The sequence below is a fragment of the Acidovorax sp. sif0632 genome (assembly GCF_019218805.1).
Lineage (GTDB): Bacteria > Pseudomonadota > Gammaproteobacteria > Burkholderiales > Burkholderiaceae_C > Acidovorax > Acidovorax facilis.
The window spans coordinates 220966-306670 of the sequence record NZ_JAHUWW010000008.1 but is presented as its reverse complement, the minus strand read 5'-3'; the positions used below and the strand labels follow the sequence as shown (position 1 = coordinate 306670).

Sequence of the window (85705 nt, the reverse complement as noted above, 5' to 3'; positions counted from 1 at the left end):
CGAACAGGACAGTGAAACGACTTTGCGCCGATGATAGTGCGGGTTCCCGTGTGAAAGTAGGTCATCGTCAGGCTCTTACAGCCCAGAAAACCCCAGTCTCATAAAGACTGGGGTTTTTTGCTTTGGGCGTGACGCTAATGCAATGGAGGATGGCTTCGAGAGCGTTGCATGCCGACTCTCTGGACACTGAAGCTACACGGCCAAAGGCTCCCGCCCGAGACAAGCCCCTTGGATCGCATCGCGCGCACAGCGCTAGTGCTTAGACGTCCAGTCTTCTGCCTTCGCAAAACACCAGCAATTCGCTTTTACCAAACGCTGTCCAGGTTTCATTGGTCGTCAGCGGGCTCGTCACAATCACGGCCACTTCGTCTTTTTCATTGGTTTCCCGGGAAAAGTCGAGGCTGACGTCTTCATCACTCAGTTGCGCCTGTCCAAACGGATACCGGCGCTCTAGGTAGTACAAGCTGGTAGTCGCATGGGACCATAGCGCCTGACCATTCGAGAGCAAGAAATTGAAGGTGCCGTGGGGGCTGATCCGTGCGGCCAGCTCTTTCAGCGTCAAAGTCAGTTCCGGGACGGACGGCACACTGGCATGGGACTTTGCCAACTCCTGCATGATCCAGCAAAAAGCATGTTCGCTGTCGGTGTCGCCCACCGGGCGGAAATGCGAGTGGAGGCGGGGGCGGAAATCCTTCAAATCGCCGTTGTGGGCAAAAACCCAATAGCGTCCCCAGAGTTCACGCACGAAGGGGTGGCAGTTTTGAAGGCTGACAACGCCCTGGGTCGCCTTGCGGATGTGGGCGATGACGTTTTTGCTTTTGATCGGGTATCGGCGGATCAGCTCTGCCACCGGGGATTCCACCGCTGCCTGATGGTCTACAAAATGCCGTAGGCCTTTGTCTTCAAAAAAGGCGATGCCCCATCCATCGCTGTGGTGATCCGTCTTTCCTCCCCGTTGCGCAAATCCCGTGAAGCTGAAGGTCACGTCGGTGGGAACATTGCAATTCATGCCGAGCAGTTGGCACATGGGGAGATTCCGTTTCTCTGAAGTCTTGGCGGTGCAGCCAGATCATGCCCGATGCGGTCCAGCGAAGGCGATGGCGATAGGTGGCCCGTTTAACGGGGCTTGGCTTCCCGCAGTTGCCAGGCGGCTACTAACGCCAGCAGGCACAACAAGGTCAGCATCAAAAAGGTTTCGCCGAAGGCAGTGATACGGGCCGGGCCGCTGGCGCCCGCGACCAGCGAGGCGCCATGGGCGCTCAATCGCCACTCCAGGACGATGCCACACAGGCTGACGCCGGCTGCCCCGCCCAGCATGCGCAAGAAGCCGATGGTGCTGGAGCCCTGCGAGATAAGTGATTTGTCCAGAGGCCGCATGGCCCCGAGGTTCAACGAGGGCAGGATGAAGCCGAGACCAATGCGGCCCAAAATTGCAAACGCCACCAGCATCCACAATGAAGAGCCTAAGCCCACAAACACCATGAGTCCAAACGAAAGCGCCAGCAAGCTCAGTCCGATGCTGACCAGAAAATGGGTGGGCTGGCGGTCGGCAAGCCGGCCCACCACCGCGATGGTGATGGCAAGGACAAATCCTGCTGGCAGCATGAGCGTACCCACATGTGATGCCGACAAGTCCAACCCCAACTGCATGAACACTGGCAGCAGATAGGTGGACCCGAACAAGGCCGTACCGTAGATGAATGCCACCACGCTGCCCATGGCGAACTGGCGGTACTGAAACAGGCGCAGATCCATCAGCGGCTTGCGGCCCATGCGCAGCAACTTGCGCTGCCAGGTGATGAAACACCCGACAGCCACCACCGCGCCCGACAGCAGGCCAAGTGCTTCGGCCACGGAGCCGCCATGCAGAGACACCAAGCCATTGAGCAAGCACAGCGTACCCACAGTGCCCAGCAGGAGCCCGCGCCAGTCCAGCGCCTCACCTTGGCGGTTGGCCTCGACGCCGCCGGGGGCGGTGACGGGCACAAACCTGTAAGCCAACCAGATGGACGCAAGGCAAAGCGGCACCACCATGAAAAAAATCGAGCGCCAGCCAAACCAGTCCACCAGCAAGCCGCCGATGCTGGGCCCGATGGCGGGTGCCAGTACAACGCCCATGCCGAAGATACCGCTGGCGCGGCCCTGCTCATGGGGTTTGAAGGCGTAAAGAATGATGACGGCCGGGATCGGTTGAACAACGCCTGCCGCCAGGCCCTCCGCCACCCGGGCGACCAGCACCAGGCCGAAATCCTGGGCGAGTCCGCCGCCAATGCCACCCGCCAGCAGCAGCAACATGGCGCCCACGTAGGTGGCGCGGTACCCGTAGCGCGACAGCAGCCAGGGCGTGGTGAGCATCGAGACTGTGGTGGCCACCATGAAGCCCGAGGTGACCCACTGCGCGCGTTCCTGGCCCAATGTGAAATAGTGGCTCATGTCGGGGATGGCCACGTTCACGATGGTGGACGACATGATCGACGCCATCGTTCCCACCATGACCGACAGCAGCACCAACCAGCGGTAGCGCTCTCCGTAGCGCTCCCGCAAAACGGACAGCGAGCCTGCTTGGGTCATGGCGTCGCGTGCGTCAAATTTCTGAAACAGTGCGAGGGCGAAAACGCTAAGAGCCGCTCAGGTGCGCTCGGACCAGAGCTTGCCGCCCGTGGCCCAGTTTTCGCGCTTGATATCGGTGATGAGAATGTCCACCGACTCGGGCGAGCCGCCCAGGATTTCAACGGAAACGCGGGTGATTTCCTCCACCAGCTTCTTCTTTTGTTCGACCGTGCGGCCTTCCATCATTTCGACGTGGTACGTGGGCATTTCAGCTTCCTTGCAGTAGGGGTGGTTGCACAAACAAAAAACAAAGGCGAAATCATATCGACGCGGGCTGCTACGACGGTGCAAGCGGCGGCGACGACGGAGAGGGCGGCCTCCCGCGTGATCCGCAGGCCGGGCAGATACAGGTCTTGCCCCGTTGTTCGGGCCGCAGCGCGACCAGCGCCTCGGGGGCAACGGACCCGGGGGCCATGCACCAGCAACTCTCGGCTGGCTGTCCGGCGGCAATCGCGCAGAGGTTTGGCTGCCCGCACAGGGGGCAGACGGATGCGGTGGGCGCATCGGTAGCGCTACTAGCGCTGGGCGAAGGGGAAGTCATGGCGGATTCGGCTTGCACTCGGGTGGCCCGCCACGGGGGTGGGCGTGCCGAGGTGCAGTGTACGGCGCAAGCACATACCCCGCTGCGGAGCGAAGCTGGTTGAACCCTCTGCCATGGGCCGATTCCCTCGACCTGTCGCACGTTCGTAAACCAACTTTGGTTTGTGCGCAGCGAGGTTGAGATGGGTTGAAAGAAGACTTTAAACAAAAATAGCTGCTAGCGCTTTACTATCAAGCGCAAGCAGCTATCAAAAACGGAGCGGCCGCCCCATTGAAGCGCGCGCGATGCCCACGCGCGCGCCACCGCCTGCTGCTCAGGCGGCCTGCGCCGCCTTCAGCCTCAGGCGCCAGGCGTGCAGCAGCGGCTCGGTGTAGCCGCTCGGCTGCTCTTCGCCCTTGAGCACCAGGTCCAGCGCTGCACGGTAGGCGTAGCTGGTGTCAAAGTGGCCCGCCATCGGCTGGTACAGCGGGTCGCCCGCGTTTTGGCCATCGACCACGGCGGCCATGCGCTCGAAGGTCTCCTTCACCTGGGCATGCGTCACCACGCCGTGCAGCAGCCAGTTGGCCATGTGCTGGCTGCTGATGCGCAGCGTGGCGCGGTCTTCCATCAGGCCCACGTTGTGGATGTCGGGCACCTTGGAGCAGCCCACGCCCTGATCCACCCAGCGAACCACGTAGCCCAGGATGCCCTGTGCGTTGTTGTCCAGCTCCTGCTGCTTTTCAGCGTCTGTCCAGTTCGGGTTGGCGGTGACGGGGATGGTCAGCAGGCCGGTCAGCAGGTTGTCGCGCTCGGCATTCACGTCGGTCTTTTCCAGCTCGATCTGAATGTCGCTCACCTTCACCTGGTGGTAATGCAGCGCGTGCAGCGTGGCGCCCGTGGGGCTGGGCACCCAGGCGGTGTTGGCACCGGCCTTGGGGTGGGCGATCTTCTGCTTGAGCATCTCGGCCATCAGGTCGGGCATGGCCCACATGCCCTTGCCGATCTGCGCCTTGCCGCGCAGCCCACATGACAGGCCCACCAGCACGTTGTTTCTCTCGTACGACTGGATCCAGACGCTAGTCTTCATGTCGCCCTTGCGCACCATGGGGCCTGCGTGCATGGCGGTGTGCATCTCGTCGCCCGTGCGGTCCAGGAAGCCGGTGTTGATGAACGCCACGCGGCTCGATGCGGCAGCGATGCAGGCCTTGAGGTTGACGGACGTGCGGCGCTCTTCGTCCATGATGCCGAGCTTGACGGTGCTGTCGGGCAGGCCCAGCAGCTTCTCGACACGGCCGAAGAGTTCAGCGGCAAAGCCTACTTCGGCGGGGCCGTGCATCTTGGGCTTGACGATATAGACGCTGCCCTTACGGGAGTTGCGAATTCCGTTGGCGCCATGGCCTTGCAGGTCGTGCAATGCGATAGCCGTTGTGACCACTGCATCCATGATGCCTTCGGGGATCTCGCGCTGCGTGCCCTGCGCGTCGGTCCACAGGATGGCCGGGTTGGTCATCAGGTGGCCCACATTGCGCAGGAACATGAGCGAGCGGCCATGCAGGCGCACTTCTCCGCCTTGGGGGGCCGTGTAAACACGGTCAGGGTTCAGCCCGCGCGTGAAGGTCTTGCCGCCCTTGGCGACCTGCTCGGTCAGCGTCGCCTGGATGATGCCCAGCCAGTTGCTGTAGCCCAGCACCTTGTCTTCGGCGTCCACGGCGGCCACGGAGTCTTCCAGGTCCAGGATGGTGGAGAGGGCCGCTTCCAGCACCAGGTCGCTCACGCCCGCAGCGTCGCTCTGGCCGATGGGGGTAGACCGGTCGATCTGGATATCCAGGTGCAGGCCGTTGTGCTGCAGCAGCACCGATGAAGGCGCTGCTGCGCTCCCCTGGTAGCCCTTGAACTGCGATGCGTCCTTGAGGCCCGTGGTGCTGCCATTGGCCAGTGACACGACCAGCTGGCCGCCTTCCACCTTGTAGCCCGTCGAATCCTTGTGGGAGCCAGCAGCCAGCGGCGCCGTGTCGTCCAGCACCTGGCGCGCAAACGCAATCACCTTGGCGCCGCGCACGGGGTTATAGCCCTTGCCCTTCTCGGCGCCGCCTTCTTCGCTGATGGCGTCCGTGCCATACAGCGCGTCATACAGGCTGCCCCAGCGGGCGTTGGCGGCGTTCAGCGCATAGCGGGCGTTCAGGATGGGCACCACCAGCTGCGGGCCCGCCTGCGTGGCCAGCTCGTCGTCCACGTTGGCGGTGGTGGCGCGCACGTCAACGGGCTGGGGCACCAGGTAGCCGATCTTTTCAAGAAAGCTGCGGTAGGCCACCATGTTTTGGATGGGGCCGGGATTGGCCTTGTGCCAGGTATCGAGCTCGGTCTGCAGCCGGTCGCGCTCGGCCAGCAGGGCGATGTTGCGCGGGGCCAGGTCCGACACGATGGCGTCAAAGCCCTTCCAGAAGGCGGCGGCATCAACACCCGTGCCGGGCAGCACCTTGTCTTCGACAAAGCGGTACAGGGAGGTGGCCACTTGCAGGCCGTGGATTGCGGTGCGGTCGGTCATGAGGGTGCCTAAAGAGTTGAGTTGTTGAAACGTGGATCAAAGAAATGTCGGACCTTGGCGAGAAGGCCATGGACAGACTGTATTGCAAATTTTTGCCCACATAAATACGCTGAAAAGCTCGAAACCAGTGACTTTTACGCAAAACTGGCGACATTCCGTAGTTGCACGGAATGGCGCACCGGCCGGTTAAGCACTACGCTGCGCGAAGAGCCAGGGCGGCCCCGCAACCTATTGCGAGGCCGTGACCTGGCTCATAAAAATAACCCCACCGGGAGACAAATCCATGCAGGCACCCTTGGCCGCTGGCGCGCTGAACGCTGCCTACAAGAACAAGATCGTCAGCGCCGCCGATGCGGTGCAGCTCATCCACGACGGCGATACCGTGGCCACGGGCGGCTTTGTGGGTATCGGCTTTGCCGAGAGCATCGCCGTGGCGCTGGCCCAGCGCTGGGAGTCCACGCAAACCCCGCGCGACCTCACGCTGGTCTACGCCGCAGGGCAGGGCGATGGCAAGCAGCGTGGCCTCAACCACCTGGGCCACGCGGGTCTGCTCAAGCGCGTGATCGGTGGGCACTGGGGCCTGGTGCCGCGCATCCAGAAGCTGGCTGTGGACAACCAGATCGAGGCCTGGAACCTGCCCCAGGGCGTGATCACGCATTTGTTCCGCGACATCGCTGCGGGCAAGCCCGGCACGCTCACGCGCGTGGGTCTCGATACCTTTGTGGACCCGCGCCGCGGCGGCGGCAAGCTCAACGCGCGCACCACCGAAGACCTGGTGCGCGTGCTGCCCATCGACGGGCAGGACTACCTGTTCTACAAGGCCTTCCCGATCCATGTGGGCATCATCCGCGCGACCACAGCCGACGCCGACGGCAACCTCACCATGGAGCGCGAGGCGCTCACGCTCGAAGCGCTGGCGATTGCCATGGCCGCGCGCAACTCGGGCGGCGTGGTCATTGCGCAGGTCGAGCGCATCGCCGAGCGTGGGTCGCTCAACCCCCGCCAGGTCAAGGTGCCGGGCGTCCTGGTCGACGCCGTGGTGCTGGCCACCGAGCCCGCGCACCACCACCAGACCTTTGCCGAGCCCTACAGCGCAGCGTTTGCGGGCGAGCTGCGTGTGCCCGTGGACACCCTGGAGGCGATGCCACTCACCGAGCGCAAGATCATCGCCCGCCGCGCGGCGCTGGAGCTGCGCCCGCACCAGGTGGTGAACCTGGGGATAGGCATGCCCGAGGGCGTGGCCAATGTGGCGGCCGAGGAGCGCATCATCGACCTCGTCACGCTCACGGCCGAGCCCGGCGTGATCGGCGGCATCCCGGCGGGTGGCCTGAACTTTGGCGCGGCCGTGAACCCGCAGGCCATCATCGACCAACCCAACCAGTTCGACTTCTACGACGGCGGTGGTCTCGACATCGCCATCCTGGGCCTCGCGCAGGCCGACCAGCACGGCAACCTCAACGTGAGCAAGTTCGGGCCGCGCCTGGCGGGTGCGGGTGGCTTCATCAACATCAGCCAGAACGCTAAGACCGTGGTGTTTGTCGGCACCTTCACGGCAGGCGCGCTGCAGGTCGAAGCGGTGGACGGCCACCTGCACATCCTGCACGAAGGGGGCGCACGCAAGTTCGTTCGCGAGGTGGAGCACCGCACCTTCAGCGGCGCCGAAGCCCTGCGGCGCGGCCAGCGAGTGCTGTATGTGACGGAGCGCTGCGTGTTCCGCCTCGTGCCCTCGGGCGATGCGGAGGGCAGCGGCGCGCTGGAGCTGATCGAGCTGGCGCCCGGCATCGACCTGTACCGCGACGTGCTCGCCCACATGTCCTTCACGCCGCGCATCAGCCCTGGTTTGCAGACCATGGATATGCGCCTGTTCGAGCCCGGCCCGCTGGGCTTGCGCGAGCAGTTGCTCAACCGCCCGCTGGTGCAGCGCTTTGAGCTGGACGCCGCACGCCAACTGCTGCACATCGACTTCTCGGGCCTGCAGATCAACACCGCCAGCACCATCGACGCCATCGAGCAGGAGGTGCGCGGCCTGCTCGCCCCGCTCGCCGCACAGGGCGAGCGCGTGGGCGTGATCGTGAACTACGACCACTTCACCATCGCGCCCGACCTGGCGGATGCCTACACCGCCATGGTGCAGGGCCTCACGCGCGACCACTACGCGGAGGTCAAGCGCTACGGCACCGTGGGGTTTCTCAAGTCCCGATTGACTTGATTGCTATATTAATAATAGCTATCAAGGCAATGTGGTCGTGCGCAAGAGCCTGTTTTTGCTTCAGATTTTTCAGTCACTGGGCGACGCCGCGCTGCAGCGGCCGGGTGCAGGCCCCCGCGTAGATGTCTCCATAATCACCGCCCATGGACAAACTCAAGGCCTTCGAATCCTTTGTATCGGTGGCCACGCGCGGCAGCCTCACTGCAGCCGCCAAGGCCGAGGGCGTGGCGCCCGCCATCATGGGCCGTCGGCTGGATGCGCTCGAAGAGCACCTGGGCGTGAAGCTCTTGGTGCGCACCACCCGCCGCATCAGCCTCACGCACGAGGGCAGCGCGTTCCTGGAAGACTGCCAGCGCCTGCTGTCCGACGTGGCCAATGCCGAGGCCAGCGTGTCCGAAGGCGGCGTCAAGGCCACAGGCCATTTGCGTATCACCGCCCCGGCTGGTTTTGGCCGCCGCCATGTGGCGCCGCTGGTGCCGCGTTTCCGCTCGGCGCACCCCGATGTGACCATCTCTCTCAACCTCAGTGACCGCGTGGTGGACCTGGCGGGCGAAGGCTTTGACTGCGCCGTGCGCGTGGGCGATTTGCCCGATTCGTCGCTGGTGAGCGTGCGCATTGCCGACAACCGCCGCCTGTGCGTGGCCACACCCGAATACCTGGCCCGGCGCGGCACCCCGAGCGCCCCGGCCGAGCTGGTGCAGCACGACTGCCTCACGCTCTCCAGCGACGCCTCGCAGACGCGTGGCTGGGCGTTCAGAGTGCCGCACGCCGATGGCTCCACCGAGGTCATGCACCTCAAGCCCGGCGGGCCGCTCGACTGCTCCGACGGCCAGGTGCTGCACGACTGGTGCCTGGGCGGCTGGGGCATCGCCTGGCGCAGCACCTGGGAGGTCGAGGCCGAGATCGCCGCCGGCCGACTGGTGGCGGTACTGGAGGACTTTGCCGCCCCGCCCAATGGCATCTACGTGGTGTTCCCCCAGCGCAAACACCTGCCGCTGCGCGTGCGGCTGTGGATCGACTTCCTGAAGCACCAGTACGCGCAGCCCGCGTTCTGGAAAGGGGAATGACTCCCCCTGAGGCGCTGCGCGCCATCCCCCTGAGGGGGACGCCTCCGGTGGCCCGGCAAAGCCGGCTCCACGGTGGCGTTCGCCGGGCCGCGCCCCACTCGGTGGCTGGCTGTCGGGCGACCTGTGGTGCAGGGTGACGGCTCCCCGTGGCAGACTGCGCACTCCATGTCCACCGCGCCCACGCTCCTCGTTGCTGACGACCACCCCCTGTTCCGTGCTGCCGTGCTGCATGTGCTGCAGGGGCGTCTGCCGCAGTTCCGCACGCTGGAGGCCGCCAGCGCTGCCACCCTGGGCCAGATGCTGCAGGAGCACCCGGAGATCGAACTCGTGCTGCTGGACCTGAGCATGCCCGGCACGCGCGGCTTCTCGGCCCTGCTGCATGTGCGCGGCGAATACCCCGAGCTGCCCGTGGTCATCATTTCGTCCAACGACCACCCCCGCGTCATCCGCCGCGCCCAGCAGTTTGGCGCGGCAGGCTTCATCCCCAAGTCCGCGCCTGCCGACGCCATGGGCGACGCCATCCAGGCCGTGCTGGACGGCGGCAGCTGGTTCCCGCCCATGGCGGCCGAGCGCTCCGAGGCCGACGCCGAACTGGCCGCGCGGCTCGCGCAGCTCACGCCCCAGCAGTTCCGCGTGCTGCTGTGCCTGGCCGACGGCCTGCTCAACAAGCAGATTGCGAGCGCGCTGGGCCTGGCCGAGAACACGGTGAAGGTGCATGTCACCGCCATCCTGAAAAAGCTCGCGTGCTACAGCCGCACGCAGGCGGCGGTGCTGGTCAAGAGCCTGGAGGCGGAAGGGGTGGAGCCGGATTGATGGGGTGGTTTTTGAGAAAAATAGGCTCTAGCGCATATTAGATAAGCGCAAGCAGCTATGAAGAGAGGAGTGAGGGAATGGATTACCCAGCGCTGCAAGCCAGGCTGCGCAGTTTTGCCGCAGCCCGGGATTGGCAGTCTCGCCACACACCCAAGAACCTGGCCATGGCGCTGACGGTGGAGTCGGCTGGGCTGCTGGAGATGTTCCAGTGGACGACGCTGAGCGAATCGCGGGGTGTTGTGCGCGATCCCGCCCACAAAGAGCGCGTGGCCCATGGGATTGCCGACGTGCTGCTTTGCCTGTTGCAACTGGCAGACCACGCAGGGGTGGACCTTCCAGAAGCCGTGGAGCACACTCTGCGTGCAAAGACGCTAGAACATCCACCCAAGCACCCGGAACTGGAGCCTCCCATACCCGCTGCCGTCGTGGCCGGCGTATGCGCCCCCACAACCCCTGCGACCCCCAGAGTGCACCTGCTCGTTGATTGGGAAAACGTGCAGCCCAAGGGCGATGAACTCAAGGCGCTGGTGCCGCAAGGCACGGATGTGTGGCTGTTCCATGGCCCACATCAGACGGTGGATCCTGCGGGGCACCAACAGGCTTACGGGGCAGAGCAGGTGACGCAGGTTCCGAGAACGGGGGCGGGCAGGAACGCGCTGGATTTTCAACTGGCTTACTACGTTGGATACATCTCGGCCCGTCAGCCGGAGGGCACGTTTGTGGTCGTATCCAACGACCAGGGTTATGAACCCATGTTGGAGCATGCGCGGGAGTTGGGGTTTCATGCGCAGCGGTGTGGGTTTCGCAGGATGCCGACGCCGCCCACCGCATCCATAGCGCAGAAGTCCGCGCTCTTGCCGCAGCCAGAGCCTCCATCGGCGGCAACCCATGCGGTGGAGGCGACGGTCAAGACCACAGCAAAAGCTTTAGCACGACGGCCTCCGACTGCAAAAGCTGCACCGGTCCGCACCCAGGCCACGCGGGCGGACATGCAGCAACTGCTGGCCCAACTGGATGGGCTGGCTTCACCCCACCGCCCCGTGCAGAAGGATGCGTTGTTGGTGCTGCTGCAAAGCTGGTTGGGCGAGTCCAGTGCCCGGTCGCCGCGCACATCGCACGCCTTGGCCCAGTTGCAAGCTCGAAAGCGGGTGGTGGTCAAGGGCGAGGCGGTGTCCTATCCGCCCGTGGCGGCGGCCCAGCCTGTGGCGAAAACCTCCGCCGCTAAGACTGCTCCTTCAAAGGCGGGGACTGCAAAGAAAGCATCCACTTCCAAAGCGCCCGCACAACCGCCAGTGCCTAAGAAATCCGCCGCTTCAGCCCCACCCAAGGCACTCGTCCCGGCCGCTGGCAAGACTTCTGCAAAGGCTACGCAACCACCCACCGCAGCCCAGGTGGCGCGGGCGGTGCTGGTTAGCCTTCTGAAGATGTCCAAGAACAAGCCTCGGCAACGCTCTGGCTTGCTCAAGCACATCCAGACCCACGCCGCGCGGGCAGAAGACCCGGTAGCCATGGCGCAGCGTGTGCTGAGCTTGCTGGAGGCGCGCAAGGATGTGGCCACCGCATCGGATGGCAAAGGGATTACCTACTTGACATTGAAATAGGTGCGCGGCGCTTGTCCATCAAGCGCTTAAGGCTATTAAAAATGCAGCATTAAGGCGTACCTTGCTGCAACCTCAGCAGCGTCTGGCTCACCAGCGCCCGCAGCGCGGGTGCGCGCACCGGCTTGGCCAGAAAGCCCCAGCCGCGTTCGGCGGCCTGGCGGCGCAGGGTGGCGTCACGTTCGGCGGTGACCAGGATCACGGCGGGGGCCTGGCCCCAGCGCTGGCACAGCTCCGTGTAGACATCGGGGCCATGGTGGTGGCTGCCCAGGTGCACGTCCAGCAGCACCAGCTGGGGCGCCTGGCCGGGTTGGGCTGCGGCCAGGGCCTCGGGCGCGCCAGCGGCTAGCGGCACCGTGCACCCCCAGCGCTGCAGTAGGGCCTGCGTGGCGGCGCAGGTAGGGCCGTCGTCCTCAATCACCCAGGCACTGCTGCCTTGCAGGGGGGCGTCGTCGGCGGGTTGCTGCGTGGTGGCGGGGGGCGCAGCCTGCTGCGCGGCGGCGGGGTTGCCCAGCGGCACACACACCCAGAACACGCTGCCGCGCCCCAGTTGCGAGCGCAGGCCAATGTCGTGCCCCAGCAGGCGGCCCAGGCGTTCGACGATGGCGAGGCCCAGGCCTGCGCCCCGGTCGTCGGCGCGGCCTTCGTCCAGGCGGCGGAATTCTTCGAAAATTTCACGCTGCAGAGCCTCGGGGATGCCGGGGCCCTGGTCATGCACTTCGATGCGCAGGTGGTCATTGCCCACCCTGCGGCAGCCCACCACGATGCGCCCCCGCCGGCTGTAGCGGATGGCGTTGGAGACAAAGTTCTGCAGGATGCGGCGCAGCAGGTTGTCGTCGGTGCGCACCACGGCGCGCGTGGGCACGCAGCGCAGTTGCAGGCCCTGGCTTTCGGCCAGCACGCCAAAGTTGTGGCCCAGCACCTGCAAGAGTGGCCCTAGGGCCACGTCGTGGATGTGCACATCGAACTGGCCCGATTCCATGCGCGAGATGTCGAGCAGGCTGTTGAGGATGGCGTCCTGCGCGGCCAGGGCGCCGTCGATGCTGTCCACGGCGTGCCGTTCGGCGTCGCCTGGCAGATGGCTGCGCAGCAGCGAGGTGAACATGCGCGCGGCGTTCAGGGGCTGCAGCAGGTCGTGCACGGCGGCGGCCACAAAGCGGGTCTTGGAGCGGTTGGCCTGCTCGGCCTCGCGCCGCGCGGCGTCCAGGTCGCGGGTGCGGTCGGCCACGCGCTGCTCCAGCGCATCGGCCAGCGATCGCAGCTCGCGTGCGGCGTTCTTGTAGCTGGTGATGTCGGCGTAGCTGGTCACAAAACCGCCTTCGGGCAGCGGATTACCCCGGATCTCCAGCACCGTCCCGTCGTCCTTGGCGCTTTCGTGCAGGTGTGGCGTGCCGCTGCGCAGGTGGGCCAGCCGCCGTTCGATGGCCTCATCCACCGGGCCGGGCCCCAGCAGGCCCCGGCGCGCGTTGTGGCGCATCAGGTCGGCAATGGGCTGGCCCACGCGCATCAGGTCTGCCGGGAAGCGAAACAGCTGCACATAGCGCGAGTTCCAGGCCACCAGGTCCAGGTCGGCGTCGATGATGACCACGCCCTGCGGCAGATGTTCCAGGCTGCGCGAGAGGCCCGTGTCGGTCTGCTGGGCGGCCTGCTGCGCCGCCTGCACGATGCCGTCCTGCGCGGTGCGCAGCTCCAGGGCGTGCTGGCGCAACACGGTCTCCAGCTCCTGGCGGCTGCGCTGGCGCAGGCTGGACAGGCGCTGGCGCTGGCGCACAAACAGCACGAGCAGGCCCAGCGCCAGCCAGCCGCCCGCGCCTGCCGCAGCGGCCCAGCGGCTGTCCGCGAAGCTGCTGTGTGTCTCGTGCAGCAGGTGCAGCTGCCACGGGGTGCCGGGCAGGGGCTGGGTCCGCCACAGCACGCGGCCGGGCAGGGCAGGGGCCTGCACGCTGACCAGCCGACCGCCAGTGTCCAGGGCTTCCACCACGCGGACTTCCAGCGGGCGCAGCGGCTGGTCGGCGTACTGCCGGGTGGCGTTCAGCTCGCGGCGTTCCTCATCGTCCAGTGGCTCCAGCAGGCGGTAGCGCCACGCATCCTGGCTGGCCAAAAAAACCACGCCATGCGCGTCCGACGCCAGCACGATGTCGGTGGTCTGCAGCCACTCGCGTTCCAGCTCCTGCAGCGCGATCTTGATGGCCACCAGCCCCAGCGTCTGGCCATGGTCGTCGTGGATGGCCTGAGACAGAAAGTAGCCCGGCTCACCCGTGGTCACGCCAATGCCATAGAAGCTGCCGCGCCCCTGGGCCAGCGCCTGCTGCACGTAGGGGCGAAAGCTGTAGTCCACCCCCACATTGCTGGTGGCCGTGCGCCAGTTGCTGGCGGCCACGGCCAGGCCGTCGCGGTTGAGCAGGGTAAGGGTGGAGGATTGGCTGGCACCGTTGGCCTGCTCCAGCTTGCGGTTGAGCTGCTCCCCATCGGCCGCACTCAGTGGGTGGGTCAGCGCGTTGCGCAGCTGTGCATCCAGCGCCAGCACTTCGGGCAGGGTGCGGTAGCGGTCGATGCGCTGGGCCAGGGCCTGGCCGTAGAGCGCCAGTTGGCCCTGCACGCTGCGGTTTTCTTCCTGCAGTGAACGCTGCCAGGACCATTGGCCGGCGATGAACATGCTGCCCACCATGCCCCCAAGCAGGATCAGCAGGGTCCAGAATTTTCGGAGGCGGGGCGTCATCGTCATGGGGAAAATTTGTTCCTGGCGCGGTCCGTAGGCTGGGATGTTGCGGGGAGCGAGTGTGCCGCATCCCGGCCAGGTGCTAGGTGTTTTCCCTATATTGGGGCAAGCGGCGCCCTATGGCGGTGCCCCTGACTAATACCAATAGGTTATCGGCTCAAACAGCGTGCGGCGGTACAAACGGCACCCTCGACGCACCCCGGTGGTGCAGTCCTTCGTGATTTCAGGAGACCTCCATGCACGCCATTTCCGCCCCCACAGCCCACCCCGTGCGGCTGCCTTTTTACCGGCAGCTGTATTTCCAGGTGGTGCTCGCCATCGTCCTGGGTGTCTTGCTCGGGCATTTTGAACCCGCCTATGGCGAGGCGCTCAAGCCGCTGGGAGACGCATTCATCAAGCTGGTCAAGATGATCATCGCCCCGGTGATCTTCTTGACCATCGTCACCGGCATCGCGGGCATGTCACAGCTCTCCACCGTGGGCCGCGTGTTTGGCAAGGCCATGGCGTATTTCCTGTTCTTCTCCACGCTGGCCCTGGTGGTCGGCCTGGTGGTGGCCAATGTGGTGCAGCCCGGCGCGGGCATGAACATCAACGTCGCCGATCTGGACCAGACGGCCGTGAAGAGCTACGTGGCCAAGTCGCACGAGATGACGCTCACCGGCTTTGCCATGGACATCATCCCCAAGACGCTGGTCAGCCCTTTTGTGGGCGACAACATCCTGCAGGTGCTGCTGGTGGCCGTGCTGTTTGGCGTGGGCCTGGCCCTGGTGGGTGAGGCGGGCCGTCCGGTGCAGCATTTTCTGGAAGCGCTGACCACCCCCGTGTTCAAGGTGGTGGGCATTGTGATGAAGGCCGCGCCCATCGGTGCGTTCGGCGCCATGGCGTTCACCATCGGCAAGTTTGGCCTGGGTTCGCTGGTCAATCTGGCCTGGCTGGTGGGCTCGTTCTACATCACCTCGCTGCTGTTCGTTGTGGTCATCCTGGGCTTTGTGGCCCGGCTGTGCGGCTTCTCGGTGTTCAAGCTGTGCCGCTACCTCAAGGCCGAGCTGATGCTGGTGCTGGGTACCTCATCCTCCGAATCGGCCCTGCCTTCGCTGATGGAGAAGATGGAAAAGGCCGGTTGCAGCAAGTCGGTGGTGGGCCTGGTGGTGCCCACGGGCTACTCGTTCAACCTGGACGGCACCAACATCTACATGACGCTGGCCGCGCTGTTCATCGCCCAGGCCACCAACACCGAACTGACACTGGGCCACCAGGTGGCGCTGCTTCTGGTGGCGATGCTCAGCTCCAAAGGCGCAGCAGGCGTGACCGGTGCAGGCTTCATCACCCTGGCCGCCACCCTGGCCGTGGTGCCTGAAGTGCCGGTTGCCGGCATGGCGCTGATTCTGGGTGTGGACCGCTTCATGAGCGAATGCCGCTCGCTGACCAACTTTATTGGTAACGCCGTGGCCACCGTGGTGGTATCCCGTTGGGAAAACGCGCTGGACCATGAGCGCCTGGATGCCGCGCTGAACGGTCATCCCCTGCCCGCCCCGGCCACTGCCATGGCTCCGGTGGTGCCTGCGGATGTGCCCGCAGGCGCGATGGCCCGCACGGTGGCCTGATCGCGTCCGCTCCGGTGTTCGGTCAAAGCGGCGCAGGCCCTCGGGTCCGCGCCGTTTTTTTTGGGGGGACGCAATGCGGTGGCACACATACCGGCATGCCGCGTTGCGCGGCGGTCGCGAAATTCCTCAAGCAAAATGGCGGCCACCCGGGTTTCAGAAAAGCAGCGCGCACTGAGGTCCTGGGTTTTGCAAAGGAAACCCCCATGACCCTCGAAGCCGTCCTCGCCGCCCTGCACCTGGTGGCCATCCTGACCTTTGTGGTCTTTTTATCGAGCCAGGCGGCGCTGTGCCGCATGGAGTGGATGAACGCTGCTGTGGTCGAGCGTCTGGCGCGGCTGGATGTGATCTACGGTGTGGCGGGGGCGCTGATGATCGCCAGCGGCGTGGCCCGTGTCCTCTGGGGCATCAAGGGGGCTTCGTGGTATCTCTCGCAGCCGCTGTTTCACATCAAAATCACCATCATTCTGGTCATGATTCTCCTGTCCTTCTGGCCTTCGCTGGTGTTTCGCCGCTGGCGCCATGCGCTGCGCAGCACGGGGGCACTGCCTGACGCGCTGGAGGTGAAAAAAGTTCGCCGCCTCGTGATGATCCAGTCCCACGTGTTGCCCGTGGTGGCGGTGATCGCGGTGTTCTGGGCGCGGGGCTGGTAGGCGTCGCAAGAAAGACGTTCCGCCCAGAAAAAAGCCGCTGGCCCTCACGGGCAGCGGCTTTCTTTGTTTTGGCAGGGCTTATTTGTTCTTCAAGCATTCGCTCATGAAGGCCTTGCGCTCGTCGCCCTTGAGCGTCTTGGCTTTTTCGTCGGCGTTGCAGGCCTTCATCTTGTTTTGCTGGGTTTCTGGCTTGTTGCTCAGGCAGGTCTTCATGAAAGCCTTGCGCTCGTCGCCCTTCTTGTCCGCCGCTTCCGCATTGCAGGTGGCCATGCGGGTCTGCTGCTTGGTGGGCGCGGCGGCCGATGCCGCAGGCGCTGCCGGCGTGGCGGGGGTTGCTGCCGTGGCCGGGGCGGCGGCCTTGGCTCCGGCGGCAGGGGCGTCGGCAGCGTGGGCTGCGCCGAACGAAAGGACCAGGCTCAGGGCTGTCAGGGAGAGAAGCTTGTTCATAGGGGCTCCAGTAGAGTGTGGCATCTGACGCAACCTGCGTCGGATTGCCCGATTACAACGTATGCCCTGGAGACGGGGCTGACACGCCGCAGGCCAGGCCATGATTCTTTACGATCTGTTGCGTACTGGCTGCGCAGGGCTGCTTTGGCGGTGCTGGCGGCATGCTCGGTCAGCGCCCCGGCCCGGCCCCGTAAAATCCGCCGATGCTCACAGCCAAAAATGAATTGCTCGCTGCGCTTGCAGCCGAGCTGGAAGTCCTGTCCCCTGGCGCTGGCGCCAAGGCGGCGTTTGAATCCCCCAAGGTGGCGGCCCATGGCGACTTCGCCTGCACCGCCGCCATGCAACTGGCCAAGCCGCTCAAGCTCAATCCCCGCGCCTTGGGTGAACAGCTCAAGGCCGCACTGGAGGCCACGCCCGCCTTCACCCGCTGGGTGGATGCCATTGAAATCGCCGGACCGGGCTTTCTGAACATCCGCTTGAAGCCCGCCGCCAAGCAGGAAATCGTGCGCGAGGTGCTGGCCGCTGGCGAGCGTTTCGGCTATCAACCCGACAACGGCCAGCGCGTGCTGGTCGAGTTTGTCTCGGCCAACCCCACCGGCCCGCTGCACGTGGGCCACGGCCGCCAAGCTGCTCTAGGCGATGCCATCTGCAACCTGTTCAGCACCCAGGGCTGGAAGGTGCACCGCGAGTTCTATTACAACGACGCGGGCGTGCAGATCGATACGCTGACCAAGAGCACGCAGCTGCGCGCCAAGGGCTTCAAGCCCGGCGACGACTGCTGGCCCACCGACAGCGACAACCCGCTGGCCAAGAACTTCTACAACGGTGACTACATCGCCGACATTGCCGAGGCCTTCAAGGCCAAGGCCACGGTGAAGGCCGACGACCGCGAGTTCACGGCCAACGGCGACGTAGAGGACTACGACAACATCCGCCAGTTCGCCGTGGCCTACCTGCGCAACGAGCAGGACAAGGACCTGCAGGCGTTCAACCTGCACTTTGACGAGTACTACCTGGAGTCCAGCCTGTACACCAGCGGCCGCGTCGAGGCCACGGTGAACAAGCTCGTCGCCAATGGCAAGACCTACGAGCAAGATGGCGCGCTGTGGCTGAAAAGCACGGACTACGGCGACGACAAGGACCGCGTCATGCGCAAGCAGGACGGCTCCTTCACCTACTTCGTGCCCGATGTGGCGTACCACATCGCCAAGTGGGAGCGTGGCTTCACGAAGGTCGTCAACATCCAGGGCACGGATCACCACGGCACCATTGCCCGCGTGCGCGCGGGCTTGCAAGCGGCCGACGTGGGCATTCCGCAGGGCTACCCCGACTATGTGCTGCACACGATGGTGCGTGTGGTCAAGGGCGGTGAAGAGGTCAAGATCAGCAAGCGCGCAGGCAGCTATGTCACGCTGCGCGACCTGATCGAATGGACCAGCAAGGACGCCGTGCGTTTCTTCTTGCTCTCCCGCAAGCCCGATACCGAGTACACCTTCGACGTGGATCTGGCCGTGGCGCAGAACAACGACAACCCCGTGTACTACGTGCAGTACGCGCATGCCCGCATCCAGTCGGTGCTGCGCGCGTGGCAAGAGGCTGGCGGTGGCAACGTGGCTTCGCTGCACGACGTTGATCTGTCGGCTCTCGAAGGCCCACAGGCCCAGGCGCTGATGCTGCAGCTGGCCAAGTACCCCGAAATGCTCACGGCTGCGGCCGACGGCGAAGCCCCGCACGATGTGACCTTCTACCTGCGCGACCTTGCCGCCAGCTACCACAGCTACTACGACGCCGAGCGCATCCTGGTGGACGACGAGGCCGTGAAGAAGGCTCGCCTGGCGCTGGTCGCCGCCACCGCGCAGGTATTGCACAATGGCCTGGCCGTGCTGGGCGTGTCGGCTCCAGCCAGAATGTAAGCAGTCACTATGAAGAAACAACAGACGGGCGGGACCATCGTCGGCTTTATCGTTGGGGTCATCGTGGGCCTGGGCGCTGCCTTGGCTGTGGCGGTGTACGTGACCAAGGTGCCGGTGCCCTTCCTCAACAAGGGCAATGGCCGGGGCGTGGACATGGACGCCGCCGAGACCCAGAAGAACAAGAACTGGGATCCCAATTCGCCTTTGTATGGCAAGAACCCGGCTCGCCCGGCAGCCCCGCCCGCTGTGGCTGCCTCGGCGCCCACCCCGGCCGCGCCGGATGCGCGGGCTGTGGCATCGGCGCCCGCACCCAAGCCCGCTGCCAGCAAGCCCGAGGCCAAGGCTGAAACCAAGCCCGGCGCCGACCCGCTGGGCGATCTGGCCGTGGCCAAGGCTGCTGCCAAGGGCAATCTGGACCCGTTCGACTACTTTGTCCAGGCCGGGGCTTTCCGCACCCAGGCGGACGCCGATGCGCAGCGCGCCAAGCTGGCCATGCTGGGCTGGGAGGCCCGCGTGAGCGAGCGTGAGCAAAATGGCCGGGCGGTGTTCCGCGTGCGTGTGGGGCCGTTCACCAAACGCGACGACGCCGAGCAGCTCAAGGAGAAGCTCGATGGCGCCGGTCTGGAGTCGGCGCTGGTGCGCGTGCAGCGCTGATGCGCCAAGCTTCGGGTGGCTGAACTTTTTGCGGGGGCATGGCTCACATCCCCCAGACCTGTAACAGGAGAGTCTTTGTCATGAAACGCCGTGAGTTTTCTTTGTCCGCCGCCTCGGCGGTTGCCGCTTCCGCCCTGACGTTGCCAGTGGCCACCCCCGCGCTGGCTCAGGCCCGCCAGTTCAAGGAGGGCAAGGACTTCCGGCGGCTGGACAAGCCGGTAGCGCCCGACGCGCCTGCGGGCAAGGTCGATGTGATCGAGTTCTTCTGGTACAGCTGCCCCCACTGCAACGCTTTTGAACCCGCGCTCGACGCCTGGGTCAAGGCCGCCCCCAAGGACCTCTCCGTCCGTCGTATGCCCGTGGCCTTCAACGCGAGCTTTGTGCCGCAGCAGAAGTTGTACTACGCCCTGGAAGGCATGGGCAAGCTCGAAGCCCTGCACGCCAAGGTGTTCCGCGCCATCCATGTGGAAAAGCAGAAGCTGGCCAAGGACGACGAAATTTTTGCCTGGGTGGCCCAACAGGGTGTGGACGCCACCAAGTTCAAGGAAATCTACACCTCGTTCAGCGTGTCCAACCAAGTTCGCCGTGCTTCGCAACTGCAGGACGCCTACGGTGTGGAGGGCGTGCCCTCGATGGGTGTGGCGGGCAAGTTCTACACCGATGGCACCATGGCGGGCAGCATGCAAAACGTGCTGCAGGTGGTGGAACATTTGGCGACAGTGGCCCGCAAAGGCTGACGGTTTTCGCCCGGCCGCCGGTTCCCATTGGCAAAAGCCCGCACATGCGGGCTTTTTTCATGGAGGAACGCGACGGGGTGGCTACAATGATTGCAAGATTCGTGCCCTATGAACCATCGCCTCCTTCCGATCCTCCTGCTCGCGGCCCTGGCCTGCACCTTCGGTGTGGCCCATGCCGAAAAGGCCGACCGCGCCAAGCCCATGAACATCGAGGCGGACGCTTTGCGCCACGATGAACTCAAGCAAACCAGCGTGTTCTCTGGCCGCGTGGTCATGACCAAGGGCTCCATCGTGCTGCGCGGCGCGCGGCTGGATGTGCGCCAGGATGCCGATGGCTACCAGTACGGCGTGGTCACGGCAGAGCCCGGCAAGCGCGCCTTCTTCCGGCAAAAGCGCGACACCCTGCCGGGAGCACCCGACGAGTTCATCGAAGGCGAGAGCGAAGTCATCGAGTACGACGGCAAGGCCGACAACGTGCGCTTCATCACCCGTGCCGAGCTGCGCCGCTACCGGGGCGCTGTGCTCAGCGACGAGATCACGGGTGCCGTGATTGTCTACAACAACCTGACCGACGTGTTCTCCGTGGACGGCAAGCGCACCGCCACCAACGCTGCGGGCGATACCCCCGCACCGGGCAGCCGCGTGCGCGCCGTGCTGGCCCCCAAAGATCCACCGCCCGCTGCGGCGGCCCCCGAGGCGGCGTCCCCGGCCTCAGCCCCGGCGCTGCGCCCCAGCAACAGCCTTGGCGGCGGCGCCAAGTGAGTGGGCCCGCTGTGAGTACCGGTCCTGACACTCAGGCGGGTAGCCGCCTGGGGCCTGATTCCCAGGCGGGCAGCCGCCTGGAGGTGCAGCACCTGGCGAAGTCTTATGGCAGCCGCAAGGTCGTCAAGGACGTTTCGCTGGTCGTGCAAAAAGGTGAGGTCGTGGGGCTGCTCGGCCCCAACGGCGCGGGCAAGACCACCTCGTTCTACATGATCGTGGGCCTGGTGCGCAGCGACGAGGGAGACATCCGCATCGACGGCCAATCGGTGGCCCACATGCCCATCCACCGGCGCTCGCGCCTGGGCCTGTCGTACCTGCCTCAGGAAGCCTCGATCTTTCGCAAACTCACGGTCGAAGAGAACGTGCGCGCCGTGCTGGAACTGCAGCGTGGTGATGACGGTCAGCCGCTCTCGCGCGACGCCATCGAGGAGCGCCTGACGGCCCTGCTCCAGGAGCTGCGCGTGGACCACCTGCGCGCCTCGCCCGCCATGGCCCTGTCCGGCGGCGAGCGCCGCCGCGTCGAGATTGCCCGGGCCCTGGCCACACAACCGCGTTTCATCCTGCTGGACGAGCCCTTTGCCGGCATCGACCCCATTGCCGTGATCGAGATCCAGCGCATCATCGGCTTCCTGAAGGCGCGGGGCATTGGTGTGCTCATCACCGACCACAATGTGCGCGAAACCCTGGGCATCTGCGACCACGCCTTCATCATCAGCGATGGCCGCGTGCTCGCGCAGGGCACGCCGTCCGAGATCGTGGACAACGCCGAGGTACGACGTGTTTACCTTGGCGAACACTTCAGGATGTGATGAAGCCTGGACTCTCGCTGCGCGTCTCGCAGCATCTTGCATTGACCCCCCAGCTTCAGCAGTCCATTCGGCTGCTGCAGTTGTCCACGCTCGAACTCTCGCAGGAAGTCGAGCAGATGCTCGACGAAAACCCGTTCCTCGAACGCAATGCCGACGAAGCTCCGCGCGAGGAGTTTGGGCTCGAAGCCGCCGACACGCCCGCGCAGCCCGATGAGTACAGCGCCGATGATGCTATATTTTCAGGAGCTAGCAGCGCAAGCAGCACAAGCGCTGAAGGCCAAAATGATGCTGAAACGCCGAGTGCTGGCGCTGACGAGCCTGACTGGAGCGGTGACGGCACGGTAGAAATGGCGCCCAACGACGCGGAGTGGGGCGGGGATGCGCCCGCCCGCAACCGCAACGACTCCGAAGGCGACGAGGCCGACGCCACCGAGCTGGCCCGTTCGCATGAATCGCTGACCGCCTTTTTGCACCGTCAGGCACTGGCGCTGCGCTTGTCAGAGATTGACCGCGCAGCGCTGCGTTTTCTCATTGAATCGCTCAACGACGACGGCTACCTCGAAGAGCCGCTGGAAGAGCTGGCCATCAGCCTGGCCGGGCCGGACGACCTGGAGCAAATCGAAGAGCTGGTGCACCGCTTCACCGTGGCCCAGCGCCTGCTGCAAAGCTTGGAGCCCACCGGCGTGGGTGCGCGCAACCTGGCCGAATGCCTGACGCTGCAGCTCACGGCGCTGGCTGCCGACGAGGACAGCGATGCTGACCCCGACACGGTGCAGACCGCGCTGCGTATTTGTCAGCAGCCGCTGGAGATGCTGGCCCGCCGCGACATCCGCCGCCTGACGCAGCTGTGTGGCGACGGCGAAGAGCGCACCCGCGCCGCCATGGCGCTGATCGCTCGCCTGGAGCCTCGCCCCGGCCGTCGCTTTGCCGACGTGGAGCGCAACATCATCATTCCCGATGTCATCGTGCGCAAAGCCGGGCGCGCTAACGGCCGCGACGGCCAGCACAACTTCATCGTCAGCCTCAACCCCGATGTGATGCCGCGCCTGCGCGTGCACGACATCTACGCCGGTGCCCTGCGCGGCCACAAGGGCGGCGAGGGCCACCAGGGCATGCAGCAGCGCCTGCAGGAGGCCCGCTGGTTCATCAAGAACATCCAGCAGCGCTTTGACACCATCCTGCGCGTCTCGCGCGCCATCGTGGAGCGGCAAAAAAGCTTCTTCACCCACGGCGAGTTGGCCATGCGCCCGCTGGTGCTGCGCGACATCGCCGACGAACTGGGCCTGCACGAATCCACCATCAGCCGCGTGACCACCGCCAAATACATGGCTACGCCAATTGGCACGTATGAGCTGAAGTACTTCTTTGGCTCCGGCCTGGGTACCGAGACCGGCGGCAACGCATCCAGCACCGCCGTGCGCGCGCTCATCAAGCAGTTTGTGGCCGCAGAAAGCCCCGCCAAGCCGCTGTCCGACAGCCAGATCGCCGAGATGCTCAAGGAACAGGGCATCGAGTGCGCACGCCGCACCGTGGCCAAGTACCGCGAAGCGCTCAAGATCGCGCCGGCCAACCTGCGCAAGGCGCTGTAGGTACCCCGGTTGGGGGCGCATGGCTCGCCCTGTTTGAATTTTTCGTTTTTCTATCCGCCACCCCACCATGGCCCGCATCGTCTTCGACCTCCCCCCGCACTTTGGCTTTGCCACCGAGCTGCAGATCTACATCAGCCACGTCAACCAAGGCGGGCACCTGGACAACGCGCAACTGCTGAGCCTGGTCTCTGAAGCGCGGGTGCGCTTCTTCCAGTCGCTGGGCTACCCCGAGGCCGACGTGGGCGGGCTGTCCATCGTGGTCGGCGACATCGTGGCGCAGTACAAGTCCGAAGGTTTCCACGGTGAAACCATGCGCGTGGAGATGGCGCCTGCGGACTTCAACCGCTATGGGTTTGACCTGGTCTTTTGCATGACCGAGAAGACCTCAGGCCGCGAGGTGGCGCGCGGCAAGATCGGCATCGTCTTCATCGGCAAGGCCGACCGCAAGGTGGCGCCGATCCCCGAATCCATCCGCCAATTGCTGCTGGCCCGCGCGGGAACGCCGGATTCCCACGCATTGTCTGAGCGCGTATCCTCCCCATCGACATGAACCAACTCCAACTTTTTCTCCCCTGCGCCGCTGGTGTGGAGGGCTTTCTGGCCGATGAGGTGCATGGCATCACCGGCCTCACGGGGCAAGACCTGCTGGTCGGCCGCGGCGGCGTGCTGCTGCGCGCCTCGTGGCGCGAGGCGCTGCTGCTCAACCTGCACAGCCGACTGGCCCAGCGCGTGCTGGTGCAGCTGGCGCACCGCCCTTACCGCTCCGAGAACGATCTCTATGCCATGGCCAGCGACGTGGCCTGGGAAATCTGGTTCAGCACGCGCCAGACCTTCAAGGTCGAGGTGACCGCCCAGCACAGCCCGCTGCAGAGCCTCAACTTCGCAGGTCTCAAGGTCAAGGACGCGGTGGCCGACCGCTTCCGCGCCAAAAGCGGGGTGCGCCCCGACGTGAACACCCAGTGGCCCGATGTGCGCATCCACCTGCACCTGACCACCGACGAGGCCACGATCTACATCGACACCTCGGGCGAGCCGCTGTTCAAACGCGGCTGGCGCGAAGACAAGGGCGATGCGCCACTGAAAGAAACCCTGGCCGCCGCCATGATTGCCGCCAGCGGCTGGGACCCGCATGGCGACAACCCCCAGCCGCTGTACGACCCCTGCTGCGGCAGCGGCACCATCGTGATCGAGGCCGCGCAGATCGCCTGCCGCATTCCGGCCGGCATGCTGCGGCGCTTTGCGTTTGAGAAGCTGCTGCCGTTCCAGGCCCATGTCTGGGATGCTATTAAAAACGAAGCTGAAAGCGCAATACAGGCAAGCGCTGTGCCCCTGTTTGGCAGTGATGTGGCCTTCCGCATGGTCGACTTTGCGCAGCGCAATGCTGAGCGCGCAGGCGTGGCCGATGCCGTGCAGCTGCGCGGCGGCGACGCCCTGCAGCGCATGCCACCGTGCGACCAGCCTGGCGTGATGCTGCTCAACCCGCCCTACGGCGAGCGCATTGCTGCAGCCGGTGCCGCGGGCCGCAACGCCAGCGAGCGCGCCGCCGACCGCGCCCAGGGCATGGCCGTGGGCCGCGAAGAGGCGCAGACCGAGGATGGCGGCGAATTCTTCAGCCAGCTGGCCTCGCACTGGAAGAAGAACTACGCTGGTTGGCAGGCCTGGATGCTCACACCCGACCTCAAGCTGCCCGGCAAGATGCGCCTGAAAGAATCGCGCCGCGTGCCGATGTGGAACGGCCCCATCGAATGCCGCCTCTTCCGCTTTGACATGATCAAGGGCGCGGTGCGCGACCGTGCTGCAAAACCCGCCCCTGACAACGACCCGCGCAATGCAGGTTGAACTGCGCCTGCCCGCCGAGGCTGCACCGGGCGAACCCGCTCGTCCTGTGGTGGTGGACACCAACGTCGCGCTGGATCTGCTGATCTTCAGCGACCCGCGCACCGCCCCCCTGCGCGCACTGCTGGCCCAAGGGCGCCTGGCCTGGATAGCGACCCAGGTCATGCGCGACGAACTGGAGCGCGTGCTGGCCTATCCGCACATCGTTGGGCGCATGGACTACTACCGCGTGGATGCAGCGCAGGTACTCGCTGCATTTGATGCGCAGGCGCGGCTGGTGGAGATCGCGCCCAAGGTGCCCTATGTCTGCAAGGACGCGGACGACCAGAAGTTCATCGACCTGGCGGCGGCACACCGGGCGATTTTGCTGAGCAAGGACAAGGCGGTGATTTGTATGCGCAAGCGTTTGATGAATTTCGGGGCGGATGTGGCGACTGCGCTGGTGCTGGAGGCGGGGGTAGCAGCACTTGCGGTTTGATAGGCCTGCCAAGTCTTCGACAAGATCGTGGGGACTGTTACCCTCCGATGATCGTTTGTCACCGCCCATGAGTTCAAGGCGGCACTTCCTCTGGCATACCGCTGCCGCTGCTGCTGTCTCATTTTTTACGAGGCCGTCTTTGGCTCAAAGTCTTCCGTCGTCAATCCTTCGTGAGCTCCCCTGGTCTTTTTCTGAGCCGTCTTGCCAGGATGTGGAGACTTTGCTCTCAGCCCTGCGTGAGTACAGCAGGAGCATTGGACACAGCCTGGATGAGCAGGAGCTCCAAAGGCAGTTTCCGGGCAGGACGTTGGACGTGACCTATGCGTACTGGGTTCGGGATAACGGTGGCGTTTGGACCGAATTGAGCGCTACGGTTCAGATTCGCAGGGACCACAACCCAACCTATGCAGAGGTGCTTTTCCTTTTGCACCAGGAGGCAGCGCACCTGCTGGCTGACCAGGATCGCCATTTTTTTGAGGGGCTGGTGCTGTCTGCAGATCCGTTGTCAGACACGCCAAGGTACGAAATGCTGCTGGGAAGTTGATCGTAAGTTTGGTGGGGTGGATGGGCGCAGTCGGACCTGCCACGTTGGCAATCCAAGCCCTGGAAATCAGGACATCAAAGCCTTCTTCAAATACACCAGCTGAAATCCCTGGATGTAGTTGTCGATGTGCCCAAACTCCTCATAGCCCTGCTTAAGATAGAACTCGCGCGCCTGCCACTCAAAGGTGTTCAGCGTCACGCTGTGCGCGCCCAGGTTGCGGGCTTTCTGTTCTGCCGTGGCCAGCAGGTTGCGGCCCACTCCATGGTGCCGGGCGGCTTCGTCCACAAACAGCAGTTCCACGTTCAGCCATTCCAAAAACACGAATCCGCGCAGCCCGCCCACCAATTCGCCCTGGGCGTCACGCGCGCTCACCCACACCGGCTGGGACTGGCCGTACTCACCGACGAACCCGTAGTTGAACTGCCGCATCCGACGGCCTAAGACGCCGGAGTGAACTTCTTCTGCTGTGGGTGTGTAGATCTCAAAGTCGGTCATTGCGGAAGTCATGTAGGCCGGGTTGGCGAAGCGTAACCCGACCTGCTCTCATCGGGCGAACCTGCCCCGCCGTCGCTTGAGCCGCCGCGCTCAGTTATCAAACCTGAAGTCCGCTGCCGCGTGCAGCTCCCAAGCCCCTTCGCCCTTGAACTCCAGCACGTGCGTGTGGTGTTTGAGCACGGCGGGGCGGTGGGCGATGCTGATGAGGGTGGTGCCGCTGGCGCGCAGGCGTTCGTAGAGGGCGGTTTCGTTGGCGCTGTCCAGCGCGCTGGTGGCTTCGTCCAGGATGACGATGCTGGGCTGGCGCGCCAGCACGCGGGCAAAGGCCAGGCGCTGTTGCTCGCCCACGGACAGCAGTTTCTCCCAGTCGTAGGACGCGTTGAGCCCCCCCACACGCTCGGACAGTGATTCGAGGCGCACCTCCTGCAGCAGCTCAAGCAGGCGTTCGTCGCTCAGCGCCGTCTGCTTGCTCGGGTAGATGATCTGGCTGCGCAGTGTGTCAATCTGCATGTAGGGGCGCTGGGGCAGGAAGAACATGTCTTCCAGGGGCGGGTGCTGCACGGTGCCACTGCCCGTGTGCCACAGGCCGGCAATGGCACGCAAGAGCGAGCTTTTGCCGCAGCCGCTCGGGCCGGTGATGAGCAGCGCGTCGCCCGGCTGTAGCTGCAGCGAGAGGTCGGCCACGAGCAGGCGACCGAAGTGGGGGGTGTAAAGCGAGAGCCCTTCGATGGCCAGCGTGTCGCCGATGCGGGTGGTGATTTGCGGTGGGGGCTCGGAGGGGTCGTGGGCGTTGATCGCGGGCGTCGCATCGTCCGCAGGCCGGCCTGCTGGGGCGGGCTCGGCCCAGGGGGTGGGCGCGGCAGGGGTTTTGAGCACGACCTGCGACAGGGTATGGAGCCGGTCGATGCCCGCCACAAACCGGCTCAGGCTCTCGAAGTTGTCCACGATGAGCGAGATGGCGCCCAGCACGGCGGCAAAAGCGCCTGCCGCCTGGATGGCCCGGCCCACCTCCAGCTCACCCGACAGCACCGCATTGGCCAGGAGGATGCTGGGCAGGATCAAGGTGAGCTGGCTGAAAGAGCGCTGGTACAGGTTGAGCGAGAGCTGCTTTTTGATGAGCCGGGCGAAGTTGGTAAACGCAGCCTCGAACCGGTGGTCGATCTGCACGCGCTCCTGGGGTTCGCCCCGGTAGAAGGCGATGGATTCGGCGTTTTCGCGCAGCCGCATCAGCCCGAACCGGAAGTCTGCCTCGCGGCGGATCTGCCAGAAGTTCAGCCGGATCAGCGGCGCGCCAAAAAAGTACAGCGCCCCGAAGGTGCCCAGCAGGGCATACACCGCCAAAAAAGCCACCAGCGTCTTGGAGATGGACCACAACACCGCGCTGAACGCCACCAGCTGCATCAGGGAGCCGATGAAAATCAGCAGGAAGTGCGTGGACCGGCTGGTGAAGGTGTTGATGTCTTCGCTGATGCGCTGGTCGGGGTTGTCGATGTCGCCGCCAGCGCCGATCTCGTAGTACTTGCGTTCGCTCAGATAGCCATCCAGGAAACGGTGGGTGAGCCAGCGCCGCCAGTGGTTGGAAAACGCATCGCGCATGTAGTAATAAAAGGCGTACACCGGCACCGCGAATGCCAGAACAACAAGGCTGGTGCGCACCGCGATCCAGAAGCGGTCGGCCTCCTTGGCCGCCAGGGCCGATGTCATCTCCCCCGTCTTGTCGATCAGCATGACGGCCAGCTGGGTCTCGCACACCATCAGGGCGATCAGCAGTGCCATCAGGCCCCAGGCGGTGCGCTTCTTGTCGCCTGCCCAGTAGGGCCGGGCCACGCCCATGAACTGCTTCCAGGCAGCCCGCGACAGGGTGGGCGGTCGGCTGCGGCGGGGCTTGTCGGTGGTGGGGGGCAAGGGCGTGGGCTCAGGGGCGGCTGGGCTGGCAGCGGCGGGCAGTGGCATGGAAAGAAGTGAGGGCTGGAGGAAGCTCCACCTGAACGATAGGCGATCAGCGCGCTTGGCGCTGTCAGCGGACAACCACAGCTTGATAGGAGCGGCCGCGTTTCATCTGCTGAGCAACTCGTACGCCGCCCGCACCCGCTGCAAATCCCGCCCCAGCCTGCGGCTTGCCGGCAGAAGCCCCATCCACCCCATCCGCCGGACACTGGTCGCCAGCACCGCCCGCATCTCCGCGCTCTCCTGCGCCACCCAGGCCACCCAGCGCTCGCGCCCCTCGGTCAGCGTGCCGCTGGTGTGCAGGTAGATCGCGGTGGAGTGCGCGTAACACAGCGCATCGCGCACATGGCACACCGCCAGGGGCAGCACGGCGGCGGGGTCGTCCTCAAAGTCGATGCAGGCCACTTCGCCATCGGGGCAGCGCACCATGTTGCGAGCAAAGGCCTGGCTCAGGCACGTGCCTTGGCGGTGCACCTGGGCCAGCGTGTCCAGCCCCTGCTGCCACAGCGCCAGAACGGTGGCCGTGTCACCCGCCTGCACGGCATGGTCGATCTCGTTGCCCAGCGAATGAATCTCTTCCCCCGTGTGGCCCAAGTGGCGCATGGCAAAACCATGGGGCAAGGCGGCCAGCACCACGGGAACGCGGATGCCGCGTGCGGCCAGGTCGCGCAGGCGCTGCACTTCGGTGGCAATGGCCGCAGGGCCGCCGGGGTTGGGCACGGGGCGCAGGGCGTCCAGCCGCAGCAGGGCGGCCAGAACGGCCATGGCGCGGTAGCGGCCCGTGCCGTGGGGAGCGCCGGCGCGCTTGATCCAGATCTGTTCGTGGCCCAGCACATGGGCCATCACGTTGTGGGGCTGGGTGGCCAGCTGCTGCTGCAAAAAGGCGGCGTAGCCCGGGGCGGCGGTGTTGGTGGGGGCGGATGCATCCATCGTCAAGTTCATACAGCGGCATCCCCTGCCACCGCAGCAGCGGTGCCGACGGCTGCGGCGTGCACCAGCTCGACATGGTGGGGAATGGAGGGCTCCAGTGCAGGCTCGCTGGCCTGAAAGCTGTGCGCGCTGGCCAAGGGCCAGTACAGGCGGAACACGTTGTGCTGCGCGTCGAGCGGGCCGAGCAGCGCGCCCGGTTGCATGCGCGTGATCAGGTTGGACAGCAGGCGCACCTCGGTGTCGCTGATGCGGCGCACGATGTGGTGGGCCGTGATGTCCTTGGGGTGGCGCAGCCCGGCGGCCTGCACCAGCTCCTGCAGCGCGTGCAGCGTGCTGCGATGAAACTGCGCCACGCGCGTGGCCTTGTCGGGCACCACCAGGGCCTGCTGGCGCAGCGGGTCCTGGGTGGTCACGCCCGTGGGGCAGTGCCCGGTGTGGCAGTTTTGCGCCTGGATACAGCCGAGCGCCATCATGAAGCCACGCCCCGCGTTGCACCAGTCGGCGCCCAGCGCCATCATGCGAGCGATGTCGAAGGCGCTGATCACCTTGCCCGCGCAGCCAATGCGCACGCGGTCGCGCAGGTTCACGCCCACCAGGGTGTTGTGCACCAGCAGCAGGCCTTCTTGCAGCGGTGCACCCACGTGGTCGGTGAATTCCACCGGTGCCGCGCCCGTGCCGCCCTCGGCGCCATCGACCACGATGAAATCGGGCGTGATGCCCGTGACCAGCATGGCCTTGACGATGGCAAACCATTCCCACGGGTGGCCCAGGCAGAACTTGAAGCCCGTGGGCTTGCCGCCCGATAGCGTGCGCAGCCTGGCGATGAACTGCATCATCTCCACCGGGTTGCTGAACGCACTGTGGCTGGCGGGCGAGATGCAGGCCTCGCCCTCCTTCACCCCGCGCGCAGCGGCGATCTCGGCCGTCACCTTGGCGCCCGGCAGCACGCCGCCATGGCCGGGCTTGGCGCCCTGGCTGAGTTTCAGCTCGATCATCTTCACCTGTGGGTCGGTGGCGCTGGCTGCAAAACGTTCTTCGCTGAAGGTGCCGTCGGGGTTGCGGCAGCCAAAGTAGCCCGAGCCGATTTCCCAAATCAGGTCGCCGCCGTGCACGCGGTGGTGCTGGCTGATACTGCCCTCGCCCGTGTCGTGCGCGAAGCCGCCTTTTTTTGCACCCTGGTTCAAAGCCAGGATCGCATTGGCCGACAGCGCACCAAAGCTCATGGCCGAGATGTTGAACACGCTCGCGTGGTAAGGCTGGGTGCAAGGCGCCACAGACGGCGACGGCGCATCGGGGTTGCCGCCGATCCACACGCGAAAGTCATGCGACGGCAGCTGTGTGGGAGCGAGCGAGTGGTTCACCCATTCATAACCCTGCGCGCCCACGTCCAGGTGCGTGCCGAAGGGGCGGTTGTCCGGGTCGCCCTTGGCGCGCTGGTACACCAGCGAGCGCTGGGCGCGCGAAAACGGCGCGGCCTCGCTATCGCTTTCGATGAAATACTGGCGCACCTCGGGCCGCACATATTCGAGCATGAAGCGGATGTGGCCGATGACCGGGTAGTTGCGCAAAATGGCGTGGCGCGACTGCTGCAGGTCGTACACGCCCACTGCTACCAGGGCAGCAAACACCAGCACCACGGGCAACCCCACGTGAAAAGCCACCAGCGCAAACAGCGACAGCAGCAGCCCGAAAACGCACAGCGCAAAGGCCGTGTAGCGCACCGGGTACAGGGAGTTCAGTTGGTGGAGCATGGGGGTCCTGGTTCTTGTGGCGGTGCGAGAGGGGGCTACACTGGCCGCCTTTTTATCGGGTTGCCATGTTGCGCAAGGCGCTTTTGAGGCCCGGCACCACCCCGGGTCGCCGTACCTCCGCCGCTACACCAGCGCCACGGCACAAGGCCTGCGCATCATAAAAGTAAAACAATGTTTTACCGCCCCCGCTTTCTCGCTTGACGACCGGAGCCCCCCATGACCGAATCCACATCGCCCACGCCCTCCACCGACGATCTTGACGACCCCACGGGCGCCCCGGCCGCCGCACTGGGCCCTGAAGAGCTGGAAGAGATCGACAACATCCTCGACGACCTGCGCTCGCGCGGCGAGGAAATCCCGCAGTGGGAGTTCTGCGACGGTTTCATGACCGCGCTGATCTGCAGCCGCCGCCCCATCGCCCCGGCCGAGTACCTGCCCATGCTGCTGGGCGACGGCGCCGAGCTGGATGTTGCCGAAGGCGACTCGCTGCCCCAGTTGCCCGCCTTTGCTGACGCCGCCCAGCAGGCGCGCTTTTTAGAGCTGTGGAATCGCCGCTGGGCCGAAATCGTGACCCAGCTCGACACCGACGTGAAGACGCTGGACGACGACCGCACCTTCCAGCCCGAAGCCATGGACATGCGCGGCGCCGTGGCCAGCCTGACCGACGAGCAGCGCGCCGAAATGGGCGACGACCAGGAGATCCCGTCCTTCGGCCAGGTGTGGGCCCTGGGCTTCATGTTTGCGGTGGAAAACTGGCCCGAAGACTGGGCCGCCCCGCGCGACAAGGAAGCGGCCAAGTGGCTGGATGACGCGCTGGACCGCATCGTTGCCCTGACCGAAGACGACACCGGCAAGCCCGAAGTCTGCATGTACGACGAAGACGGCCCACCCAGCACCAGCCAGGCGCGCGTCGAGGCCTTCGGCGAAGCCATCTGGGCCGTGTACGACCTGCGCCAGCTGTGGAAGAGCATGGGCCCGCGCGTGGAGACGGTGCGCAAGGCGCCCGAGCCGGGGCGCAATGACCCGTGCCACTGCGGCAGCGGCAAGAAGTACAAGAAGTGCCACGGGGCTTGACCTTGTTGGGTAATTTGCTATTGATTGGATAGCTATTGGCGCCTGATGGATAAGCGCTAGAGCCTGTTTTGATCTGAAATTCCGCGCAGCGCGCCTTCGGGCGCGCTTTGTTTTTTGCAGGGCACATCGCATGAACCCTTCCACCCTGAACCGTCTGCGCGCCGAATGGGCGCCCAGCATTCCGCGCGAGCTGCTGGCCGGGGCTGTGGCCACGTTTGCGCTCATCCCCGAAATCATCGCCTTCTCCTTCGTGGCGGGCGTGGACCCTTCGGTGGGGCTCTTCGCCTCGTTTGTCATCAGCCTGGTCATCGCCTTCACCGGCGGACGGCCTGCGATGGTGTCGGCGGCGGCAGGCTCGGTGGCGCTGGTGGCTGCGCCGCTGGTGCAGTCGCACGGACTGGGCTACCTGCTGGCGGCGGGGCTGCTGGCAGGCGCGGTGCAGGTGGCGTTTGGGCTGATGAAGCTCGGTGTGTTGATGCGCTTCGTGTCCAGCTCGGTGCGCACGGGCTTCGTCAATGCGCTGGCCATCCTGATCTTCGCCGCGCAACTGCCGCACCTGCACGGCGCCAGCACGGCCACCTGGGGGGCGCTGGCGTTGGGGCTGGCGCTCATCTACGGCCTGCCGTGGCTGGGCCAGCGGCTGGCATGGCCTGCGCTCACTGCCATTCCGTCACCGCTGATCTGCGTGGTGGTGCTCACGGTGCTGGCATCGGCGCTGGGGCTGCACCTGCCCATGGTGGGTGACCTGGGCAAACTGCCCGACGCGTTGCCTGTGTTTGCGCTGCCGCAGGTGCCCGCGTCGCTCGACACCCTGCGCATCATCCTGCTGCCCGCGCTGGCGATCGCCATGGTGGGCCTGCTTGAATCAGTGCTCACCGCCGCCGTGGTCGATGAGCTGACCGCCACCCCCAGCGACAAGAACCGCGAATGCGCGGGGCTGGGCGTGGCCAACATCGCGGCCAGCCTGTTCGGCGGCATTGCGGGCTGCGGAATGATCGGCCAGGCCGTGGGCAACGTGAAGTACGGCGGGCGCGGGCGCCTGTCCACGTTGTTTGCCGGGGTGTTTTTGCTGATCCTCATGGTGGTGCTGAAAGACTGGGTATCCAAGGTGCCGGTGATTGCGCTGGTGGCCATCATGGTCATGGTGTCGGCCGAAACGTTCGACTGGAAGTCGCTCGGCGCCCTGGTGCGCCACCCGCGCCTGTCCAGCGCCGCCATGCTGGCCACCGTGGCCGTCACCATCGCCACCCACAACCTGGCGGCTGGCGTGGCCGTGGGCGTGATGCTCAGCGGGGTGTTCTTTGCGTTCAAGGTCTCGCACATGCTGGAGGTGCGCGTGCACGACGATGCGGATGGCGCCGATCACGCAGATGGCGCTGGTGCCACGGCCTTGGGCCAGCGCACTTGGCGCGTGTCCGGCCAGGTGTTTTTTGCCTCGGCCGACGCGTTCATCGAGGCGTTCGACGTGCTCGGCGCCGAGGGCCGCGCGGTGGTCATCGACGTGACGCACGCCCACTTCTGGGACATCACCGCCGTCGCCGCGCTCGACAAGGTGGTGGAGCGCCTGCGCCACCATGGCTGCACGGTGCAGGTGCTGGGGCTTAACGAAGCCAGCGCGGTGCTGATTGATCGGATGGGAAGCGATGTCGCTCCGGCCCGTGCGAAAGGAGGGGTGGGCGGTTGAGCGGGGAGAGGGCCGCTGGCGTTTTAGCGAAGGCGACCAGCCCTGCAGCACACCCAGCAGGCCCAGCGCTTGGCTGTCGGCCTTTTTTGTCGCCGTGCACAGCATCGCCACATGCCCAGCCGCAATGCTCCGTGCCATTGCGGCAGTGGCAAGAAGTACAAGCGTGCTACGGGTTTTGGGGAGGAATGCTTCTGATTTGATAGCTGCTGGCGCTTATTGGAGAGGCGCTAGAGGCCAATTGGGCTTGATTTTCCACTGCTGCCCGTTGCAGATGTGAGGGCTGGGTTCAAGGTGGGTGGCTGCCTGTCGTGGATCGAGCACACTGATAGGGCGCTTTGGGCCGGTGGCCGTCGTCGTAGCAGTGGCTCCAATGGGTCCGATTGCGTTCCTCGCCGTCGGGCAGAATTCGGCCACAACCGGACCTTCGCTCAAATGACAAATTCACAAACCGAGCTTGAGGCTGCGGCGGGCAAACTCATAAGTGCAATTCAAAAGGAGTGGCATTCCGAAGCTGGGCAGCCGGAGTCGGCCGCGAGCGAGGCGGTCATGCATTCGGCCCACGACCTGCTGCAGGCCAGCAAATCCGGTTCGCTTGCGACCGTCGTTGGCTCAGGCTCCGTATCCTCATACTTGGGCAACCAATGGGTTCAGGAACATCCGCGCGTGGTGCCCTATATTGTGGCGCTTGAAGCCGCCTGTTGAACATCAGGCTGGAGTCGGCCAATAGCGGACATCGCATTGGTCCCGCTTGATTCAAAAGCTATGTATCAGCGTCTGTTATGTCAAAACGTTTGCGCTTGGTAGTCGCAGTCTTAACTCTCACTCTCGTTTTCGGCGGCTCCATTGCCTTTGAGCAAATGCTCGCTGACAAAACGGTTGAAGGGAGCGAAACGCATATTCATTTGGCGGAGCACAAGATGCGAACGTGTGGCGTAGAGACGCTTCGCTCTAGTGGGAAAGCGGTCGCGATTACTGATGATGGGATGGGTGGACTTATCGTTTCATTCTCGGGAACGACGCACATGACGCTGCACGTTGTGGCGATATCTGAGGACAGGATAGGAATTCGCTCATCTTGGCCAGCTTCGCAGGCCTCCCCGGATCTTCGCAATTCGTACGAAAACCTTAGCAGCCAAGTTGCTGAACTCCTTCTTCAATGCAGCCACAAGTGAGCCTGTTGCCGATGTGATATCTGCCCAGACTGACTTGCCATCTACAGCTATATACGTAGGTGATGCCGTGGCCGCAGCTGCGTAGACTTGCTCATTTTGAAAGGCCGTAGGACCGTTTGGGAGAAAGCCCTGCGACCGCTTTGGGCCCAGAGCTGACGGTGGGCAGTACCACCCGAAGCCGCCGTTCATCCGCTAGCCGCTGGGTTGCAGTCCAAAAACATGCTGACTTAGTGCCCAGTCGCTGTTCAGTAGCGAGCTATAGTTTCGCCTCGTTGAGGCCTTCCAGGTTTCCCGGACTGCCTGAACCTATGCGGCAAGCCGCAAGTCGTCCTTTACCTCAACCGTTAGCCCACCATGTCCAACACAGCAATTGCTAGACGCCTCGGCATTTACCTTTGTTGGGGTATTTGGTGTTCCGCGCTTTGGTTAGCCGTGGTCGTCCGCGCCCCAGGGCTTTATGTCATGCTTCTTTTACTGGGGGGATTCTTACCTTATTTGCTCGTGCTTCACGTAATCGAGCCTTGGCTGGACAAGCGCGGCGAAGGCTGACTTTTCGTCTAGCCCTGCTTCAAAGCTGACCCGCGAAAGCTGACAGCTACTCTGGCCGTTGAGTGTCCGCTTTCATTTGCGGTCACCGGCTGCTCCTGGCCGAGAGCCGCAGTTCCCAATGCGTTGAGCGATCTGCGTCACCGCAACACCACCCCTCACCCCTGCGCCAGAAACTTCTTCAAATTCCCCGCCGCCGTGCTGCGCACTTTGCGCTTGAGCGATGGCGACCAGCCCAGCAGCAGCCCTGGTGCCCCCAGAGCCTGCCGTGCCCAGCGCCAGAAGTTGAAGCGGTCGCGGTGGGTGGCGATCAGCCCGTCGGGCGTGAAGGTGAAGGTGCCGTCGATGATGTTGTGCACCTTGCGCCCCGTGGCGCTGAAGAGGTAGTGCGCTTCCCAGTGCGCCTTGCCGCCGGCCGCGTCGGCTTCGATACCGCTGAACGTGAGCTTCCAGTGCTCGGCCGCGCCGGGCTTTTTGGTGGCGGTGCATAGCATGCGCCACATGCCGCCGATCTGGTCGCGGCCTTTCAGGGAAAAGGCCTCGTCGTCGAACGTGGCGTTGGGCGCATAGCAGGCGGCCATGGTGGCGTGGTCAAGCTGTGCAAACGCGGTGTAGAAGCGCTGCAGGGTCTGGGCGTTGGGGTGCATGGGGTCTCCTCCTCAAGGGCGCCCATGCTACACCGGTGCCTGCCTGTTGCATGCCGCTTGGGCGACCGGGCCGTGTGGTGCGTTCTCAACGGGTGCGCAGCCCGCCGATGCGCCGGCGCTTGATGTCATCCAGTCCGTCCAGCACCTGGATGCCATGTGCATACCCCTGCTGCACGATCTGCTCGAAGCGGTTCCACTGCAGCATGCCCACGCGGTCCATGGGGGGGTTGAAGTACAGGTCGGTGAGCTGCTGCGACTGGCGCTGGCGCGACATGCTGTACAGGATGGTGACCTGCATGAGGTAGCTGGCCAGCGAGGGCAGCTTGTAGCGGCGCTGGGCGCGCGGGCGCAGCTTGTCGCGCAGCAGGGCCCAGCTGGTGGGGATGTCGTCCAGCTCGATGCGGCGCGGCTTGCGGAAGTTCAGGTCCACGCCGATCACCGTGCCCACGCCGCGCATGCTGCTGCGCATCACGTCCACCGGAAAGTTGTTGAACGTGCCACCGTCGCACAGCAGGTCGCCTTCGTGCACCACGGGCGGCAATGCACCGGGGATGGAGATGCTGGCCAGCAGCGACTTCACCAGGCTGCCACGGCGCACCACCTGTTCGCTGGCGCGCGAGTAGTTGGTGGCCACGCAGTAGTAGTTCTTCCACAGGTCTTCCACCTGGGCCGGGAAGCCCACTAAGCTCCCCACGGCCTCGTGCAGGATGTGGCGCAGTCGGCGGCCCTTGATGAGCGACATCAGCGGCAGCAGGTTGAAGTCTCCCGTGGGGTTGGTGCGAAACGCCTCTCGGGCGTTGGCCATCACCGTCGCCAGCGGCCGGTCGGATGCCACATACGCGGCCATGACCGATCCGATGCTGGTGCCGCCCACGCAGTCGATCTCCACGCCTTCCTCCTGCAGCGCGCGGTAGATGCCCAGGTGCGCAAAGCCGCGCGCACCGCCGCCCGCCAGCACCAGGCCCACGGCCGTGCGGCTCTGGATGCGGGCCAGGCGCGCCATGTCGCGGTCGAGCGTGGGGCGCACATGCACGTGGTCGGCCACGGGGCGGCGGTCCAGCCATTGCTGGGTGCCACGCGGGCACTGGGTGCCTTCCGGGTGCAGCAGCACCAGGATCTCGGCGGCCTCGGCCAGGGGCGCGCGGCGCAGCAGGCAGTTTTCTTCGATGGGGTGGATGGCGGGCTCGGCCTGCGCGTCGGCCAGCAGCAGCAACTCGTCGCAGTGGCGGCTCACGCGCCGTGTCCAGGGAGTGGGCTCGGGGTCGGCCAGCAGCAGCACGAAGTCGTTGCGGGCCTCGATCTCGTCGAGCAGCATGGCGATGCGCCGGTTGGCAGTGGCATCGGCGCCTTCGCGCTGGGCAATGCCGGGCTCGTGCAGCTCTGCGTCCACGGTGGCGGAGTCGACCACACGCACGCGGCCGATGGTGCCCAGCTGGCGCGCCAGGCTCTGGCCAAAGCCCTGCAGGTCCACGCCGCTGCTCACGGGCAGCAGGCCCATGGCCACGGGCCGCTCTTGTGCGGCCGTGTGGGCGGCAGTGCCCGTTTGCAGGCGCTGGATGATCTGGCGCGTGAGGGCAATCGACACCTGGGCGCTGCTGGCCAGCAGGGTCTTGAACACATCCTTGGTCAGTCGCACCAGCACCGAGTCGCGCACGGCGACCACGGTGGCGGCGCGCGGTGCGTCGGTGAACAGGCTGATCTCGCCAATCACCTGGCCCCGGCCCATATCGGCCACACGGCGCTGCGGGCCGCTGCTACCGTCATCGCTGCGCACATAGGCACGCAGGCGGCCGCTCACGGTGAGGTACATCGACTCGCCGGGCTCGCCCTGCGCCATCAGCGTGCTGCCGCCGGGCACCTCCACCCACTCCAGCTGGGCGCGCAGCAGCTCCAGCGCTTCGGGTTCGATGCCTGGCAGAAAGCTGCGCAGGTGCTCGGTGAGCAGTTGGTTCTGGGTGGCGGTAAAAGGGGGCATGGTCACGCAGTCGGCAAGGCTCGGTGGGGCGCTGCGGAAAGCGGGGGCTCGCCAACACGTCGTGTTTGCGATGGGTTCCGCAGCGTGCGAAGCGGCGGATTCTAGGAACGCAAGGGCACCTGTGCGCACTGTGCAAGGCATGGTGGCCGGGCAGCGCGTGAACAAATGCACGGCGGGCCCTTGCGATTGCCCTTCCGTGCCGATGCGAAACCGGTCGTCAGCGCATGAAGGCGCTCAGCGCGTTGGCCGTGGCCACGGGCAATTGCTCGGGGATGAAGTGCCCTGCAGGCACGGCCTGGCCCGTCACCACGCTCGCGCATTGCGCCTGCCACAGCGCCAGCGGGTCGAACAGGCGGTGCACCACGCCGTGTTCACCCCAGATCACCAGCGTGTCGCACGCGATCTTCTCGCCGCGCGCGCGGCTTTCGCGGTCATGCTCCAGGTCGATGCCTGCGCTGGCGCGGTAGTCCTCGCATGCGGTGTGGATGGCCTCGGGCGTGCAAAAGCAGCGCTCGTAGTCGGCCAGGGCCTGGGGCTCGATGTGGGCCAAGCCCGCGCTGCCCCAGCCGCCCAGCTTGGCGTGCAGGTAGGCGCGGGCGTTGCCGCCAATCATGGTCTCGGGCAGCGGCGCGGGCTGGATGAGGTGGAACCAGTGGTAGTAGGCGCGCGCAAACTCCATGTCGGTACGCGCGTACATGTCGAGCGTAGGGGCGATGTCGATCACGCACAGCTTCTTCACGCGCGCGGCGTGGTCCAGCGCGAGGCGGTGGGCCACACGGCCGCCCCGATCGTGGCCGCACAGAAAGAACGCGTCGTGACCCAGCGCGGTCATCACCTCGGCCATGTCCTGCGCCATGGCGCGTTTGCTGTAGTTGCTGTGGTCCGGCAGGCCGGGCGCGTGCGATGAATCGCCATAGCCGCGCAGGTCGGGCAGCACCAGAAAGTAGTCGCGCGCCAGCTGCTGCGCCACGCGGTGCCACAGCGCATGCGTTTGCGGAAAGCCGTGCAGCAACAGCAGGGGCGGTGCACCCACGGTACCGCCGGTGCGGACAAAAATCTCGGCGCCAGCGGTGGTGATGCGCTGGGTGGTGAAGCCTTCAAACCAGGTAGGTGAGGTCATGCGGGATGCGGCGATGGTTGATTGCGTTGGAGCGACAGGCTGAATTGGCGTGTGCGCCCAGTCAGGCGCCTACCCAGGGGGTCAGGCCAGCAAAAAGCCCAGCAGCCGCTGCAGTGCGTAGCGCACCGTGGCCGCACGGATGGCGGCGCGGTCGCCGGCAAAGTGCTGCATCTCGCTGTGGGTTTCGCCATTCACGCACCAGGCAAACCACACGGTGCCCACGGGCTTGGCCTCGCTGCCGCCTGTAGGGCCGGCCACGCCGGTTACGGCCAGGCTCACATGCGCCTGGGAATGGGCCAGCGCCCCATCGGCCATGGCGCGGGCCACGGCCTCGCTCACGGCGCCTTCCTGCTCAACGAGTGCGGCGGGCACGCCCAGCATCTCGACCTTGGCGGCGTTGGAGTAGGTGACAAAGCCGCGCTCGAACCACTGGCTGGAGCCCGCCAGGTCGGTGCAGGCCGCCGCGATCATGCCGCCCGAGCAGCTTTCGGCCGTGGCCAGCAGGTGGCTGTGTTTGAGCAATTCCAGAGAAATTTGGGTTAAATTGGCCTCTAGCGCTGATGTATCAAGCGCTAGCAGCTCTTTGTTTGATAGCGATGCGGTTGTCATACAAACCTCCACACTGCAATGACCAGCAGGGTACAGAAGGCTGCCACAAAGTCGTCCCACAAGATACCCCAGCCGCCGCGCCAGCCAAAACCCTTGAACAGGCTGTCGGCCCAACCCACCGGCCCGGGTTTGGCCGCGTCAAAGAATCGGAACAGCCCAAAAGCCACCAGCTGCCCCCACCAGCCCATGGGCATGGCCAGCCACAGCACCAGCCAGAAGGCCACCACCTCGTCCCACACGATGCTGCCGGGGTCGGCCACGGCCATGTTGCGCGCGGTGGTGGTGCAGGCCCACCAGCCCACTACGGTGCTGGCGGCAATCAGCAGGCCCATGTGTTGGGGTGACAGCCATTGCTGCAGTGCAAGGTAGCTGAGCCAGGCCCACAGCGTGCCCACGGTGCCCGGCGCCACGCGCGACAGCCCGGCGCCAAAACCCAGTGCGATGAAGTGGGCCGGGTGGGAAAACATGAACGCCACGGTGGGGCGGCGGGAGGGCAGGGGCTGCGGGGGCTCGGAAACGGTCATGGCACGAGGGAGGGGCTGTCAGGCGCTGGCGGCCACGTCTGCCCCTGCGGGCAGGCGCACCAGCAACACGGGCACGGGCGCGGTGCGTGCAATCTGCTCGGCATCGCTGCCCATCAGCACGCGGGCCAGGCCACGGCGCCCGTGCGTGCCCAGCACGATCAGGTCGGCCCCCCAGGCCTGGGCATGCTCCACCACCAGCTGCGCCACGCGGGCGTCCAGGTTTTCAATCAGCACAGTGTCTACCGGTACACCGCGTTGCGCCACGCGCTCCTGGGCCTGGTGCAGCAGGGCTTCGCCGGCCTTGCGCAGGCGGGGCAGTACCTCCTGGCTGTAGACCTCGGGCTGCTCAAAGCCGCTGATGTGGGCCACCGGGTCCATCACATTCAGTAGCCGGATGCGGCCGCCCGTGGATTGCGCGAGGCTGGTGGCCTGGGCCACGGCGTGGTCCGAGGTGGGGCTGCCGTCAACGGCAACGAGGATGTGTTGGTAACTCATGGTGGGGCTGGCTCCTCGGGCTTTTTCGTGGGGCGCTGCTGTCGATTGTGAACGACTGTTGTGGGTGGGTGCGGGCTGCAGTTGCCGGTTCACTGGCGTTCTTGCAGCTCCACATCCTTGGGGTAGCGGATGGTGTGCTCGGCGCTGAACTGCGCCGTGGCGCCTGCGCCCAGCGCCTGCTGCCAGGCCAAGGTGCCGGGCGTGCGGTTCCAGGCCGTGTCGGTGGGCTGGGGCTGGTAGCGCGATTCAACCTCGATCTTCTCGTTGCGCGACACCGGCGCGGCATGCAGCACCTGCAGCGTGATGCCGGTCTTGTGGCGGTTCTCCACGCTGTAGGCGCGGCGGGTCTTGCGCTCGGTGCGCGAGCCGGTAAAGCCGGTGCTGCCCGTCAGGTCCTGCGCGGGCTCGGCGCGCACGGTGACGAGTTCATCGCGGCCAAATGACAGGCTGGCGCTGCCCGCCGGGGCGCCCGCGCTGGGGGTGGAGAAGTCGATGCGCCCGTTGCCCACAAACGCGCCGTCGCGGTACAGGCCTGCAGGCCCTGCGGGCCACACGCCCGGCGGCTGGGCCATGTGGGCCACCAGGTAGGCGGCTTCTTCCACGGCGGGGGCTGTGCGGGTGATCAGCGTGGCAGGGGCCGTGTGGTTGCCCAGCGCCAGCGTCACGCGCTGGCCGCTCGATGGCACGGTGATGCGCTGCGGCACGGCGAATTCGGTGGCAAAGCCCTTGTCGAGGGTGCTGACGTCGAAGGTGGGCATGGCCTCCTCGACCGCGTTGCGCGAGCGTGCCACGGGCGAAGGCGCTGCCGCCATGGCCATCGCCACGGCCGGGGCGGCTGCGGCCACGGGGCGCGGCGGCGGGGCCACATCCAGCGTCCACTCGCGGGGCAAGCGGCCCTGCGTGGCGCGGCCTGGTTGGCCAGTGGACAGGGTCAGTTGAACGTTGCTCCAGTCTTCGCCACTGTTTTGCGCCACCAGCGCCTGGCGCTCGATCAGCACGGTGGATTTGGTGGCATCCAGCGTGGCACGGTAGGTGGGTTGCCAGCCAGGGCCGCGTACCTGGTAAGACAGGCGCAGCTCGGCCTCGCGCTCGGCGGCCAGGTTGATGGTGACGGAAACCACCCGCGCACGCTGGCTGGCCACGCGGTCGCGCTCGGCCACCAGGGGCTTGAGGGCCAGCTCCAGCGCCTCCTGCTTGCGTTGCAGTTGGTGCGCGCGTGCAAAGCTGTCTTGGCCAGACTTGCGCAGTACATCGGCGGTAGCGGTGATCTGTGCGGGCGTCGGGGTGGCGACACGGGGGGCGCTTGTAGCGGGCGCTGCCGCCTCCTGGCCATTGCTGGTTTGTGCCACGCTGCGCAGGTAACCATCCACCAGTTGCAGGGCGGAGGCTTCGGCCTTCACTCCTGCGATCTGGTCTTCCAGCTCGCGGATGCGGCCGTCCAGCGGGCTCGCGCAGCCCGCCGCCACATCGCGGTCCTCGGTGAGCACGTTGAACTCGCCCATACGCACGGCAGGGTCGGCGTTGATCTGGAGGCTTTGCACATCCAGCGACGCGGGCAGGCAGGCCAGCGTGAGGCTGCGCGCGCCAGCGGGCACCTTGGCCACACGCTCCACCGTGGCGCTGCCGGGGTAGACGGTGACCCGGGCGATGCGGGAGGTGTCCTGGGCGTGGGTCGACGAGGCCGCGATGGAGAGCAGTGCTGTGCTCAAAAGGCCCAAGGTACGGTGCAGGCGCGGGATATTGGGGCTATGAATCACGGGACTCCTTCGGCGTGGACGGACAGCGAAGGATGCTAGCAGCCCGCGCTGCGGATGCAGTGCCCCCGCGTGGTGTGCCTCCGGCGATTCGTGGGGGATCGCGCTACCGCCGCTCAATCAGCTCTATCTGATAGCCGTCAGGGTCTTCAATGAAGGCAATGTTTTCTGCTGAAGTCCGGTCCGGAGAAAGGGACTGCATGGGTCCCCCCTCGCGAACTACCGAAACCCCGGCGGCTTGCAGGCTGGCGCAGCTTTTGGCCACACTGTGAACGGCCAACGCGATGTGTCCGTAGGCCGTCCCACGTTGATAGGCAGACTGGTCCCAGTTGTAGGTCAGTTCAATGCTGGCGTCGGTGGACTCGTGGCCATAGCCGACAAAAGCCAAGGTGAAGCGGCCTTGGGGGAAGCGCTCCTGGCGGTGCAGGCGCATCCCCAGTTTGTTGGTGTAGAACTCGATGGACCGCTCCAGATCTGCCACCCGCAACATGGTATGCAGCAATCGGGTGGGCCGGGGGCTCAGTCCTTCATCGTCAAAAGTCGTCATGGTGAGCCTTGGGGTGGTTTGAACACACGGTGTGGCAATGTGGGGCGATACAGTCGCACACACCGTGTTGAGGCGTGCTGGATTTACCCGTGGGATGCTGCTTCGCCCAGCTCCTGGTTGGTGTAGGCCTTGCCGCCAATGCCCCACATGCCGTCCACCGCGTATTTCAGGTTGACCCAGATGTTTTCGCGGGGCTGCTTGCCGCCGCAGGCTTCAAAGAGGATCTCGGTGGCCTCGGCGACATAGGCGGTTTGCACTTCCCGCGTGGCAAATGCAAATGACGGCGTGAGCCATTCCACGATGGCGACGTTGGTCGGGCTTGTTCCCGCGTAGGTGCTGCCCTCAGGGAGCTCTGAAATATGCCCAATGACGTTGGGTGTGAAGAACTTGTTGCCAGCCAAGCCGTGCAGCTTGAGAAAGGCCTCCGACAGGCGTGCCATGGTGCTTTGCTGGCGGTTTTTGGGCAGGATGCCTTCGGTGATGATGAGTGTGAGGGGCATAGCAGCTTCAGAAAGTTGATGGCTTGGTGCGGACCATCCGCACACCCGGACTGTCGCGAATCGCAAAGACTTCGGAAACTGCTGGCCGGACACAGCGCTTGTGCAGAAAATGCACAACCATGGACAACCTCACGCTGGATGACTTCGCCTTGTTTGTGCAAATTGCCTCGGCACACTCGTTTTCAACCGTGGCACGCGAGCGCAACGTGGCTGCAAGCCACGTCTCGCGCGGCATGGCCCGCATCGAGGCGGCCTGCGGCTTGCGTCTGGCCCACCGCACCACCCACAGCCTGTCGCTCACGGAAGAGGGCGAAATGTTCCTGGAGCACGCGCGGCGGATTCTGGGCGAATATGCCCAGTTGCGAGACGGATTTGGTGGGCGTTCGCTGCACATTGGCGGCACGGTGCGCATCAGCGTCAGTCAGTTGCTCGCTGAATATGTCTTGATTCCCAAGCTGCACCTTCTGGGGGCCCAGTATCCGGGGCTTACCGTCGAACTGCAGGTAGAAGACCGTGTGGTGGACATGGCCGATGAGTCGATTGATATTGCGATTCGCGCTGGCGTCGACCCGGCACAGGCATCCGTGGCGCGGTCGCTGGGCAGCCATGGCCGTGCGCTCTATGCATCACCTGGGTATGTGCAAACGTACGGAGCTCCGATATCCGTGCAGGATTTGGCTGCGCATCGGCTCATATCCAACGCCTCCACCCCGTCGCACAACCAATGGGATTTTCGGGTGAACGGCGAGCCCACCATGCTGATGGTGAAGGGCAAAGTGCAGGTCAACAGCAGCGCAGCGGTGATCTCCCTCGCCCTGGGTGGCGCGGGCATTGCACGCATGAACGACGTGATTGGCCAGGCGCTGGTGGACCAGGGCAAGCTCTTGCCGGTCTTGCCACAGGCCGTGGAACGCGGGAGCCATCCCATATTTGCGGTGATTCTGAGCACCCGGCACCGCGCGCCCAAAGTGCTGGCCACCATGGACTATTTGCAGACCTGCTTTGCGTCGTTTGCAAAACCATCGGGTGAACCCGGCATGCTGTTGCGCCCCGACAGGGGGTAGGCGTGCAGCGCAGGCACGGGGCTACAACACCCCGGGCACTTGCGCCGCCAAAAAGTCATACACCGCCCGAATCCTGCGGCTGGTGCGGATCTCGCGGTGCACCGTGAGCCAGATAGGCAGCTCGGGCAACGCAAGCTGGGGCAGCACCGCCACCACGTTTGGGTCGGTGCGGGCCATGTAGTTGCCCACAAAGCCGATGCCCAATCCTGCGCGCACGGCTTCCCAATACGCCATGAGGTCGTCGGTGCGAAACGCGAAGTGCTGGCGCTCCACCGGGTAGCCCATGGCGGCAAAGCCTTGCAGGATGTCCTCGTGCCGGTCGTTGCCCACCAGCTCGTGCTGCAGCAGGTCGGGCGGCTGCCGAGGTGTGCCTTTGCGGCGCAGGTAGTCGCGGTGGGCATAGGCGCCCAGCGTGACCGCGCCGATGCGTTTGGCCACCAGGCTGGCCTGGTCGGGGCGCACCATGCGCAGCGCAATGTCGGCCTCGCGGCGCAGCAGGTTGGTGACTTGGTTGCTGGCCACCAGCTCGACCTGCACCTCGGGCAGCGCCTGGCGCATGCGCGCCAGCACGGGCGGCAGCAGCACGCAGGCCACGGGCTGGCTGGCGGTGATGCGCACGGTGCCGCTCACGCCTTCCTCAGCGCCCGACACGCTGCGTGCCAGCTGGTGGGCGCCCATCTCCATGGCGCGGGCCGATTCGGCCAGCCGCAACGCCGTGGCCGTGGGCAGTAGGCCGCGCCCGGTGCGCTCAAACAGCACCACGCCCAGCTGCGATTCGAGCTCGGCAATGTGGCGACCAATGGTGGGCTGGCTGGCGTTGAGCACCCGGGCTGCGCCCAGCAGGCTGCCCTGATCCAGCGCGGCCAGAAAGGACTGCACCAGGCTCCAGTCAAAGGTTTGGTTCATGGCGATAGCGTGCCCGCAACGGGGTGACAGCAGGGTGGGTGGAGATATTCAAATTTGCATTGCTGTTATGAATGCTTAGCCAATTGTGTAACGGGCTCTGCGTTTCCACAATCGATACATCCCTTGTGAATGGAGCCCTGACATGAACACCCACCCCCGCTTTCCGCCCTGCACGGACAACCCTTCCACCGTGTTGATCCTGGGCGCCCGGGGCCGGCTGGGACTGGCGGCGGCCCGGGCCTTTGCCCAGGCCGGCTGGCAGGTGCTGGCCCAGGTGCGGCCCGGTGCGCGCGGGCCTGCGCTGCCCGCTATCGCCGGTGTATGGTGGATGCCCGTGGCGGTGGAGGACACCGCCGCACTGGCGGCCCAGGCGCAAGGCGCGCAGGTGGTGGTGCATGCGCTCAAACCCGCCTACACGCACAAGGCCTGGCGCGAAGAGGCGCCCGCGTTGATGGAAGCTGCCATTGCGATCACCCGCCAGCTGCGCGCCACGCTGATGCTGCCGGGCAACGTCTACAACTTTGGCGAAGGCATGCCGCCCGTGCTGCACGAAGACACACCCCAGGCCGCCACGGGCTTCAAGGGCCGCATGCGGGTGCAACTGGAGCTGCGCCTGCAGGCTGCCACGCAAGGGGGCGACATGCGCGCCGTGGTGCTGCGCGCCGGGGACTTCTTTGGCAGTGGCACCGGCAGCTGGCTGGACCAGGCCATTGCCAAGGACCTGCCCCGGGGCCGCATCACCTGGCCCGGCCCGCTGGACGTAGCCACGCCCTGGGCCTATCTGCCCGACCTCGCCCGCACCTTCGTGCGCGTGGCGCAAGAGCGGGACCGGCTGGCCCCCTTCGAGTGCCTGCATTTCGCTGGCCATCACGTCACGGCGCAGCAGTGGCTGCACAGCTTCACGGCCATTGCCGCAGAGCAAGGCTGGTTGCCCGATGCGGGCGCGCTGCGGGTGGGGCAGTTGCCGTGGCCGCTGCTGCGCGTGATGGGGCTGGTGGCCCCCACGTTCGCTGCGCTGGCGGACATGCGCTATCTGTGGCGCACGCCCCACCGTCTGGACAACACCCGCCTGCGTGCGCTGATCGGCGACGAGCCCCACACCCCCTTCGATCAGGCCGTGCGCCAGGCGCTGGCAGATTTGGGGCTCGTAGCCTTGCGTTCGACCCGCGCTGCGCTGGCCTGACGGCACAACCTTTGAACCACCGGAGTCTTCTCATGAACCGTCGCAACTTCATTCGTTTGGCAGGGGGTGGCACCATCGCCGCCGCCACCACCGGCACGCTGGTCGCCTGCGGCGCCGTGAGCTCGAACTATCCCGCCGAGGCGGTCGAGGCCTGGCAGGGCCCTGTGGGCGAGACCGATGTGCGCCGCCGGGCGGTGGCCTACGCCATCACCGCGCCCAATTCGCACAACCTGCAGCCCTGGCTGGTGGACTTGCGCGAGAGCGGTGTCATCACCCTGCGCACCGACCCTGCACGGGTGTTGCCACAGACCGACCCGGGGGGGCGCCAGATACTCATCGGCCATGGCGCCTTTCTGGAGCTGCTGGTGATGGCGCTGGCCCAGCAAGGCGTGGCCAGCGAGGTGCTGCTGTGGCCGCAGGGCGAGATGCCTGCGGCCCTGAAGGACTGGGACGACCGTCCCGTGGCGCGCATCACCTTGAAACCCGGTGGCCAGCCCGACCCGCTGTTTGCCCAGGTGCTGCTGCGCCACACGCCCAAGACCGATTTCGACACCACCCGCCCCGTGGCGCCCGAGTTGCTGGCCCGGTTGCTGGGCAGCGCCCCGGCTCAAGCCCCGCTCAGCGTTGGCGGTACCGTCAGTGCAGACCAGTTGCCCGCGCTGCGCACGCTGTGCTGGGAGTCCGCCCGGGTGGAGCTGCTCACGCCGCGCACGATGATGGAAAGCATCCAGCTCACCCGCGTGGGCCCGGCCGAGATCCTGCAGCACCGCGATGGCATCTCGATCAACTCGCCCTTTGTGCGCGCGGTGTCGGCCCTTGGTCTGTTCGACCGCTCCGCGCCACCCGCGGAAGGCAGCGCGGCGTACAAAAATGCCATGGGCCGCTTTGAAGGCCACAGCCGCACGGCCATGGGTTTTGTGTGGATCACCGGCCCCAACACCCGCAGCGACCAAATCCACACCGGGCGGCTGTATGTGCGCCAGCAGTTGCAGGCCACGGCGCTGGGTGTGGGCATGCACCCCATGAGCCAGGCGGTGCAGGAATTTGCCGAGATGGCCCCGCACTTCGAGCGCGTGCACCAGCTGGTGCTGGGGCGGCCCGCGCCGCGCACACCCCAGGAGCCCACCGTGCAGATGTTCTGCCGCATTGGCTACCCGCAGGGCGAGGTGCCTGCCACGCCGCGCAGGCCGCTCGCGCGTTTTGTGCAGGCTTGATTCGGAGGAGGACAGCACCTGCGCAAAGGGCTGATGCAGATCAACCTCCGGCCACAAGCTGGCGCGCTTTGCCGCTGCTTCACACACTGTTCAGGTGGCGTTCATCGCGGGTTTCTACAGTTGCTGCGTTGCAACAATTAGTGGGGCTGGTGATGTGGAAGAAGGTTTTGGGGGGCACTCTGGCGGTGGCCATCGGCGTGTGGATGTTGGCTTTGATCGTGCCCCAGCCTGCACCGCCCGCGTGGGGCGATGTCTGGTGGTGGCGTAACCAGCTGATCCTGCTCACCGGGGTGGCAGCCTGGGCGCTGATGTCGCTGATCATGGTGCTGGCCGTGCGGCCCGCGTGGCTGGAAAAGCCGCTCGGTGGCCTGGACAAGAGCTACCGCCTGCACAAGTGGGCGGGTATCGGCGCGATTGTGCTGGCGTTGCTGCACTACGGGCTGCAGCTGTCGCGCAGCCTGCTGGCTGACTGGGTAGGCAGCCCAGTGCGCGCGCCGCGCGCGGATTGGTGGCTCAATACCTTCCGCCACCTGGCCGAGGAGATGGGGGAATGGGCCGTGTGGTTCCTCGCGGCCATGCTGATCATCACGCTGTGGCAGCGGTTTCCGTACCACGTGTGGCGCTACCTGCACAAGCTGCTGGCCGTGGTGTACCTGGTGTTGGCCTTCCATGCCGTGGTGCTCACGCCGCCTGCTTGGTGGCAGCAGCCTGCGGGTGTGCTGGTAGGCCTGTGCACGCTGGTGGGGGTGCTGTGCGCCGTGCGCTCGCTGGCCGGGGCCATCGGGCGCAGCCGCCGCCATGCGGCCCGTGTGGTGAGCGTGTCGCCCCAAGGGGCTGGGGTGCTGGAAGTGACCTGCCAGGTCAGCCCCGCCAGTCGCTGGAAGCATGCGGCCGGTCAGTTTGCGTTTGTCACCTTTGGCCGTGCCGAGGGGGCACACCCCTTCACCCTGCTCAATGCCGACCAAGGCGATGGCGTGCTGCGGTTTGCCATCAAGGCGTTGGGCGACCACACGGGCCAGTTGCCCCTGCAGGTGCAGCCGGGCCAGACGGTGAGCATCGAGGGGCCGTATGGCTGCTTTGACTTCCGCAGCGACAGTGCGCCCGAGCAGGTGTGGGTGGCTGCCGGCATCGGCGCCACGCCGTTCATGGCCTGGCTCGAATCCCTGCAGTCCACACCCGCGCTGGCACCCCGAGTGCACCTGCACTACTGCGTGCGCCATGCGGGCGAGGCGGTGTTTGCCGACCGCATGGCCGCACTGTGCGCCCGCTTGCCCAGCGTGACGCTGGAGACGCACTACAGTGACGACGCCGGGCCCGTGACACCGGCAGCGCTGCTGGCAGGCACCAGCCCGGCGGCGAGTGTGTGGTTCTGCGGGCCGCAGGGTTTTGCCGAGGCGGTGCGCCGGGGCATGGAGCACCTGGGGCGCTCGCCTGCGCGCTTTCACCAGGAGCTGTTCCAGATGCGCTGAGGCGGGTTTCTCGCGCCAGCGCTCGAGCACGGTGCGGGCGGCTTTTGGCTGCAGTCCATTCCACCGGCGCGCGGCCTGTCCTGGTGCGGGGGATGTGAGCCATTTTGCCTTCCAGCGCTTTCTGGGAAAGCGCAAAATGCTATACAAATAATAGCATTTTGCGCGGAGCGAGTGGTCACGCCACCGGTGCCACGAACGCGATCAGCCGCCCCATGCGCCGTATCCACTCGGCGGTGACGATGAACTGGGGCTTGTCCTTCTTCACGTACGGCGGCACTTCGGGCGGGTTGTCGGCCGGGTAGGGCGAGGTGTCGTACACATCGCCCACGTGCTTGCTGCGGTAGGCCGTGCCGGTGTAGGGGGCGGTGGGGCCGTCGGCCAGGTAGGGGTTCACGATCTCGGGCACGGGCGATGTCCAGTAGTTGCGGGTGCCCAGCTCGGTCAGCAGCGTGGCGACTTCCGTGTCGGGCACGGCGGGCGTGGCCATGACCGCACCAGTGAACAAATCCGGAAAGTCCACCTCGCGGATCGAGAAGTACTTGGGCAGCGCTTTGCCGCCGCCTGTCACCTTGAGCGGCGAGCGCGCCGCCAGCTCGGCCACGGCCGCGTCCGTCATGCCGCTGAGCTTGGCGTACGTGGCCTCCAGCCCAGCAATGTCGATGGGACGGCCGGCCGAGTAGTGGCTCACGGTGTTGGTGTAGTTCTTGTCGTAGTAGTAGGCGCCGTTGTGGATGTTGGAGCCGTAGCGGTGCACGTACAGGCCATCGTTCGTACCCAGCTCGACAAAGGTGGGGTGGGTGCGGCCACCGCCCAGCAGCGGGTTCACCGTGGCGGCATCGGCCGGCAGCGGGCAGCTCTTGAGCCACGCAATCGCCTCGGGCAGGCGCGCCAGGTACTTGCGGTCGCCGGTGAGCTGGAAGTAGTTGAACATCTGGCGGATGTTGGTCTGCGTGGTGTGCGTGGCCAGCGAGCGGGGCTCGTAGCTGCGGGCACTGGCGGGCGAGCCGGCAGGCCGGCCGTCCCTTTCGCGGGAGAGGTGCTGCAGCCCCCAGCCGGCCTGCTGGCCGGGCTGCTGCATCAGGCGCATGCACTCCATCGCGCGGTTGATGGGGGCGATCAGGCGCGTCTCGCCCAGCGCCATCACGCACAGGGTGAGGAACTTGATGTTCTCGCCCATCACGTCGTCGTTGAAGGTCACGTGCAGCGTGTAGTCGCCGTCGTCCATGCCGGCCTTGGCACCGGCGGGCAACTGCGATGCGTTGGGCAGCGGCATGCTGCTGACGGCGCCTGGGAAGTGCGGGAACCGCTGCGGCCAGCCACCATTGGCCACGCCGTACTCGGGACCGAACTGCGCGTTGAGCACGAAGTCGATGGCCTTTTGCACGGCCGGCAGGTAGCGGGCCTCGCGCCGCTCCAGGTACATGCGCAGCAGAAACTGCGAGGCCACGGCCGTGCCCGCGTCGTCGAACGTGGCGTTGCCGTAGTAGTGCTGAAATTCTTCGAGCCGCCAGCCGTTCTTGCCGATGGTGTCGTACCACTTTTTCAGCGACGCCTCGCCCGCGAAGTCGTGGATGTAGTTCCACCCGCCCGAGCTGTGCTGCGCGGCCATGATGGCCGTGGCGGTGCGCTCGGCCGCGCGCCAGTGGCGTTCGTCGCCGGTGGCGTGGTAGGCGTCCAGGTACACATGGCCCACCGACGGCGTGCCCGGCGGCTGGATCCAGCACATGGTGCGATAGGCCTCCATCTCGCCGAAGGTCTGCTTCAGGTCCGGCGAGTACGACCACACGTAGCCGCCCTGGTAGGACACGGTGTCGTCCATGTAGTGCGTGGCCCGCTTCAGGGCGTCGGCAGCGTCGGCCTTGGGGCCGGGCGGAAAGGTGGGCGCGGGGTCGTCGCTGCCGCCGCCGCAGGCGCTCAGCAGCAGGGGGGCCAGGGCACTCAGGGTGAAGTCTCTGCGCTTCATCGTCATTGGGATGTCTCCTCGTTGGATGGCAAGGGTTCTGGAAAGGGAGAAGCGGGCGCGCCCTGCTGCCACCAAGGCAATCGGCCCGGGCCACACGGCGTCTTGACAACAGACGTCGTACAACTTGGCGCGGATTTTGGGCGCGTGTTTTCATCCGATCACTGGCGTTTACCCCAATCAGGCAGATGGCCAGGTAGCCGCAAAATCGGGCGCGAAGGGGCTGTTGCGTTGGGTCGAAAAGCCTTTGAAAGCCGCATGAATACTGGAAGTATTCGGGTTTTTCAAAGACCAGTTGGAGACCTTTGTACCTACGAGGGCGCGAGCCTGCGCCGCCTTGGGTTCGGTGTAGAAATTTGTGATTATTTGTACGACGTCAGATGATGACGTTAACAATGCATCGCACAACAACAGGATGGAGGGACAGACATGCACAAGGGACTGAGAGTGGGTGGGTTGTTGGTGGCAGCGTTGCTGTGCGCAGGCGCTGCGTGGGGCCAGACCAAGCTGCGCGCGTGGAACATCCACCCCGACGGCTACCCCGTCACCGAGGCCATGAAAAGTTTTGCGCAGCAGGTGGGCAAGGCCACGCAGGGGCGTTACCAGATCGAGGTGTTCTCCAACGCCACCCTGGGCGATCAGCCCAAGGCCGTGCAGATGCTCAAGAGCGGCGAGATCGACATCGCCGAGTTCAGCTCGGGCCCGCTGTCCGATGCGGTGCCCGGCATCAAGGTGCTGAACCTGCCGTTCCTCTTCACCGACTCGGCCCACATGTTTCGCCACCTGGACGGCGCTCTGGGGCAGCGCTTTGCCGCCAACCTGCAATCGGCCGGCTTTGTGGTGCTGGGCTGGTACGACGGTGGCGGGCGTTCGTTCTACTGCGCCCACCGCTCGCCCGCCACCATCCGCGACCTAGCGGGGGCTTCCATCCGCGTGCAGCAGTCTGAGATCTACACCGAAATGGTCAAGCTGCTCGATGCCAAGCCGGTGGCGATGCCCTTCAAGGAGGTGCTGGGCGGTTTCGAGAAAGGCACCATCGACTGCGCTGAGAACAACATGCCGTCGTACGAATCCACCGGCCACAACAAGCTGGCCAAGAACGTGTACGTGACCAACCATGTGATCTCGCCTGAGGCGTTGGTGGTGTCCACCGCGCTGTGGGCCAAGCTCTCGGCCGAGGACCGCAAGGCCTTTGCCGACGCGGGTGCGCAGTCGGCCCTGCTGATGCGCGAGCTGTGGAACAAGCGCGTGGCCCAGGCGCTGGAGACCACCGCCAAGCAGGGCTCGCAGTTCGTGCGCGTGAAGGATGTCTCGCCCTTCGTGCGGCGCATGGCGCCGCTCTACGCCAAATACATGGCCGACCCGACAACGCGCGAAGAGCTGCTGACCATCATCGCCAAGTAGGCGCCGCGCGGACCCAGGGTTCTCAGGCAGGAAAAGAAGGGCCGTGGGGCTGCAGGCACATGGGCCGTTCATCGAACGCCAGCCAGCCCAGCGCGTCGCACAGCGCCTGCACCCAGGCGGTGTAGTCGGTGCGCAGCGAGCAATGCATGGCGAGCGGGCCATCGGACACGTTGTCGGGGAGATGGAATTCCACCCCGTGGCCCAGCACCGTGGCGTGGCCCCAGGTGGGCAGGGCCCACTCCAGGCCCGGCACCATCTGCGCGAGCGATGTTTTGATGTGATGGATGTCGCGCAGCATCAGCACCGTGTCGGGTGAGAGCTCGTCGGTGGACAGCGGCAACCTTGCGGGCTGAAAGAACAGGTAGGTATAAGCCATGGAGCGCGATGTTGCACCCTGTTGCACGGGCCACGCACAAGCCTGCAGCGTGCTGCGTGAACTATTGCGCAGCCCGTTAGATTGCGTGCGCAGCGGGGCTCAGCGAGCCGCAGGCGCCGATGGCACCAGGTACTCGCGCACCAGGGCCCTTGCCCGGTGCAGTCGGCTTTTGGCGGCCTCGCGCGTGGTGCCCAGGCGCCCGGCCATCTCCTCGATCGTGAGCTCCTCGAAGTCGCGCATCAGGAGGGCATCGCGGTAGATCGATGGCAGCGAGTCGATGGCCAGGGCCAGGTCGTGGCGCAGCTCGTGGTCGGGGCGGTGCGACCAGGCGAGGTTGTCTTCTACTTGCGCCAGTGGCTCGGCCTTGAGCCACGCCAGCATCGGCCGCATGCACAGGCGCTGCACGATGCGCACCACCCAGCCACCAAACGCCGCCACCTCGCGCAGCGCGCCCACTCGGCGGTACACGATGATGAGCGCCTCCTGCACCACGTCGTCGGTGGCCGTGGTGGCTGCGCAATGGCGCAGCGCATAGCGACGGATGTCGGGGCGGGTGAGGCGCAGCAGCTGCTCCATCGCCACGGCGTCGCCGCTGCGCGCGGCGGGAAGCAGCTGGGCGAGTGTGGGTGCGGTCATGGTTTTAGTTCTCCCCAGCGCATTGCGCCACCCGCAGCCTGTGAAACCGGCGCGACCCCTGCGCGGGCAGCCGCGCAAGGGCCGCCCCGCCGCGCTGGCTGCGTCCCCCTGCCCACGCACAGCATGAGAGCAGGGGGTGAAGGCGCGAAGCGACTCAGGGGGTGTTGTTTCATGTCATTCAACAGGCTTGCGGCCCACCATGGCGCAGGCGGGGCAGTAGCCGAATGCGCCGCTCAGGATGCTGCCCACGCCCGAGGCGGCCAGCGCAAGTCCCAGGGGCGATGCGGCCAGCCACCAGAGGCCCGCGGCGATGAGGGCGACGCCCCCCACAACGCGCAGCAGGCTTTCGGGGCGGGTGATGTTCTTGCGGTACAGCATGGGAATGGGCTCCTTGGTCGGTTGAAGGAGGTGCCAACACAGGGCGCCTCCACCACCAAGAGCCGCGGGTTTCGCAAAAGGATTCATGGGTTGCGAAAAATTTTTTGCTGGTCACGGCTGCCCGTTACCGGAAATGGTCAAACGAGGCGTAGCGCTTGTCTACCGGTTGGCCCTGTGCATCCACCAGTTGCAGGCCAGGTGTGGCCAGCACCGTGCCGATGCGGGTGACGGGCGTGCTGCTTGCCTGCGACGCGGCGGCCACCGCGTCACGCTGCGTGGGCGGGGCGATGAAGGCCAACTCGTAGTCGTCGCCACCTGCCAACGTGCATTGGCGAATCAATTCAGCATCAAATAGGCTGCTAGCGCTTGATGGATAAGCGCTAGCAGCTATCAGTTTTGAAGTGATGTGCGTGTCGATCCGGGCCCCTACGCCTGAGGCCTTGAGGATGTGCGACAGGTCGCCCAGCAGCCCGTCGCTCACATCCATGGCGCTGCTGGCCACGCCGCGCAGGGCCAGGCCCAGGGCGACGCGCGGGGTGGGGCGCTCCAGCCGCTGGCGCGCGCGGGCCAGCACGTCGGCGGGAAGGGGGGTGTGGCCCAGCAGTGCCTCCAGCGCAAGGCGGGCGTCGCCCAGCGTGCCGCTCACGTAGATATCGTCGCCGGGCCGCGCGCCGCTGCGCAGCAGGGCCTGGCGGGGGGGTACCTCGCCAAACACGGTGATGCAAATATTGAGCGGGCCCTGCGTGGTGTCGCCCCCCACCAGCTCGCAGCCGTGGGCATCGGCCAGCGTCCACATCCCGCGCGAGAAGCCTTCCAGCCAGGCCTCATCCACCCGGGGTAGTGACAAGGCCAGGGTAAACGCCAGCGGGCGCGCGCCGCACGCCGCCAGGTCCGACAGGTTCACGGCCAGCGCCTTGTGGCCCAGGGCGTCCGGGTCCACGTCTGCGAAGAAGTGGCGGCCCTCTACCAGCATGTCGCTGGAGATGGCCAGCTGCATGCCGGGTGTGGGCGCGAGCAGCGCGCAGTCGTCGCCCACGCCCAGGGCCACGGCACCGCCCGGGCGCGCGGGGCGCGTGAAGTAACGTGCAATCAGGTCGAATTCACCCACGGTGCGGTCCTAAAGAATCGGAGGAAGAAAACGGCGCGAACCCGCTCAGGCATTCGGCTCTGCGGCGGAAAACCACTGCGCCCAATGGTCGATGCAGGCCTGGATCTTGGGCAGCCGGTGCCTGCGGGTGAGTGTGATGGCATGGATGGGGCTGGGCTGCAGGTCCACGCAGTCGGCCAGCACCGGCGCCAGCAGGCCCTGGCGCACCAGGGGCTCCGCCACCACCGTGGCCAGGCGCGCAATGCCCAGGCCTTGGAGCGCCAAACGCGCGGTGATGGCCGTGCTGCCCGAGCGCCAGTGGCCCTCGGCCACCAGCACCCGCGGTTCGCCATTGATCTGGAAAGGCCAGTGGTTCAGAAACGCCACCGCGCTGTTGGTGATGAGCCGGTGCTGGCGCAGATCGTCGGGGCGCTGGGGTACGCCGTGTGTCTGCAGGTAGCCGGGTGTGGCGTACAGCGCGCGTGCCAGCGTGCCCAGCGGGCGCGCCACCACGGTGTCGGTCAGCGGCGGGCCGGTGCGGATGGCGATGTCGATGCCATCGCGCGCCATGTCGGCCATGCGGTCGTCCACTACCAGTTCCACACGCAGTTGCGGGTGCTTGTGCTGCAGGCTGTCGAAGCTGGGGATCAGCAGGTGTTCGGCCACCACCGAGCTGGACGCCACTCGCACCCAGCCGCTGGGCTGGCCACTTTGCTGGGCGAACTCGCCCTCCAGCTCGTCGAGCGTGCCGGTGATGCGGCGGCAGTAGTCCAGAAAGGTCAGCCCCTCGGGTGTGGGAGTGAGGCCGTGGGTCGTGCGGTGCAGCAGCCGTGCGCCGCAGGCTTCCTCGATGCGCGCCAAGGTGCGTGAGACCTGGCTCACCGGCGCATCGCGCTCGCGCGCTACCGCCGAGAGCGAGCCCAGATCGGTCACGCGCACGAACAGGTGCATGTCTTCAAAGCGGATATCGCGCATCGGGCAATGGTAACGGCGGGGGGCTGGGGAGCCTCTGCACGAATCGTCGCGCTCGATGCGCGCACAGGCCCCTTGCAATCTGTGCAAAACGGCCTTGCAGCGCAGGCGGTTTCCGCCGTGTCCGGTGCTGCCTACAGTGGCTTCACCCTGAAAGGAAATGAGCATGTACCCACAGCACCTGCACCCCGATGACTACCAGCGACTGCGCGACGAGGCCAAGCGCCACGCGCTGCAGCTGCGGCAGGACGCGATTCGCGAAGCCCACACCTGGGTGGCGCGTGGGTTCCTGCGCATGGTCCGCCGGGCTTTCCACCTCGCGCGTACTGAAGCTGCGCCCATGAATCCTTCCACCCCGGAGCTGAAAACACCATGCCAACCCTTGTTCTGAAACTCGCCCCGCTACAAAACCCCGAGCGCTACCGGCAGCTGGCCAGCGCGCTGACCGACTTGACCGTGGACCTGCTGGGCAAGCGCCGCGAGGTGACGGCGGTGGTCATCGACGACCTGCCCGCCGCGCGTTGGCACATCGGCGGTGCGCCCATCGAGCAGCCCACGGCACTGCTGGAGATCAGCATCACAGAGGGTACGAACACACGAGAAGAGAAGGCCGCCTTCATCCAGGCCGCATTTGCTGAACTGCAGCGCCAGCTGGCCGGTGACGGCGCGCTGGCCACGGCCAGCTACGTGGTGGTGCGGGAGTTGCCCGCCAGCGACTGGGGCTATGGCGGGCGAACGCAGCAGGCGCGCAAGCTGGCGCTGGCGGCGTGAAGGTGGGGGTGCGAGGCGCGCTCAGGCTGGTGCGCCGCGAAAGCGCTGCGCTGCCTGGCGGCTGACTTCGGCCAGCAATTGCTCTTCGCGTTGACGCTCGCGCAGCCAGCGCGCGTCGTTCTGGCCCGCTTCCGCTTCGGTGCGCAGCATGTGCATGGCGCTTGATGCGCCTTGCACGGCGGCGTGTCCGGCGATCTTGTCCATGGTCTTGAGGATGTGCTCGCGCAGCGGCATGTGGTCGCCCGTAGCCGGGTCTACATACACCGCATCCATGCCAAAACGGCAGGCCTGGAAGCGGTTGTAGGTGTACACAAGGTAGTCGTCTTCGGCGGGCATGAAGGGCTGGTCGGCCAGAAACCACGCGCCCAGCGACTGCACGTAGCCCGCGAGTGCGGCAGCGCGCTCAATGGTCAGTGGCGTGTCGAACACGCGGATCTCGATGGTGCCGAACTCGGGCTTGGGGCGAATGTCCCAGTAGAAGTCCTTCATGCTCTTGACCACGCCGGTGCGCGTCATCTTGTCGAAGTAAACCGTGAAGTCATCCCAGGTCAGGGCCATGGGGGCGCGGCCTGACAGCGGAAACGCAAACACCGAGTTCAGGCGTGCCGAGTCGAAGGCCGTATCCTGGCCCTGCACATAGGGGCTCGATGCCGACAGTGCGATGAAGTGAGGGATGTAGCGCGACATGCGGTGCAGCATGAGCAGCGCGGCGTTCGCGTCGGGGCAGCCGATGTGCACGTGCTGGCCGAAGATGGTGAACTGCTTGGACAGGTAGCCATACAGCTCGGACAGCTCACGAAAACGCGGCTTGTCGTAGATGCGCCGCTCGTGCCACTGCTGGAAGGGGTGCGTGCCGCCGCCCACCACGGCGATGTTGAGCTTGTCAGCGCTTTTGACCAGCGCATCGCGGATGGGCGTGAGCTGGCCCAGCACTTCGCTGGCCGAGTGGCAGATGCCGGTCGATATCTCGATCATGCTGTTCGTCATCTCGGGCACCACGCTGCCGGGCAGCGGGGTTTTCTTCATGAGGCGCAGCATGTCCTCGGCATAGGGGGCCAGGTCGTAGTCGTTGGTGTTGACGAGCTGCAGCTCCAGCTCGACACCCAGCGTCAGCGGTTCGGAATGGTTGAAGGCTTCAAGACTCACGGCTGTTTTCTCCGTTGTTGCTGCGGGTCAATGGCGCCCAGGGTTTGGAGCTTTCGCCCGCACGGTAAATGGCCACGGTGGCAATCACGGCGCCCAGCACCTCCATCAGCAAGATGGCCGGCAGCGCCACACCGGCAATCACATGGCCGGTGGAAGGCGAGGCCAGCACGAACTGCGAGGCGATCAAGAGTGCGATGGACGACATCGGTGTCATCGCGCAGCCCACCCACAGTGCCTGCTTCCAGCTCGCACCGCTGCCCACGTTGCCCAGTGCCACGCCGGTGGCCTTGGCCACCAGGCGCACGGCAATCAGGGCCAGCACCACGCCGGCCACCGGGGCGCTCCAGTCGGCCTGCGCCGCCACCGTAGAGACCAGCACAAACATCAGCATGGTGAGCAGTGACGACGCGTTGCCCAGCTGACGGGGCCAGGCCCAGGGGCGGGGGTTGAGTTGCTTGAGCAGCATGCCGCCCAGCAGCGCGGCCAGCGGCGCCGAGCCCCCCATGTGCGCTGCCACGGCGGTGCCCGCCGCGACCAATGCCAGAAACAGCATGGAGGTGTTTTCGCTCGTGGGGCTCATGAAGCGCAACGCCATGCGCAGCACCAGGGCCAGCACGGCGGCCACGATGATGGAGACGCCCAGCACCACCATCACGGGGTACACGGTCTCCACCATGGTGACGCTTTGGCGGTTGATCAGCTCGGCCTTGGCGCTGCCCAGTGTCAGCGCGTATAGCGTAGAGAGCGTGGTGAGCACGATGGCGCGTTCCGTCACGGGCCCGGCGGCGCGGGTGTCGGCCACCACGCGCGTGAGCACGGCGGGTGAAGCCGCGAGCGCCACCAGGGCCAGCGGCCCGGCCACCTGCGTGGGCAGGTTCAGCCACACCAGCACCCAATACACGGCGAAATAGGTCAGCACCGATTCGGCAATGCTCTGCACCAGCACCATCGGGTTGTGGCGGAACCAGCGCAGCGGAATGCGGCCACCACATTCAAAGAGCACCAGGGCAATGCCCAGCTCCAGCAGGAACAGGCCAATGCCCTGCAGCGGCCACACGGCACCGCTGAACCCGGCCAGCCCGGCGGCGGTGCCTACCAGCGAATAGCCGAGCACCTTGGGCAGGCCGGTGTGGCGCTGCGTGAGATAGCCCGCCATGGCGGCCACGGCCAGCAGCAGCGACCATTGCACCGTGGGCAACCCGGCCGAGGGGCGCAGCCACTGCGCCCAGAAGGTCAGGATTTCGTTCATGTCATGGAACCTCTGCGTCAGACGGGCGATGCCCGTTGGTGTGAAAGGGCCCGCGCACAGGCCCTCCGCAGATGGGAGGGGGTGCGCTTGGGCGTTGGTGCCCCGAATTTACAGGCGGAAACATTCCGGCCATGTAGGACAGATGCGGCGGTTGCCCGCCGTCAGGCCTGCGACGATACACCAACGCTGGCTTGCCGCGCTGGCACAAAAAAGCTCAGGGGGGCGCTGCGCAGGCGGGCGCGAATTGCGGCGTAGATGCGCGAGCGGTCTACACCGCTCACGTTTTGCGCGCGCAGCGCCAGGCTGAAGGCCAGATAAAAACTTACCGACACATTCAGCGCACCCAGAAAGGGCAGCGAGGCCACGGCCCACCATAACGCGGGCAAATGCAGCACCTGCAGGCCCAGTGCGGCGCTGGCGGCAGCCACCTGGCCGGTGGACAGCGTGACGTGGCGCACATCGAGCCCCAGCCCAAAAAAAGCGGCAAACGCGGGCACCAGGCCGAGCATGAAACCCAGCGAGACATTGGCCGCAAGGCCCGAGAGGTTTTCGCGCAGGAAGCGGGCCCAGCGCGCGGCGCGCTCGACGCCCAGCAGCGCCGTGATGCGCGGGTTGTAGTGCAAAGCCGAGTCCATGCGGTGCAGCACAAACCAGTTCTCCGTCCAGCCCGCAATGATGCTGGATGCAAACAGCAGCACCCCGGTAAAGGCCGCAAAAAACAGCGAAGGCCCGAGCAGGTGCAAGGATGCGAGCACATGCTCTGCCTCCTTCACGCTGATGGCGGGCCCGCCCGTGGCCAGGGCAATCAGCGTGGCCAGCGCCAGCACGGCGGGGAAGACCACCAGCACATTGCCCAGCACGGCAGCCACCTGGGAGCGCACCAGGTGCGTGATCTCATCCACAAACGCCTCGATCGCGCCGCCCGAGCCCAGCTCCTTGAGCTTGGCCGCCATGGCCGGCGCCGTCATGGCCGGTTGTTTGGTGGCCACTGTGAAGTGCAACAGCTGGATCAGCACAAAGCTCACGGCGTAGTTGACCCCCGCCATGAACCCGCCCCAGAACGCCGACAGCGCCAGCGCATGGAGGCCGAACTTGGTCAGTGTGGTGAACGCCATCAGGGCGCCGCCGCCCGCCGCCTTGCGCAGCATGGCGCGGTATTCGGTGCCCGTGCGGGTGATGTAGTGCTCGCCCGTCTCGGCGCTGCGCTCGGCCACCTTGGCCGCCAGCAGCGAGGAGTTGGACGCCAGCAACGCGCGCAGGCTGCGCCGCTCCTGTCCCACCATCACCAGGTGCGCCATGAGCTGCGCCGCCGTGACGGCTGGTTGGGCCGACAGCAGGCAGTCGAGCAATTCGCGCACGCGCAGGATGCGCTCGCGCAGCTGCCGCAGGCGAAAGACCAGGCCCACTGAAATGCCGTTGTCTTCGAAATGCGTGTACACGGTGGCCGCCGCCGCGCGGCAGGCCTCCAGGCGCTCGCGCAGGCGCTGGGCCGACTCGTTGAGCCGGTCAGGCGTGCGCAGCGCATGCAGCACCTCCACGCGCAGGCTTTCCACATCGCGGATCAGTGCATGAAAGGGCTGCGCCTCGCGCGCGGATTCGCTCATGCGCAACCGGAGTTCGGGGGCAAAGCCGGTCGAGAGAATCTGCCCCGCACAGTAGGTGATGGCGTCGAGCAGGGCGCGGTGCCAGCGCGTGGCGCCACCGGGGCTGTTGTTGCCACCCGGGGAAGCCAGCAACTCCACCAGCCGGTTCAGCTGGGCTTCGTCGAGCGCCGCGAGCCACTGGGCGTCAAAAGCGCTGGGCAGCGCCAGCATGAAAAGCTCGGACGCGTCGATGGTCTCTGGGCTGCCCGGCAGCAGCTTGGTGCGCAGGCGCTCCGCCATCTCGCTGACCAGCGCAGTGCGGGGCGCAAAGCCAAAATCGGCCAGCAAGGTGGTGATATCGACCTGGCCCACCAAGGTGGCCCACCAGGCTTGCAGCCGCTGCTGGAGATCGGGCCGTGTCGCGACCGCATCGATGAAAAGCTGCACCCGGCCCACAGCGGCAGGCACCGAATCGCGCTTGCCGCGCACCCAGTCCAGCAGGTGGATGAGCCACAGATGGCGATGGGCCAGGTCAGCGGCCGGGTCGAGAGCCGCCAGAATGCTGGCCAGGTCGGAATGGGGGGTGTTTTTCATCGCCGGGCCGCCCCAAGATGAAAAGCGGCCCCCTTGGGGGGCAGCGACCACACGAAGTGGGGAGCGTGGGGGCAATAGCGCTTCAATGCAGCACCCGGCCGCTCAAAGGTTCGCCCGAAGGGCCGTGGCTGATCGCCTCCAGCACGAACAACGGCACCGGGCTGTTGAAGGGCTCGCCATCTTCGGCCACGCAGTGAAAGGTGCCGTGCATGGTCCCGCTGGAGGTGCGAAGCCGGCAACCGCTGGTGTACTGGAACGATTCGCCCGGCTTGAGCAGCGGCTGGTGGCCCACCACGCCCAGGCCCTTGACCTCTTCGGTGTGGCCCCGGGAGTCACTGATGATCCAGTGGCGCGAAATCAGCTGCGCAGGCGTTTCCCCGGAATTGGTGATGGTGATGGTGTAAGCGAAGCTGAACACCCCCGTGTCCGGCGCAGACTGCTCGGGCAGGTATTCGGGCAGCACTTCCACGTCAAACTGGTACTTTGGCATGGGGCGAATGGTAACCGTGGAGATTCGTAAAAAGTGCATGCCCGTGGGGTAAAACCCTAGGGCTTCTGCGCTTTGCGACAATCGGAGGATGAGCCGCACATTCCGAATCGCCCCCTCCATCCTCTCCGCCGACTTCGCCCGCCTGGGTGAAGAGGTGGGCAATGTCATTGCCGCTGGCGCAGACTGGATCCACTTCGACGTGATGGACAACCATTACGTGCCCAACCTCACCTTCGGCCCCATGGTGTGCCAGGCGCTCAAGCCCCATGCCAAGACCGCCGCCGGTGTGGCCGTACCGATCGATGTGCACCTGATGATCCAGCCGGTGGACGCCCTGGCCGCCGCGTTTGCCGACGCGGGTGCGGACTACATCAGCTTCCACCCCGACGCCTCGGGCCACGTGCACCGCAGCATCCAGGCCATCCGTTCCAAGGGCGTCAAGCCCGGCCTGGTGTTCAATCCGGCCGAGCCGCTGGACGTTCTCGACTGGGTGATCGACGACATCGACCTCATTCTCATCATGAGCGTGAACCCCGGCTTTGGCGGCCAGAGCTTCATCGACTCGGCCCTGCGCAAGATCGAAGCTGTGCGCAAGCGCATCGACGCCTCGGGCAAGGACATCCGCCTGGAAGTGGATGGCGGCATCAAGACCGACAACATCCGCCGCGTGGCCGATGCGGGTGCTGACACCTTTGTCGCGGGCAGCGCCATCTTTGGCAAGCCGGACTACCAAGGCGTCATCGACTCGATGCGCGCAGAACTGGGGTGATCTCCTGAGCCGCTGCGCAGACTTTGCGCGGTGGCCGTTTTCATAGACCACGCCTTCCTGGAGCTTGGTTATTGTTGTGCAGGGACGGTGATCGTCGTGGTGGTCGATTCACGCAACACGCCGCCGCCGGACACCGAGCCACTCGCCGGGCTGCTTTGCACACGGCGCATGCAATCAGCCTGGTCGGCCGCCGTCTGGAACGCAGCACAACGCTGTGTGGCGTTGTCGTTTGCGGCGGCTCCAGGGTTGCTCAGATCGCCCTTGCGCGAAGCATCCAGCGCGTTGTTGGCCTCGCGCAGGCAGGTGGCCAGACTGTCCTGGGTGTTGTTGGTCATGCACTTTTCCCGCTCCTGCTCATAGCGTGCCCGCGCATCCTGAGGCGGCGTTTGTGCGGATACACCCGCGCAGGCCAGCAGCAAGGCGGCGGTGAAGAGGGGGGTGGCAAAGGGAATGCGGTTCATGAAAGGGCTCCTGGGGCAATCGCAGACGGTGGTCTGAACGTATGCCTGCAGGGTAGGCCCCCCTGCTGCGCGCCCCTGTCGGACAGTGCCGCCCCCTGCCGTGCGCGGGGCGCGCGTTTCGGGCCTGGTCAGCCCAGGCGCTGAAAAGTCAGGACGAAGGCCACGCCGTCGGCCGTATTGCGCGCGTTGATTGTGCCGCCCATCTTGGCCATGTAGGTCTTGGCCACGAACAGGCCCTGGCCCCGGTGCCCGCTCTCGCCGTCGGGCATGGGAAGGCTGGGGTCGGACACCCCCAGCTCAAAGATGCGCCCCAGCAGATCCTCGGCAATGGTGACACCCTGGTTGCGCAGCGTGGCGCTGGCAGTCGACTCGGAGGCCGCCAGCGTCAGCGTGATGGCCGTGCCCGGCGGGCGGTAGCGGTCGGCATTGCGCAGGATGTGGGTCACCACGTCTTCCAATGCAAATTCGTCCGCCCGAACGATGACCGGGCCCGCCCCTCCTTCATAGACCACGTTGTCGATGCCTGCAAAGTGCGCGTTGTTGGCCACGTGACGCAGGAAGGCATCCAGGTCCAGTCGACCCTGCGGCACGTCGGCCGCCTGCAACGCCTCCGCAGGGGAGGCCGTGCCATACAGCACATGCACGGCCTGTTGCATGCGCTGGATGTAGCGGTGGCCCGGGTCGTCGGCGCTGCCGTGCAGCACCATGAGCGATTGCAAGGGGGACATGATCTCGTGCCCCACGGCATGCCACATGTCGCGCTCCTGCTGGGCGCGCAACTGTTCGCGCTGGATATCGTCCTTCACACGCTGGAGCAGGTCGGCCAGGCCGCCAGCCAGAATGCCCAGCTCGTCCGATCCGCGCAGGTCCGACACGTCCAGGTCGCCCAGGCGGGGGCCGATGTGCCCGTCCTGCACGTTGTACGAAACCGCTGCCGCGCGGCGGGTGAGGGCGGTCACGCGGCGGATGAGTCCCACCTCCACCACCAGCCAGGCCAGCGCGATGGCCGCGAGCATGGCGCCCAGGTACCACGACATGCGGGTGGCCACGGCGGCAAGGCCCTGCTCCACGCCGCGCAGGTTGCCGGTAAAGGTGACGGCATAGTTGCCCGCCGGGGTGTCCAGAATGTCGAGGCCGGCCGGTACCGGCTGCGCCTGATGATCGCCAGCGGCTTGCCACTCCAGCGGCAGCCAGCTGATAAGGCGCAGCAGCCAGGGCGCCGACGGGTCTGCCTGCACTTCGGAACCCTTGAGCGTGATCGCTTCGCTGTCGCTCGTGCCCAGCTTGCGGATCTGCACCTGTTCGCCGGGCAGCAGGGTGCGCGCCACATCGGCCAGCGAAGCCGCAGCCTGGGCACCGGGGACATTGCTGTCGAACAGCGCCGCGCCTGTGCCGGGCGCCAGCATTTCCACCCGCACGCGCATGTTGCCAAGATCCTGTGGCGGCCAGACCAGGCGCTGCTTGTCAAACAGCGCTTCGCGGAACAGCTCCACCGGCAGGCGGATGGAGTAGAAGGTGCGGCGCAGGCAATCGGGTACGGCGCCCGCCAGATCCCGGCACTGGCCGTTCTGCCAGAGCCAGCCGCGAAAATCCCGCACCGGCCGCGCCCGGGCATCCAGGGACTCTTCTCCGCTGTCCACGAATCCTGTCAGGCGGCCCCGGGTGCTGATCGTGCCCTGGGGTGGCAGTGCTTCAAAAGGCGCCACCCAGCGGTAGGTAGCGCCGCGCATGTCCAGCGTGATGCGGGCGCGGTGCACGGCCTGCAGCGCCAGTGCGCCACGTTCGCGGGGCACCAGCTCGCCCGCGTAGAAGCTGCCCACCAGGTAAATGAAGCCCCCGGCATAGGGGTTGTTGCCGATGGCCGCGCAGACCGACGAACCGTCGGGGTACTGCACCGCGCAGCCTGCCATCTCCACGGCCTGTTGGGCCTTGTTTTGGTCGTCGAAGTCCAGCGCCGCATAGGGCAGCAGCAGGGGCGCCAGCGGCGCGGGGGCGGCGCCACGGTTGCCCGCATTGAGCAAGGCCAGCTGCCCAGAGGGGTGGCGCAGACGGGCCATGACCTCGGACTGGCTGCGCGCGAAGCCGTGCTGGTAGCTCTGCCAGCCACGCTCCTTTTCTTCCTTGAGCAGCACCACGCTCAGCGCGACGGTGGCCAGCGCCAGCAGCGCAAACACGCTGCGCACCAGAATCCGCAACCGGAAGGCGGGCAGGCCCAGGCGGGGCATTTCCAGCGCGGGGTGGCGGAGCAGACGCTTCACTTGCCTGTCCAGCGAAAGCCGCGCATGGGTACGTTCTCGATGCCTTCGAAGGCGGGGTCCACCTCGCGCAGGGCCTCGCGGATGGTACTGACGTGCTTGCGCACGTTGTCGCGGTTGCGCCCGCTTTTCACCACCTCAAAAAGTTCGCCGTATGACACCACCTCGCCACTGCGCTGGTGCAGCGTGGCCAGGATGCGCTGGGCCGTCAGGGGCAGGTTGATGCGCTCGCCGCGCCAGGTGGGGGAGCGCTGCCACAGCGGGTCCAGCACCAGCGCATCGCCCACCGGGGCGGGTGCTGTGCGGGTCGGAGTCTGTGCCTGCGTGGTGCGCAGGATGTCGAGAAAGGTCTCGATGAAGTCGGCCTCCTCGAACGTGGTCTTTTGCAGGTAGTCCCACGCGTCCAGCGCCTTCATGATGCTGCGGTAGATGGCCGCAGGCATGGCCGACACCACCAGCACCGGTGTGCCCTGACGGCGCTTGTTGATGGCGTTGATGAGCGCCACGCCCGCATGGCGCTCACGGCCCAGTTCGATGTCAAGGACCACGGCGTCGTAGTGCTCGCGCGCCAGGGCGGCTTCGGCGTCGTCGCGCGTGAACCACTGGTCAATCACGATGCCGCTCTTCGCACTGGCAATCCAGCCCGCCAGCTGGTTGCTGGTGGGCAGGTCGTCTTCGATCACGGCGATGCGGGTCATGGGCGGGGCGCGGAGTAAGGGTGCGTCGATTATCCGGGGCGCCTTGCTTGCCCGGTGTGAAGGTTTCTTCCGGGCCCGGAGGGTTTGTGCGGTGGGTGTGAGGGCTTTGGGGTGCGCGCTGTGTTGTTGCTTCCGGGGTGAATCCGAAGAATCAGTCCCCAATGAGCAGCCCGATCGGACGGCTCAGAAGCAGACAACAACTTCACCCTACCGAGAGAGAGAACCACCATGAAAACCGCCTGGAACCGCATCGTGCAAGCCCTGCGTGGGCGCAATGCCGCCCCCCGCCCGCTGGACGCCAGCGGCGAATGGCCGCAAGACGCGGCACCTTTGCAGACGGAAGCTGCCATGCCAGCATCCGCAGACGTGGACGCAGGGGGCATCCACTGGGCGTACCTGCTGCCCACGGCCAGCACGGTGCGCTGGATGGTGGCCGGTGCCGTGGTGGTCGGTGCAGGGGGTCTTGTGCTTCGCCACCCGCCGGTGCAGCAGCTGGGCCAGGGTGAGCTGGCGGTCCGCATGAACCAGTTCACCGGTTCGGTGAGCCAGTGGCGTGATGGCAGCATGTGGGTGGTTCCGGGCCTGCACAGTGTGCGCATCTTCTCTCTGCGGGACCAGAGCTACCGCCCTGAAGCCATGCGCCAGGCCAATGGCAGCGCACCCTTGCAATCGGTGGAAGGACTGTCGTTCGGGCTTGACCTGAGCGTGCGCTACGCACTCGATCCTGCCTCCGAAACCGTCAAGGCTGGCCGCCTGCCCGATGATGTGGACGCCGACATCGTGGCACCTGCCGTGCAGGGGTTGGTCTACAAGGTGTTTGCCCGCTACACCGTGCGTGAAATTTTCTCGTCCAAGCGTGCCGAGATCGCACAAATCATCGAGACTGAACTGCGCACGCGCCTGGCCGCCGATGGCGTGCTGCTGCGCCACGTGCAGATCGGCAAGGTGGACCTGCCCGCCGAGTACCGCCGCGGCATGGACAGCCTGCTGGCCGAGGAACTGGCTTCCGAGAAGATGCGCTACACGCTGGAGCTGAAAGACAAGCGTGTGAAGGAGACCGAACTCGACGCCAATGCCGACAAGGTGCGCCGCGAGGTGGCTGCTGAAGCTGCGGCCCGCGAGCAGGTGATCGCCGCCCGCGCCCAGGAAGAGGCGATGAAACATGTGCTGCCCTTCAAGCAGCGCCAGATCGAGCAGCGCCAGCTGGAGGCCGAGGCCGAAAAGGTATCGCGCATCAAGGCCGCCGAGGGCAGCGCCCAGGCCCGCCGCATCGAAGCCAACGGCGAGGCGGATGCCCGCCAGAAGCTGGCTGAGGCCGAGGCCTACCGCATGGACCGCATTGGCAAGGTGAACGCCGAGCAGATGGCGCGCGAAGGAGCGCTGGTCACCAAACATCCGCTGCTCATCCAGAAGACGCTGGCCGACAAGCTCTCCGACAAGATCCAGGTCATCATCGCGCCGCCTCCGACCAACGGTGATTTCATCGGCGCGGCGCTGCTGGGCGGCAGCCGTAATGCGCAAGCCGGTGTTGTACAGGCTGCGGGCGTGGCCGACGACGCCTCCACCGTCCAGGCTGTGGAGCAATGAACATGAGTCTCACGACCTTGACCTTCATTGCAGCGGTCGCCAGCGCTGCAGTCACGGTGGCCTCTGCCGCCGTGCCTCCTGCTTCGGTCAATACCCTGGGCAGTGCCATCGTGGTGCAGGACCAGGCCAGCCTGCGTGCCGCGCCGCGCGATGGCGCCCAGCAGCAGGCCAGCCTGTGGCAGGGCGAGGTGCTGGAGGTGCGCGGCGAGCGCCTGGATTACCTGCAGGTGTGGGACCACAAGCGTGAGCGCGGCGGTTTCATCCGCGCCAGCGATGTGCGCCGCGTGGCACTGACCGAGGCCGAAGGCCCCGCGTTGCTGGCTGTGCTGCGGTTCATGCAAGACACGCCGGGTGCTGAGGCGCTGGGAATTGGCCTCACCGCCGCCTACCTGCAGGCGGCTCCTGGCCAGCTGCTGGCGGGTGTCGAGGGCGCACAGGCTTTTGATGCGCTGGGCACGTTCGCCGACCGGCTTGCACGCCGCGCCTCGGTGGCCGTGCCGGGTAAGGCCTCGGGGGCCACGCTGTCCGCGCACCTGGATGTGGCCAATGCCTACGGCGTGCGTTTTGCCACCTATGAGGTGGAGGGCCGCATGCAGGTTTGCTATGAAGGCGAAGCCTTTCGCCGCGTGCTGGCCATGCCGGTGGCCGATGCCGCCCAGCGCGCCCGCGCCGCCCTGGCGCTGACGCGGCCAGAGTGCATCAACCCCGACCTGCCAGCCCACGAACGCGCCAAGGTGCACGCCTGGCAGGTCGATGTGCTGGAGCGTGTGGTCGTTGCCGGCTTGCCGCCCTACCTGCGCAACCGCGTGCACATGCGCCGCGCCAGCGTGTGGGGCGCCACGGCTTTCGAGCAGGCGCGCAAGAATGTTGCAGATCCAGCGGTGGCTGCCGCTGCTGCGCGCGCGCTGACCGAGTTCGCCGGCGTGAGCAAGGCCGACCTGCCCGACGAGGATCAAAGCGCCTACAACGACGCTGCCATGCGGGTGAGTGCGGTGCGCTGGGCACTGGTGCCCACTACCGCGCCAGCGGCCCCGTCCAAAGCAGCCCGCCCGACCCTGGTGACCGAGCCCGGCGCTCCCGGTGAAACCTGTGTGCTGCTGGTGGATGCCCAGCACCCGGCCCAGGCCCCGCTGCTGCGCCGTTGCACCTATGGCGTGGTCTGGTCTGCGTCGGCCAGCACCAACCGCGAAGGCACGGCGGTGGCCCTGGCTGTGCAACCCCTGGAAGGCTGGCGCGAGCTGTGGGTGCTGCGCAAGACCGAAGGCGGCTGGCTCGCCGATGTGCTGCCGCCAGCGGCCACCACGCCAGAAACCGGCGTGGCCGAGTGGGCCGGATGGGTGCCTGGCGGCCAGCAGATGCTGGTGGCACGCGAGGCGCGCGGCCAGGGGCGCTACCGCAAGAGCTTTGAGGTGGTGCGGTTGGACGGCCTGACCACTGAGCGGGTCACGGGCGATGTAGCAGCGCTGCCTTTGTTCCAGCGCTGGCAAGACCCTGCGTGGAAGCGGCAGACGCTGAGCTTGCGCTGAATGCAGGGTGGGCGGGAAGAAGAAGGCTTCATCGGTTCCTTAAACTTGGGCAACTTTTTCCTCTTCCGTCTTTCTGCCTTATGTCCCACGCCGCCGACCCCATGTTGTCTTCTCTGCTGTCCCGTGTAGATGCCGTCATCGTGGACCTGGACGGCACCATGGTGGACACCATGGGGGATTTCAACGAGGCGATCAATCGCATGCTCCGTGAGCTGGCCCTGCCGGCCATCGAGGCCCTGCACATCGAACACATGGTGGGCAAAGGCTCGGAGCATTTGCTGCGATCAGTGCTAAATCACGTCCTAGCGCTTGATGGTATTGCGCAAAATGCTATAAAAATCGAAGCATACTATCCTGCAGCCTGGGCCAGCTACCAGCGCCACTACCTGGACATCAACGGCCAGTTTGCAGGGGTTTACCGGGGTGTGGAGGACGGTCTGAAGGCGCTGCGTGCCCGGGGGCTGCGCCTGGCCTGCCTGACCAACAAACCCACGGACTTTGCGCTGCCGCTTCTGAAGTCCAAGGGCCTCGATGGGTATTTCGAGAAAGTGTTTGGCGGTGACGCCTTCGAGCGCAAGAAGCCCGATCCTCTGCCCCTCCTCAAGACCTGCGAAGCGCTGGGCACTGCCCCCGCGCGCACGCTGATGCTGGGCGATTCCAGCAACGACGCGCAGGCTGCCCGCGCGGCCGGGTGCCCCGTGGTGCTGGTCACCTACGGCTACAACCACGGCGCGCCCGTTCGGGCCGTGGATGCCGACGGTTTTGTGGATTCGCTGGCGCAGCTGACCTGAGCCGATCTCAGGCGGGTAACTGGCGTGGCGCCACGGCGCGGTAGTCCAGCCGCGATGCGCTGATGCTGCTGCCGCGCACGGGGGCGGGCGTTGCATCGCCGTGGCGGGTGGTGTTGGCTGAGAGGCGGAAAACCGCCACCGCATCCACCAGCTGCCCCGCCTGTGTCTTGAGGCTGTCGGCCGCTGCTGCGCTTTGCTCTACCAGGGCCGCGTTCTGCTGCGTGGCCTGGTCCATCTGCGTGATGGCTTCGCCCACCTGCGAGACACCCTGACTCTGTTCGCTGCTGGCTGCGCTGATCTCGCCCATGATCTCCGTCACGCGGCGGATCGATGCAACCACTTCGCTCATGGTGGCGCCGGCCTTGTCCACCAGGGCTGTGCCGCGCTCCACACGCTCCACGCTGGTGCCGATCAGGCCCTTGATCTCCTTGGCGGCTTCAGCGCTGCGACCAGCGAGGCTGCGCACTTCCCCGGCCACCACGGCAAAGCCGCGCCCCTGTTCGCCGGCGCGCGCAGCCTCCACGGCAGCATTCAGGGCCAGGATGTTGGTCTGGAAGGCGATGCCGTCGATGACGCTGATGATGTCGGCGATCTTGCGGCTGCTGTCGTTGATGCCCTTCATGGTCTCGACCACTTCGGCCACCACATCGCCTCCCTGTTGGGCCACGGTGGATGCGCTCCTGGCGAGCTGATTGGCCGTGCGCGCGTTGTCGGCGTTTTGGCGCACCGTGGAGCCAAGTTCTTCCATGGATGCGGCGGTCTGCTGCAAGGCTGAGGCTTGCTGTTCCGTGCGTGCCGAGAGGTCGTTGTTGCCGGATGCAATTTCGACGCTGGCGGTGGCCACGCCTTCTGCGTTGTGGCGCACATTGCCGACGATGGTGGCCAGGCGCGATTGCATGGTGGCCAGCGCCTGCAGCAGTTGGCCGGTTTCGTCATTGCCGCTGGCTTCGATGGGGTGGGTCAGGTCGCCATCGGCAATGCTCTCTGCCGCCTGCTTGCCCCGCTGCACAGGTTGCACGATGGAGCGTGTGACGGTGAAGGCCAATAGCGCCCCCAGTGCCACGGCTATCAGTGTGGCCACGCCCAGCAACACCTGGCTGGCCTTGGCCAGCGTGCTGGTGTCGCCCTGGCTGTCGGCCAGCTGCGCGGCCATGGCAGTGCGCAGGTCGTCGAGGGATTGGAGGTACTTGTCTGCCAGAGGGCGCAAGTCCTTGTCCACCAGCGTGGGCACATTGGGCTCGCCGCCACGGTGCAGTTCGCGGATCTCGGCGAGTTTGTCGTTGTAGGCCTTGCTGGCGGCGGCAATGGTGGCCAGTTGCGCACGGTTCTTGTCTCCCTGTACCAGGCCTTCGATGCGCTGGACCTTGCCCTCGATGCCTTTGGCTGTGGCCTGCGTGTCGGCCGTGAGCTTTTCCATGTAGTCGCGGTCAATGGCCTTGAGGAAGGCCTCGGTGCGCACCCAGTTCAGGCGGATGTCTGACGCCCAGTTCTCCACCAGGGTCTGCTGCTCGATCTCCTGTGTGGCCACGCGTTCGCTGGCGCCTTGCAGGCTCGCGATGCGCCACATGCCGGTGGCGGCAATCAACGCGGTGATGAGCAGGATGGCACCGAACGACGCGCCCAGGCGCAGGCCGACGGAAAGGTTGCTGAGTTTCATGGTGGGGTCTGGCGCAAAAAGGTATCTGGGGGCAGAAAATTGGGGGCGTTACAGACGGCTCGTTGCGGGGCGCGGGTAGCGCGAAAATCTCGGTTCAGGCCGTGGCATCAGTGACTGCGGGGTGCGCGCAGCAAGAGGCCGTTGTTTCGTCAGTGAGGGGCGGGTGTGCTCGTTGGTCCAAAGGCTACTCCCGAGTAGGGAGCGCGTCTGTCGGGCGCGGGACAGCCCCGGGCGGAAGTGCCTCGGGGTTTGTCCCAGGGGGTTACGCAGGCTTGCCCAGAAGGGCGTCCTTGAGCTTCCAGTCGGCGGGCACATTGCCCAGCCAGATGCCCAGCAGCGCGTTGAAGAACTCCGGCTCCTTGAAAGGCTCGCCCTGGGGCTTGCCCTTGACCGTGATCACCGTGCCGGTACCTGGTATCCAGTCGATCATGAACTGGTCGCCCGCCTGCAGCTTCTTGTGGTCCGAGAAGATCTGGCTCATGCGCAGCACGCCCGGGATGAGCTTGGAGAACGCTGCGCGGTCCATGTTGTCCTCCATGCCGCGCGAGAACAGCTTGCCCAGCTCGGTGGAGTCGATCTCGCGCAGCATGGTGATGCTCATGCGCTTGGGGCCCTTCAGGGCCATGATTTCAGCGGGAGTCGAGGCCTTCTTTTCAAGGTACAGGCCTGCGGTGTACACCTTGAACACGGCCTTGTAGCGAACCCCTGCGCCATTGAGCTGAAGGCTGCTGCCACTCAGGCTGCTCGTCTCTTCATACTTGACGTCGGCCACGGTGATGGGCTGGGCAATAGCACCGGCCGCCAACAGGCAGGCCACGGCTGCTGCGGCACATCGCTGGAGAAACTTCATGCGCAACTCCTAAAAAAGAACGGTCGTTCGTTTCAAATTGTTGCAGTGCTCCTGCCGGGCCGCAACAGGGTTTTCGAGTGGTTGTGCGATCTCGCCTTGAGAGGCGTCAACTCAGGCACTGAAAAAAGCTTTGCTACACTTTGGCCCATGTTCATTCACCACGTGTTCATCACAGGTTGCAGCGACCGGGGAGCCTGGCCCTGGCGTCAGCCTGTCGCTTTGAACGCCTGATGGCACCTGGGCAGCAGCCCCAGCGTGCACCCGTGGCCTCCACCCCGATGCGGTGAGGCCGATTGAATGGACCGCAGCACCCCTTTTTCATTGACAGGGACACGCGCTGCGACAGCTGGGAGCCCTCCCCGTGATCACAGAACTTGAATTCAAAAGCCTGGCCAGCGAAGGCTACAACCGCATTCCGCTCATGGTCGAGGCCTTTGCGGACCTGGAAACCCCGCTCTCGTTGTACCTGAAGCTGGCGCACACCAAGGACGGGGGCAAGCACAGCTTCCTGCTCGAATCCGTGGTGGGTGGCGAGCGCTTCGGGCGCTACAGTTTCATCGGCCTGCCCGCACGCACGCTGCTGCGGGCCAGCGGCTTTGGGGCGCAGGCCAAAACCGAGGTCGTGACGGACGGCCAGGTGGTCGAAACCGCCCAGGGCAATCCGCTCGACTTCATTGAGGCATACCAAAAGCGGTTCAAGGTGGCGCTGCGCCCCGGCCTGCCGCGCTTTTGTGGCGGCCTAGCGGGCTACTTTGGCTACGACGCGGTGCGCTACATCGAAAAGAAGCTGGAGACCACCTGCCCGCCCGACACCCTGGGGTGCCCCGACATCCTGTTGCTGCAGTGCGAAGAACTGGCGGTCATCGACAACCTCTCGGGCAAGCTCTACCTCATCGTCTACGCCGACCCGGCCCAGCCTGAGGCCTACACCCGCGCCAAGAAGCGCCTGCGCGAGCTGAAAGAGCAGCTCAAGTATTCGGTGAGTGCCCCCGTGGTCAAGGCCACCGAAAGCCACCCCGCCCAGCGCGACTTTGCCAAGGCCGACTACCTGGCCGCTGTGAACCGCGCCAAGGAGCTGATTGCTGCGGGTGACTTCATGCAGGTGCAGGTGGGCCAGCGCATCCACAAGCGCTACACCGAAAGCCCCCTGAGCCTGTACCGCGCGCTGCGTTCGCTGAACCCGTCGCCGTACATGTACTTCTACGACTTTGGCGACTTCCATGTGGTGGGCGCCAGCCCCGAGATCCTGGTGCGCCAGGAGAAGACCGACGAGGGCACCAAGGTCACCATCCGCCCCCTGGCCGGCACTCGCCCGCGTGGCGCCACGCCCGAGAAGGACAAGGCCACCGAGGTCGAACTCATCAACGATCCCAAGGAACGCGCCGAGCACGTGATGCTGATCGACCTGGCGCGCAACGACATCGGCCGCATCGCCAAGACCGGCACCGTGAAGGTGACCGAAGCCTTTGCGGTGGAGCGCTACAGCCACGTAATGCACATCGTGAGCAACGTGGAGGGCATCCTGCACGATGGCATGACCAGCATGGACGTGCTCAAGGCCACCTTCCCGGCAGGCACGCTCACCGGCGCGCCCAAGGTGCACGCCATGGAACTCATCGACCAGCTGGAACCCACCAAGCGCGGCCTTTACGGCGGCGCCTGCGGCTACCTGAGCTACGCGGGCGACATGGACGTGGCGATTGCGATCCGCACCGGCATCATCAAGAACGGCACGCTCTACGTGCAGGCGGCTGCCGGTGTGGTGGCTGACTCGGTGCCCGAGCTGGAATGGAAAGAAACCGAACACAAGGCCCGTGCGCTGCTGCGCGCCGCCGAACTGGTCGAGGAGGGGCTGGAATGATCCGCGCGATCGAGAAGGTCAACCCCTGCACCACCATGCAGGATGTGCGCCGCGAGGTGAATGCGCTGGACGACGTGCTCGTCCCCCTGCTGGTCGAGCGCGTGGGCTACATGACCCAGGCCGCGCGCATCAAGCAAGGCGTGGAACAGGTGCGCGATGAAGCGCGCATCCAGGCCATCGTGGACCGCGTGCGCGAACGCGCCCAGGCCGAAGGTGGCGATGCCGACGTGATCGAAGCCATCTACCGCAGCCTCATGGAAGTCTGCATTGCCTATGAACACCGCGAGTTCGCCCGTCTGCGCGAGCCCGCCACTGCCGGGAGCGCCGCATGAAACTCTTGATGGTCGATAACTACGACAGCTTTACCTACAACATCGTCCAATACTTTGGTGAACTGGGCGCCGAGGTCGAGGTGTTCCGCAACGACGAGATCACCGTGGCCGAGATCGAGGCGCGCCTGAATGCGGGCCAGCTTGACCGCCTGGTCATCTCGCCCGGGCCTTGCTCGCCCGCCGAGGCCGGCATCTCGGTTGCCGCGATCCAGCACTTTGCGGGCAAGCTGCCCATCCTAGGTGTGTGCCTGGGGCATCAGAGCATTGGCGCAGCATTCGGCGGCACCATCGTCCGCGCGCAGGAGCTGATGCACGGCAAGACCAGCGTCATCACCACCACACAAAAGGGCGTGTTCGCGGGGTTGCCGGAGCAATTCACCGTCAACCGTTACCACTCGCTGGCCATCGAGCGCGCCACCTGCCCCGATGTGCTGGAGGTGACGGCCTGGACGGAGGACGGCGAGATCATGGGCGTGCGCCACAAGACACTGCCCATCGAAGGCGTGCAGTTCCACCCCGAAAGCATCCTCACCGAACACGGCCACGCCATGCTCAAGAACTTTCTGGAGCAGCGCGCATGACGGCCTCTCAGGGCCTGGCCCAGCTCTTTCAGTACAAGCGGTGGGCCAACCAGGAACTGCTGGCACTGGGCGCGGCATCGCAGGGCGCATTGCCTGCCGACGACTACCGGCTGTTTGTGCGCATCCTGAACCACACTTACGTGGTGGACCGCATCTTTGCCAGCCACCTGCAGGGTCTGCCCCAGACCACCTACCGGGCCACCAACACCGAGGAGACGCCGGAGCTGGCCACCCTGAGCGATGCTGTGCGCGCGTCGGACGACTGGTATGTGCAGTACGTGGGCGGGCTGGATGATGCGCAGCTGGCCGAACCGGTGGCGTTCCGCTTCACCGACGGCGACACGGGGCGCATGTCGCGCAGCGAGATCCTGAACCACCTCGTCGTGCATGGCACCTACCACCGGGGGGCGGCGGGGCGCATCCTGGCCGCGCATGCGGTGCAGCCCCCGCGCGATTCGCTGACGACCTTCCTGCACCGCCTGGAACCTGACCGACGCTGGTAGACACCCCCATGCCCGAACTTCATCAACTGCTCATGTTCATTGCGGCCGGCTGGCTGCTCAATCTCACGCCCGGGCCCGATGTGCTCTACATCGTGACCAACGCGCTGCGTTCCGGTACCCGCGCGGGCATCGTGGCGGGGCTGGGTATCACGGCCGGTTGTTTTGTGCACATCTTCGCGGCGGCGGTGGGCGTGGGCGCGCTGCTGGCCACCTCGGCCACGGCGTTCACGGTGCTCAAGTGGATCGGCGCGGCCTACCTGATGTGGATGGGCGTGCGCATGCTGCTGTCCAAGCCCGGTGCTGACGCGGGCAACAGTGCAGCGCTGGCGGCGGCTCAGGCGGCCCCTGCGCCGCACACGCCGCTTCGCAAAGTGTTCCTGGGGGGCTTCTGGACCAATGTGCTCAACCCCAAGGTCGCCATCTTCTTCCTGGCCTTTGTGCCGCAGTTCATCGCGCCGGGCACCGACGACAAGGCGCTGGCCTTTGTGCTGCTGGGCGTGCTGTTCAACGTGAACGCCATCCCCGTCAATGTGGGCTGGGCGCTGGCGGCCTCGTGGATGGCGCGCCGTGCCACAGCCATCCAGCGCGGCATGCACTGGCTGGACCGCGTGGCAGGCGCCATGTTCATCGGCTTCGGACTCAAGCTGGCCTTTACTGATCAACCGGCGGCTTGACCGCCACCCCAGGAGACACCGTCATGCCCATCACCCCCCAGGAAGCGCTACAGCGCACCATCGAGCACCGCGAAATCTTCCATGACGAAATGCTGCATCTGATGCGCCTCATCATGAATGGCGAGCTGTCGCCCGTCATGACCGCAGCCATCATCACCGGCTTGCGCGTGAAGAAGGAAACCATCGGCGAGATCACCGCCGCCGCGCAGGTGATGCGCGAGTTCAGCACCAAGGTGCATGTCAAGGACGCGACCCACATGGTGGACATCGTGGGCACGGGCGGCGACGGTGCCAACACCTTCAACATCTCCACCTGCTCGATGTTCGTGGCCGCCGCAGCGGGCGCCAAGGTCAGCAAACATGGCGGGCGCGGAGTGTCCAGCAAAAGCGGCAGCGCCGATGTGATGGAGGCCCTGGGCATCCACATCAACCTCAAACCCGAGCAGATCGCCCAGTGCATCGCTGAAGTCGGCATCGGCTTCATGTTTGCGCCCAACCACCACCCCGCCATGAAGAACGTGGCCCCGGTGCGCAAGGAACTAGGCGTGCGCACCATCTTCAACATCCTGGGCCCGCTGACCAACCCGGCAGGTGCGCCCAACATCCTGATGGGCGTGTTCCACCCCGACCTCGTCGGCATCCAGGTACGCGCGCTGCAGCGCCTGGGCGCCGAGCACGCGCTGGTGGTGTACGGCCGTGATGGCATGGACGAAGTCAGCCTGGGCGCTGCCACTTTGGTGGGTGAGTTGAAAAACGGCCAGATCACCGAGTACGAAATCCACCCTGAGGACTTTGGCCTGCCGATGGCGAGCAATCGCGCGCTCAAGGTTGAGACGCCCGAGCAGTCGCGGGAGATGCTGATCGGCGTGCTCAAGGGCGAGCCTGGCGCCGCGCAAGACATCGTGTGCCTGAACGCGGGCGTGGCACTGTATGCCGCCAATGTGGTCGATTCGGTGCCCGCAGGCTTGGCCAAGGCCCGTGCCGTGATTGCGTCGGGCGCCGCGCTGGCCAAGCTGGAGCAGGTGGTCACGCGCACGCACGCGCTGGCCACGGCGGCCTGACACGGCCATGTGGCGCGACCCTGGCACCTGGATTGCACTGGGCATCTCTGCCCTTTTCATCGTGGCCGGGTTTGTGATGCACCGCGTGTTCACCAAAATTCTGAAACAGGGCTCCCCTGAGCCCGACGACACCGAAACCGACAACCCAAAGGCCGCGCACCATGAGCAGTGACATCCTCAACAAAATCGTCGCCGTCAAGCACGAAGAAGTGGCCGCCGCCAAAAAGCGCCTGTCCTTTGAAGCCATGCGCGCCGACGCCGAGAGCCGCGTGCTCACGCGCGACTTTGAAGGCGCGCTGCGCGCCAAGATCGCCAAGGGCCAGGCGGCGGTGATTGCCGAGATCAAGAAGGCCAGCCCCAGCAAGGGGGTGCTGCGCGCCGACTTCGAGCCCGCTGACATTGCCCAGAGCTACATGGAAGGCGATGGCAAGGTGAGCGCGGCTTGCCTGTCGGTGCTTACCGACCGGCAGTTCTTTCAGGGCCAGCCCGACTACCTGAAACAAGCCCGCGCCAGCACCTTGCTTCCTGTGCTGCGCAAGGATTTCATGGTGGATGCGTACCAGATCTACGAATCGCGCGCCATGGGCGCCGACGCCATCCTGCTGATTGCGGCCAGCCTGGACGACGCCCAGATGGCCGACTTCGAGGCCATTGCACGCAGCCTGGACATGGCGGTGCTGGTGGAGGTGCATGATCGGCCCGAGCTGGAGCGGGCTCTGAAGCTCAAGACTCCGCTGGTCGGCATCAACAACCGCAACCTGCGCACGTTCGAGGTCACGCTGGACACCACGCTCTCCATGCTCAAGGACGTGCCTGCGGACCGGCTTCTGGTCACCGAGTCGGGCATCTTGAAGCCTGCCGATGTGAAGGCCATGCGCGACGCAGGTGTGCACGCCTTCTTGGTGGGCGAAGCCTTCATGCGGGCGGACGATCCGGGCCTGGCCCTGGCCAAGCTCTTTGGGTGAGAGAGGGTGAAAACTCCTGTTTTAATAGCTGCTTGCGCTTGATGGTAAAGCGCTAGAGCCTATTTTGACCATGAATTCAACTCCCCAGACCCCGGCCCAACTCCAAAGCGCCAACCCCGCCGACTGGCCCGTGGCGCCCGGCTGGCAGCCGTTGGCGGACGCCTTTTTTGCTGGCGCACGCGGGCAGGCGTTGCTCGCGTTCTTGCAGGCGCGGCTGCAGGCGGGTGCGGCGATCTTTCCGCCCCAGCCGCTGCGCGCGCTGGAGCTGACGCCGCCTGAGGACGTGCGCGTGGTCATCCTGGGGCAGGACCCGTACCACGGCCGGGGCCAGGCCGAGGGGTTGGCGTTTTCGGTGGCGCCGGGCGTGCGCCTGCCGCCCTCGCTGCAGAATATCTTCAAGGAAATGCAGCGCGACCTGGGGGTGGCCTTCCCCCCGTTCCCGAACCCCGGCGGCAGCCTGGTCAAGTGGGCGAAGAACGGTGTGCTGCTGCTCAACACCTGCCTCACGGTGGAAGAGGGCCAGGCCGCCAGCCATGCAGGCAAGGGCTGGGAGGAACTGACCGACACCGTCATCCGCCATGTGGCCGAGGGCCCGCGTCCGGTGGTGTTCATGCTCTGGGGCTCGCACGCCCAGGGAAAGCGCGCGTGGATTCCCGCTGACCGCGGGCACCTGGTGCTCACGTCCAACCACCCCTCGCCCCTGTCGGCACTGCGCCCGCCTGTCCCTTTTATTGGCAACGGGCACTTTGGCAAGGCGCGGGATTTTCGCGCGCAGCACGGTTACTGAGCAGGGTTTGCAGCACCGCCTGCGCGTCACGCGCGGCGGGGTGCCGGTGGATGCCACGGTGCCCGGGGGCCCGATTCGCCTGGGGCTGCCGGGTGATGATCAGCACGCCGGATAACCGCCGCCAAGGGCTACCACTGCTGCGGTAGCCGTTCCTTGAGCAGCTCCAGAAACGCCTGCGCCGCCACCGGCAGGCTGCGCCCGGCCAGGGTCTGAATTTCGATGTCGCGCAGGTCCATCCCGGGGTCGCTGATGGGCAGGGCCACGATGGCGCCTTCGGCCACCAGGTGGCGCACGGCGATCTCGCTGGCCACGGACAGGCCGCCGCCCAGCAGCACAAAGTTGACCACCGTCTTGGCATGGTTGCTGATGAGCACGGCGTCGAGCTGCAGGCCCTGGCGGCTGCAGACGATGTCGATCATCTGGCGCACCGTGGTCTCGGGCGGGGGCAGCGCCAAGGGGTATTCGGCCATCTGCGCCAGGGTCGCGCTGCCCGCGCTGACCAGCGGGTGGCCAGGCGGCAGCAGGGCCAGCACCGGGGCGCTCTGGCGGTAGGCCACGTCGATGTCCTTGTGCGGCGCGCGGCTGAAGCACAAGCCGATGTCGGCCGTGCCGCTGCGCACGGCGTCGGGCACCTGGGCCGTGGGCAAGGCGATCACGCTGAACTGCACCCCTGCGTACGTGCGCTGGAACTCCACGCACAGGCGCGGCACCAGCTCGTTCGCGAACGCATCCGATGTGGCCAGGCGCACCTGCCCTGCACGCAGGCCCTGCAGCGCGCCGATCTCGCCCAGCGCGCGCTCGGCGTCCAGCAACGTGCGGCGCGCGTGCACCGCCAGGATCTCGCCCGCCGCCGTCAGCACCATGCCGCGCGGGTGGCGCTCAAAGAGGGGCGTGCCCAGCTGGGCCTCCAGCCCCGCGATCTGGCGGCTCAGTGCCGAGGCGGCCACATGCAGCCGGGCCGAAGCCTCGGTGAGCGATCCACTCTGCGCCACGGCCAGAAAGTAGCGCAGGGTGGTGTCTTGCAGCAGGTGGGGACGCATGGAGGAAGGGGCGGAGAGGGAGGTGTTCAGTATGCGCCGGTTTGCCGTGGTGGCAAAGCAGCTTGCTGAAATGCTGGTGGTCAAGCAAGGCGCAGCTTCCTAAGATGGTTCCATCCTCTGTTGTGTCCGATTTCTTTGCGGGAGTGCTCTGTATGCGTCTACTTTCCTGGGGCCGTGGTGTCTGGGGCCTGGCCGGCCTGCTGGTGCTGGCATCTGCCGCGCAGGCACAAGCCAATTGGCCGGATCGCCCCGTGCGGGTGATCGTGCCCTTCCCAGCCAGCGGCGCGACCGACCTGGTGGCCCGCACCGTTACCCAGCGCGTCGCGGCCGACCTGGGACAGCAACTGGTGGTGGACAACAAGCCCGGCGCTGGCGGCACCCTGGGCACGGCCGAGGCGGCCAAGGCCGCACCCGACGGCTACACCCTGCTGCTGACCACGAGCAGCACACATGCCATCTCGCCCCACCTCATGCCCAAGCTGGCTTATGAGCCGCGCAAGGACTTCACGCCGGTGGCCCATGTGGCCGACGCACCCAGCGTGCTGCTGGTCACCAACAGCCTGCCGGTCAAGACCGTGGGCGAACTGATTGCCTACGCCAAGGCCCACCCCGGCAAGCTCAACTACGCCACCAGCGGCAATGGCACCATCGTGCACCTGAACACGGCCGCCTTCAGCGCCCAGGCGGGTGTGGAGATGACGCACATCCCCTACAAGGGCACGGCGCTGGCCATCCCGGACCTGATTGCCGGGCAGACGCATGTGCTGTTTGACTCGCTGCCCACCGGCATGCCGCACGCCAAGGCCGGCCGCCTGCGCGCACTGGCCGTGACCAGCGAAAAGCGCAGCACCCTGGCGCCTGAGCTGCCCACGCTGGCCGAATCTGGCCTGCCCGGCTATTCGTCGGTGACCTGGTTTGGCGTGTACCTGCCTGCCGGGGCATCCCCCGCGCTGGTGGAGAAGGTGCATAAGGCCTTCGCCAAAGCCGTACAGGCGCCCGAAGTGGCCGAGAGCCTGGCCAAGCTGGGCGTGGAGCCCGCCGCACCGCGCACGCCCGCGCAGTTCGCCAGCATGGTGCAGGCCGACAGCAACCGTTGGGCCACCGTCATTCGCCAACACAAAATAACCCTGGAGTGACATCCCCCTGAGCGGCTTTGCCGCTTCCCCCTTCTCTCGAATGGCGTTGCCTTTCGGGAAGGGGGACGACGCCCTCGGTGCGGGGCGGCCCTTCCTCGGCGTCCCTCGCTTTGCGCCGCGCCGGTTTCATGCAGCCCGCCCTGTGCGGGGCAACAGAGTCAGAACGCTATGAATACCCCATCCCTCGACTGGTCCCTTCCCTACGCCTCAAACCGCAGCGCGGTCATGGGCCGCAACGTGGTCTCCACCTCGCAGCCGCTGGCGGCGCAGGCGGGCCTGCGCATGCTGCTGGCAGGCGGCAACGCGGTGGACGCCGCCATTGCCGCTGCCATGGCGCTCACGGTGGTGGAGCCCACGGGCTGCGGCCTGGGCAGCGACGGGTTTGCCATCGTGTGGGATGGCAAGGAGCTGCACGGCCTCAATGCCTCGGGCCGCTCGCCTGCGGCATGGACGCCTGAATACTTCGAGAAGCTGGGCAGCATTCCTGAAACGGGCTGGAACGCCGTCACCGTGCCGGGTGCCGTGTCGGCCTGGGTGGCCTTGTCCAAGCGCCTGGGCAAGCTGCCGTTTGCACAACTGGCCCAGCCCGCCATCGACTACGCGCGCAACGGCTTTCCGGTGTCACCCACCATCGCCCGCCTGTGGGCGCTGGGCGCGGCCAAGCTGGGCACGCAGCCCGGGTTTGCCGAGTGCTTCATGCCGAATGGTCGCGTGCCCCAGGCGGGCGAAATCTTCCGCAGCGACGCCCATGCGCGCACGCTGGAGCTGATTGCCGAGACCGAGGGCGAGGCCTTCTACCGGGGCGTGATTGCCGAGCGCATCGCCGCACATTCGCAGGCCCATGGCGGCGCCATGACGATGGCCGACCTGGCCGCGCACCAGGCCGACTGGGTGGGCACCATCCAGCAGCGGTTTGGCGATTCGGTGGTCCATGAGATTCCACCCAACGGCCAGGGCATTGCCGCACTGATGGCGCTGGGCATGCTCGACGCGCACGGCATTGGCGCGCACCCGGTGGACGATGTGGAGACCGTGCACGCCAGCATCGAGGCCATGAAGCTCGCGTTTGCCGACCTGCACCAGTACAACGCCGACATCGACGCCATGCCTGTAAAGCCCGATGCGCTGCTGAACCCCGACTACCTGCGCAGCCGCGCCGCGCTGATCGACACCACGTGCGCTGGCGACCCCGGCTACGGCGCGCCGCGCCCCGGCGGCACGGTGTATCTGGCGGCAGCCGACGCGTCCGGCATGGTGGTCTCGTTCATCCAGTCCAACTACATGGGCTTTGGCTCAGGCGTAGTGGTGCCGGGCACGGGCATCAGCCTGCAGAACCGGGGCCATGGCTTCAACCTGATCCCGGGCCACGCCAACCAGGTGGCGCCGCGCAAGCGCCCCTCGCACACCATCATCCCGGCCTTTGCCATGCATGCCGACGGCACGCCGCAGATGGCGTTTGGCGTGATGGGCGGCCCCATGCAAAGCCAGGGCCACACCCAGATGGCGCTGCGCGTGCTGCGCTACGGCCAGAACCCGCAGGCAGCCGCTGATGCGCCGCGCTGGCGCATCACCGGCGGCAAGGGCGTGGCGGTGGAGCCAGGCTTTGACCCCGCCGTGGTCGCCGCACTGCGTGCACGTGGGCACGAGGTGACGGTGGAAGAGGGCAACGGCGTGTTCGCCTTTGGCGGCGCCCAGCTGGTGCTGAAGAACGGCAACAGCTACATCGCAGGCTCCGACCCGCGCAAGGACGGGCACGCGGTAGCGTTCTGACGGCCTTGCGCGCAGCGCACTGAGGCGGCTCAGCGCGTTGTGCAGGCCGGAAACCGCTTGGCGAGCTCGTGCGCTGGCATCGTCTCCGCAAGGTCGAGGTTGCGCACCAGCGGGATGTATTCCCCCGTTTCGGTGAATCGCAAGAGGGTGGTCACGACGCGGCTGCCGGAGCCGCCTTGTTGACAGCCCGACAGTTCCAGCCCCAGGCCCAACTGACGGGAACCATCGTCCGTGCCTTTCCAGCCCATGGCCCGCTCTCGCAGAGCCTGCAGGCGCGGCAGGGCGGCTGGGTCGATCCGCCAGACCTGCACATGGGTCCGGGACGTTTCATATTCCGCGAGCACGCTGCGATCGGCCGTGCTGCGCAGCTCCTGCAGGGGCAATTTTTCTTCCAGGCGCTCGGTGGCGATGGCTCCCCCGGGCTTGCGCAGCGTGCGCGAAACGCTCACCGTGAGCTCCAGTGCGTTGCCATGAAGCTGCAGGCCCGGGCTGTGTACCACGGCGGCGCGCAGCGCGGCGGGGTCCAGCGTCTCCAGCTGGAGCTGCCGCAGCTTCCACAGTGATGACACCGGCACACTGCCACAGGCCGACAGCAGCACCAGGGCCAAAAGACACGATAAAGCACGGAGAAAAGCCAAAGGGCGCAGGGGCGTTAGGAAAAAAAGCATGGTAGTAAATTTCTGTTTGACGGTATATTATTATTGTTTTACAGAAAAACTCACCAACCATGACGCAACATTTACCCCCATCGGTATCTTCTGTTCACAGCCCCTCGTTTCGCCGCCTGGCCTGGGGTCTTCTCGCGGCCAGCTGGGCGTGTGCCCTGGTATCGCTGGTGTTGTCGATGGCGCGCTGGGCGGCCATCGGGCATGAAACGGGTTGGGGTGGCTGGATGCCGCTGTCGGTGGTGCCCTCGCAGGCCTTGTTGGTCGGCCTCAAACCGCCGCCCTCCATGGAGACCCATTGGCGCTGGGTGGGCGTGGCGCTGGAGTGCATTCCCGCTGCGGCCATGCTGTATGCGGTGCTGTGCGTGCATCGCATCTGCCGGTCCTTTCTGGCCGGGGCCGTGTTCGGGCCGGCGGTGGTGCACGGGTTCCGTGGCGTGGGCTGGGGCTTTTTGGCGATGTTCGTGACTTCACTCGTCTACCAGGCGGGGGTGACGGCGCTGCTGTCCTGGCTGGCTTCCGGCCAGCAGAACGGCCTGGTGGCGCTGGGCGTGGGACCGTTTGAAATGAGCGTATTGGTCGTGGGGCTGATGATGTTGCTTCTGGGGCACGTGCTGGCCGAGGGCCACCGCCTGCAAGCCGAAGCGGATGCGTTTGTTTAGCAACTCGCCAGCGAAGGAATTCCCATGGCGATTGTCGTGACCCTGGATGAAATGCTCGCGCGCCGCAAGGTCAAGTCGCGCGATCTGGCGGCCCATGTGGGCATCACCGAGGCCAACCTGTCCCTGCTCAAGAGCGGAAAGGTCAAGGGCGTGCGTTTCGAGACCCTGTCCGCCATTTGCAGTTATCTGCAGTGCCAGCCGGCAGACCTGCTGGCCTGGGTGCCCGATGCGGACACGAAGGATAGCGAGGCGCCTTCGCGTGGCGAGGCTGGTGGCTTGGCCCAGGGCGACTAGGGCAGTGCGAGGCCCGCGCGGCTCCGGCCCGCGACTGGCCTGGGCAGTAGCTGGGGCGCTGTTGCTGCATGGGTTGGTTCTGGCGATGCTGAGCAGAAGCGATGGTGCTCTGCGGACTTCGCCCGAGCGCAGCGATGCACCTGCCATGGTATGGGTGACGCTGGCGCTGCTGCCCGCGTCCACGGCACCCAGCGAGCCGTTGCCAGCTGCCATGCCCCAGCCTGCCGCCCCAGCCCGGAGCGCCACACCCGATGCCAGCGCGCAGGGTCGCACGCAGGCCGTTACCCGCAGCGGGCGGCCGATCGCTGTGGAGCCTGCTGCGCCTGATGGCGGCGTAGCGGGCTTGACCGCCGCACTGCCAGTTGCGCCCGCGCCGCGGGCGCCGGCATCCGGGCCGGGTGATGCCCCACTGGCTGCTCCCAGC

General features: G+C 66.0%; 83 protein-coding genes (1 of these 83 cut by a window edge). 45 read left to right on the top strand and 38 right to left on the bottom strand.

Annotated features, from left to right (window positions below):
* Positions 1–259: 259 nt before the first annotated feature.
* The 5 genes from KW832_RS22955 to KW832_RS22935 form a co-directional block, all read right to left on the bottom strand.
* A complete protein-coding gene (locus KW832_RS22955; RefSeq protein ID WP_055397964.1) occupies positions 260–1027 on the bottom strand; it encodes a class II glutamine amidotransferase in 768 nt (255 codons plus the stop codon).
* A gap of 89 nt (positions 1028–1116) precedes the next feature.
* Positions 1117–2571 carry a DHA2 family efflux MFS transporter permease subunit gene (locus KW832_RS22950; RefSeq protein WP_218301415.1) on the bottom strand — a complete coding sequence of 485 codons (1455 nt, stop codon included), beginning with the start codon at positions 2569–2571 and terminating at the stop codon, positions 1117–1119.
* A gap of 57 nt (positions 2572–2628) precedes the next feature.
* The gene (locus tag KW832_RS22945; RefSeq protein ID WP_010466444.1) at positions 2629–2817 is read right to left on the bottom strand and encodes a 4-oxalocrotonate tautomerase; all 189 of its coding nucleotides are present in this window, start codon (positions 2815–2817) and stop codon (positions 2629–2631) included.
* Between the two features lie 70 nt (positions 2818–2887).
* Positions 2888–3151, bottom strand: a complete 264-nt coding sequence (locus tag KW832_RS22940; protein WP_218301416.1) for a cysteine-rich CWC family protein — start codon at positions 3149–3151, stop codon at positions 2888–2890.
* A 313-nt stretch (positions 3152–3464) separates the two neighbouring features.
* On the bottom strand, positions 3465–5675 hold the full coding sequence (locus KW832_RS22935) for a malate synthase G (protein WP_218301417.1): 2211 nt from the start codon (positions 5673–5675) through the stop codon (positions 3465–3467).
* 283 nt (positions 5676–5958) lie between these two features.
* On the opposite strand from KW832_RS22935, the gene KW832_RS22930 reads away from it, so the two are divergent.
* The 4 genes from KW832_RS22930 (at position 5959) to KW832_RS22915 (ending at position 11365) form a co-directional block, all read left to right on the top strand.
* Positions 5959–7884 (top strand): acyl CoA:acetate/3-ketoacid CoA transferase, encoded by a 1926-nt coding sequence (locus KW832_RS22930; RefSeq protein ID WP_218301418.1) that lies wholly within the window; start codon positions 5959–5961, stop codon positions 7882–7884.
* A 143-nt stretch (positions 7885–8027) separates the two neighbouring features.
* Complete coding sequence (locus KW832_RS22925; RefSeq protein ID WP_218301419.1) at positions 8028–8951, top strand: LysR family transcriptional regulator; 924 nt, start codon at positions 8028–8030, stop codon at positions 8949–8951.
* A gap of 165 nt (positions 8952–9116) precedes the next feature.
* The gene (locus tag KW832_RS22920) at positions 9117–9764 is read left to right on the top strand and encodes a response regulator transcription factor (protein ID WP_218301420.1); all 648 of its coding nucleotides are present in this window, start codon (positions 9117–9119) and stop codon (positions 9762–9764) included.
* Between the two features lie 77 nt (positions 9765–9841).
* Positions 9842–11365, top strand: a complete 1524-nt coding sequence (locus tag KW832_RS22915) for a nucleotide pyrophosphohydrolase (protein ID WP_218301421.1) — start codon at positions 9842–9844, stop codon at positions 11363–11365.
* Between the two features lie 49 nt (positions 11366–11414).
* Here KW832_RS22915 and KW832_RS22910 read toward each other — a convergent pair whose 3' ends face one another.
* On the bottom strand, positions 11415–14087 hold the full coding sequence (locus KW832_RS22910) for a PAS-domain containing protein (protein ID WP_370628767.1): 2673 nt from the start codon (positions 14085–14087) through the stop codon (positions 11415–11417).
* Between the two features lie 230 nt (positions 14088–14317).
* On the opposite strand from KW832_RS22910, the gene KW832_RS22905 reads away from it, so the two are divergent.
* Positions 14318–15685, top strand: a complete 1368-nt coding sequence (locus KW832_RS22905) for a dicarboxylate/amino acid:cation symporter (RefSeq protein WP_218301422.1) — start codon at positions 14318–14320, stop codon at positions 15683–15685.
* A gap of 203 nt (positions 15686–15888) precedes the next feature.
* Positions 15889–16335: a DUF2214 family protein gene (locus tag KW832_RS22900; protein ID WP_218301423.1), complete on the top strand. Its 447-nt coding sequence runs from the start codon at positions 15889–15891 to the stop codon at positions 16333–16335.
* A 78-nt stretch (positions 16336–16413) separates the two neighbouring features.
* Here the strand turns inward: KW832_RS22900 and KW832_RS22895 are convergent, their stop codons facing one another.
* Positions 16414–16782, bottom strand: a complete 369-nt coding sequence (locus tag KW832_RS22895) for a PsiF family protein (protein WP_055397983.1) — start codon at positions 16780–16782, stop codon at positions 16414–16416.
* A gap of 203 nt (positions 16783–16985) precedes the next feature.
* Here KW832_RS22895 and argS point away from each other — a divergent pair, with 203 nt between their 5' ends.
* The 10 genes from argS to KW832_RS22845 all read left to right on the top strand — a co-directional run bounded on the left by argS (position 16986) and on the right by KW832_RS22845 (position 26104).
* The gene (gene argS / locus KW832_RS22890) at positions 16986–18695 is read left to right on the top strand and encodes an arginine--tRNA ligase (RefSeq protein WP_218301424.1); all 1710 of its coding nucleotides are present in this window, start codon (positions 16986–16988) and stop codon (positions 18693–18695) included.
* A 9-nt stretch (positions 18696–18704) separates the two neighbouring features.
* The gene (locus KW832_RS22885; RefSeq protein WP_055397987.1) at positions 18705–19349 is read left to right on the top strand and encodes an SPOR domain-containing protein; all 645 of its coding nucleotides are present in this window, start codon (positions 18705–18707) and stop codon (positions 19347–19349) included.
* A gap of 80 nt (positions 19350–19429) precedes the next feature.
* Entirely contained in the window at positions 19430–20086 is a 657-nt protein-coding gene (locus KW832_RS22880) for a thiol:disulfide interchange protein DsbA/DsbL (protein ID WP_218301425.1), read from the top strand.
* A gap of 108 nt (positions 20087–20194) precedes the next feature.
* On the top strand, positions 20195–20848 hold the full coding sequence (lptA, locus tag KW832_RS22875; RefSeq protein WP_218301426.1) for a lipopolysaccharide transport periplasmic protein LptA: 654 nt from the start codon (positions 20195–20197) through the stop codon (positions 20846–20848).
* 11 nt (positions 20849–20859) lie between these two features.
* The gene (lptB, locus tag KW832_RS22870) at positions 20860–21657 is read left to right on the top strand and encodes an LPS export ABC transporter ATP-binding protein (protein WP_055402495.1); all 798 of its coding nucleotides are present in this window, start codon (positions 20860–20862) and stop codon (positions 21655–21657) included.
* Positions 21657–23246: an RNA polymerase factor sigma-54 gene (locus KW832_RS22865; protein ID WP_121421449.1), complete on the top strand. Its 1590-nt coding sequence runs from the start codon at positions 21657–21659 to the stop codon at positions 23244–23246. Before lptB ends, KW832_RS22865 begins: the two co-directional genes overlap by 1 nt.
* 67 nt (positions 23247–23313) lie before the next feature.
* Positions 23314–23796: a thioesterase family protein gene (locus KW832_RS22860; protein WP_055402488.1), complete on the top strand. Its 483-nt coding sequence runs from the start codon at positions 23314–23316 to the stop codon at positions 23794–23796.
* Positions 23793–25085: a class I SAM-dependent RNA methyltransferase gene (locus KW832_RS22855; RefSeq protein WP_218301427.1), complete on the top strand. Its 1293-nt coding sequence runs from the start codon at positions 23793–23795 to the stop codon at positions 25083–25085. The genes KW832_RS22860 and KW832_RS22855 overlap by 4 nt, the downstream gene beginning before the upstream one ends.
* Entirely contained in the window at positions 25075–25560 is a 486-nt protein-coding gene (locus KW832_RS22850) for a putative toxin-antitoxin system toxin component, PIN family (protein WP_218301428.1), read from the top strand. Before KW832_RS22855 ends, KW832_RS22850 begins: the two co-directional genes overlap by 11 nt.
* A gap of 313 nt (positions 25561–25873) precedes the next feature.
* On the top strand, positions 25874–26104 hold the full coding sequence (locus tag KW832_RS22845) for a hypothetical protein (protein ID WP_218301429.1): 231 nt from the start codon (positions 25874–25876) through the stop codon (positions 26102–26104).
* 66 nt (positions 26105–26170) lie between these two features.
* Here the strand turns inward: KW832_RS22845 and KW832_RS22840 are convergent, their stop codons facing one another.
* From KW832_RS22840 to KW832_RS22825, 4 genes are all read right to left on the bottom strand, one after another.
* Positions 26171–26599 (bottom strand): N-acetyltransferase, encoded by a 429-nt coding sequence (locus KW832_RS22840; protein WP_218301430.1) that lies wholly within the window; start codon positions 26597–26599, stop codon positions 26171–26173.
* 90 nt (positions 26600–26689) lie between these two features.
* Positions 26690–28432 (bottom strand): ABC transporter ATP-binding protein/permease, encoded by a 1743-nt coding sequence (locus tag KW832_RS22835; RefSeq protein WP_218301591.1) that lies wholly within the window; start codon positions 28430–28432, stop codon positions 26690–26692.
* A gap of 222 nt (positions 28433–28654) precedes the next feature.
* Positions 28655–29488, bottom strand: coding sequence for a hypothetical protein (locus tag KW832_RS22830; RefSeq protein WP_228899239.1), 834 nt, complete (start codon positions 29486–29488; stop codon positions 28655–28657).
* On the bottom strand, positions 29485–31227 hold the full coding sequence (locus KW832_RS22825; protein ID WP_218301431.1) for an FMN-binding glutamate synthase family protein: 1743 nt from the start codon (positions 31225–31227) through the stop codon (positions 29485–29487). The genes KW832_RS22830 and KW832_RS22825 overlap by 4 nt, the downstream gene beginning before the upstream one ends.
* Before the next feature lie 216 nt (positions 31228–31443).
* Between KW832_RS22825 and KW832_RS22820 the strand changes: the two genes are divergently transcribed.
* From KW832_RS22820 to KW832_RS22805, 4 genes are all read left to right on the top strand, one after another.
* Entirely contained in the window at positions 31444–32301 is an 858-nt protein-coding gene (locus KW832_RS22820) for a YecA family protein (RefSeq protein ID WP_218301432.1), read from the top strand.
* Between the two features lie 130 nt (positions 32302–32431).
* A complete protein-coding gene (locus KW832_RS22815) occupies positions 32432–33985 on the top strand; it encodes a SulP family inorganic anion transporter (protein WP_218301433.1) in 1554 nt (517 codons plus the stop codon).
* A gap of 111 nt (positions 33986–34096) precedes the next feature.
* The gene (locus tag KW832_RS25955; RefSeq protein WP_370628775.1) at positions 34097–34180 is read left to right on the top strand and encodes an SEC-C metal-binding domain-containing protein; all 84 of its coding nucleotides are present in this window, start codon (positions 34097–34099) and stop codon (positions 34178–34180) included.
* Between the two features lie 237 nt (positions 34181–34417).
* Positions 34418–34687, top strand: a complete 270-nt coding sequence (locus KW832_RS22805; RefSeq protein WP_218301435.1) for a hypothetical protein — start codon at positions 34418–34420, stop codon at positions 34685–34687.
* A gap of 1174 nt (positions 34688–35861) precedes the next feature.
* On the opposite strand, the gene KW832_RS22800 is transcribed toward KW832_RS22805, so the two are convergent.
* The 9 genes from KW832_RS22800 to KW832_RS22760 form a co-directional block, all read right to left on the bottom strand.
* Complete coding sequence (locus tag KW832_RS22800) at positions 35862–36350, bottom strand: nuclear transport factor 2 family protein (RefSeq protein WP_218301436.1); 489 nt, start codon at positions 36348–36350, stop codon at positions 35862–35864.
* 85 nt (positions 36351–36435) lie between these two features.
* Positions 36436–38325 carry a cyclic nucleotide-binding and patatin-like phospholipase domain-containing protein gene (locus KW832_RS22795; protein WP_218301437.1) on the bottom strand — a complete coding sequence of 630 codons (1890 nt, stop codon included), beginning with the start codon at positions 38323–38325 and terminating at the stop codon, positions 36436–36438.
* A gap of 217 nt (positions 38326–38542) precedes the next feature.
* Positions 38543–39445 (bottom strand): alpha/beta fold hydrolase, encoded by a 903-nt coding sequence (locus KW832_RS22790; protein WP_218301438.1) that lies wholly within the window; start codon positions 39443–39445, stop codon positions 38543–38545.
* Between the two features lie 81 nt (positions 39446–39526).
* On the bottom strand, positions 39527–40054 hold the full coding sequence (locus KW832_RS22785; RefSeq protein ID WP_218301439.1) for a CinA family protein: 528 nt from the start codon (positions 40052–40054) through the stop codon (positions 39527–39529).
* Positions 40051–40578, bottom strand: coding sequence for a phosphatidylglycerophosphatase A (locus KW832_RS22780; RefSeq protein ID WP_218301440.1), 528 nt, complete (start codon positions 40576–40578; stop codon positions 40051–40053). The genes KW832_RS22785 and KW832_RS22780 overlap by 4 nt, the downstream gene beginning before the upstream one ends.
* Before the next feature lie 18 nt (positions 40579–40596).
* Complete coding sequence (locus KW832_RS22775; protein WP_121421435.1) at positions 40597–41073, bottom strand: universal stress protein; 477 nt, start codon at positions 41071–41073, stop codon at positions 40597–40599.
* Positions 41074–41162: 89 nt separating this feature from the next.
* On the bottom strand, positions 41163–42830 hold the full coding sequence (locus KW832_RS22770; RefSeq protein ID WP_370628768.1) for a DUF4139 domain-containing protein: 1668 nt from the start codon (positions 42828–42830) through the stop codon (positions 41163–41165).
* A 103-nt stretch (positions 42831–42933) separates the two neighbouring features.
* Positions 42934–43374, bottom strand: coding sequence for a lactoylglutathione lyase (gene gloA / locus KW832_RS22765; RefSeq protein ID WP_218301441.1), 441 nt, complete (start codon positions 43372–43374; stop codon positions 42934–42936).
* An 83-nt stretch (positions 43375–43457) separates the two neighbouring features.
* Positions 43458–43874: a 4-oxalocrotonate tautomerase gene (locus KW832_RS22760; protein ID WP_218301442.1), complete on the bottom strand. Its 417-nt coding sequence runs from the start codon at positions 43872–43874 to the stop codon at positions 43458–43460.
* Positions 43875–43993: 119 nt separating this feature from the next.
* On the opposite strand from KW832_RS22760, the gene KW832_RS22755 reads away from it, so the two are divergent.
* Positions 43994–44938 carry a LysR family transcriptional regulator gene (locus KW832_RS22755; protein ID WP_218301443.1) on the top strand — a complete coding sequence of 315 codons (945 nt, stop codon included), beginning with the start codon at positions 43994–43996 and terminating at the stop codon, positions 44936–44938.
* A 21-nt stretch (positions 44939–44959) separates the two neighbouring features.
* Here KW832_RS22755 and KW832_RS22750 read toward each other — a convergent pair whose 3' ends face one another.
* Positions 44960–45844, bottom strand: a complete 885-nt coding sequence (locus tag KW832_RS22750) for a LysR family transcriptional regulator (protein ID WP_055395561.1) — start codon at positions 45842–45844, stop codon at positions 44960–44962.
* Between the two features lie 142 nt (positions 45845–45986).
* Between KW832_RS22750 and KW832_RS22745 the strand changes: the two genes are divergently transcribed.
* The 3 genes from KW832_RS22745 (at position 45987) to KW832_RS22735 (ending at position 49710) form a co-directional block, all read left to right on the top strand.
* Complete coding sequence (locus KW832_RS22745; RefSeq protein ID WP_218301444.1) at positions 45987–47027, top strand: NAD-dependent epimerase/dehydratase family protein; 1041 nt, start codon at positions 45987–45989, stop codon at positions 47025–47027.
* 32 nt (positions 47028–47059) lie between these two features.
* Positions 47060–48241 carry a twin-arginine translocation pathway signal protein gene (locus KW832_RS22740; RefSeq protein ID WP_218301445.1) on the top strand — a complete coding sequence of 394 codons (1182 nt, stop codon included), beginning with the start codon at positions 47060–47062 and terminating at the stop codon, positions 48239–48241.
* A 128-nt stretch (positions 48242–48369) separates the two neighbouring features.
* Positions 48370–49710, top strand: coding sequence for a ferric reductase-like transmembrane domain-containing protein (locus KW832_RS22735; RefSeq protein WP_255577909.1), 1341 nt, complete (start codon positions 48370–48372; stop codon positions 49708–49710).
* A gap of 175 nt (positions 49711–49885) precedes the next feature.
* On the opposite strand, the gene KW832_RS22730 is transcribed toward KW832_RS22735, so the two are convergent.
* Positions 49886–51679: a pectate lyase gene (locus KW832_RS22730; protein ID WP_255577908.1), complete on the bottom strand. Its 1794-nt coding sequence runs from the start codon at positions 51677–51679 to the stop codon at positions 49886–49888.
* A 420-nt stretch (positions 51680–52099) separates the two neighbouring features.
* On the opposite strand from KW832_RS22730, the gene KW832_RS22725 reads away from it, so the two are divergent.
* Complete coding sequence (locus KW832_RS22725) at positions 52100–53074, top strand: TRAP transporter substrate-binding protein (RefSeq protein WP_218301446.1); 975 nt, start codon at positions 52100–52102, stop codon at positions 53072–53074.
* Between the two features lie 22 nt (positions 53075–53096).
* Here the strand turns inward: KW832_RS22725 and KW832_RS22720 are convergent, their stop codons facing one another.
* From KW832_RS22720 to KW832_RS22700, 5 genes are all read right to left on the bottom strand, one after another.
* Positions 53097–53450 carry a hypothetical protein gene (locus tag KW832_RS22720; protein WP_055395567.1) on the bottom strand — a complete coding sequence of 118 codons (354 nt, stop codon included), beginning with the start codon at positions 53448–53450 and terminating at the stop codon, positions 53097–53099.
* Between the two features lie 99 nt (positions 53451–53549).
* Positions 53550–54086 carry an RNA polymerase sigma factor gene (locus tag KW832_RS22715; protein WP_218301447.1) on the bottom strand — a complete coding sequence of 179 codons (537 nt, stop codon included), beginning with the start codon at positions 54084–54086 and terminating at the stop codon, positions 53550–53552.
* Between the two features lie 174 nt (positions 54087–54260).
* Positions 54261–54464 (bottom strand): DUF2892 domain-containing protein, encoded by a 204-nt coding sequence (locus tag KW832_RS22710; RefSeq protein ID WP_010466405.1) that lies wholly within the window; start codon positions 54462–54464, stop codon positions 54261–54263.
* A 124-nt stretch (positions 54465–54588) separates the two neighbouring features.
* Positions 54589–55572 carry a thiamine-phosphate kinase gene (thiL, locus tag KW832_RS22705; RefSeq protein ID WP_218301448.1) on the bottom strand — a complete coding sequence of 328 codons (984 nt, stop codon included), beginning with the start codon at positions 55570–55572 and terminating at the stop codon, positions 54589–54591.
* Positions 55573–55617: 45 nt separating this feature from the next.
* Positions 55618–56526: a LysR family transcriptional regulator gene (locus KW832_RS22700; protein WP_218301449.1), complete on the bottom strand. Its 909-nt coding sequence runs from the start codon at positions 56524–56526 to the stop codon at positions 55618–55620.
* Positions 56527–56689: 163 nt separating this feature from the next.
* On the opposite strand from KW832_RS22700, the gene KW832_RS22695 reads away from it, so the two are divergent.
* Positions 56690–56914, top strand: coding sequence for a hypothetical protein (locus tag KW832_RS22695; RefSeq protein WP_147433269.1), 225 nt, complete (start codon positions 56690–56692; stop codon positions 56912–56914).
* Complete coding sequence (locus tag KW832_RS22690) at positions 56896–57294, top strand: tautomerase family protein (protein ID WP_121508331.1); 399 nt, start codon at positions 56896–56898, stop codon at positions 57292–57294. The genes KW832_RS22695 and KW832_RS22690 overlap by 19 nt, the downstream gene beginning before the upstream one ends.
* Positions 57295–57315: 21 nt before the next feature.
* Here KW832_RS22690 and KW832_RS22685 read toward each other — a convergent pair whose 3' ends face one another.
* The 4 genes from KW832_RS22685 to apaG form a co-directional block, all read right to left on the bottom strand.
* Complete coding sequence (locus KW832_RS22685) at positions 57316–58440, bottom strand: YbdK family carboxylate-amine ligase (RefSeq protein ID WP_055395579.1); 1125 nt, start codon at positions 58438–58440, stop codon at positions 57316–57318.
* Positions 58430–59689 carry a cation:proton antiporter gene (locus tag KW832_RS22680; RefSeq protein ID WP_121421423.1) on the bottom strand — a complete coding sequence of 420 codons (1260 nt, stop codon included), beginning with the start codon at positions 59687–59689 and terminating at the stop codon, positions 58430–58432. The genes KW832_RS22685 and KW832_RS22680 overlap by 11 nt, the downstream gene beginning before the upstream one ends.
* A 161-nt stretch (positions 59690–59850) precedes the next feature.
* Positions 59851–61866 (bottom strand): site-specific recombinase, encoded by a 2016-nt coding sequence (locus KW832_RS22675; RefSeq protein WP_218301450.1) that lies wholly within the window; start codon positions 61864–61866, stop codon positions 59851–59853.
* 82 nt (positions 61867–61948) lie between these two features.
* Positions 61949–62356 (bottom strand): Co2+/Mg2+ efflux protein ApaG, encoded by a 408-nt coding sequence (gene apaG / locus KW832_RS22670; RefSeq protein ID WP_121421421.1) that lies wholly within the window; start codon positions 62354–62356, stop codon positions 61949–61951.
* An 88-nt stretch (positions 62357–62444) separates the two neighbouring features.
* On the opposite strand from apaG, the gene rpe reads away from it, so the two are divergent.
* Positions 62445–63125 (top strand): ribulose-phosphate 3-epimerase, encoded by a 681-nt coding sequence (gene rpe / locus KW832_RS22665; protein WP_218301451.1) that lies wholly within the window; start codon positions 62445–62447, stop codon positions 63123–63125.
* 68 nt (positions 63126–63193) lie between these two features.
* Here rpe and KW832_RS22660 read toward each other — a convergent pair whose 3' ends face one another.
* From KW832_RS22660 to KW832_RS22650, 3 genes are all read right to left on the bottom strand, one after another.
* Positions 63194–63586 carry a hypothetical protein gene (locus KW832_RS22660; RefSeq protein WP_218301452.1) on the bottom strand — a complete coding sequence of 131 codons (393 nt, stop codon included), beginning with the start codon at positions 63584–63586 and terminating at the stop codon, positions 63194–63196.
* A gap of 128 nt (positions 63587–63714) precedes the next feature.
* Positions 63715–65811, bottom strand: a complete 2097-nt coding sequence (locus KW832_RS22655; RefSeq protein WP_218301596.1) for a HAMP domain-containing sensor histidine kinase — start codon at positions 65809–65811, stop codon at positions 63715–63717.
* Between the two features lie 29 nt (positions 65812–65840).
* Positions 65841–66539: a response regulator transcription factor gene (locus KW832_RS22650; RefSeq protein WP_218301453.1), complete on the bottom strand. Its 699-nt coding sequence runs from the start codon at positions 66537–66539 to the stop codon at positions 65841–65843.
* A gap of 228 nt (positions 66540–66767) precedes the next feature.
* Between KW832_RS22650 and KW832_RS22645 the strand changes: the two genes are divergently transcribed.
* The 3 genes from KW832_RS22645 to gph all read left to right on the top strand — a co-directional run bounded on the left by KW832_RS22645 (position 66768) and on the right by gph (position 70443).
* Positions 66768–68126, top strand: coding sequence for an SPFH domain-containing protein (locus KW832_RS22645; RefSeq protein ID WP_218301454.1), 1359 nt, complete (start codon positions 66768–66770; stop codon positions 68124–68126).
* Between the two features lie 2 nt (positions 68127–68128).
* On the top strand, positions 68129–69652 hold the full coding sequence (locus KW832_RS22640) for a hypothetical protein (protein WP_255577907.1): 1524 nt from the start codon (positions 68129–68131) through the stop codon (positions 69650–69652).
* A gap of 80 nt (positions 69653–69732) precedes the next feature.
* Positions 69733–70443 (top strand): phosphoglycolate phosphatase, encoded by a 711-nt coding sequence (gene gph, locus KW832_RS22635; RefSeq protein WP_218301455.1) that lies wholly within the window; start codon positions 69733–69735, stop codon positions 70441–70443.
* A gap of 7 nt (positions 70444–70450) precedes the next feature.
* On the opposite strand, the gene KW832_RS22630 is transcribed toward gph, so the two are convergent.
* Entirely contained in the window at positions 70451–72100 is a 1650-nt protein-coding gene (locus tag KW832_RS22630) for a methyl-accepting chemotaxis protein (protein WP_218301456.1), read from the bottom strand.
* A 262-nt stretch (positions 72101–72362) separates the two neighbouring features.
* Positions 72363–72950 carry a chalcone isomerase family protein gene (locus tag KW832_RS22625; RefSeq protein ID WP_055395601.1) on the bottom strand — a complete coding sequence of 196 codons (588 nt, stop codon included), beginning with the start codon at positions 72948–72950 and terminating at the stop codon, positions 72363–72365.
* A gap of 361 nt (positions 72951–73311) precedes the next feature.
* Here KW832_RS22625 and trpE point away from each other — a divergent pair, with 361 nt between their 5' ends.
* The 9 genes from trpE (at position 73312) to KW832_RS22580 (ending at position 79714) form a co-directional block, all read left to right on the top strand.
* Complete coding sequence (trpE, locus tag KW832_RS22620) at positions 73312–74811, top strand: anthranilate synthase component I (protein ID WP_055395603.1); 1500 nt, start codon at positions 73312–73314, stop codon at positions 74809–74811.
* Complete coding sequence (locus KW832_RS22615; RefSeq protein WP_218301457.1) at positions 74808–75143, top strand: chorismate mutase; 336 nt, start codon at positions 74808–74810, stop codon at positions 75141–75143. Before trpE ends, KW832_RS22615 begins: the two co-directional genes overlap by 4 nt.
* Positions 75140–75724, top strand: a complete 585-nt coding sequence (locus KW832_RS22610) for an aminodeoxychorismate/anthranilate synthase component II (protein WP_218301458.1) — start codon at positions 75140–75142, stop codon at positions 75722–75724. The genes KW832_RS22615 and KW832_RS22610 overlap by 4 nt, the downstream gene beginning before the upstream one ends.
* Positions 75721–76227, top strand: a complete 507-nt coding sequence (locus KW832_RS22605; protein ID WP_218301459.1) for a DinB family protein — start codon at positions 75721–75723, stop codon at positions 76225–76227. The genes KW832_RS22610 and KW832_RS22605 overlap by 4 nt, the downstream gene beginning before the upstream one ends.
* An 8-nt stretch (positions 76228–76235) precedes the next feature.
* The gene (locus KW832_RS22600) at positions 76236–76901 is read left to right on the top strand and encodes a LysE family translocator (RefSeq protein WP_218301460.1); all 666 of its coding nucleotides are present in this window, start codon (positions 76236–76238) and stop codon (positions 76899–76901) included.
* 23 nt (positions 76902–76924) lie between these two features.
* On the top strand, positions 76925–77962 hold the full coding sequence (gene trpD / locus KW832_RS22595; RefSeq protein WP_055395612.1) for an anthranilate phosphoribosyltransferase: 1038 nt from the start codon (positions 76925–76927) through the stop codon (positions 77960–77962).
* Positions 77963–77969: 7 nt separating this feature from the next.
* Positions 77970–78134 carry a hypothetical protein gene (locus tag KW832_RS22590; RefSeq protein WP_174240343.1) on the top strand — a complete coding sequence of 55 codons (165 nt, stop codon included), beginning with the start codon at positions 77970–77972 and terminating at the stop codon, positions 78132–78134.
* Entirely contained in the window at positions 78124–78927 is an 804-nt protein-coding gene (gene trpC / locus KW832_RS22585) for an indole-3-glycerol phosphate synthase TrpC (RefSeq protein ID WP_056065300.1), read from the top strand. Before KW832_RS22590 ends, trpC begins: the two co-directional genes overlap by 11 nt.
* A 70-nt stretch (positions 78928–78997) precedes the next feature.
* A complete protein-coding gene (locus tag KW832_RS22580; RefSeq protein WP_121421410.1) occupies positions 78998–79714 on the top strand; it encodes a uracil-DNA glycosylase in 717 nt (238 codons plus the stop codon).
* 128 nt (positions 79715–79842) lie between these two features.
* On the opposite strand, the gene KW832_RS22575 is transcribed toward KW832_RS22580, so the two are convergent.
* Entirely contained in the window at positions 79843–80754 is a 912-nt protein-coding gene (locus tag KW832_RS22575) for a LysR family transcriptional regulator (RefSeq protein ID WP_121421409.1), read from the bottom strand.
* 152 nt (positions 80755–80906) lie between these two features.
* On the opposite strand from KW832_RS22575, the gene KW832_RS22570 reads away from it, so the two are divergent.
* Together KW832_RS22570 and KW832_RS22565 are read left to right on the top strand one after the other, a co-directional pair.
* Positions 80907–81890: a tripartite tricarboxylate transporter substrate binding protein gene (locus KW832_RS22570; protein ID WP_218301461.1), complete on the top strand. Its 984-nt coding sequence runs from the start codon at positions 80907–80909 to the stop codon at positions 81888–81890.
* Between the two features lie 168 nt (positions 81891–82058).
* The gene (locus KW832_RS22565) at positions 82059–83660 is read left to right on the top strand and encodes a gamma-glutamyltransferase family protein (RefSeq protein WP_218301462.1); all 1602 of its coding nucleotides are present in this window, start codon (positions 82059–82061) and stop codon (positions 83658–83660) included.
* A 29-nt stretch (positions 83661–83689) separates the two neighbouring features.
* Here the strand turns inward: KW832_RS22565 and KW832_RS22560 are convergent, their stop codons facing one another.
* Positions 83690–84328, bottom strand: coding sequence for a hypothetical protein (locus KW832_RS22560; protein ID WP_147433268.1), 639 nt, complete (start codon positions 84326–84328; stop codon positions 83690–83692).
* Between the two features lie 59 nt (positions 84329–84387).
* On the opposite strand from KW832_RS22560, the gene KW832_RS22555 reads away from it, so the two are divergent.
* The 3 genes from KW832_RS22555 to KW832_RS22545 form a co-directional block, all read left to right on the top strand.
* The gene (locus tag KW832_RS22555) at positions 84388–84987 is read left to right on the top strand and encodes a DUF2975 domain-containing protein (protein ID WP_218301463.1); all 600 of its coding nucleotides are present in this window, start codon (positions 84388–84390) and stop codon (positions 84985–84987) included.
* A gap of 24 nt (positions 84988–85011) precedes the next feature.
* Positions 85012–85281: a helix-turn-helix transcriptional regulator gene (locus KW832_RS22550; protein WP_055395624.1), complete on the top strand. Its 270-nt coding sequence runs from the start codon at positions 85012–85014 to the stop codon at positions 85279–85281.
* A gap of 85 nt (positions 85282–85366) precedes the next feature.
* Positions 85367–85705: the 5' portion of a hypothetical protein gene (locus KW832_RS22545; protein WP_218301464.1), read on the top strand. Its footprint extends 276 nt past the window's final position; only the first 339 of its 615 coding nucleotides appear in the window; its start codon is at positions 85367–85369; its stop codon lies beyond the right edge, outside the window.

Coding starts and splice junctions, on each gene's coding strand:
- rpe (WP_218301451.1), top strand. CDS start 62,445: ATGAGCCGCACATTCCGAATCGCCCCCTCCATCCTCTCCGCCGACTTC.
- KW832_RS22560 (WP_147433268.1), bottom strand. CDS start 84,328: ATGCTTTTTTTCCTAACGCCCCTGCGCCCTTTGGCTTTTCTCCGTGCT.
- KW832_RS22930 (WP_218301418.1), top strand. CDS start 5,959: ATGCAGGCACCCTTGGCCGCTGGCGCGCTGAACGCTGCCTACAAGAAC.
- KW832_RS22575 (WP_121421409.1), bottom strand. CDS start 80,754: ATGCGTCCCCACCTGCTGCAAGACACCACCCTGCGCTACTTTCTGGCC.
- KW832_RS22855 (WP_218301427.1), top strand. CDS start 23,793: ATGAACCAACTCCAACTTTTTCTCCCCTGCGCCGCTGGTGTGGAGGGC.
- KW832_RS22895 (WP_055397983.1), bottom strand. CDS start 16,782: ATGAACAAGCTTCTCTCCCTGACAGCCCTGAGCCTGGTCCTTTCGTTC.
- KW832_RS22835 (WP_218301591.1), bottom strand. CDS start 28,432: ATGGGCGTGGCCCGGCCCTACTGGGCAGGCGACAAGAAGCGCACCGCC.
- KW832_RS22840 (WP_218301430.1), bottom strand. CDS start 26,599: ATGACCGACTTTGAGATCTACACACCCACAGCAGAAGAAGTTCACTCC.
- KW832_RS22790 (WP_218301438.1), bottom strand. CDS start 39,445: ATGACCTCACCTACCTGGTTTGAAGGCTTCACCACCCAGCGCATCACC.
- KW832_RS22905 (WP_218301422.1), top strand. CDS start 14,318: ATGCACGCCATTTCCGCCCCCACAGCCCACCCCGTGCGGCTGCCTTTT.
- KW832_RS22680 (WP_121421423.1), bottom strand. CDS start 59,689: ATGAACGAAATCCTGACCTTCTGGGCGCAGTGGCTGCGCCCCTCGGCC.
- KW832_RS22825 (WP_218301431.1), bottom strand. CDS start 31,227: ATGCTCCACCAACTGAACTCCCTGTACCCGGTGCGCTACACGGCCTTT.
- KW832_RS22830 (WP_228899239.1), bottom strand. CDS start 29,488: ATGAACTTGACGATGGATGCATCCGCCCCCACCAACACCGCCGCCCCG.
- KW832_RS22600 (WP_218301460.1), top strand. CDS start 76,236: ATGCCCGAACTTCATCAACTGCTCATGTTCATTGCGGCCGGCTGGCTG.
- KW832_RS22910 (WP_370628767.1), bottom strand. CDS start 14,087: ATGACGATGACGCCCCGCCTCCGAAAATTCTGGACCCTGCTGATCCTG.
- KW832_RS22590 (WP_174240343.1), top strand. CDS start 77,970: ATGTGGCGCGACCCTGGCACCTGGATTGCACTGGGCATCTCTGCCCTT.
- KW832_RS22715 (WP_218301447.1), bottom strand. CDS start 54,086: ATGACCGCACCCACACTCGCCCAGCTGCTTCCCGCCGCGCGCAGCGGC.
- KW832_RS22900 (WP_218301423.1), top strand. CDS start 15,889: ATGACCCTCGAAGCCGTCCTCGCCGCCCTGCACCTGGTGGCCATCCTG.
- KW832_RS22850 (WP_218301428.1), top strand. CDS start 25,075: ATGCAGGTTGAACTGCGCCTGCCCGCCGAGGCTGCACCGGGCGAACCC.
- KW832_RS22610 (WP_218301458.1), top strand. CDS start 75,140: ATGAAACTCTTGATGGTCGATAACTACGACAGCTTTACCTACAACATC.
- KW832_RS22940 (WP_218301416.1), bottom strand. CDS start 3,151: ATGACTTCCCCTTCGCCCAGCGCTAGTAGCGCTACCGATGCGCCCACC.
- KW832_RS22820 (WP_218301432.1), top strand. CDS start 31,444: ATGACCGAATCCACATCGCCCACGCCCTCCACCGACGATCTTGACGAC.
- KW832_RS22675 (WP_218301450.1), bottom strand. CDS start 61,866: ATGAAAAACACCCCCCATTCCGACCTGGCCAGCATTCTGGCGGCTCTC.
- gloA (WP_218301441.1), bottom strand. CDS start 43,374: ATGACGACTTTTGACGATGAAGGACTGAGCCCCCGGCCCACCCGATTG.
- KW832_RS25955 (WP_370628775.1), top strand. CDS start 34,097: ATGCCCAGCCGCAATGCTCCGTGCCATTGCGGCAGTGGCAAGAAGTAC.
- KW832_RS22710 (WP_010466405.1), bottom strand. CDS start 54,464: ATGCTGTACCGCAAGAACATCACCCGCCCCGAAAGCCTGCTGCGCGTT.
- KW832_RS22815 (WP_218301433.1), top strand. CDS start 32,432: ATGAACCCTTCCACCCTGAACCGTCTGCGCGCCGAATGGGCGCCCAGC.
- KW832_RS22775 (WP_121421435.1), bottom strand. CDS start 41,073: ATGAGTTACCAACACATCCTCGTTGCCGTTGACGGCAGCCCCACCTCG.
- KW832_RS22880 (WP_218301425.1), top strand. CDS start 19,430: ATGAAACGCCGTGAGTTTTCTTTGTCCGCCGCCTCGGCGGTTGCCGCT.
- KW832_RS22865 (WP_121421449.1), top strand. CDS start 21,657: ATGAAGCCTGGACTCTCGCTGCGCGTCTCGCAGCATCTTGCATTGACC.
- KW832_RS22570 (WP_218301461.1), top strand. CDS start 80,907: ATGCGTCTACTTTCCTGGGGCCGTGGTGTCTGGGGCCTGGCCGGCCTG.
- KW832_RS22925 (WP_218301419.1), top strand. CDS start 8,028: ATGGACAAACTCAAGGCCTTCGAATCCTTTGTATCGGTGGCCACGCGC.
- KW832_RS22695 (WP_147433269.1), top strand. CDS start 56,690: ATGTACCCACAGCACCTGCACCCCGATGACTACCAGCGACTGCGCGAC.
- KW832_RS22645 (WP_218301454.1), top strand. CDS start 66,768: ATGAAAACCGCCTGGAACCGCATCGTGCAAGCCCTGCGTGGGCGCAAT.
- KW832_RS22690 (WP_121508331.1), top strand. CDS start 56,896: ATGCCAACCCTTGTTCTGAAACTCGCCCCGCTACAAAACCCCGAGCGC.
- KW832_RS22640 (WP_255577907.1), top strand. CDS start 68,129: ATGAGTCTCACGACCTTGACCTTCATTGCAGCGGTCGCCAGCGCTGCA.
- KW832_RS22630 (WP_218301456.1), bottom strand. CDS start 72,100: ATGAAACTCAGCAACCTTTCCGTCGGCCTGCGCCTGGGCGCGTCGTTC.
- KW832_RS22935 (WP_218301417.1), bottom strand. CDS start 5,675: ATGACCGACCGCACCGCAATCCACGGCCTGCAAGTGGCCACCTCCCTG.
- KW832_RS22700 (WP_218301449.1), bottom strand. CDS start 56,526: ATGCGCGATATCCGCTTTGAAGACATGCACCTGTTCGTGCGCGTGACC.
- KW832_RS22625 (WP_055395601.1), bottom strand. CDS start 72,950: ATGAAGTTTCTCCAGCGATGTGCCGCAGCAGCCGTGGCCTGCCTGTTG.
- KW832_RS22565 (WP_218301462.1), top strand. CDS start 82,059: ATGAATACCCCATCCCTCGACTGGTCCCTTCCCTACGCCTCAAACCGC.
- KW832_RS22745 (WP_218301444.1), top strand. CDS start 45,987: ATGAACACCCACCCCCGCTTTCCGCCCTGCACGGACAACCCTTCCACC.
- KW832_RS22660 (WP_218301452.1), bottom strand. CDS start 63,586: ATGAACCGCATTCCCTTTGCCACCCCCCTCTTCACCGCCGCCTTGCTG.
- KW832_RS22605 (WP_218301459.1), top strand. CDS start 75,721: ATGACGGCCTCTCAGGGCCTGGCCCAGCTCTTTCAGTACAAGCGGTGG.
- KW832_RS22760 (WP_218301442.1), bottom strand. CDS start 43,874: ATGCCCCTCACACTCATCATCACCGAAGGCATCCTGCCCAAAAACCGC.
- KW832_RS22730 (WP_255577908.1), bottom strand. CDS start 51,679: ATGACGATGAAGCGCAGAGACTTCACCCTGAGTGCCCTGGCCCCCCTG.
- KW832_RS22755 (WP_218301443.1), top strand. CDS start 43,994: ATGGACAACCTCACGCTGGATGACTTCGCCTTGTTTGTGCAAATTGCC.
- KW832_RS22920 (WP_218301420.1), top strand. CDS start 9,117: ATGTCCACCGCGCCCACGCTCCTCGTTGCTGACGACCACCCCCTGTTC.
- KW832_RS22580 (WP_121421410.1), top strand. CDS start 78,998: ATGAATTCAACTCCCCAGACCCCGGCCCAACTCCAAAGCGCCAACCCC.
- KW832_RS22860 (WP_055402488.1), top strand. CDS start 23,314: ATGGCCCGCATCGTCTTCGACCTCCCCCCGCACTTTGGCTTTGCCACC.
- KW832_RS22885 (WP_055397987.1), top strand. CDS start 18,705: ATGAAGAAACAACAGACGGGCGGGACCATCGTCGGCTTTATCGTTGGG.
- lptA (WP_218301426.1), top strand. CDS start 20,195: ATGAACCATCGCCTCCTTCCGATCCTCCTGCTCGCGGCCCTGGCCTGC.
- KW832_RS22655 (WP_218301596.1), bottom strand. CDS start 65,811: ATGCCCCGCCTGGGCCTGCCCGCCTTCCGGTTGCGGATTCTGGTGCGC.
- gph (WP_218301455.1), top strand. CDS start 69,733: ATGTCCCACGCCGCCGACCCCATGTTGTCTTCTCTGCTGTCCCGTGTA.
- KW832_RS22555 (WP_218301463.1), top strand. CDS start 84,388: ATGACGCAACATTTACCCCCATCGGTATCTTCTGTTCACAGCCCCTCG.
- KW832_RS22785 (WP_218301439.1), bottom strand. CDS start 40,054: ATGACAACCGCATCGCTATCAAACAAAGAGCTGCTAGCGCTTGATACA.
- KW832_RS22615 (WP_218301457.1), top strand. CDS start 74,808: ATGATCCGCGCGATCGAGAAGGTCAACCCCTGCACCACCATGCAGGAT.
- KW832_RS22800 (WP_218301436.1), bottom strand. CDS start 36,350: ATGCACCCCAACGCCCAGACCCTGCAGCGCTTCTACACCGCGTTTGCA.
- argS (WP_218301424.1), top strand. CDS start 16,986: ATGCTCACAGCCAAAAATGAATTGCTCGCTGCGCTTGCAGCCGAGCTG.
- KW832_RS22550 (WP_055395624.1), top strand. CDS start 85,012: ATGGCGATTGTCGTGACCCTGGATGAAATGCTCGCGCGCCGCAAGGTC.
- KW832_RS22950 (WP_218301415.1), bottom strand. CDS start 2,571: ATGACCCAAGCAGGCTCGCTGTCCGTTTTGCGGGAGCGCTACGGAGAG.
- KW832_RS22750 (WP_055395561.1), bottom strand. CDS start 45,844: ATGAACCAAACCTTTGACTGGAGCCTGGTGCAGTCCTTTCTGGCCGCG.
- KW832_RS22805 (WP_218301435.1), top strand. CDS start 34,418: ATGACAAATTCACAAACCGAGCTTGAGGCTGCGGCGGGCAAACTCATA.
- KW832_RS22945 (WP_010466444.1), bottom strand. CDS start 2,817: ATGCCCACGTACCACGTCGAAATGATGGAAGGCCGCACGGTCGAACAA.
- apaG (WP_121421421.1), bottom strand. CDS start 62,356: ATGCCAAAGTACCAGTTTGACGTGGAAGTGCTGCCCGAATACCTGCCC.
- KW832_RS22795 (WP_218301437.1), bottom strand. CDS start 38,325: ATGCCCCCTTTTACCGCCACCCAGAACCAACTGCTCACCGAGCACCTG.
- trpC (WP_056065300.1), top strand. CDS start 78,124: ATGAGCAGTGACATCCTCAACAAAATCGTCGCCGTCAAGCACGAAGAA.
- KW832_RS22780 (WP_218301440.1), bottom strand. CDS start 40,578: ATGACCGTTTCCGAGCCCCCGCAGCCCCTGCCCTCCCGCCGCCCCACC.
- KW832_RS22740 (WP_218301445.1), top strand. CDS start 47,060: ATGAACCGTCGCAACTTCATTCGTTTGGCAGGGGGTGGCACCATCGCC.
- KW832_RS22915 (WP_218301421.1), top strand. CDS start 9,842: ATGGATTACCCAGCGCTGCAAGCCAGGCTGCGCAGTTTTGCCGCAGCC.
- KW832_RS22725 (WP_218301446.1), top strand. CDS start 52,100: ATGCACAAGGGACTGAGAGTGGGTGGGTTGTTGGTGGCAGCGTTGCTG.
- KW832_RS22720 (WP_055395567.1), bottom strand. CDS start 53,450: ATGGCTTATACCTACCTGTTCTTTCAGCCCGCAAGGTTGCCGCTGTCC.
- trpD (WP_055395612.1), top strand. CDS start 76,925: ATGCCCATCACCCCCCAGGAAGCGCTACAGCGCACCATCGAGCACCGC.
- KW832_RS22955 (WP_055397964.1), bottom strand. CDS start 1,027: ATGTGCCAACTGCTCGGCATGAATTGCAATGTTCCCACCGACGTGACC.
- KW832_RS22650 (WP_218301453.1), bottom strand. CDS start 66,539: ATGACCCGCATCGCCGTGATCGAAGACGACCTGCCCACCAGCAACCAG.